This window comes from Kitasatospora sp. NPDC096204, assembly GCF_044763205.1.
In the GTDB taxonomy this organism is placed as follows: Bacteria; Actinomycetota; Actinomycetes; order Streptomycetales; family Streptomycetaceae; genus Kitasatospora.
Genome location: NZ_JBIWFT010000015.1, coordinates 1 through 111,786 on the forward strand (window position 1 = coordinate 1; position 111,786 = coordinate 111,786).

At 74.0% G+C, this 111,786-nt stretch carries 107 protein-coding genes, 1 rRNA gene and 1 pseudogene (1 of these 109 only partly in view); 50 read left to right on the forward strand and 59 right to left on the reverse strand.

All coding sequences use genetic code 11. From position 1 onward, the window contains the following. Positions 1-85: ribosomal RNA gene (gene rrf / locus ACIQ87_RS18060) — 5S ribosomal RNA — on the forward strand; the annotation flags it as partial. 85 nt (positions 86-170) lie between these two features. Here rrf and pcp read toward each other — a convergent pair. The 5 genes from pcp to ACIQ87_RS18085 form a co-directional block, all read right to left on the reverse strand. Continuing rightward, positions 171-854, reverse strand: a complete 684-nt coding sequence (pcp, locus tag ACIQ87_RS18065) for a pyroglutamyl-peptidase I (protein ID WP_402407832.1) — start codon at positions 852-854, stop codon at positions 171-173. A 121-nt stretch (positions 855-975) separates the two neighbouring features. Next, positions 976-2,244 (reverse strand): alpha-hydroxy-acid oxidizing protein, encoded by a 1,269-nt coding sequence (locus ACIQ87_RS18070; RefSeq protein WP_402407366.1) that lies wholly within the window; start codon positions 2,242-2,244, stop codon positions 976-978. Between the two features lie 148 nt (positions 2,245-2,392). After that, positions 2,393-3,607: an MFS transporter gene (locus ACIQ87_RS18075; protein ID WP_402407368.1), complete on the reverse strand. Its 1,215-nt coding sequence runs from the start codon at positions 3,605-3,607 to the stop codon at positions 2,393-2,395. 84 nt (positions 3,608-3,691) lie between these two features. Further along, entirely contained in the window at positions 3,692-4,453 is a 762-nt protein-coding gene (locus ACIQ87_RS18080) for a MerR family transcriptional regulator (RefSeq protein WP_402407371.1), read from the reverse strand. Positions 4,454-4,585: 132 nt separating this feature from the next. Beyond that, positions 4,586-5,500, reverse strand: coding sequence for an alpha/beta fold hydrolase (locus tag ACIQ87_RS18085; protein WP_402407372.1), 915 nt, complete (start codon positions 5,498-5,500; stop codon positions 4,586-4,588). A 510-nt stretch (positions 5,501-6,010) separates the two neighbouring features. Here ACIQ87_RS18085 and ACIQ87_RS18090 point away from each other — a divergent pair. The 5 genes from ACIQ87_RS18090 (at position 6,011) to ACIQ87_RS18110 (ending at position 12,243) form a co-directional block, all read left to right on the forward strand. Beyond that, positions 6,011-7,249 carry a DUF2079 domain-containing protein gene (locus tag ACIQ87_RS18090; protein ID WP_402407835.1) on the forward strand — a complete coding sequence of 413 codons (1,239 nt, stop codon included), beginning with the start codon at positions 6,011-6,013 and terminating at the stop codon, positions 7,247-7,249. Positions 7,250-7,355: 106 nt separating this feature from the next. Then, positions 7,356-7,766 (forward strand): GntR family transcriptional regulator, encoded by a 411-nt coding sequence (locus ACIQ87_RS18095; protein WP_402407374.1) that lies wholly within the window; start codon positions 7,356-7,358, stop codon positions 7,764-7,766. 197 nt (positions 7,767-7,963) lie between these two features. Next, a complete protein-coding gene (locus tag ACIQ87_RS18100; RefSeq protein ID WP_402407376.1) occupies positions 7,964-8,869 on the forward strand; it encodes an ABC transporter ATP-binding protein in 906 nt (301 codons plus the stop codon). Beyond that, entirely contained in the window at positions 8,866-9,858 is a 993-nt protein-coding gene (locus ACIQ87_RS18105) for a hypothetical protein (RefSeq protein ID WP_402407379.1), read from the forward strand. The genes ACIQ87_RS18100 and ACIQ87_RS18105 overlap by 4 nt, the downstream gene beginning before the upstream one ends. A 222-nt stretch (positions 9,859-10,080) precedes the next feature. Then, a complete protein-coding gene (locus ACIQ87_RS18110; protein ID WP_402407381.1) occupies positions 10,081-12,243 on the forward strand; it encodes a DEAD/DEAH box helicase in 2,163 nt (720 codons plus the stop codon). A gap of 55 nt (positions 12,244-12,298) precedes the next feature. Here the strand turns inward: ACIQ87_RS18110 and ACIQ87_RS18115 are convergent, their stop codons facing one another. Both ACIQ87_RS18115 and ACIQ87_RS18120 read right to left on the reverse strand, forming a co-directional pair. Continuing rightward, positions 12,299-12,955 (reverse strand): response regulator, encoded by a 657-nt coding sequence (locus ACIQ87_RS18115; protein WP_402407383.1) that lies wholly within the window; start codon positions 12,953-12,955, stop codon positions 12,299-12,301. After that, a complete protein-coding gene (locus tag ACIQ87_RS18120) occupies positions 12,943-14,199 on the reverse strand; it encodes a sensor histidine kinase (protein WP_402407385.1) in 1,257 nt (418 codons plus the stop codon). Before ACIQ87_RS18120 ends, ACIQ87_RS18115 begins: the two co-directional genes overlap by 13 nt. Positions 14,200-14,418: 219 nt before the next feature. On the opposite strand from ACIQ87_RS18120, the gene ACIQ87_RS18125 reads away from it, so the two are divergent. Beyond that, on the forward strand, positions 14,419-15,444 hold the full coding sequence (locus ACIQ87_RS18125; RefSeq protein ID WP_402407387.1) for a hypothetical protein: 1,026 nt from the start codon (positions 14,419-14,421) through the stop codon (positions 15,442-15,444). A gap of 107 nt (positions 15,445-15,551) precedes the next feature. On the opposite strand, the gene ACIQ87_RS18130 is transcribed toward ACIQ87_RS18125, so the two are convergent. The 3 genes from ACIQ87_RS18130 to ACIQ87_RS18140 all read right to left on the reverse strand — a co-directional run bounded on the left by ACIQ87_RS18130 (position 15,552) and on the right by ACIQ87_RS18140 (position 18,406). Then, positions 15,552-16,304, reverse strand: a complete 753-nt coding sequence (locus ACIQ87_RS18130; protein WP_402407838.1) for an FAD:protein FMN transferase — start codon at positions 16,302-16,304, stop codon at positions 15,552-15,554. Between the two features lie 31 nt (positions 16,305-16,335). Beyond that, positions 16,336-16,899: an FMN-binding protein gene (locus ACIQ87_RS18135; protein ID WP_402407390.1), complete on the reverse strand. Its 564-nt coding sequence runs from the start codon at positions 16,897-16,899 to the stop codon at positions 16,336-16,338. A gap of 127 nt (positions 16,900-17,026) precedes the next feature. Then, positions 17,027-18,406 carry a ferric reductase-like transmembrane domain-containing protein gene (locus tag ACIQ87_RS18140; RefSeq protein WP_402407393.1) on the reverse strand — a complete coding sequence of 460 codons (1,380 nt, stop codon included), beginning with the start codon at positions 18,404-18,406 and terminating at the stop codon, positions 17,027-17,029. Positions 18,407-18,606: 200 nt separating this feature from the next. On the opposite strand from ACIQ87_RS18140, the gene ACIQ87_RS18145 reads away from it, so the two are divergent. The 3 genes from ACIQ87_RS18145 (at position 18,607) to uppS (ending at position 22,763) form a co-directional block, all read left to right on the forward strand. Then, on the forward strand, positions 18,607-19,350 hold the full coding sequence (locus ACIQ87_RS18145; protein ID WP_402407395.1) for a response regulator transcription factor: 744 nt from the start codon (positions 18,607-18,609) through the stop codon (positions 19,348-19,350). Then, positions 19,347-20,870, forward strand: a complete 1,524-nt coding sequence (locus ACIQ87_RS18150) for a sensor histidine kinase (protein ID WP_402407397.1) — start codon at positions 19,347-19,349, stop codon at positions 20,868-20,870. Before ACIQ87_RS18145 ends, ACIQ87_RS18150 begins: the two co-directional genes overlap by 4 nt. 69 nt (positions 20,871-20,939) lie before the next feature. Beyond that, positions 20,940-22,763, forward strand: coding sequence for a polyprenyl diphosphate synthase (uppS, locus tag ACIQ87_RS18155; protein WP_402407399.1), 1,824 nt, complete (start codon positions 20,940-20,942; stop codon positions 22,761-22,763). On the opposite strand, the gene ACIQ87_RS18160 is transcribed toward uppS, so the two are convergent. Next, positions 22,708-23,388: a hypothetical protein gene (locus ACIQ87_RS18160; protein WP_402407402.1), complete on the reverse strand. Its 681-nt coding sequence runs from the start codon at positions 23,386-23,388 to the stop codon at positions 22,708-22,710. The genes uppS and ACIQ87_RS18160 overlap by 56 nt on opposite strands. 312 nt (positions 23,389-23,700) lie before the next feature. On the opposite strand from ACIQ87_RS18160, the gene ACIQ87_RS18165 reads away from it, so the two are divergent. The 5 genes from ACIQ87_RS18165 (at position 23,701) to ACIQ87_RS18185 (ending at position 27,663) form a co-directional block, all read left to right on the forward strand. Then, entirely contained in the window at positions 23,701-24,702 is a 1,002-nt protein-coding gene (locus tag ACIQ87_RS18165) for an ArsR/SmtB family transcription factor (protein ID WP_402407404.1), read from the forward strand. 188 nt (positions 24,703-24,890) lie between these two features. After that, complete coding sequence (locus ACIQ87_RS18170) at positions 24,891-25,670, forward strand: DUF2071 domain-containing protein (protein ID WP_402407407.1); 780 nt, start codon at positions 24,891-24,893, stop codon at positions 25,668-25,670. Then, a complete protein-coding gene (locus ACIQ87_RS18175; protein WP_402407410.1) occupies positions 25,667-26,566 on the forward strand; it encodes a class I SAM-dependent methyltransferase in 900 nt (299 codons plus the stop codon). Before ACIQ87_RS18170 ends, ACIQ87_RS18175 begins: the two co-directional genes overlap by 4 nt. After that, positions 26,554-26,979, forward strand: coding sequence for a hypothetical protein (locus ACIQ87_RS18180; protein WP_402407413.1), 426 nt, complete (start codon positions 26,554-26,556; stop codon positions 26,977-26,979). The genes ACIQ87_RS18175 and ACIQ87_RS18180 overlap by 13 nt, the downstream gene beginning before the upstream one ends. Positions 26,980-27,030: 51 nt before the next feature. Beyond that, positions 27,031-27,663 (forward strand): ABC transporter permease, encoded by a 633-nt coding sequence (locus tag ACIQ87_RS18185; RefSeq protein WP_402407416.1) that lies wholly within the window; start codon positions 27,031-27,033, stop codon positions 27,661-27,663. Positions 27,664-27,714: 51 nt separating this feature from the next. Here the strand turns inward: ACIQ87_RS18185 and ACIQ87_RS18190 are convergent, their stop codons facing one another. Further along, entirely contained in the window at positions 27,715-28,479 is a 765-nt protein-coding gene (locus ACIQ87_RS18190) for an alpha/beta hydrolase (RefSeq protein WP_402407419.1), read from the reverse strand. Between the two features lie 200 nt (positions 28,480-28,679). Between ACIQ87_RS18190 and ACIQ87_RS18195 the strand changes: the two genes are divergently transcribed. Beyond that, positions 28,680-29,486: a hypothetical protein gene (locus ACIQ87_RS18195; protein ID WP_402407422.1), complete on the forward strand. Its 807-nt coding sequence runs from the start codon at positions 28,680-28,682 to the stop codon at positions 29,484-29,486. 37 nt (positions 29,487-29,523) lie between these two features. Here the strand turns inward: ACIQ87_RS18195 and ACIQ87_RS18200 are convergent, their stop codons facing one another. Further along, positions 29,524-29,877, reverse strand: a complete 354-nt coding sequence (locus ACIQ87_RS18200; protein WP_402407425.1) for a DUF6401 family natural product biosynthesis protein — start codon at positions 29,875-29,877, stop codon at positions 29,524-29,526. Between the two features lie 189 nt (positions 29,878-30,066). On the opposite strand from ACIQ87_RS18200, the gene ACIQ87_RS18205 reads away from it, so the two are divergent. From ACIQ87_RS18205 to ACIQ87_RS18225, 5 genes are all read left to right on the forward strand, one after another. After that, positions 30,067-30,993, forward strand: coding sequence for an LLM class F420-dependent oxidoreductase (locus ACIQ87_RS18205; RefSeq protein WP_402407428.1), 927 nt, complete (start codon positions 30,067-30,069; stop codon positions 30,991-30,993). A 146-nt stretch (positions 30,994-31,139) separates the two neighbouring features. After that, positions 31,140-31,850 (forward strand): AAA family ATPase, encoded by a 711-nt coding sequence (locus tag ACIQ87_RS18210; protein WP_402407430.1) that lies wholly within the window; start codon positions 31,140-31,142, stop codon positions 31,848-31,850. 93 nt (positions 31,851-31,943) lie between these two features. Then, complete coding sequence (locus tag ACIQ87_RS18215) at positions 31,944-33,008, forward strand: zinc metalloprotease (protein ID WP_402407432.1); 1,065 nt, start codon at positions 31,944-31,946, stop codon at positions 33,006-33,008. 259 nt (positions 33,009-33,267) lie between these two features. After that, positions 33,268-33,729: a universal stress protein gene (locus ACIQ87_RS18220; protein ID WP_402407435.1), complete on the forward strand. Its 462-nt coding sequence runs from the start codon at positions 33,268-33,270 to the stop codon at positions 33,727-33,729. A gap of 52 nt (positions 33,730-33,781) precedes the next feature. Beyond that, the gene (locus ACIQ87_RS18225) at positions 33,782-34,630 is read left to right on the forward strand and encodes a DNA-formamidopyrimidine glycosylase family protein (protein WP_402407438.1); all 849 of its coding nucleotides are present in this window, start codon (positions 33,782-33,784) and stop codon (positions 34,628-34,630) included. Here ACIQ87_RS18225 and ACIQ87_RS18230 read toward each other — a convergent pair. The 3 genes from ACIQ87_RS18230 to ACIQ87_RS18240 form a co-directional block, all read right to left on the reverse strand. Then, a complete protein-coding gene (locus ACIQ87_RS18230; RefSeq protein WP_402407441.1) occupies positions 34,578-35,213 on the reverse strand; it encodes a uridine kinase in 636 nt (211 codons plus the stop codon). The genes ACIQ87_RS18225 and ACIQ87_RS18230 overlap by 53 nt on opposite strands. Positions 35,214-35,278: 65 nt before the next feature. Next, on the reverse strand, positions 35,279-36,592 hold the full coding sequence (locus tag ACIQ87_RS18235; protein WP_402407444.1) for a PQQ-binding-like beta-propeller repeat protein: 1,314 nt from the start codon (positions 36,590-36,592) through the stop codon (positions 35,279-35,281). 109 nt (positions 36,593-36,701) lie between these two features. Then, positions 36,702-37,034 (reverse strand): DUF4326 domain-containing protein, encoded by a 333-nt coding sequence (locus ACIQ87_RS18240; RefSeq protein WP_402407447.1) that lies wholly within the window; start codon positions 37,032-37,034, stop codon positions 36,702-36,704. A 187-nt stretch (positions 37,035-37,221) separates the two neighbouring features. On the opposite strand from ACIQ87_RS18240, the gene ACIQ87_RS18245 reads away from it, so the two are divergent. From ACIQ87_RS18245 to ACIQ87_RS18270, 6 genes are all read left to right on the forward strand, one after another. Further along, positions 37,222-39,669, forward strand: coding sequence for a SpoIIE family protein phosphatase (locus tag ACIQ87_RS18245; protein ID WP_402407450.1), 2,448 nt, complete (start codon positions 37,222-37,224; stop codon positions 39,667-39,669). A 110-nt stretch (positions 39,670-39,779) separates the two neighbouring features. Next, the gene (locus ACIQ87_RS18250) at positions 39,780-41,441 is read left to right on the forward strand and encodes a sensor histidine kinase (RefSeq protein ID WP_402407453.1); all 1,662 of its coding nucleotides are present in this window, start codon (positions 39,780-39,782) and stop codon (positions 41,439-41,441) included. 150 nt (positions 41,442-41,591) lie between these two features. After that, positions 41,592-42,260 (forward strand): response regulator, encoded by a 669-nt coding sequence (locus ACIQ87_RS18255; RefSeq protein WP_402407841.1) that lies wholly within the window; start codon positions 41,592-41,594, stop codon positions 42,258-42,260. 556 nt (positions 42,261-42,816) lie between these two features. Then, positions 42,817-43,566 carry a transglycosylase family protein gene (locus ACIQ87_RS18260; protein WP_402407455.1) on the forward strand — a complete coding sequence of 250 codons (750 nt, stop codon included), beginning with the start codon at positions 42,817-42,819 and terminating at the stop codon, positions 43,564-43,566. A 627-nt stretch (positions 43,567-44,193) separates the two neighbouring features. Then, the gene (locus tag ACIQ87_RS18265; protein WP_402407844.1) at positions 44,194-44,961 is read left to right on the forward strand and encodes an SDR family NAD(P)-dependent oxidoreductase; all 768 of its coding nucleotides are present in this window, start codon (positions 44,194-44,196) and stop codon (positions 44,959-44,961) included. 139 nt (positions 44,962-45,100) lie between these two features. Then, a complete protein-coding gene (locus tag ACIQ87_RS18270; RefSeq protein WP_402407456.1) occupies positions 45,101-45,706 on the forward strand; it encodes a TIGR03086 family metal-binding protein in 606 nt (201 codons plus the stop codon). 18 nt (positions 45,707-45,724) lie between these two features. Here ACIQ87_RS18270 and ACIQ87_RS18275 read toward each other — a convergent pair whose 3' ends face one another. The 3 genes from ACIQ87_RS18275 to ACIQ87_RS18285 all read right to left on the reverse strand — a co-directional run bounded on the left by ACIQ87_RS18275 (position 45,725) and on the right by ACIQ87_RS18285 (position 50,143). Further along, complete coding sequence (locus ACIQ87_RS18275; protein WP_402407459.1) at positions 45,725-46,891, reverse strand: alpha/beta hydrolase; 1,167 nt, start codon at positions 46,889-46,891, stop codon at positions 45,725-45,727. Between the two features lie 146 nt (positions 46,892-47,037). Then, complete coding sequence (locus tag ACIQ87_RS18280) at positions 47,038-47,505, reverse strand: (2Fe-2S)-binding protein (RefSeq protein ID WP_402407462.1); 468 nt, start codon at positions 47,503-47,505, stop codon at positions 47,038-47,040. 40 nt (positions 47,506-47,545) lie between these two features. Next, positions 47,546-50,143 carry a molybdopterin cofactor-binding domain-containing protein gene (locus ACIQ87_RS18285; RefSeq protein WP_402407465.1) on the reverse strand — a complete coding sequence of 866 codons (2,598 nt, stop codon included), beginning with the start codon at positions 50,141-50,143 and terminating at the stop codon, positions 47,546-47,548. 286 nt (positions 50,144-50,429) lie between these two features. On the opposite strand from ACIQ87_RS18285, the gene ACIQ87_RS18290 reads away from it, so the two are divergent. From ACIQ87_RS18290 to ACIQ87_RS18310, 5 genes are all read left to right on the forward strand, one after another. After that, entirely contained in the window at positions 50,430-51,692 is a 1,263-nt protein-coding gene (locus ACIQ87_RS18290; RefSeq protein ID WP_402407468.1) for an MFS transporter, read from the forward strand. A gap of 122 nt (positions 51,693-51,814) precedes the next feature. Further along, on the forward strand, positions 51,815-52,603 hold the full coding sequence (locus ACIQ87_RS18295; protein ID WP_402407471.1) for a Mut7-C RNAse domain-containing protein: 789 nt from the start codon (positions 51,815-51,817) through the stop codon (positions 52,601-52,603). A 93-nt stretch (positions 52,604-52,696) separates the two neighbouring features. After that, complete coding sequence (locus tag ACIQ87_RS18300) at positions 52,697-53,122, forward strand: cupin domain-containing protein (RefSeq protein ID WP_402407474.1); 426 nt, start codon at positions 52,697-52,699, stop codon at positions 53,120-53,122. Beyond that, positions 53,119-53,502, forward strand: a complete 384-nt coding sequence (locus ACIQ87_RS18305) for a CocE/NonD family hydrolase (RefSeq protein WP_402407477.1) — start codon at positions 53,119-53,121, stop codon at positions 53,500-53,502. The genes ACIQ87_RS18300 and ACIQ87_RS18305 overlap by 4 nt, the downstream gene beginning before the upstream one ends. After that, on the forward strand, positions 53,409-54,983 hold the full coding sequence (locus tag ACIQ87_RS18310; protein WP_402407480.1) for a CocE/NonD family hydrolase: 1,575 nt from the start codon (positions 53,409-53,411) through the stop codon (positions 54,981-54,983). Before ACIQ87_RS18305 ends, ACIQ87_RS18310 begins: the two co-directional genes overlap by 94 nt. Before the next feature lie 132 nt (positions 54,984-55,115). Here the strand turns inward: ACIQ87_RS18310 and ACIQ87_RS18315 are convergent, their stop codons facing one another. The 3 genes from ACIQ87_RS18315 to ACIQ87_RS18325 form a co-directional block, all read right to left on the reverse strand. Continuing rightward, positions 55,116-56,192, reverse strand: a complete 1,077-nt coding sequence (locus ACIQ87_RS18315; RefSeq protein WP_402407483.1) for a restriction endonuclease — start codon at positions 56,190-56,192, stop codon at positions 55,116-55,118. Between the two features lie 110 nt (positions 56,193-56,302). Next, a complete protein-coding gene (locus ACIQ87_RS18320; protein WP_402407485.1) occupies positions 56,303-57,109 on the reverse strand; it encodes a hypothetical protein in 807 nt (268 codons plus the stop codon). A 224-nt stretch (positions 57,110-57,333) separates the two neighbouring features. Then, a complete protein-coding gene (locus ACIQ87_RS18325) occupies positions 57,334-58,602 on the reverse strand; it encodes a pyroglutamyl peptidase (RefSeq protein WP_402407487.1) in 1,269 nt (422 codons plus the stop codon). A 168-nt stretch (positions 58,603-58,770) separates the two neighbouring features. Here ACIQ87_RS18325 and ACIQ87_RS18330 point away from each other — a divergent pair. Both ACIQ87_RS18330 and ACIQ87_RS18335 read left to right on the forward strand, forming a co-directional pair. Next, positions 58,771-59,322, forward strand: a pseudogene (locus ACIQ87_RS18330) (TerD family protein); the annotation flags it as partial. Positions 59,323-59,971: 649 nt separating this feature from the next. Next, the gene (locus ACIQ87_RS18335; protein WP_402407490.1) at positions 59,972-60,574 is read left to right on the forward strand and encodes an SUKH-4 family immunity protein; all 603 of its coding nucleotides are present in this window, start codon (positions 59,972-59,974) and stop codon (positions 60,572-60,574) included. Between the two features lie 26 nt (positions 60,575-60,600). Here ACIQ87_RS18335 and ACIQ87_RS18340 read toward each other — a convergent pair whose 3' ends face one another. The 3 genes from ACIQ87_RS18340 to ACIQ87_RS18350 form a co-directional block, all read right to left on the reverse strand. Then, positions 60,601-61,563 carry a hypothetical protein gene (locus tag ACIQ87_RS18340; RefSeq protein ID WP_402407493.1) on the reverse strand — a complete coding sequence of 321 codons (963 nt, stop codon included), beginning with the start codon at positions 61,561-61,563 and terminating at the stop codon, positions 60,601-60,603. Between the two features lie 103 nt (positions 61,564-61,666). Next, entirely contained in the window at positions 61,667-62,089 is a 423-nt protein-coding gene (locus ACIQ87_RS18345) for a hypothetical protein (protein WP_402407495.1), read from the reverse strand. A gap of 255 nt (positions 62,090-62,344) precedes the next feature. After that, positions 62,345-63,319 (reverse strand): NAD-dependent epimerase/dehydratase family protein, encoded by a 975-nt coding sequence (locus ACIQ87_RS18350; protein WP_402407498.1) that lies wholly within the window; start codon positions 63,317-63,319, stop codon positions 62,345-62,347. A 383-nt stretch (positions 63,320-63,702) separates the two neighbouring features. Between ACIQ87_RS18350 and ACIQ87_RS18355 the strand changes: the two genes are divergently transcribed. From ACIQ87_RS18355 to ACIQ87_RS18385, 7 genes are all read left to right on the forward strand, one after another. Beyond that, entirely contained in the window at positions 63,703-66,447 is a 2,745-nt protein-coding gene (locus ACIQ87_RS18355; RefSeq protein ID WP_402407500.1) for an SdrD B-like domain-containing protein, read from the forward strand. A gap of 130 nt (positions 66,448-66,577) precedes the next feature. Next, entirely contained in the window at positions 66,578-67,411 is an 834-nt protein-coding gene (locus ACIQ87_RS18360) for a hypothetical protein (RefSeq protein WP_402407503.1), read from the forward strand. A 196-nt stretch (positions 67,412-67,607) separates the two neighbouring features. Continuing rightward, positions 67,608-68,498 carry an ABC transporter substrate-binding protein gene (locus ACIQ87_RS18365; RefSeq protein ID WP_402407506.1) on the forward strand — a complete coding sequence of 297 codons (891 nt, stop codon included), beginning with the start codon at positions 67,608-67,610 and terminating at the stop codon, positions 68,496-68,498. Between the two features lie 31 nt (positions 68,499-68,529). Next, entirely contained in the window at positions 68,530-69,537 is a 1,008-nt protein-coding gene (locus tag ACIQ87_RS18370; RefSeq protein WP_402407509.1) for an ABC transporter permease subunit, read from the forward strand. Between the two features lie 2 nt (positions 69,538-69,539). Then, on the forward strand, positions 69,540-70,337 hold the full coding sequence (locus ACIQ87_RS18375) for an amino acid ABC transporter ATP-binding protein (protein WP_402407847.1): 798 nt from the start codon (positions 69,540-69,542) through the stop codon (positions 70,335-70,337). Between the two features lie 8 nt (positions 70,338-70,345). Beyond that, a complete protein-coding gene (locus ACIQ87_RS18380) occupies positions 70,346-71,995 on the forward strand; it encodes an amidohydrolase family protein (RefSeq protein ID WP_402407511.1) in 1,650 nt (549 codons plus the stop codon). After that, positions 71,992-72,873: a serine hydrolase gene (locus ACIQ87_RS18385; protein ID WP_402407514.1), complete on the forward strand. Its 882-nt coding sequence runs from the start codon at positions 71,992-71,994 to the stop codon at positions 72,871-72,873. The genes ACIQ87_RS18380 and ACIQ87_RS18385 overlap by 4 nt, the downstream gene beginning before the upstream one ends. A gap of 49 nt (positions 72,874-72,922) precedes the next feature. Here the strand turns inward: ACIQ87_RS18385 and ACIQ87_RS18390 are convergent, their stop codons facing one another. Together ACIQ87_RS18390 and lysA are read right to left on the reverse strand one after the other, a co-directional pair. Continuing rightward, complete coding sequence (locus ACIQ87_RS18390; protein ID WP_402407516.1) at positions 72,923-73,846, reverse strand: LysR family transcriptional regulator; 924 nt, start codon at positions 73,844-73,846, stop codon at positions 72,923-72,925. A gap of 9 nt (positions 73,847-73,855) precedes the next feature. Further along, a complete protein-coding gene (gene lysA / locus ACIQ87_RS18395) occupies positions 73,856-75,235 on the reverse strand; it encodes a diaminopimelate decarboxylase (protein ID WP_402407519.1) in 1,380 nt (459 codons plus the stop codon). Positions 75,236-75,425: 190 nt separating this feature from the next. On the opposite strand from lysA, the gene ACIQ87_RS18400 reads away from it, so the two are divergent. From ACIQ87_RS18400 to ACIQ87_RS18410, 3 genes are all read left to right on the forward strand, one after another. After that, positions 75,426-76,094: a GntR family transcriptional regulator gene (locus ACIQ87_RS18400; protein ID WP_402407521.1), complete on the forward strand. Its 669-nt coding sequence runs from the start codon at positions 75,426-75,428 to the stop codon at positions 76,092-76,094. Between the two features lie 113 nt (positions 76,095-76,207). Next, entirely contained in the window at positions 76,208-77,467 is a 1,260-nt protein-coding gene (locus tag ACIQ87_RS18405) for an MFS transporter (RefSeq protein WP_402407524.1), read from the forward strand. Between the two features lie 173 nt (positions 77,468-77,640). Continuing rightward, on the forward strand, positions 77,641-78,210 hold the full coding sequence (locus tag ACIQ87_RS18410; protein ID WP_402407526.1) for a Uma2 family endonuclease: 570 nt from the start codon (positions 77,641-77,643) through the stop codon (positions 78,208-78,210). A 7-nt stretch (positions 78,211-78,217) separates the two neighbouring features. Here the strand turns inward: ACIQ87_RS18410 and ACIQ87_RS18415 are convergent, their stop codons facing one another. Continuing rightward, the gene (locus tag ACIQ87_RS18415; protein WP_402407528.1) at positions 78,218-80,284 is read right to left on the reverse strand and encodes an MDR family MFS transporter; all 2,067 of its coding nucleotides are present in this window, start codon (positions 80,282-80,284) and stop codon (positions 78,218-78,220) included. Positions 80,285-80,504: 220 nt separating this feature from the next. Here ACIQ87_RS18415 and ACIQ87_RS18420 point away from each other — a divergent pair, with 220 nt between their 5' ends. After that, positions 80,505-82,118 carry an MFS transporter gene (locus ACIQ87_RS18420; RefSeq protein WP_402407530.1) on the forward strand — a complete coding sequence of 538 codons (1,614 nt, stop codon included), beginning with the start codon at positions 80,505-80,507 and terminating at the stop codon, positions 82,116-82,118. Then, positions 82,115-82,756 carry a maleylpyruvate isomerase N-terminal domain-containing protein gene (locus ACIQ87_RS18425; protein ID WP_402407532.1) on the forward strand — a complete coding sequence of 214 codons (642 nt, stop codon included), beginning with the start codon at positions 82,115-82,117 and terminating at the stop codon, positions 82,754-82,756. The genes ACIQ87_RS18420 and ACIQ87_RS18425 overlap by 4 nt, the downstream gene beginning before the upstream one ends. A 71-nt stretch (positions 82,757-82,827) precedes the next feature. Here ACIQ87_RS18425 and ACIQ87_RS18430 read toward each other — a convergent pair whose 3' ends face one another. Both ACIQ87_RS18430 and ACIQ87_RS18435 read right to left on the reverse strand, forming a co-directional pair. Continuing rightward, on the reverse strand, positions 82,828-83,703 hold the full coding sequence (locus tag ACIQ87_RS18430) for an ABC transporter permease (RefSeq protein ID WP_402407534.1): 876 nt from the start codon (positions 83,701-83,703) through the stop codon (positions 82,828-82,830). Next, positions 83,700-84,623 (reverse strand): ABC transporter ATP-binding protein, encoded by a 924-nt coding sequence (locus ACIQ87_RS18435; RefSeq protein WP_402407537.1) that lies wholly within the window; start codon positions 84,621-84,623, stop codon positions 83,700-83,702. The genes ACIQ87_RS18430 and ACIQ87_RS18435 overlap by 4 nt, the downstream gene beginning before the upstream one ends. A 135-nt stretch (positions 84,624-84,758) precedes the next feature. Here ACIQ87_RS18435 and ACIQ87_RS18440 point away from each other — a divergent pair, with 135 nt between their 5' ends. Next, positions 84,759-86,009, forward strand: coding sequence for a sensor histidine kinase (locus ACIQ87_RS18440; RefSeq protein ID WP_402407540.1), 1,251 nt, complete (start codon positions 84,759-84,761; stop codon positions 86,007-86,009). Positions 86,010-86,059: 50 nt separating this feature from the next. Beyond that, complete coding sequence (locus ACIQ87_RS18445; protein ID WP_402407850.1) at positions 86,060-86,698, forward strand: response regulator; 639 nt, start codon at positions 86,060-86,062, stop codon at positions 86,696-86,698. A gap of 55 nt (positions 86,699-86,753) precedes the next feature. Here ACIQ87_RS18445 and ACIQ87_RS18450 read toward each other — a convergent pair whose 3' ends face one another. Both ACIQ87_RS18450 and ACIQ87_RS18455 read right to left on the reverse strand, forming a co-directional pair. Next, on the reverse strand, positions 86,754-87,593 hold the full coding sequence (locus ACIQ87_RS18450) for an SAM-dependent methyltransferase (protein WP_402407543.1): 840 nt from the start codon (positions 87,591-87,593) through the stop codon (positions 86,754-86,756). A gap of 138 nt (positions 87,594-87,731) precedes the next feature. Then, positions 87,732-88,499: a hypothetical protein gene (locus tag ACIQ87_RS18455; RefSeq protein ID WP_402407545.1), complete on the reverse strand. Its 768-nt coding sequence runs from the start codon at positions 88,497-88,499 to the stop codon at positions 87,732-87,734. A gap of 314 nt (positions 88,500-88,813) precedes the next feature. Here ACIQ87_RS18455 and ACIQ87_RS18460 point away from each other — a divergent pair, with 314 nt between their 5' ends. After that, positions 88,814-89,320, forward strand: a complete 507-nt coding sequence (locus ACIQ87_RS18460; RefSeq protein ID WP_402407546.1) for a hypothetical protein — start codon at positions 88,814-88,816, stop codon at positions 89,318-89,320. Positions 89,321-89,365: 45 nt separating this feature from the next. Here ACIQ87_RS18460 and ACIQ87_RS18465 read toward each other — a convergent pair whose 3' ends face one another. The 3 genes from ACIQ87_RS18465 to ACIQ87_RS18475 form a co-directional block, all read right to left on the reverse strand. Then, the gene (locus ACIQ87_RS18465) at positions 89,366-90,379 is read right to left on the reverse strand and encodes a DUF1648 domain-containing protein (protein WP_402407549.1); all 1,014 of its coding nucleotides are present in this window, start codon (positions 90,377-90,379) and stop codon (positions 89,366-89,368) included. Continuing rightward, positions 90,376-90,723, reverse strand: a complete 348-nt coding sequence (locus ACIQ87_RS18470; protein WP_402407550.1) for a GntR family transcriptional regulator — start codon at positions 90,721-90,723, stop codon at positions 90,376-90,378. The genes ACIQ87_RS18465 and ACIQ87_RS18470 overlap by 4 nt, the downstream gene beginning before the upstream one ends. Positions 90,724-90,888: 165 nt before the next feature. After that, on the reverse strand, positions 90,889-92,382 hold the full coding sequence (locus ACIQ87_RS18475; protein ID WP_402407551.1) for an oleate hydratase: 1,494 nt from the start codon (positions 92,380-92,382) through the stop codon (positions 90,889-90,891). A gap of 22 nt (positions 92,383-92,404) precedes the next feature. Here ACIQ87_RS18475 and ACIQ87_RS18480 point away from each other — a divergent pair, with 22 nt between their 5' ends. Then, entirely contained in the window at positions 92,405-93,988 is a 1,584-nt protein-coding gene (locus ACIQ87_RS18480) for a recombinase family protein (RefSeq protein WP_402407553.1), read from the forward strand. A 70-nt stretch (positions 93,989-94,058) separates the two neighbouring features. Here the strand turns inward: ACIQ87_RS18480 and ACIQ87_RS18485 are convergent, their stop codons facing one another. The 24 genes from ACIQ87_RS18485 to ACIQ87_RS18600 all read right to left on the reverse strand — a co-directional run. Then, positions 94,059-94,241: a hypothetical protein gene (locus tag ACIQ87_RS18485; protein WP_402407555.1), complete on the reverse strand. Its 183-nt coding sequence runs from the start codon at positions 94,239-94,241 to the stop codon at positions 94,059-94,061. 74 nt (positions 94,242-94,315) lie between these two features. Then, on the reverse strand, positions 94,316-94,693 hold the full coding sequence (locus ACIQ87_RS18490; protein ID WP_402407557.1) for a hypothetical protein: 378 nt from the start codon (positions 94,691-94,693) through the stop codon (positions 94,316-94,318). A 159-nt stretch (positions 94,694-94,852) separates the two neighbouring features. Beyond that, positions 94,853-95,455 carry a hypothetical protein gene (locus ACIQ87_RS18495; protein WP_402407560.1) on the reverse strand — a complete coding sequence of 201 codons (603 nt, stop codon included), beginning with the start codon at positions 95,453-95,455 and terminating at the stop codon, positions 94,853-94,855. Positions 95,456-95,472: 17 nt separating this feature from the next. Further along, positions 95,473-95,649: a hypothetical protein gene (locus tag ACIQ87_RS18500; RefSeq protein WP_402407563.1), complete on the reverse strand. Its 177-nt coding sequence runs from the start codon at positions 95,647-95,649 to the stop codon at positions 95,473-95,475. 61 nt (positions 95,650-95,710) lie between these two features. Then, on the reverse strand, positions 95,711-96,766 hold the full coding sequence (locus ACIQ87_RS18505; protein WP_402407565.1) for a hypothetical protein: 1,056 nt from the start codon (positions 96,764-96,766) through the stop codon (positions 95,711-95,713). 201 nt (positions 96,767-96,967) lie between these two features. Further along, complete coding sequence (locus ACIQ87_RS18510; protein WP_402407852.1) at positions 96,968-98,194, reverse strand: IS110 family transposase; 1,227 nt, start codon at positions 98,192-98,194, stop codon at positions 96,968-96,970. A 251-nt stretch (positions 98,195-98,445) separates the two neighbouring features. Continuing rightward, the gene (locus ACIQ87_RS18515) at positions 98,446-98,805 is read right to left on the reverse strand and encodes a hypothetical protein (protein ID WP_402407567.1); all 360 of its coding nucleotides are present in this window, start codon (positions 98,803-98,805) and stop codon (positions 98,446-98,448) included. Positions 98,806-98,980: 175 nt separating this feature from the next. Then, a complete protein-coding gene (locus tag ACIQ87_RS18520; RefSeq protein ID WP_402407569.1) occupies positions 98,981-99,427 on the reverse strand; it encodes an endonuclease domain-containing protein in 447 nt (148 codons plus the stop codon). Continuing rightward, positions 99,417-101,276 carry a DNA polymerase gene (locus tag ACIQ87_RS18525; RefSeq protein ID WP_402407571.1) on the reverse strand — a complete coding sequence of 620 codons (1,860 nt, stop codon included), beginning with the start codon at positions 101,274-101,276 and terminating at the stop codon, positions 99,417-99,419. Before ACIQ87_RS18525 ends, ACIQ87_RS18520 begins: the two co-directional genes overlap by 11 nt. Before the next feature lie 11 nt (positions 101,277-101,287). Then, the gene (locus ACIQ87_RS18530; RefSeq protein ID WP_402407573.1) at positions 101,288-102,841 is read right to left on the reverse strand and encodes a phage/plasmid primase, P4 family; all 1,554 of its coding nucleotides are present in this window, start codon (positions 102,839-102,841) and stop codon (positions 101,288-101,290) included. Beyond that, positions 102,823-103,728 (reverse strand): toprim domain-containing protein, encoded by a 906-nt coding sequence (locus tag ACIQ87_RS18535; RefSeq protein WP_402407853.1) that lies wholly within the window; start codon positions 103,726-103,728, stop codon positions 102,823-102,825. Before ACIQ87_RS18535 ends, ACIQ87_RS18530 begins: the two co-directional genes overlap by 19 nt. Before the next feature lie 23 nt (positions 103,729-103,751). After that, positions 103,752-104,156, reverse strand: coding sequence for a hypothetical protein (locus ACIQ87_RS18540; protein ID WP_402407575.1), 405 nt, complete (start codon positions 104,154-104,156; stop codon positions 103,752-103,754). After that, a complete protein-coding gene (locus tag ACIQ87_RS18545) occupies positions 104,156-104,335 on the reverse strand; it encodes a hypothetical protein (RefSeq protein WP_402407576.1) in 180 nt (59 codons plus the stop codon). Before ACIQ87_RS18545 ends, ACIQ87_RS18540 begins: the two co-directional genes overlap by 1 nt. After that, positions 104,332-104,508 (reverse strand): hypothetical protein, encoded by a 177-nt coding sequence (locus tag ACIQ87_RS18550; RefSeq protein WP_402407579.1) that lies wholly within the window; start codon positions 104,506-104,508, stop codon positions 104,332-104,334. Before ACIQ87_RS18550 ends, ACIQ87_RS18545 begins: the two co-directional genes overlap by 4 nt. Beyond that, complete coding sequence (locus ACIQ87_RS18555) at positions 104,505-104,810, reverse strand: hypothetical protein (RefSeq protein WP_402407581.1); 306 nt, start codon at positions 104,808-104,810, stop codon at positions 104,505-104,507. Before ACIQ87_RS18555 ends, ACIQ87_RS18550 begins: the two co-directional genes overlap by 4 nt. 82 nt (positions 104,811-104,892) lie before the next feature. Beyond that, the gene (locus tag ACIQ87_RS18560) at positions 104,893-105,645 is read right to left on the reverse strand and encodes a hypothetical protein (protein ID WP_402407583.1); all 753 of its coding nucleotides are present in this window, start codon (positions 105,643-105,645) and stop codon (positions 104,893-104,895) included. A gap of 80 nt (positions 105,646-105,725) precedes the next feature. Continuing rightward, entirely contained in the window at positions 105,726-106,523 is a 798-nt protein-coding gene (locus ACIQ87_RS18565; protein WP_402407586.1) for a hypothetical protein, read from the reverse strand. 759 nt (positions 106,524-107,282) lie between these two features. After that, positions 107,283-107,471 carry a hypothetical protein gene (locus tag ACIQ87_RS18570; RefSeq protein ID WP_402407588.1) on the reverse strand — a complete coding sequence of 63 codons (189 nt, stop codon included), beginning with the start codon at positions 107,469-107,471 and terminating at the stop codon, positions 107,283-107,285. Further along, positions 107,468-108,022: a hypothetical protein gene (locus ACIQ87_RS18575; protein WP_402407591.1), complete on the reverse strand. Its 555-nt coding sequence runs from the start codon at positions 108,020-108,022 to the stop codon at positions 107,468-107,470. Before ACIQ87_RS18575 ends, ACIQ87_RS18570 begins: the two co-directional genes overlap by 4 nt. A 109-nt stretch (positions 108,023-108,131) precedes the next feature. Next, complete coding sequence (locus ACIQ87_RS18580; protein WP_402407594.1) at positions 108,132-108,470, reverse strand: hypothetical protein; 339 nt, start codon at positions 108,468-108,470, stop codon at positions 108,132-108,134. Next, positions 108,455-108,700: a hypothetical protein gene (locus ACIQ87_RS18585; RefSeq protein ID WP_402407597.1), complete on the reverse strand. Its 246-nt coding sequence runs from the start codon at positions 108,698-108,700 to the stop codon at positions 108,455-108,457. Before ACIQ87_RS18585 ends, ACIQ87_RS18580 begins: the two co-directional genes overlap by 16 nt. Continuing rightward, positions 108,700-110,523, reverse strand: coding sequence for a LysM peptidoglycan-binding domain-containing protein (locus ACIQ87_RS18590; protein WP_402407599.1), 1,824 nt, complete (start codon positions 110,521-110,523; stop codon positions 108,700-108,702). Before ACIQ87_RS18590 ends, ACIQ87_RS18585 begins: the two co-directional genes overlap by 1 nt. An 84-nt stretch (positions 110,524-110,607) precedes the next feature. Beyond that, positions 110,608-111,129, reverse strand: a complete 522-nt coding sequence (locus ACIQ87_RS18595; protein ID WP_402407602.1) for a hypothetical protein — start codon at positions 111,127-111,129, stop codon at positions 110,608-110,610. Further along, positions 111,126-111,786, reverse strand: partial view of a hypothetical protein gene (locus tag ACIQ87_RS18600; protein WP_402407603.1) — the 3' portion only. Its footprint extends 515 nt past the window's final position; 661 of the gene's 1,176 nt are visible here — the last part of the coding sequence; the start codon falls outside the window, past its right edge; its stop codon occupies positions 111,126-111,128. Before ACIQ87_RS18600 ends, ACIQ87_RS18595 begins: the two co-directional genes overlap by 4 nt.

Consider the following 111,786-nt stretch of genomic DNA (forward strand, 5'->3'; position numbering starts at 1 on the left):
TTACATTCCGAACCCGGAAGCTAAGCCTCACAGCGCCGATGGTACTGCAGGGGGGACCCTGTGGGAGAGTAGGACGCCGCCGAACAATTCTTCTGAATAACCCCCATCCGGATTCCGGATGGGGGTTATTCGCGTTTCCGGGCCCGTCGCGGAACGATGCCCGCCGGCAGTCAGCCGCCCCGGCGGGACAGCCAGTTCCGTCGACGCGGTGCGGCCACCGTGCCGACGGGCGGCGGGTGGAGGGTGGCCACGGCGCTGCGGATCAGGATGCGCACCCCCTCGGCGGCGGTCTCCGCCGACATCGAGGCGCTCTTCTCCTGGCCGGACGCCTGGCTCGGCAGGTAGGGCACGCGCGCGAACCCGCCGCGCAGCGCCGGGCGTTCGGTGGCGATCAGGTGCGCCAGCCCGTAGAAGACGTGGTTGCAGAGGTGGGTACCGGCGGTGTGCGAGAGGGTGGCCGGGATCCCGGCCTGCTGGACCGCCTCCACGCAGGCCTTCACGGGCAGCGAGGAGAAGTACGCGGCCGGGCCGTCCGGGACGACCGGCTGGTCGACCGGCTGGTTGCCCTTCCGGTCCGGTCCCCGGACGGCGTCGTCGAGGTTGACCGCCACCCGCTCGACCGTGAGGTCCGGGCGGTTGCCGCCCTGGCCCGTGGCGATGACCAGGTCGGGTTCGAAGCGGGCCACCGCCCGGTGCAGCGTGGTGATCGAGTCGCCGAACGTCCAGGGGAGTTCGGCGAAGTCCAGGGCCACTCCGGCCGGCGGAGCGGCGGCGACCAGCCGGCCCGCTTCCAGGGACGAGTTCAGGGGATCGCGGCCGAACGGTTCGAAGGCGGTCAGCAGGACTCGGATGATGGCGGACCTCCCGGCCGATGGGAACGTACGGACCCGATTTGTGCCGTTCGAGCGTAGGGCCGTCCCGAATATCCCGGCAAGCCCCGCCGGTTTCCGGTGGGCGCCGCGGCCCGATGTCGCGTCAGGTCCGGCGCAGCGCACCGTCCGCGCGCAGGGAGGCCAGGGTGGGGTAGCCGTCGACGGCCATCAGCAGGTCGGCCTCGGCGAGCAGGGAGCGCAGCACGTGGACGATGCCGTCCGTGCCCTCCAGCGCCAGGCCGTAGGCGTACGGGCGGCCCACGCCGACGGCGGTGGCGCCGAGGGCGAGCGCCTTGACGACGTCGGTGCCCGAGCGGACGCCTGAGTCGAAGAGGACGGGCAGCCCGTCGGCGGCGGCGACCACGTCGGGGAGCAGGTCGAGGGCGGCCAGGCCGCCGTTGGCCTGGCGGCCGCCGTGGTTGGAGCAGTAGATGCCGTCGACGCCGCCGTCCCTGGCGCGGCGGACGTCCTCGGGGTGGCAGATGCCCTTGAGGAGGATCGGCAGGTCGGTGAGAGAGCGCAGCCAGCGCAGGTCGTCCCAGGTCAGCGGGTTGCCGAAGATGCCGACCCACTCCAGGACGGCGGCCTGCGGGTCCTCCTCCGGGGCCTTGGCGAGGCGGGCGCGGAACACCGGGTCGGAGGTGTAGTTGGCGAGGCAGTGGCCGCGCAGCTGGGGGAAGTTGGCGGTGGCCAGGTCGCGCGGGCGCCAGCCGGTGACCCAGGTGTCCAGGGTGACGACGATGCCCCGGTAGCCCGCGGCCTGCGCCCGGTGCACCAGGCTCTCGGCCAGCGCCCGGTCGGTGGGGGTGTAGAGCTGGAAGAAGCCGGGGGTGTCGCCGAACTCGGCGGCCACCTGCTCCAGCGGATCGACCGTCAGGGTGGAGGCGACCATCGGCACGCCGGTCCGGGCGGCGGCCCGGGCGGTGGCGAGGTCCCCGTGGCCGTCCTGCGCGCACAGGCCGATCACCCCGATCGGCGCCATGAACAGCGGGGTCGGCAGCCGCAGGCCGAAGAGTTCCACCGACAGGTCCCGGGTGCTCGCGCCGACCATCATCCGCGGCACCAGGCCCCACCGGTCGAAGGCGGCGACGTTCGCGCGCTGGGTGGACTCGTCCCCGGCCCCGCCCGCGACGTAGGAGAGCACCGAGGGTGCCAGGGCCGCGCTCGCCCGCGCCTCCAGTTCGGCGAAGGCCATCGGCATCGTCGGCAGCACACCGCCGAGCCCGCGCAGGTAGATCTCGTTCTGGTAGTCGCCGAAGCGCCCGTGGAACGCCCGGGCCACCTGCTCGCCGCCCACCTGCTCGCCGCCCACCTGCTCGCCGCCCACCGGCGTGCTGCCCACCCGCTCGCCGTCCGCCCGCTCGCTGCCCATCCGCCGGCCGCCCTTCCGTCCGCACCCGCCCGGGACCGTCCCCGCGGGGTGCCGACCGCCCACCCCGCAGGACGCGTGGGTGGGCTGACGGCACCCCGGCATTCTCACCACGAACCGCGCCGACGACCAGGGCCGGGGCACGGGCGCGTCACGGCGTCCGCGCGGGACTGACCCGGTGGCCGTACCGCCACACCGCGGCCGAGGCGAGCAGCGCGACCGTCCCGCCGAGGAGCATGACCGTGGTGGGGGAGGAGCGGTCCACCACCACGCCGCCGGTCAGCGCGCCGATCGAGAAGCCGGCCTGGAACACCGAGGTGAACACCACGCCGGCGCCCTCCGGGGACTGCGGAGCCGCGGCGAGGAACCAGGTGAGCGAGCAGACCGGGACGGCGCCGTACGCCACGCCCCAGAGCGTCAGCAGGGCGGCGGCGCCCGGACCGCCGGTACCCAGCAGCGGCAGCAGCAGGGCCGCGGCGGCGAGCAGGACGGTCGCCGTGCCGAACACCGGCCGCAGGGCCCGGGCCGCGCGGCCGCCGGCCAGGACGTTGCCGAGCAGCCCGGCGGCACCGTAGACGAGCAGCAGGGCGGTGATCAGTCCGGTGCCGGCGTGGGTGGTGCCGGTGAGGAAGGGGGTGACGTACGTGTAGCTGCCGAAGTGGGCCGGCACGATCAGCAGGGTCACCGCGATGCCGGTACGGGTGCCCCGACCGGCCAGCAGCCCGCGCAGCACGCCCAGCCCGGTGACGGTCAGTGGGGGCAGCGGCGGCAGCGACCGCAGGAGGGCGGCCAGGGCGACCAGGGTCAGCGCGGCCATCGCGAGGAAGGCCGCCCGCCAGCCGGCCAGCGAGCCGAGGAACACCCCCGCCGGTACGCCGAGCACCGAGCCCAGCGGGACGGCGGAGAAGATCAGCGTGTTCGCCCGGGCCCGCCGGTGCTCGGGGACGAGGCGCGGTGCGAGCCCGGAGCCGATCGACCAGAACGCCCCGATGACCAGGCCGAGGGCGATCCGGGCGGTCAGCAGCGCCCAGTACGCCGGGGCGAGCGCGCTGAGCAGGTCCGCCAGGGTCAGCACCAGCAGCAGAGCGCAGAGCATGGTCCGCCGGTCCGCGCGCCTGGTCGCGACGGTCACCACGGGCGCGGCCACCGCGGCGACGATGCCGGGCAGGGTCATCATCAGCCCGGCCGTGCCGTCGGAGATCCGGAACGTGGCGCCGATCGGGGTCAGCAGGCCGATCGGGAGGATCTCGGTGGTGACGATGGAGAAGACCCCGGTGGTCACGGCGAGGACGGCGAGGGTGCCGCCGTCCCGGGCTCGGGGCTTCGGGACGGGCGGGGCGGAGCGGGGGGTGGTGCCGGTCGGCATGCCGGAGGTCCTGTCGACGGATGGTGGGTCTGTGACCCGAAGTCCACCAGTGCGAGCGGGGGTTGGGCTGGCGCGAATCCGACGTCAACGCTTCCGCGGCGGGACCGCGCCCCGGCTCTCGTCGGCGAGGCGGCGCTGCTTGGCGCGGTGGGCGAGCACGCCGAGGATGCGCTGCCAGGTGGGCGAGGCCTCGGCGATCCGGTCGAAGATCACCGCCTGCTTGCCGGGCCGGCTGCTGTCCCGGCCGTGGGCGAGCTCCCAGGCGTCCAGGTCGTCGATCAGCCGGTCCACCCGCGGATCGTCGGGCTCCCAGTCCAGCGACCGGTCGCAGAGCAGGAACAGCCGTGTCGTTTCGGGGTCGTCGAAGCTGGCGTTCTTCTCCCGGATGCCCCGGCGCATGGCCTCCGGGTCCAGGACCTGGAGCAGGATCCAGGTGTCGCGTTCGAGCCGCACCGACCGTTCACTGACGCCGAGCGCGCGCATCCGGTCCAGGATGGCGACCACCTCGGGCGGCAGCGCGAGCCGCTCGCCGCTCGCCAGGTCGGCGATCCGGCGGCGGTGCTGGGTGAGTCGCTCGATCCGGCGCTCCAGTTCGGCGTCGAGGTCGGTGACGGCGGCGGCGAACTCCTCCGGCCGAGCGTGCAGCAGCGTCTGGATCCGGGCGAGCGGCACCCCGGCGTCGGCGAGCGTCCTGATCCGGATGAGGTCCACCGCGGCCTGCGCGCTGTACCGGCGGTAGCCGGAGCCGTCGCGTTCGGGCTCGGGCAGCAGTCCGACCTGGTGGTAGTGGCGGACGGTGCGCACGGTCACACCGGCGGTCGCCGCGAGTTGACCGATCGTGAGCACCGTCCGGTTCCGCTTCCGTCGAGGTCGGGGGGGGAGGTCAGGGAGTGAGGTCGAGGGTGAGGCCAGGGGGCGAGGTCGGGATCGGGGTCGGGATCGGGGTCGGGGTCGAAGCGCGGTGTCGCGGGACGAAGTCTAGGCGCGGCCCGCCCGGTCCACGACGTCGCGGATAGCCTGGACCACGGCATCGGCCCGCTCGAAGACCAGCTGGCTGTGGCCGGTGTCCGTGAGGATGCGCTGCTCGCCGTCGGAGACCGCGCCGACCATGGCCGCGTCCAGCCGGGTCTTGCCGTCGTGCATCGCCCGCAGGGTCTCCTCGGACATCAGCGCCTGCTGGCCGGGGTCGATGCCCAGCGGGGTGAGCGCGATCACCGGGACGTCGGGGAGGTCGGAGCCGGCCCGCAGCTCGTCGGCCAGGTCGGCCATCGAGGCGCGCTCGGCGATGCCGGCGTGGATCCAGCGCTCGCTCATGTGGTACGCGGCCACCGCGTCCCGGACGTCCGCCGGGTAGTCCACCAGCAGCTCCTCGCACATCCGCCGGATGGCCGGGAGCGCCTGCCGCAGCTGCTCCTCGGTGGGCGACATCCGGACGCTGGCGGCCAGGCTCGCCTCGGCGGGCACGAAGTCGTCCCAGTCCCGGTGGAAGGCGTCCAGCCAGACCAGCCCGGCCACGTCCTGCGGGTACCGCTGGGCGAACCCGTGGGCGTAGGCGCCGCCGAGCGAGTGCGCGACCAGCACGTACGGGCCGGGAACGCCCTCGGCGCGCAGCAGTTCCCGCAGTTCGGCGGCGACCTCGGCGGCGGTGCGGGGCAGCGGGACCTCGTCGCTGTGGCCGGTTCCGCCGCGGTCGTACACCACGGCGGTGGTGAACCGCGAAACGCCTTGCTGGACCCCGAAGTAGTCCAGGCCGATCGCGCTCGCGCCGGGCAGGAAGACGACGGCGGGCCCGCCGCTGCCCTGGCGGTGCACGTAGAGGCGGCGGCCGTCGATCTCCTGGAAGCCGCCGACCGGAGGGTGCGGCGGGGCGGTGGAAGTGCTCTCGTTCTTCATGCGGCAAGCCTCCAACCCTGACGTAGCGTCAAGGTCAAGCCGTCCGTGGCGGCACCCGGCGGTGGCGGTTCCCGCCGGGCGTCAGCCGGTGCCGTCGTGGGTGCCGGCGAAGCGGTTGCGGTACTCGGTCGGCGTGGTGCCCAGGTGGGTGGCGAAGACACGGCGCGGGGTCTCGTCGCTGCCCAGGCCGCTGTGCCGGGCGGCGGCGGTGACGCTGTGGCCGTCGAGGAGCAGTCGCCGGGCGGCGGTCGAGGCGGACGCGCTCCACCCAGCGGGCCGGGGTGGTGTGCAGCTCGGCCTGGAAGAGCCGGGCGAGGTGCCGGGTGCTGACGGGGTCCGACTGGGCCGAGTGAGCCGAGCGAGTCGGATCGAGGCCCCAGGAGGGCAGCCGGAAGGCCCGGCCGGCGTCGCCCGGCCGCCGGGTTCGCCGCGCTGTACGCCTGCGTCGCCGTCAACCGGCACCGGCGCGGCCTCAGCAAGGCCTATGACCTGGGAATCTTCGAGCAGGCCATCCGGGCGTACGCCCACGGGCAGGCGCCGATCGTGCCGCTCAAGGGACCCGGATACCACCTGCTCGGAGACCACTTCCACCCGCTGATCGCCCTCCTCGCCCCCGCCTACCGGGCGTTCCCGGGCCCGCTCACCCTCGTCGTCGCCCAGGCGCTGCTGATGGCGCTCGCCGTAGTCCCGCTGGCCCGCTGGGCGCACGAGGTGGCCGGGCCGCGGGTGGCGCTGCTCGTCGGCTGCGCCACCGGGGCCTCCTGGGGGATCGTCCGGGCGGCGGTCGACGACTTCCACGAGATCGCCTTCGCCGTCCCGCTGCTCGCCTTCGCCGTCACCGCGCTCGGCCGGCGCCGACCGCTCGCCGCCGCGCTCTGGTCGCTGCCGCTGCCGCTGGTCAAGGAGGACCTGGGGCTGACGGTGGCCGCCGTCGGAGCCCTGATCGCCTGGCAGGCCCGGCGGGAGCGGCACCGCAGTCCGCTGCCCGGGCTCGCCCTCGCCGCCCTCGGCCTCGCCGCGACCGCGCTCACCGTGCTCGTCGTGCTGCCGGCCTTCAACCCCGAGGGCGGCTTCGACTACTGGCGGCAGCTGGACGGCGGCGGGCAGCCCTCGCTCTGGGCGCTGCCGCTGCGGCTCGGTTGGCCGCCGGTCAAGTGGCTGCTGCTGTTCCTGCTCGCCGCCACGGCCGGTTTCGCCGGCCTGCGATCGCCGCTCCTGCTGCTCTGCGTGCCCACCCTCGGCTGGCGGCTGCTCTCGGACAACTCACACTACTGGGGCGTCAGTTATCACTACAGCGCGGTGCTGATGCCGATCGCGGTCGCCGCCCTGGTCGACGTCCTGCGGCGCGTCGACGTACGCCGGGCCAGGCGCGCGCTCGCCGTCGGCGCCCTGGTGACCGCCGTGACGCTGCCGCTCTACCCGCTGCACGAGGTGGTGATGCCGGAGGCGTGGCGCACCTCGCCCCGGCTCACCGAGACCCGGGCGCTGTTCGGCCGGATACCCGACGACGCCACCGTGGCCGCCTCCAACCGGCTGGCGGCCCAGCTCACCGCCCGGGCGGAGGTCACCCTGGTGTGCCGGGCGCCGGTGGGCCCCGGGCCGCAGTGGGTGGCCGTCGACCTGCGCGACCCGAGCGTGCGCTCCCCGTGCGCCACCGCCGACACCGCCCGGATGCTGGCCGTCTACCGGGAGCGCGGCTACCGGCCGCTGATCGAGCGGGACGGCCTGCTCCTGCTGCAACGCCCCTGAAGCGCCTCGTACGGGGCGTCCCGGCGGCACCCCCGGGCCCGGCTTGACCCGCGCGCCGCAGTGGGCCACTATTCCACTATTGAACTAGTGAAAGGTCGAAACGCCGGTGATCGAGTACCGCATCGAGCGGCGCAGCGGCGTCTCCACCTACCAGCAGATCGTGCAGCAGACCAAACAGGCCCTGCGGCTCGGACTGCTCCAGTCCGGAGACAAGCTGCCGACCGCCCGTGAGGTGGTCGAGTTGACCGCGATCAACCCCAACACCGTGCTGAAGGCCTACCGCGAGCTCGAACGCGAAGGGCTGGTCGAACCCCGCCCGGGGCTCGGCACCTTCGTCCGGCGCTCGCTCGCCCGGCCGGAGGCCGCGGCCGACGGGCCGCTGCGCGCGGACCTGGTCGGATGGGTGGACCAGGCCCGCGCGGCCGGGCTGGAGCGTGAGGACATCGCCGCGCTGATGGCTTCCGTCCTGGAACAGCGCTTCGACACCGGGGTCGCCGACCCCGACAGCGGGGCCTGAGGCTCCGACAGCGGGGCCGCGAGCCCCGCCAGTGGGGCCGTGAGTGCCGACAGCGGGGCCGCGAGTCCCGACACCGGGGGCCTGGGCCCCGACACCGGGGCCCGAGACTCCCCGGCAACACCGAACGAGAACAGTGGGGGGACCGGGTGGACGACCCGAGGACCACGGCGCCGGCGTCGGCGCCGGAGCAGGGGACTGTGCAGGAGGTGGCACTGGAGGCCACCGGCCTCGGCAGGAAGTACCGGGGCGGCTGGGCGCTACGCGACTGCGACGTCACCGTCCCGGCCGGGCGGATCTGCGGCGTGGTGGGCCCCAACGGCGCGGGCAAGAGCACCCTGCTCTCCCTCGCCGCCGGCCAACTCAAGCCCACCGAGGGCCAGTTGATGGTGCTCGGTGTCCCGGCCGGCGCGCCCGAGCTGCGCGCCAGGGTCGCCTACGTGCCGCAGGACAAGCCGCTCTACCCGGGCCTCACCGTCGCCGAGACCATCCGGATGGGCCGCGAGCTCAACCCGGTGTGGGACGAGACGCTGGCCCGACAGATCATCGACCAGGGCGAGTTGAACCCCAAGGCGCGGATCGGCTCGCTCTCCGGCGGCCAGCGCACCCGGGTCTGCCTCGCCCTCGCCCTCGGCAAGCTCCCCGACCTGCTGCTGCTCGACGAGCCGATGGCCGACCTCGACCCGCTCGCCCGGCACCAGCTGATGGGCACCCTGATGTCGGCCGCCGCCGAACGCGGCACCGGCATCGTGCTCTCCTCGCACATCCTCCCCGAACTCGACGGCGTCATCGACCACCTGCTCCTCGTCCAGCGCGGACGCATCCGGCTGGCCGGCGACCTCGAGGAGATCCTCGACGGGCACCGGCTGCTCACCGGGCCGGCCGCCCAGGGTGCCACCCTGGCCGCGGAGTCGGTGGTCGAGCAGCGCGTCAGCGGCCGCCGGGCCATCGCCCTGGTCCGCACCGGCGACCCGCTGGACGGCGAATGGGAGAGCGAGCGGCCGAGTCTGGAGGACCTGCTGCTCGGCTACCTCCGCGGCCCGGCCGACCCGGCCGACACAGCCGGCCCGGTCGACCGGAAGGACCCGAACGAGGTGGCCGCATGAGCACGACCGTCCTGCCCGACCGCGCCACCGCCCGGCCCGCCCCCACCACCCCCGGCCTGCGCGGGCTCCTCTGGCTGGTGTTCCGTCAGAACCGCCTCGTCCTCTGGGTCCTGGGAGCAATCCTCGTCGTGGCGGTGGTGGACCTGCTCTGGATCCACATCGCCTGCAGCCGCATCGTGGACACCCTGCGCCGGACCGACTGCTACTACCCCGAGTCCTGGGACAGCGCCCAGTGCTGGAAGCTCGTCCTGCCGCTCGACCGGCCGAACTTCTGGTACCTCCAGGTCCTCCAGCCCGCCGTCACCGCGCTCCCGTTGCTGCTCGGCATGTTCATCGGCGCCCCGCTGCTGGCCCAGGAGTACGAACGCGGAACCATCCGCCTGATCCGCGCGCAGTCCGTCGGCCCGATCCGCTGGCTGGCCGTCCGCCTCGCCGTCCCCGGCTTCGCCGTCCTGGCCGTCAGCGGGGTGGTCGCCGTGCTGATGACCTGGGTGTGGTGGACGGACATCGTGCACGGCCCGGCCTCCTTCGACCCGCCGTTCCAGGCCCTCACCTACCCGACGCTCGGCCTCGCCCCGGTCGTCTGGTCCCTGTTCGCGCTGGCCCTCGGCGTCCTCGTCGGCCAACTCGTCCGCCGCACCGTGCCGGCGATGCTCCTCACCGGCGCCCTCGTCGCCATCGCCCACGGCCTCGTCCTCTGGGCCCGCCCCTTCCTCTACCCCGCCGTGGACCGGGTGGCCGCCCTGCGCACCACCCAACCCACCAACTCCTGGCTCCTCGACCGCGGCGTCGTCCTCCCCGACGGAACCCGCGTCAGCACCAGCGCCTGCGGCTTCGGCTTCAGCACCGACTGTGACGGCGCCTCCGCCTCCTGGCTCCGCTACCACCCGGCCGACCACCTCGTCCCCGTCCAACTCGTCGAAGCCGGCATCCTCCTGACCCTCACCGCACTCCTCCTGCTCACCGTCTTCCGCCGCATCCGCACCTGAGCCCCCACCGCCGGCCCGGCCGAGCGGAGCGCCACCGACCACGGCCAGGGCCCGATTCACCGAATCGGGCCCTGGCCGCGGTGCGTTGCGGCCCCGGACGCCCCGGACGCCCCGGACGCCCCGGACGCCCCGGACGCCCCGGACGCCCCGGACGCCCCGGACGGCCCGGGTGGCGGGTGGGAGCATGGTGCCCCTGGTGCGTGGAATGGACGGAGCGGGCGGTTGGGGGAGCGGCGGCGGGTCGGGGTGGTGCTGGCCGGGGCGGAGGGCTTGCGGGCGGCGGCCGCGGCGATGGTGGCGGACCACCGGGCGGCCGTGGAGCAGGTGCGGCTCACGTACGTCGCGGTGCGGGACCGGCTGGTGGAGGAGGAGTTGGGGGCCATCCCGGTGGCGCGGCTGCGGGACGTGACCGAGGGGCGGCTGCGGGTCGGGGCCCTGGAGGCGGCCGGGCTGGGGACGGTGCGGCAGGTGGTGGAGGCCTCCGGCTACACGCTCCGGCTGATCCCCGGCGTCGGGGCGCAGACGGCGGCGCAGGCGCAGGCCGCGGCCGGGCAGATCGCCCGGGCGGTCGAGCAGACGGTGGCGGTGCGGCTGGACGTCGAGCGGCAGGACGCGCCGAGCACCGCGCTGGTGGTCGCGCTCCAGCGGCTGGTGGCCGCCGGTCCGGAGGCGCGGCGGGCCCGGGAGGCCGCGGAGCGGGTCCAGGCCGAGGTGGAGCCGCTGACGGTGGCCGCGCGGCCGGCCCGGGGGGTGCTGCGCGGGCTGTTCGCCGGCCGGGAGCGGCGGACGCAGGCGCGGGAGGCGGTCGAGCGGCTGGAGGAGCTGCTGGCCGGGTACGGGGCGCAGGAGGTCCCGGTGCTGCTCGCCCAGACCTCGGTCGACCTGCTGCGACCGCCGCTCGACCCGGTCGAGGCGTGGACGGACTTCGAGCTCCGCTCGGCCGACTACTACGGCGTGCTCGGCGGGATCGTCGAGGAGGCCGGGGGCGAACTCGCCGCCGCCGAGGGGTTCCTGCCGGAGGAGCTGTCGGACCGGGTGCGGGCCGAGCCGCTGGACGACGCCCACTGCCGGGTCTCGCTGCGCGGCTACCAGGCGTTCGGGGCGCGGTTCGCGCTCGCCCAGCGGCGGGTGATCATCGGGGACGAGATGGGCCTCGGCAAGACGGTGCAGGCGATCGCCGTACTGGCGCACCTGCGGGCCCGGGGGAGCACCCACTTCCTGGTGGTCTGCCCGGCCGGTGTCCTGGTCAACTGGATCCGGGAGGTCGAGTCGCGCAGCACCCTGCGGGCGTTGCGGGTGCACGGCCCGGAGCGGGAGGCGGCGCTCGCCGAGTGGCTGCGGGACGGCGGGGTCGCGGTGCTGACCTTCGACGGGCTGCGCCACCTGGAGGCGGCGGAGGTCGCGGAGGCGGTCACGGTCGGGACGCTCGTGGTGGACGAGGCGCACTTCGTCAAGAACCCCGCCGCGCAGCGCTCCCGGGCGGTGGCCGCCTGGACGGAGCGGGTGGAGCGGGTGCTGTTCCTCACCGGGACGCCGATGGAGAACCGGGTGGAGGAGTTCCGCACCCTGGTGCGGTACCTGCGGCCGGAGCTGGTGCCGCTGATCGAGCAGGGTTCGGCGGCCGCCGGGCCGGCGGCCTTCCGCAGGGCGGTCGCCCCGGCGTACCTGCGCCGCAACCAGCAGGACGTGCTCACCGAACTGCCCGAGGTGGTGCACGTGGACGAGTGGGAGGAGTTCTCGCCCGCCGACCTCGCCGCCTACCGGTCCGCCGTCGCGGCGGGCAACTTCCCGGCGATGCGCCGGGCCGGGTACGCGGACCCGGCGGAGTCGGCCAAGCTGAGGCGGCTGCGGGAGATCGTCCGGGAGGCGGCGGACAGCGGGCTGAAGGTGGTGGTCTTCTCGTACTTCCGGGACGTCCTGGCGGCCGTCCGAGTCGCCCTGGGGCAGCGGACGTTCGGGCCGATCGACGGCTCGCTGGACGCGGTGCGGCGGCAGGAGACGGTGGACGGGTTCAGCGCCGCGCCAGGGCACGCGGTGCTGCTCTGCCAGATCCAGGCCGGTGGTGTGGGGCTGAACATCCAGGCGGCCTCGGTGGTGATCCTCTGCGAGCCGCAGGTCAAGCCGACGCTGGAGGACCAGGCGGTGGCGCGCTCGCGCCGGATGGGGCAGGTCCGCAGGGTGCGGGTGCACCGGCTGCTGGCTGTGGACAGCGTCGACCAGCGGATGCTGGACCTGCTGCGGGCGAAGGGCCGGCTGTTCGACGACTACGCGCGGCGCAGCGAGGTGGCGGAGTCGACACCGGAGGCGGTGGACGTGTCGGAGCTGTCGCTGGCGGCGCTGATCGTCGAGGAGGAGCAGCTGCGGCTGGCGGCTTCCCACGGATGACCGGCGGCTTCCCGCGGAGGATGACCAGAGGCTCCCGCGGACGACCGGACGGCGGTCAGCCGTCCGCGAGCGCGCGCAGGTAGGTGAGGACGGCGCGCACCCGGCGGTGGCCGGTGTCGGGAGCGGGCATGCCGAGCTTGCCGAAGATGGCGCCGATGTGCTTGTTCACCGAGCTCTCGGCGAGGAAGAGGAGCCGGGCGATGGTCGGGTTGTTGTGGCCCTCGGCCATCAGGGCGAGCACCTCGCGCTCGCGCGGGGTGAGGGCGGCCAGCGGGTCGGGTCCTGGGCGGTGGGCCATCAGCTGGGAGATGACCTGCGGGTCCATCGCGGTGCCGCCCTCGGCGACGCGCCCCAGCGCCTGGAGGAACTCCTCGGCCCGGCCGACCCGGTCCTTGAGCAGGTAGCCGACGCCGGTGGCGCTCTCGGCGAGCAGCTCGGCGGCGTAGGCCCGTTCGACGTACTGGGAGAGGATCAGGACGGGCAGCTCGGGCAGCAGGCGGCGCGCCTCGACGGCGGCGCGCAGGCCCTCGTCGCGGAAGTCCGGTGGCAGCCGGACGTCGATCACGGCGACGTCGGGGCGGTGGTCGAGCAGGGCGGGCAGCAGGTCGTCGCCGTGCTCCACGGTCACGCACACCTGGTGCCCCTCGCTGCGCAGCAGCAGGACCAGGCCCTCGCGGAGCAGGGCGTTGTCCTCGGCGATCAGGATCCGCATGGGATCTCCACTTCCAGGATGGTCGGGCCCCCGGGCGGGCTGGACAAGCGGGTGGTGCCGTCGAACGCGGCGACCCTGCGGCGCAGGCCGGCCAGCCCGCTGCCGGCGCCCTCGACGGCGCCACCCCGGCCGTCGTCCTCGACCCAGACGGCGATCGCGGCGGCGGTGATCCGCAGCCGGACCAGGGCGCTGCGGGCGCCGCTGTGCCGGGCGACGTTGGCGAGCGCCTCGGAGGCCACGAAGTAGGCCGCGGCCTCGGCGGCGGCCGGTGCGCGCGGCGGCGGGTCGGGGGAGGACGGGGAAGGCGGGGAGGGCGGCGAGGGCGGGGTGCCGGGGTGCTCCTCGGTGTCCAACTCGACCCGGGTGGGCACGGCGCAGCGGTCGGCGAGCGATCGTACGGCCTCGGCCAGGCCCCGGTCGGCGAGCAGCGGCGGGTGGATGCCGCGCACCAGGGCGCGCAGCGACTCCAGGGCCTGCTCGGCGACGAGTTGGGTGGAGTCCACCAACGCGGCCGCCTGCTCGGGACGTTGGTCGAGCGCGCGGCGGATCATGCCGAGCCGGAGCGAGACCGCTACCAGGTTGGCCTGGGCGCCGTCGTGCAAGTCCCGTTCGATCCGGCGCAGTTCGGCGGCGTGGGTGTCCAGCGCCTCGGACCGGCTGGTGGTCAGCTCCTGGACCCGCCGGGCCAGCGAGGTGCGGGGCCGGGCGACCAGCAGTCGGCGGGAGGCCCGGGCGTGCAGGTCGGCGGCCGGCGGCAGCACGGCCACGGCGACCGCCGCGTAGCCGATGCCGCCGACCGCCGCCAGCAGGGCCACCGGCCAGGAGTCGACGGTCAGCAGGATGATGGCGTCGCGCTCGCCGGGCAGGAGCCGCCACCACACCGGCGCCGTCAGCCAGTTGAACGCATGGCTGCACAGGGTGAGGGCGGCGCCCGACAGGACCGTCCCGGCGGTGGCGTGGGCGAGCAGCCACCGCAGGTCCTGGCGCACGGCCGGATCGCGGACGGACGCGCGGTCGCCGTACGGGCTGCGCGGCCGTTCGCCGCCCAGCCGGCGGCCGACCAGCCGCCGGTGGAACTCGGCGCAGTGGCGCAGCAGTCGCAGGGCCGGCGGGAGGAACGGCAGGCCCAGTCCGACCAGGCAGAGGACGAGGAGGGCGAGCAGCAGGCAGAGTCCGACCAGGGCGGCCAGTCCGGTGCCGAGGCAGAGGAGGAGGTAACCGGCGGCGGCGGGGAAGCGACGCACGGCGGACCGGGCGGCGGAGCGGACGGTCGACCGGACCGTGGACCCGTCAACCCTGGGCGCCCGCACGACTGTTCAGTGCCTCCGAGTCTCCGGGTCTCCGAGCCGACTTTCCGATCACCCTAACACCGGCTCCGGAACCGGCCGTCGGCTACGGCCCTTCCCCCGGCGCCGAGCGCACCTCCACAATGGGGCGGTCGATCACGGACGGAGGGGGCCGACGTGGAGTGGCTGCTGGGGATCGGTGGGGCCCTGCTGCTCGGGGTGCTGACCAACCTGGTGTACGACTTCGCCAAGTACGGCGGCTCGCGGCTCGGTTCCCGGGTACCGGCGCCCCGGGTGCGGCGGGCGAGCCTGACGGCCGCGGCCCGGGCGCACGACGTGCGGGCGGACGGGCTGGCGCCGCTGGTCACCTGGTCGGCGGCCCGGCCGCTGACGCCGAGCACGCTGGTGACGGCGCACCGCGGGCGGGTCGAGCGCCCGCACGTGCTGGACCCGGTCGGCTGGGCCGACGAGGTGGCGCGGCAGCGGGCGGCCGGAGCCGCGGGCCGGACCGCGTACGTCTCACGGCTGACGGTCGATCACGGCGAGCACGGCGGCGCGCGGGTCTGCGAGGTGGACATCGCGGAGAGCGACTACGCGGAGTGCATGGCCACCACCCGGCTGGGCCGGGAGGAGCCGGAGGTGGCCCGGTTGCTGCGCGAGGCGCTGGACGAGGGCCTGACGAGCTTCGTGGCCGTCGCGCCGCCCACGATGGTCAGCGCCTGCGTCGCGGTGCGGGACCGGCTGGGCCGGCTGCTGCTGCTCCGCCGCTCGCTGGCGGTCAACACCTTCCCGGCGCAGTGGACGGTGGGGATCAACGAGACGATGAAGTACCGCGACGAGCCGGGCGCCGCAGAGGACTTCTACGGGCTGGTCCGGCGGGCGCTGGAGGAGGAGCTGGGACTGCTGCCGGAGGACGTCGGGCCGACCGTGATCACCTGGCTGGGCTGGAGCGAGCCGGCCTCCTGCTACACCCTGGTGGCCACCGTCCGGTCCCGACTCGAGGCGGCCGAGATCGACCGCCGCCGCGAGGCCTGCCACAGCACCTTCGAGCACGACATGGCCGTCTGGGTGCCGTTCACCCGCCGTACGGTCTCCGAGCTGGTCGAGGGCGGCACCTGCCCGGACGGCTCCCGGCGCTGGTCGTACCTCGCGCCGCTGGTGGCCTGGGAGGCCTGGCGGGCGGCGCAGCAGCAACGGACGTAGGCGCGGAACGGGCGTGGGTACGGAGCGGGCGTGGGCCGAACGCGGGGAACGGGCGTTCTCGGGAACGACCGTTCCGCCGTGACACGCGCCGTACGGACGGGCCCCGGTCAGCCGACGGCGGTCCGCCAGTCCGCCGGACCGCTCGCCGGGAGGTGTCCGGGCAGGCCCGGGGTCCAGCGCTTGGTGCCGTCCGGCAGCACGGCCAGCGCCTCGACGCCGGGTCGGCGGCCGGCCCAGGCGAGGGCGCGGTCCGGGCCCATGGCGAAGGCGGCGGTGGCCCAGGCGTCGGTGCGGGCGATGCCGGTGCCAGGGGCGCCGACCAGGGTGAGCGAGAGCAGGCCTTCGGCGGGGCGTCCGGTGTGCGGGTCGAGGATGTGGGCGCCTCGCTCGGCGGTGCCGGAGGTGGCCACGGCCAGGTCGTGGCCGGCCAGGACGGCGGCCAGCAAGCCCGGCTGCCGGGGGTCGGCGATGCCGATCCGCCACGGCCCGCCGGCGGTCTGCACGTCCCCACCGCCGCTGACGCAGTACTGCCGGGCGCCGGAGGAGCGCAGCAGGGCGGCCGCCTGCTCGATCGCCCAGCCCTTGACCCAGCCGCTGGGGTCGAGCCGGCCTTCCGGCCACCCGGTGAAGTACCCGTCGGTCTCGGCGGCCACCTCGCGGCAGGCGGCCAGGACGGCGCGGACCTCCGGACCGCAGTCGTCCGGGGTGAGTTCGCCCCGGTCGAGGCGGCTGATGGCGCTGTCCGGCCGGTACGTCGAGAACACCGCGTCGATCCGGTGCAGTCGCTCGGCGATCCGCTCCAGCACGGCCGGGGTGCCGGGGCCCGGGTCGCGCACGGCGATCGAGAAGACGGTGCCCATCACGGGCTCGGCGTGGCTCAGCACGGGCGCCTCAGCCCTTGGCCCGGTCGAGGGCGCTCTGCAGCGAGCGGACGTAGCCGTCGCTGGTGTAGGTGGCGCCGCTGACCACGTCGATCCGGGCGCTCTGGGCGGCTATCGCCTCCTGGTTGAGGATCGGCAGCGCGGAGCCGTTGATCTCCAGGTCGCGCCGTTCGGCGGTCGGGTACTTGACCACGTCCACGGCGGTGATCCGGTTGCCGGCCAGGGTGACCTGGACCTGTACCGGGCCGTACCGGGTGTTGACGGTGTTGCCGCTGACCTTCCGGGTGGCGCCCGAGCCCGACCCCGAGCCCGAGCCCGACCCCGAGCCCGAGCCCGAGCCCGATCCCGAGCCCGAACCCGAACCCGACCCCGAGGCGGGTGCGGAGGCGGGTGCGGAGGCGGACGGGCCGGGGGACGCGGCCGCGCCCGACGGATCCGAGACGTCGGACCCGGCCCCCGAGGCGGCCCCCGATCCGATCACCGGGGCGGGCCCGGGGGCCTCGTGCGGTTTGAGGGACAGCAGCAGCACCACCCCGGCCGCGGTGGCGGCGCTGGTGACGACGGCTCGGCGCATGGAATCAACGCTCCTCGGGTGCTCGGGTGCTCGGTGCTCAGGTGCTCGGGTGCTCGGTGCTCGGATCTCGGCAAGAGGCGCTCGGCAAGAGGCTCTTGGCAACGCCCGCTCGGAGGACCGAACGGGCTCAGAAGGAAAAGCTCTCGTGGTGGATGCGCCCCGGCCGCACCCCCGCCGCCCGCAGCGCGCGGACGGCCTCCTCGGTCAGGGCGTCCGGGCCGCACAGGTAGACCTCGTGCTCGGCGAGGTCCGGGACCAGCCGGGCCAGCGCGGCCCCGAGGTCGCCGACCTGCTCGCGCGGGCCGACCAGCTCGTGCACCGTCGCGCCGCGCCGCCGGGCGACGTCGGCCAGCTCCGCCCGGAACAGCACGTCCTGCGGCCGCCGGGCCCGCTGGACCAGCGTCAGCTCGCCCGGCAGGGTCTCGAACAGGGCGCGCAGCGGGGTGATCCCCACCCCGGCGCCGAGCAGCAGCACCCGGCGCTGTTGTAGCCGCCGCCCGGTGAACGCCCCGTACGGGCCCTCGGCACGCACTTTGGTTCCCGGGTGCAGGGCGGCCACCGCGGCGCTGTGCCCGCCGAGGTCCTTGACCGTGAAGCGCAGGAAGTTCGGGTGCGGCGGAGCGGACAGGGAGTACGGGTTGGCGGCCCAGCGCAGTCCGGGCGCCTGGAACTGGAGCCGGAAGAACTGGCCCGGCTCGGCACGGAGCTCGTCCAGCCGCCGGCCGGTCAGGAACAGCGACACCACGCCGGGACCCTCCGGCCGCACCTCGGCGACCGTCAGGCCGTGCCGCCGGTCGAGCAGCCACGGCCGCAGCAGCCGGAACCAGCCGACCAGCGCCGCCGTGCCGAAGTAGAGCGCGTACCAGGCGGCCTGACCGGGGCCGCCGGCGAGGTCGGCGCCGGTGGCCAGCTGGTGGGAGAAGGCGAGCGCCACCGCGAGGTAGGTCGCCAGATGCAGGTAGTACCAGGCCTCGTACGGGAGGCGGCGGCGCGCGATGCGGGCGGAGACCGCGCCGGTGCCGAGCAGCAGCAGGGTGCCCAGGGTCGCCTTGATCATCTCGGGGTAGTGGAAGACGATCTCCACACCCTCGCCGACCAGGCCGCGCCCGTCGGTCAGCGCGTAGCCCCAGACGACCGTCAGCACGTGCACCGAGACCAGGGCCACCATCCAGCGCCCGCCGAAGGCGTGCCAGCGCGCCAGCCGGTCCGCACCGACCCCGCGCTCCACCGGCGGCAGCCGGGCCATCAGCAGGAGCAGCACGGGTGCGGCGTAACCGGCCAGCAGCCCGGTGATCCGGCCGGCGCCGGTCAGCCAGCCGTCCGCGCCGACCACCGCCGGGGTGCCCTTCCACCACAGCGCGAGCACGCCGAGCGCTCCCGCGGCGATCAGACCGAGCGCGGCGCGCGGGTCGAGGGCGAACGGTGGACGCGGAGCCGCCCGGTGGCCCCGGCGGGCGGGTGCCGGCCGGGGCCCGGGCCGCGGCTTGGGGGCGGCGGCAGTGGTCATCGGGATCCTCCTCAGCGCCCGGCGGCGGATGCCGCCGAGGTCGACCACGATCGCACCGCAAGCTCTGAGTAGGCTCTGAACCGGGCCGCCCGCGGCGCCCGCCCGTGAGATCATCGCCCCAGGTCAGAGCAGGCGTGAAGGTCACCGGACCGACGCGGGAGGTCTCACCGGTTTCTCATCGGGACCGGCCAGGATGAACCATGTGCAGCACTGACCCGAGGAGCCCTGTGGACGAGACCGCCGACAGCCCGGACTGGCGGGTCCTGGTCGTCGACGACGAACCGGACCTGGTGGAGGTGGTCTGCGGCGCCGTCCGCTACGAGGGCTGGCAGGCGCGCGGCGTGACCACCGGCCTGGCCGCCGTCGAGGCCGCCGCGGCCTGGCGGCCGCACGCCGTGGTGCTCGACGTGATGCTGCCCGACCTCGACGGCCTGGAGGTGCTGCGCCGCATCCACGCCGAGCAGCCCGAGGTGCGGGTGCTCTTCCTCACCGCCCGGGACGCCGTCGAGGAGCGGATCGCCGGCATCGCGGCCGGCGGCGACGACTACGTGACCAAGCCGTTCAGCCTGGCCGAGGTGGTGGTCCGGCTGCGCGGCCTGCTGCGCCGGGCCGCCCCGCCCGCCGCGACCGGGCAGCCGCCGCCGCACGCGCTGGTGCTCGGCGACCTCGTGCTGGACGAGCGGGCCCGCGAGGTCACCCGGGGCGGGGAGACGATCGAGCTCAGCCCGACCGAGTACGCGCTGCTCGCCCACCTGATGCGCCACCCCCGGCAGGTGCTCAGCAAGGCGCAGATCCTGGACGCCGTATGGTCGTACGACTTCGGCGGGCAGGCGCACATCGTCGAGCTGTACATCAGCTACCTGCGCAAGAAGGTCGACGCGGGCCGCAGTCCGATGATCCACACGGTGCGCGGCGCGGGGTACCTGATCAAGGCGGCGACATGACGACCGTACGGGCCCGCGCCGCCCGGCTGGTGCCCCGCACCCTGCGCGCCCGGCTGATCGCCGGCCTGCTGGTGCTGCTCGTCGTCACCTGCGCCGCCGTCGGCCTCGCCACCACCGCCGCGCTGCGCCACTTCCTGGTCGACCGCCTGGACCAGCAGCTCGTCGAGTCGGGCGGCCGCTACGCCGCGAGCCTGGAGCACACCGGCCACGGCGCCGGCCCCGACACCCGGGCCCAGACCCCCGGCACCCTCGGCGTGCGGCTGCTGGACGGGCGGGTCACCGCCGCGGGCGTGGTCGACGGTGACGCCGACGACGTGGACGACCCCGGCGACGAGGACGACCGGGTCACCTTCACCCCCGACCGGCAGCAGGCGCTGGCCGCCCTGCCCGTCAACGGCCCGGCCCGCACCCTCGACCTCGGCGGAGCCCTGGGCCACTACCGGGTCCGCGCGGCCGCCGGACGGGACGGCGACGTCCTGGTCAGCGGCCTGCCCATGCGCCCGGCCGAGGAGACCGTCGAGCGGCTGGCCACCCTGGAACTCACCGTCTTCGCGATCTCCGTCGCCGCCGCCGGCGCGGCCGGGGCCGCCTTTGTCGGATTCTCGCTGCGCCCGCTGCGGCGGGTGGTCGGCATGGCCGAGCGGGTCAGCGCGCTGCCGCTCGCCCGCGGTGAGGTGCTGATCGCCGAACGCGTGCCCGACGACGACCCGCGCACCGAGGTCGGCCGGGTCGGCGCCGCGCTCAACCGGATGCTCGGGCACGTCGGCGACGCGCTGGCCCGCCGCCACGCGGTCGAGGAGCGGCTGCGCGGCTTCGCCGCCGACGCCAGCCACGAACTGCGCACCCCGGTCGCGGCGGTCCGCGGCCACGCCGAGCTGGCACTGCGCCACCCCGGGCCGGTGCCGGCGGAGGTACGGCACTCGCTGGAGCGGATCGATGCCGAGGCGCTGCGGATGGGGGCGATCGTCGAGGACCTGCTGCTGCTCGCCCGGCTGGACGCCGGCCGCCCGCTGGCCGAGGAGGAGGTGGACCTGACCCGGATCGCCCTCGACGCGGTGGCCGACGCCCGCGCCGCCGGGCCGGACCACCGCTGGCGGCTCGCCCTGCCCGAGGACCCGGTGCTGGTGCGCGGGGACGAGCACCGGCTGAGCCAGGTGGTGGCCAACCTGCTGGCCAACGCCCGGACCCACACCCCGCCCGGCAGCGAGGTCCGGTTGCGCATCGAACGGTCGGGCGGGCAGGTCGAGTTGAGCGTCACGGACGACGGTCCGGGGATCGCGCCGGAGCTGGCCGAGCGGGTCTTCGAACGCTTCGTCCGGGGCGACCGGGCCCGCTCCCGCGCCACCGGCTCGACCGGGCTCGGGCTGGCGATCGTCCGGGCCGTGGTCCGGGCACACGGCGGCACGGTGGAGGTGGCGAGCCGGCCCGGGTGCACGGCGTTCACCGTACGGCTGCCGCCGTGGTCGCCGGGCGCCCTGTACGACGGCGGTGACGCCACCGATCCGCCCCCGCCTCGTTGACCAGACGGCACACGGTGTCGGCGTCGGCGTCGGTGTCGGCGGCGTCGGCGGCGGAGACGGGGAGCGGGGATGACGGGGAGCGGGTCGGCGGCGGTGGACCGGTCGCCGGAGCTGGCGGAGTCGTACCGGGTCTGCGAGCGGGAGGTGGCCGGTCACCTGGCCGCGCTGCGGGCGATCAGCGACGCGCTGCCGCCCGAGGTGCGGCCGTACTTCCATGCCCTCAACGCCTTCGCCTCCCGCTCCGGCCGGATCGCCGACGACGCCCGGTCGCGTCCTGACCACGGCGACGCCCGCGACGCCCGTGACGCCCGCGGCGACCGGGCAGCCGCCGACCCCGCCGAGCGCCGGCGCCGGTTCGCCCGCTGGCGGGCCGACACCCTGGCCGAGCTGGCGGCCGGGCACAGTGCGCACCCGCTGCGCCGGGCCTTCGTGGACACCGTGCGGCGCTGGGAGCTGGACCGGGCGCTGGTCGAGGAGTTCCTGGACGCCACCGGGGCCGACGGCGCCCGCCCGCCCTGCTTCGAGACCCGCCAGGACCAGCGCCGCCACCTGCGCGGCGTCGCGGGGACGATCACCGAGCTGTGGGCCCCGCTGCTGGGGGCGCGGGGCCTGCGGGCGACAGGCGCGATGTCCGCGCTGGGGGAGGCCCGCCGGCTGGCGGACATCCTGGAGGTCCTTCCGCTCGACCTCGCGGCCGGCCGCTGCCACCTGCCGCGGGAGGACCTGCGCCGGCTCGGCCTGACCACCGCCGACCTGGGCCGGAGCGACTGCCGGAGCGACTGCCGCGGTGACCGCCTCAGCGACCGCCGGGACGACCTGAGGGCCGCCCTGGACGAGCTGGTCGAGAGCCAACAGGCCCGGCTGCAGCGCCTGTTGGAGCAGGCCCTGCCCGCCACCTGGCTCGTGGCCCCCGCCTGCCGCCCGTTCCTGCACACCGTGCTGCTCGGCGCCCAGCTCCAGTACGACGAAGTGACCCTGGTGCGCTCACGCGTCCTGACCGAGGGCCTCACCCCGCTGAGCCCCGACGGCAGCGCGCCGCGCCGCCGCACCCGGTCCGTGCCCGCCGAGGGCGCGCCCGCCCACGTCGCCGTGATCATGGACGGCAACCGCCGGTGGGCCGAGGCCCGGCGGCTGCCCGCCCGGTACGGCCACCAGGCCGGGCAGCGGGCCGCACTGCGCCTGGTCAACGCGGCGCTGCGGCTGGGCGTCCGCCACCTGAGCCTGTACGCGTTCTCCACCGAGAACTGGGACCGCCCGCCGGAGGAGCTGACCGCGCTGTTCGACTCGCTGGCCGACGGCCTCGCCCGCAGCGCGGAGGGCCTGCACGCGCTCGGCGTGCGGATCCGCTGGTGCGGCCGGCGGGACCGGGTGGACGAGTCGCTGGCCTCCTCGATCGCGCTGGTGGAGAGCCTGACGTCCAACAACGGCACGCTGACCCTGACGGTCTGCGTGGACTACGGCGGACGCGAGGAACTGGCCGCCGCGGCACGGGGCCTGGCCGCCGAGGCGGTGGCCGGCGGGATCCGTCCGGAGGAGATCGGCCCGGCCGACCTCGCCCGGCACCTGTACCTCCCGGACCTCCCGGACGTCGACCTGCTGATCCGCACCTCCGGGGAGCAGCGGATCAGCAACTTCCTGCCCTGGCACCTCGCCTACGCCGAGCTGCTGTTCGACCCCACGCCGTGGCCCGACTACGACCTCGCCCGGCTGCGCGAGGCCGTCCGCGCCTACGCGGCCCGCGAGCGCCGCTTCGGCGGCGGCGTGCCCGCCCAGTCCCGGAAACCCCGGGAGCCCCGGAGACCACAGGAGTCCGCGGACCCCCGCGGCGACCGGCCCGCTACGGCTGCTGCTCCTTCACGGCCGGGGGAGGGGTGTACACCCCCTGCGCCGTGACGTACGCCAGCACGGTGTCGACGGTGACCGGGTGCGCGCCGAAGTTCGCGGTGTACGCGTCCACCGCCTCCTGGGTGGGGCGCAGCGGGACCCCGCTGAGCCGAACCTGCATCGGATGCCCGGCCGGCACCGGCTGGGCCGTCAGCTTGCCCTCCGCCAGGCCGCAGCGGAAGGCCGAGCGGTGCCCCATCTCCGCGCCGCTGACCTCGCACCGGCCGGAGCCCAGACCGTCCTGGATCGCACCGGCCAGGTTGACCACCCGGTAGTCGCCCTTGGAGGTGCGGACGGAGACCCCGCCGTCCAGCGCCCCGTCGCCCCGCGCCTTGGGCGGGTTCGCGAGGGACGGGTCGCCCTGGGCCGAGCGGATCGGCAGGTGGACGGCGGGCCCCCGTTCGTCCAGCACCATGCGCGCCGGGGCGACGACGTCCACCATCGCGTGGAAGCGGTCCAGTTGGGCCTGTGCCTCCGCCGTCCAGCGGACCTCCACCCAGCCGTCGGTGAGCGTGCCCAGTTTCCCGGCGCGGTCGGTGCCGCCGTCAACGGCACCGGCCGCCGTCCCGGTAAGCCAGCCCAGTAGCGGGCCGGCCAGTGCCGCGCCCAGCATCGAGCGCCGCGTCGTGCTCATCGTCCCGATCCGTCCTTCCCGGGCCGCCCAGTACGGACCCTGGGACGGATCATCCGTCCACCGACCGTCCCGGAGCGCGGCGCGGAGGATGAAACCACCCGTGTGGGGGGAGCGGGGAGCGGCCCCGGGTGGCTCGCCCGGGGGCGGGAGCCCCCCGGGACCGCCGCCCGCCGGGTGTCCGCTCCGGCAACCGGGCGCCCCGTCGGCCGGCCGGCCGCCCGATCCTGTCCGCCGGGCAGGCCGCCCGGCAAGGGATTCGGTCCTCGCCGAACAGTCTTGCGGCGGTGCCCGTTCCGGGTGACGATCACGACCGTGCTGCGAATCCTCTTCGGCGCGGACGACCTGGACCGGCTCCGGGTGGCGGAGCGCCCCGACATGTCGATGGAACTCTCCCTGAGCGTGCACGCCCTGGTCAGCGGGCAGCGCGATCCGCGCTTCCAGGCCTGGCGCGACGAGCTGCGGGCCTCCTGGAACCCGCGCACCGCACTGCTCTTCGACCTCTACACCCCCACGGCGATCCCGGAGTTCCTCGCCGTGCGGCGGGACCCGGGCGCCACCGAGAGCGCCACCGCGGCGGTGCCCGAGGCGCCGCTGCGCGACCACCTGCGCTCGGTCGGCGGGGAGCGGCGGTTGAGCGCCTTCGCCCGTGGCGTCGCGGCCGGCGACCGCCGGGCCCGCAGGCTGCTGGGCAACGTCACCGCCGACTACCAGACCCGCGCGATCGACCCGTACCGGCGGCAGATCGAGACCATCGTCACCACCGAGCACGGGCGCCGGCGCCGGATCGCCGAGCCGGACCGGGTACTCGGCTCGCTGCACCCGGCGGTGTCCTGGCGCCGCCCGGTGCTGAGCTTCCCGCTGGCCGGCGGCTGCCGGCACGACGTGCGCCTGGACGGCCGCGGACTGCTGCTCCAGCCCTGTGTGTTCGGCCCCCGCCGGCCCGTCATCGCCCGCTTCGAGGACCCGGCGCAGCAGCCGGTGCTCCTCTACCCCGCCCGGATCGGTGGTCCCCTGCGCGCCGAGCCCGAGCCGACACCCAGTCGCACCCTGACCGCGCTGCTCGGCCGGACCAGGGCCGCCGCCCTGGAGGCCATCGCCACCCACGGGCCCTGCTCCACCAAGGAGCTGGCGGGCCACCTGGACATCTCCACCGCCTCCGCGAGCGAGCACGCCACCGTCCTGGCCGACTCGGGGCTGACCACCAAGGACCGCACCGGCCGCTCCGTCACCCATCGGCCCACCGCCCTCGGCCGCGCCCTGCTGGCCGGCCGGATCCCCGCCCCCGCCCCCGACCCGGAGGACGGCCCGGCCTGACCCCACCCCGCCACACCCCACCCCGCCACACCCCACCCCGCCACACCTCACCCCCGACTTGAACGCGTTCAAAGTCGTGCGCCATGATGAGGAAGCGCGAGAACACCCCCGCCGCGGCCTGCGGCGAAGGACGGTCCCGTGCTGCCCCGTCACGCTCCGAACCCCCGTACCAGACCACGGAGTCGACCGTGCGACACCTGCTGCAACGCCACCCCTTCGCGATGCGCACCCACTTCGCGCACTCGCTCGTCCTCACCTACGCCCTGCCGCCCCACCTGCTCGCCCCGCTGGTGCCGCCCGGCCTCGCCCTCGACACCTACACCGACCCCGACGGCACCGAGCACGGCTTCGTCGCCGCCGCCGTCGTGGACACCCGGGCGCTGCGCCCCGCCGCGCTGCCCGCCCGCCTCGGCCGGGACTTCATCCTGACCGGCTACCGGGTCTTCACCCGCTTCCCGACCCCCGGCGGCCGCACCATGCGCGGCCTGCGCATCCTGCGCTCCGACACCGACAGCCGGATGATGACGCTCGGCGGCAACGCCTTCTCCCGCTACCACTACCGGCACGCCCGGATCGGCACCCGGGTGGCCGACGGCACCCTGGAGTTCAAGGTGCTCAGCGGCGACGGCCGCGCCGACCTGCACGTGCGCGCCGACCTCGGCAGCGCCCCCGCCGCCCTCCCGCCGGGCAGCCCCTTCGCGGACGCCCGCGCCGCGCGCCGCTTCGCCGGGCCGCTGCCCTACACCTTCGAGTACGAGCCGCAGACCCGCTCGATGATCGTGGTCAAGGCCACCCGCGCCCACTGGGACCCGGCCCCGGTGGCGGTCGAGGTGCCCCGGCTCACCTTCTTCGACCACGGCCCGCTGGCCGGCAGCCGGCCGGTGCTCGCCAACGCCTTCCACGTCGCCGGCCTCGACTACGGCTGGCACGCCGGAGAGCGCCGCACCCTCACCGGAGCCGCCCGATGACCGCCCCCGCCCCGACCGGCTCCCGCCCGGACGACCGACACCCCGATGACCGACGCCCCAGCAGCCGACGCCCGTACGGCCTCGGCCGGTTCGCCGCCTGCCAGGCCGCCCTCTGCCCGGCCACCGCCGGGCTCGCCGGCCCGCGCCCGTCCGGCGTGCGCGAAGTCGTCCGCTACAACTGGCCGATGTACGCGGCCGGAGCGCTCACCGCCGCCGCCGCCGGCGGCGCGCTGGCCCGCCGACTGCCCGGCCCCGCCGCCGCCCTCGCCCGGACGGCCGCGGCCACCGCCGCCGGGTACCTCGCCGTCAGCACCCTCGCCACCTGGTGCGTCTACGACCGCTCCGAACTCCACCGCTACGACTGGCTGCCCGCCCTGCTGCCCGACGGCCCCGGCGACCACCTGGTGGTCAGCACCGGCCTGGACGAGGCCAGCCGGCCGATCGCCGAGCGCCACCCCACCGCCCCCAGGCGGGTCGCCGACCTGTACGACCCGGCGCTGACGTCGAGCGGCTCGATCCGCCGCGCCCGCCGTCACGCCCCGCCCGCCCCCGGCGGCATCCCGGCCCGCCCGGACGCCCTGCCCGCCGGAACCGGCGAACTGGACACCGTGTTCGCCGTCTTCGCCGCCCACGAACTGCGCCGGCCCGCCGACCGCACCGCCCTGTTCACCGAGGCCGCCCGCGCCCTGCGCCCCGGCGGCACCCTGCTGCTGGTCGAGCACCTGCGGGACGCGGCCAACACCGCCGTCTACGGCCCCGGCGCCTGGCACTTCCTGCCCCGCGCCACCTGGCTGCGCCACGCCGCCGAGGCGGGCCTTCACCCGGCCGCCGAACGCCGGATCGCCGGCCTGGTCACCGCCTTCGCCTTCCGGAAGCCCGAGCCGTGCCCGAACTGACTACCCTGGAAGCCCAGTTGCGCCTGGTCGGCGCCGCCCTCGTGACCGTCGGCCTGGTCCACGCGGCACTGCCCCGCGCCATCGACTGGCCCGCCGACCTGTCCGGCACCACCCTGCTGACCCGCCAGGTCTCCTACGCCCACGTCTTCTTCATCGGCCTCGCCTGCGCCCTGCTCGGCCTGCTCCCGCTCTGCCTGGCCCCCGACCTGCTCGCCGGCGGCCGGCTCGGCGCCGCCCTGCTGGCCGGCCAGACCCTCTTCTGGGGCACCCGCTGGCTCTTCGAATTCGCCTACTTCTCCCCCCGGTTGTGGCGCGGCGACCGCCTGCGCACCGCCGCCCACCTCGCCCTGTCCGTCCTCTGGACCTGGGTCACCGCCGTCTTCGCCGCCGCCCTCTGGCACGCCCTCCAGTAGACCCGCCCCCTCACGCTCCGAAGCAGCGCAGCACCGCCGGCACCCGCCGACGTGGCCGGGGCCGTCGGCGACCGGGCGACCGTGGTCACCGGTGACGGCCGCGCCGCGCTCCAGCCCCGACACGTCGAGCACCGGCGCTTCCTCGGCACCCGGCTGATCGCCGCACTGGCCACCCCCGGCCTGTTCACCACCGGCTTCGTGGTCGCCTCGGTGCTCGTGCGCGTCACCGGCCGGCGGCGTGAACCCGGCCTGCTGCGCGCCGTCGGCGCCACCCCGGGCCGGCTGCGGCGGATCGTCCTCGGCGAGGCCGCGCCGGTCGGCCTGCTGGGCTCGGCGGCCGGGTGCCTCGCCGGCCCCGCGGCCGCCCCGCTGCTGTGGGACGACCTGCTGCGGGACGACCTGCTGTGCCTCGACGTCGCCCCGCCGGGGCTCGCTCTCCGGGTGACGGCCTGGCCGCTGCTCGCCGCCGCCGGGACCGGCATCGGCGTCAGCGTGCTCGGCGCCTGGGTCGCGAGCCGCCCGGCCACCCGCGTCGCGCCGCTGGAGGTGCTGCACGAGAACCGCACGGGGAGCGGGGGCCGGGCCGGGGCCGGCTGGTCACCGGGCCGCCGGTGCCCGGCCTCGGCACCGGCTGCGCGGTGCTCACCGCCACCGCGGCCACGAGCACGACCGGTGCGGTGGTGACGTGGCGGGCGCTGCGCCGGGCCTGAGGGTGCGGGGCGGGCGGGCGCCCCGTCAGGGGCTCGCCGGGTGGGCCGGGGCGCGGCGGGGCTGGGGCGGGAGGGGGAGGGTGAGGGCCTCGCGGGAGGCGGGCGGGAGGGCGAGGGCGGAGGAGGTCTCGGCGGGGAGCGGGTGGAGGCCGAGGAGGGCGGTGGTGAGGCGGGTGGTGGCGCGGTGCCAGTCGGGAATGCGCTGGAGCATGGCGTGGCCGCTGCCGGTGACGGTGTAGCCGCAGACCCGGGCGCCCGCGGCGCGGCTGCGGGCGGCGAAGGCGTGGGTGTCGGCGGGCGCGGTGACGGTGTCGCGGTCGCCGTGCAGCATCAGCACGTCCCGGCCGGCGAGCTGGTCGCACGGGTCCTCGGCCAGGCACCAGGGGGCGAGGGCGATCAGGCCGGTGACGGACGGGTGCCCGCCGGCCTGGAGCGCGGCGCGCCCGCCCATCGAGTGGCCGACCAGCACCGTCGGCACCGGCCCGAGCACCGCGGTCAGTTCGTCGAGCGCGGCGGTGGCGTCCCGCGCGGCGTCGGCCCGTTGGCCGTTCCAGCCGCGGTGGCGGTAGCGGACGGTCCCGATGGCGACGCCGGCGTCCGCGGTCGCCCGGGTGAGCCCGCGCAGGAAGCCGCGCATCCGCACCAGCGGGAGGTTGAGGCGCCCGGGCGGGGCGAAGTTGTGCTCCTCGCCGCCGTGCAGCACCAGGACGGCCGCCCGGGCCGTCTCCGGTCGGACCCGCCAGTGCAGCGCCCGGTGGCCCGCCGCGCGCTCCGTCGTCGTACCGCTCACTGCCGCACCGTCCCGTCCGTCCCGCCCCGTGGCCCGTCCCCCCGGACCGCCACTGTACGCGGGCGGACGGCTGGACGGTTCACCCGAGGGAACCAGCCCGGACACCGGGCGCGAGCGGCCGGAGCGGGCGCCTGCTATCCACGAAGGTGGGGGGTCGGCAGCGCCCGCTCGTGGCGCCGCGTCACCGAGTGGAGGACTCCGTGGCTCAGCAGCTCGCTCTGTCCGTCGACTTCGGGTCGGGCTTCACCGAGGCCTGGTCCAAGATCGCCAAGTTCATCCCGCAGTTCATCGCCTTCCTGGCGATCCTCGCCATCGGCTGGATCGTGGCCAAGGCGATCGCCAAGCTCCTCGACCGGGTGATGCGCAGGCTCGGCTCGGAACGGGTCGCCGAGCGGTCGGGGATGGCCGCCCACCTGTCCGGCTCCAAGTACGACATGACCGGCATCGTCTGCAAGGTCGTCTACTACATCGTCCTGCTGATGGCCCTGCAGCTGGCGTTCGGGGTCTTCGGTCCGAACCCGATCAGCGTGATGATCCACAGCATCGTCGCCTGGCTGCCCAGGGCCATCGTCGCCGTCGTGATCCTGGTGGTCGCGATGGCCATCGCCAACGGCGTGCGCGACATCGTGGGCAGCTCGCTGTCCGGTGCCTCGTACGGCAAGGTGGTCGCCACCGCGGTCTGGGCGTTCATCGTCGGCCTCGGCGTGATCGCCGCGCTGGGCCAGGTCGGGATCGCCACGGCGATCACCACCCCGGTGCTGATCGCCGTGCTCGCCACCATCACCGGCATCCTGGTGGTCGGCTTCGGCGGCGGCCTGATCCTGCCGATGCGCCAGCGCTGGGAGCGGTGGCTGGACGGCGCCGAGCGGGAGACCGCCCGGCTGCGCGGCAGCGCCTACCAGGCCGGCCGCTCCGACGCGTTGTCCAACCAGCCGATCCGGCCGACCACCCAGACCGGCCCGGGCACCCCGCCCGCGCCCGGCATCGAGGGCGACCAGGACCGGTAGTCCGCCGGAGCGGCGGCCGGGCGGGGCCTGCCGGGAGTCAGACCTCCAGCAGGCCCTGCTCGCGCACCAGCCAGCAGATCGCGGTGAGCCGGAGCACGGCGTAGTCGTGGCCGACCGGCTCCCGCCAGCCGATCTCGGCGAGCGCGTCCACGAAGCCCAGCGCGTAGTCCGACAACTCCTCACGGTCCAGGGGCCGGGGCGCGAGCTCCGGTCCCTGCGCGTACAGCAGCTCCCGCAGCATCGCCACGTGCTGGTCGACCGCCGCGACGAAGCCGGGCTCGAAGGCGAACTCGGCGAGCCGGGGCGTGAAGGCGGTCACGATGCCGGGCAGCGGACAGCCGGCCGGCTCGTCGGGGGAGCGCCGGAAGGAATCGTCGGAGGTGGCGAACATCCGTCCACGGTAGGCGAGCCCCGGAGCGGGAACGGACGGCCGTGACGGTTCCGTGCTGAGACCTTGGCCACCCCGGGAGCATCCCGCCCCGGCTCCCCGCCCGCGCCCGTCCGGCCGGGCCGGATACGTTCCGTGGTCCGCCGGATCCGCTCTGCCGATCACCGGGGGCTCCGTACCAGAATGGCCGGCATGGATCTCCGCGTCTTCACCGAACCCCAGCAGGGTGCGAGCTACGACACCCTCCTCAAGGTCGCCCGCACCGCCGAGGAGCTCGGTGCCTTCAGCGCCTTCTTCCGCTCCGACCACTACCTGAAGATGGGCGACGTCGACGGCCTGCCCGGGCCCACCGACGCCTGGATCACCCTGGCCGGGCTCGCCCGCGACACCAGCACCATCCGCCTGGGCACCCTGATGACCGCCGCCACCTTCCGGCTGCCGGGCGTCACCGCGATCCAGGTCGCCCAGGTGGACGCGATGAGCGGCGGCCGGGTCGAGTTCGGCCTCGGCGCCGGCTGGTACGAGGCCGAGCACACCGCGTACGGCATCCCCTTCCCGAAGGAGAAGTTCGGGCGCCTGGAGGAGCAGCTGGCGATCATCACCGGGCTGTGGCGCACCAAGCTCGGCGACACCTTCGACTTCGCCGGCGAGTACTACACGCTGACCGACTCGCCGGCGCTGCCCAAGCCCGCCCAGGAGCACGTCCCGGTGCTGGTCGGCGGCCACGGGCCCAGGCGGACGCCGGCCCTGGCCGCCCGCTTCGCCGACGAGTTCAACCTGCCGTTCGCCTCGGTGGAGGACACCGCCGCCCAGTTCGGCCGGGTCCGCGCCGCGGCCGAGGAGGCCGGGCGCCCGGCCGACGACCTCGTCTACTCCGCCGCCCTGGTGGCCTGCGTCGGCCGCGACGACGCCGAGGTCGCCCGCCGGGCCGCGGCGATCGGCCGCGAGGCCGACGAGCTCAGGGAGAACGGCCTGGCCGGCACCCCGGACGAGGTGGTCGAGAAGCTCGGCCGGTACGCGGCGATCGGCTGCGAGCGGGTCTACCTCCAGATCCTCGACCTCGACGACCTCGACCACCTGGAGCTGATCGCCGCCCGGATCGCCCCGCAGCTGGGCTGACACCCACCGCCCGGCCCGGAAACCGCCGACCCGGGACACCCCGGCCCGGACACCCCGGCCCGGCCCGGACACCGCCGGCCCGGACCGTTCCGGGCCGGCCGTACCGGCGCCGACCTCCGCCCTTTACTCGTTCTTGGGTATGCGCCATGCTCCTTGGACGGGGAACGGCGGGGGGAGACCGGGTGAGCGGGACGAGAACGGTGCGGACGGAGGCGGTGCCGAGGGTGCCGCCGCGCAGCGCCGACGAGCGGGTGGTCCTGCCTCCGTCGCACGGCCCGCACGAGCCGCCCGTCCGGCACGAACTGCGCGGGCCGGGGCCAGTCGCCCTGCGCTACCCCGCCGGGGACCTGCTGGTCGTCACCGGCCTGCCCGGCAGCGGCAAGAGCACCCTGATGCGCCGCTGCGTGCGCGCCCCGCTGATCGACTCCCAGCTGGTCCGCGAGGAGTACGCGGCCCGGCTGCCCGCCCGTCTGCCGTACGCGCTCTACCGCCCGCTGGCCCGGCTCGCCCACTACCGGCGGCTGCGCCGGGCCGTGCTGGACGGCGGGCCGCTCGCGGTGCACGACTGCGGCACCCAGCCGTGGGTGCGGGCCTGGCTGGTCCGCGCCGCCGCCCGGCAGGGCCGCCGGGTGCACCTGCTGCTGCTCGACGCCGACCCGGCCGAGGCGCTGGACGGGCAGCGGCGACGCGCACGCGGCGTCTCGCGCTACGCCTTCGCCCGGAACCGGGCCGCCATCGCCCGGCTGCGCCACCTGATCCTGGGGGCCGGACGACTGCCGGACGGCTGTGCGTCGGCCGTGGTACTCGACCGGGCCGCCGCGCGCGCCCTGCGGGAGATCGACTTCACCGCGTCGTAGTCTCGGCGAGTCCGCGCCGGGCACCGGCGGGCCGGCCGGAGCAGGCCCCGGGAGCGGGCGAGACTCCGTCAACTCCCCCCGTCAGGAGCGCTGATGCGCCGTACCTCCCGGGTGCGCCCGCGTGCCCCCCGCCTGTTCCCCTGCGCCGCCGCCCTGGTCGCGGCGGCCGGCCTGAGCCAGTTCGCCGCACCGGCCGCGCACCGCGCCCCGGCCGGGGAGGCCGCCGCTCCGGCCGTCGAGTGCGCGGACGCCGGCGCCGGTGCGACCGGTGCCGGCGTGACCGGCGACGGTGCGATCGGCGACGGTGTGACCGACGCCGGTGAGACCGGCGACGGTGCGACCGGTGGGGCCGACCGTCGGCCGGCCGGCAGCCGGGCGGTCCGGGACCCGAACGAGGTGAGCCCCGGGAAGGCCCGGGCGATGCAGGCCGACCTCGACCGGCGGCTCGCCGGACTGGGCACCGGCCGGCTCCGGGTCGGCGCCCCGACGACCGTTCCGGTCTACTTCCACGTGATCCACGACGGCGACGCCGGACGGTTGGACCAGGCCGCCGTCACCGGCCAGATCGACCACCTCAACGAGAGCTACGGCGGCCAGGGCGAGGGCAACACCGCGAGCCCGTTCCACTTCCAGCTGGTCGCCACCGACTGGACCGACAACGCCTCCTGGTACACCGGCATGACCCCGGGCTCGCCGGCCGAGCAGGCGATGAAGACCGCCCTGCGCAAGGGTGACCAGGGCACCCTCAACCTCTACAGCGCCCGGCTCGGTGACTCCCTGCTCGGCTGGTCGACCTTCCCGAACGCGTACCGGACGAACCCGACCGACGACGGCGTGGTGGTCCTCGACGCCTCCCTGCCCGGCGGCGCCGCCACCCACTACGACGAGGGCGACACGGCGACCCACGAGATCGGCCACTGGTTCGGCCTCTTCCACACCTTCCAGAGCGGCTGCCGGGCCCCCGGCGACTACGTGGACGACACCCCGCCCGAGCGCATCGCCGCCTCCGGCTGCCCCGAGGGCCGCGACACCTGCTCCGGCCCGGGGCTGGACCCGATCCACAACTTCATGGACTACAGCTACGACTCCTGCATGACCATGTTCACCCCGGGGCAGGTCCGCCGGATGGCCAACTCCTGGGCCGCCTACCGCCGTTGAGGTCGCGGCGGAAGGCGGTGAGGCGGGCGGGGTCCGGCGCCGGAGGCGCGGAAACCGTACGCCCGGCACTCCGGGGCGGCGGAGGCCCTCGACCGGACGGCCGGGCGATCTCCCGGCACCCTCCCAGGCGCCGGCGGGCGCCCGCACTGGAATTGAATGCGGCGGGCCGCTTGCGGCGTGGCAGATACCGACCGTTTGTCCGATTTGATCTATGTTCGGAGGGTCGGGACCGATCAGGAGCAACCGAAGGAGCAAGGGCATGAGTGCCAATCCCCGGATCGTCGTCGGCGTGGACGGCTCGCCCGCCTCGGAGCAGGCGCTGAGCTGGGCGATCGACTACGCGCGGGCCGTCGGCGGGACGATCCACGCCATCGCCGCCTGGGAGTACCCGGCCTTCTACGGCTGGGCCGGACAGGGCGTGCCGACCGTCGAGACCTTCAACCCCGAGGAGATCGCCGGCAAGACCCTCAGCGACACCATCACCAAGGTGGCCGGTGACGACGCGGGCGTGCGGATCACCGAGAGCGTGATGCCCGGCAACGCCGCCCGGGCGCTGTTGGAAGCGGCCAAGGGTGCCGCGCTGCTCGTCGTCGGCAGCCGCGGCCTGGGCGGCTTCTCCGGCGTGCTGCTCGGCTCGGTCAGCCGCCACCTCACCGAGCACGCGCCCTGCCCGGTGGTCGTCGTGCGCGAGGCCCACGGAGACGCGGAGCGGTCGGAGTAGGGCGGGCGGGGGCGGTGACCCGCCGGGCCGCCACGCGGACCAGAATGGAGACATGCCAGAAGGTGACTCCGTCTACCGCGTGGCGGCCCGCTTGCACGAGGTCCTCGCCGGGCAGCCGCTGACCAGCGCCGACCTGCGGGTGCCCGCGCACGCCACCGCCGACCTCACCGGCCGCCGGGTGCTGGAGGTCGCCCCGCGCGGCAAGCACCTGCTCGCCCGCTTCGAGGGCGGCCTCACCCTGCACACCCACCTGAGGATGGACGGCCGCTGGGTGCTCTACCGCCCCGGCGAGCGGTGGAGCGGCGGCCCCGACCGGGAGATCCGCGCGGTCCTCGGCACCGACCGGGGCACCGCCGTCGGCTACCGGCTGCCCGTCGTCGAACTGCTGCGCACCACCGAGGAGCGGCGGATCGTCGGCCACCTCGGCCCCGACCTGCTCGGCCCCGACTGGGACCCGGTCGAGGCCGTCCGCCGGCTCCTCGCCCGCCCCGGCCGCCCGGTCGTCGAGGCCCTGCTCGACCAGCGCAACCTCGCCGGGATCGGCAACGTCTACGCGAACGAGCTGTGCTTCGTCGCGGGCGTGACGCCGTGGACCGAGGTCGGTGAACTCCCGCACCCCGACCGGCTGGTGGAGCGCGCCCGGCAGATGCTGGAGGCCAACAAGCTGCGCCCCGGCCACATCACCACCGGTGACACCAGGCCCGGCTACCAGCACTGGGTCTACGGCCGGGCCGGCCGGCCCTGCCCGCGCTGCGTCACCCCGGTGGCCGCCGGGCGCCAGGGCTCGCCGCCGCGCGACCGGGCGGTGTTCTGGTGCCCGTACTGCCAGCGCGGCCCGGCCCCGGAGATCACGACGGCTCGACCAGTGCGGGGTGGCGGGGGTCGTCCACCCGGACGGTGAGGTCGGCCGCCGTGGCGGGCCCGGTCTCCGCCTCGTAGCGGGCGAAGGCGGGCAGCGTCCACTGCTGGTCGGCCGGGGTGCGGCGGGCCAGCGCGGCCGGGCTGAGCGAGAGGTGGACGGTCAGCTCCAGTGGCAGCCAGCGGCCGAGCAGCAGGGCGCCGTCCAGCAACAGCACGCCGCCGGGCGGGAGTTCGGTGTACGGGGCGCGGGTCGAGCGGTCGGTGACCGGGTCGCGCAGCGAGGGCAGCACGCGGCCGCTGCCGCCCGGCTCCAGCGGGTCGAGCACCTCGCGCGCCAGGGCGCCGTCGTCCAGCCAGAGGTCGTGGAAGGCGTCCGCGTCGTGGTGGCCGTACTCCAGCCGGATCGAGGCCGGGCGCAGGAAGCCGGCGGCCGAGACCCGCAGCGTCGGATGGCCGCGCAGCCGCAGTGGCTCCACCAGGGCGTCCGCGAGCGCCTCGGGGCGGGCGGCCGCCGCACCGTCCACGGCCACCCGCAGGCGCCGGCCGCGGGCGTCGGGCAGGGCGGCGATGCGGTCGGCGAGCAGCTCGGCCAGGTTGTCGGGGGAGATCGGGCGTACCTGCATCGGGCCATCCTGCCGTGTCGTGAGGTCCTGCCGTGTCGTGCCGTCTCCTCGGGGGCGCTCGGTGCTCAGCGCAGCGGGAGGGCGTGCAGGATGTCGTCGTGGCCGGCGTAGAGGAGGTCCTTGTCGGCGGCGACGGTCCAGACGTCCTTGCCCGGGCCCGAGTCGTGGAAGGTCCACTCCAGCTCGCCGGCCGTGGTGTCGACCGCGCTGACCCCGCCGGTCGCGGTGCCCGGGACGAACAGCGTGTTCTCGGCGACCAGCGGACGGTTGCGGCGGTCCAGCGGGAACGGCAGCCGGCAGGACCAGGTCTGTCCGCCGGACCACGTGTCGTGGGCGGTGACGGTGCCCTGGTCGCGCGGGATGATCAGCTGCGGGCCGTGCTCCACCGGCGGCAGGGCCCGCCAGGACTCACCCCGGGCGGGGGAGTGGGTCCAGCCCGTCTCGCCGGTGGGGAGCAGCATGCGCACGCCGCCGCTGCCGTCGGGGACGTAGATCCGCTCGGCGCCGGTGACGCACCAGCGCAGGTCCTCCTCGCCGGGGACGGTCCACAGCTCGCGGCCGGTGGCGGCGTCCCGGGCCGCCAGCTCGGTGCGGCCGCCGAGGAAGCGGACGCAGACCAGGAGGGGGTGCTTGAAGTCGGTCGTGGGGGTGACGGGCTGTTCCGACTGCTCGGTGCGGACGGACCAGAGCACGGAGCGGTCGGCGACCCGCAGCGCGAAGAGGTGGCTCTGCGGCGGGGTGCCGTCGGCCCGCGGGCGGCCCCACGAGTAGCCGAAGAGGATGCCGCGGTCGTAGCCGGCGAGCCGGGTCTGGCCCTGGAGCTCGTCGGGCAGCGGCAGGCTCCAGTCGGCGGCGGGGTCGGTGAAGTGCCGGGCCTCGGCGTGGCCCTGGTAGGTGGTGAAGAGGTGCTCGGGCCCGAACACCACCTTGCCGAGCATGTCGCTGTCGCTGGGCCAGTTGCGGGCGGTCGGCGGATCGAAGACCAGCAGCCGGCCGGCGGTGCCCCGGTCGGGGTCGAGGACCTGCAGGCCGTTCCTGGAGAGGTAGACGGGCCGGCGCGGCGGGTCGGTGAGCCGCTCGGGGGTCATCGCGTCCGGGCCGCGGTAGGTCCAGAGCGGCGTCGGCCCGGACAGCGCGGTCGGCTGCGGCCTGCTCGGCCCCGGCGACGGGAGCACCCGGCCGCCACCCGAACGGCCGAGCGCCCAGGCGGCCCCGCCCGCCGCGAGCACCCCGGCCCCGAACAGCAGCCCGCGCCGGCTGGGCCGCAGACGCTCCCCACCGCCCGCGACCACGTCCGCGGAGGCCTCGCCGCCCGCCGTTTCCCCGTCCCACTGCCACGACGTTCCGTGTGCGGACTTCTCGGACGACGGCGACTGCATGCGGCTCCCACTTCCCCACCCGGCGGCCTCGCGCCGCCACCCGCCCGGAGAATATCGAACAGGAAACGGTCGACGGGCCGCCGACCGAACCGGGGCCTGTCCTCCGGTGTCAGTGCCTCTTCCGCGGGTGGTCCGCCAGGTCGGCGAGGACGTCGGCGTGGCAGGGGAGCGGGGCGCACCAGCAGCCGAGGCGGTGGCCGCGCAGGGGCGGGACGAGGGCGAGCAGCTCGGGGCTGGCGAGTAGGAAGTCGCGGTACTTGACGACCATCTCCTCGCGGGTGAGGTCGGGCCCGGGGCGGTACGGGCAGTGCAGCGGGGACTCGGCCAGGTGCCAGCCGCCGCGGTGCATGGCACGGCCGACGTAGACGACGTCCTCGTACCCGGGGTCGTCGCGGTGGCCCTTGAGGTTGACCACGGTGGTGCGGCGGGATTCGCTCGGCATGCCGTCCATGCTGGGGCAGGCCGGGCCCCGGGGCAGCTCGGGGCCGGTGGGCGCTCGCCTTGACACCGTTCCGGGCCGGGCGTAGCAAAAGAGCATGTGCCATCCGCACGCGACCGGTGGGGCCCCTGGTGCGTGGACCGGTCAGGACCGGCCGCCGGAGGCCGGGGCCGGCGCGGAGCCGGCCCGGTTGGCCGCGGGGTCCGCCCGGGCCCTGGCCCGGCACGCGGAGCAGCGGCGGGACGAGCTGTTCGCCGAGGCGGTGCGCCGGGTGCTCGGCACCACCGGGGCGTACGGGGCGCTGGTGTACCTGCGCTCGCGGGACCGCCGGTCGCTGGTGCTGCGCACGATCGCGGGCGTGCCGCTGACGGTGATGAGCCCGTTCCGGCGGGTGGCCGCCGCGGGGCCGCTGCCGGTCGCGGTCTGCTTCCGGACCGGGCACGTGATCACCCTGACCGACACCGAGGACACCATGCGGCGCTTCCCGCAGCTCGCGGTCGGCCTGCCGTACGACTTCGCCTCCGCGTGCGTGCCGGTGGGGTGCGGCGAGGAGCGGTTCGGGGTGCTGAGCGGGCTGTGGCCCGCCTCGGACGACGGGCTGCCGGAGCCGGCCGCGCGGCAGCTCGCCGAGGTGGCGGACCGACTCGGCCGGGAGCTGGCCGAGTCGGCGGAACCCGGGCAGTCCGTGGAGCCGGGCGGCGAGGTGGCCGTGGTGGAGCCGCCGTCCTCGACGGTGCCGACCACCCGGGTCGGGCTGTTCGACTGGGACGTGGCCACCGGGGTGGTCGCCGCCGACGACCGCTTCCGGGAGATCTTCGGCTTCGGGCCGGGCGAGTTCGACGGCACGGTGGCCGCGCTGAACCACCGGATCGCGCCCGGCGACCTGCCGGAGTTCCGGGCCGCCGCCCGCGCCGCGCTGGAGCACGGCGAGGTGCTGGCCGCCCGCGTCCGGGTGCTCGGGCGGGACGGCCTGCCGTACCCGGTGGAACTGTGGGCCCGGGTGCCCGTGGCGATCTCCGACGACCGGACCCATCTGGTCGGCGCGGTGCTGGACGTGCGGTCCCTGACCGCCGCCGCGGCCGCCGTCGAGCGGCTGCACGAGGGCGTGTTCTCGCTCGACCCGGACGGCCGGATCGGCTACGCCAACCGCGCCGTCGAGCCGCTGCTCCGGGCCCGCCGTGAGGACCTGCTCGGCCACCACCCCTGGGACGTGCTGCCCTGGCTCGCCGACCCCTTCTACGAGAACCGCTACCGCGCCGCCCTGTTCTCCCAGCAGCCCACCGCCTTCCTGGCCGCCCGCCCGCCGGACGGCTGGCTCGCCTTCTCGCTCTACCCGGACGCGCACGGCGTCACCGGCCGGGTGGTCGCGGCCGAGGCGCCGCCGGGCGCCGCCGAGCCGCTCGCCACCCCGCCGCCCGCCACCCGCACCGGGGTGGGCGGCAGTGTCAGCGGCACCCACCACCTGCTGCAGCTGGCCAGCGCGCTCACCGAGGCGGTCACCGTCCGGGACGTGTGCCGGGCGGTGGCCGAGGAGATCCTGCCGGCCTGCGGCGGCCAGGAGCTCGCCATCTACGCGGTGCGCGAGCAGCGCCTGCACCTGCTCCTGCAGACCGGCTACCCGGCCGGCTTCCTGGACGCCTTCGAGGGCCTGTCGATCGACGCCCGGGTGCCCGGCTCGGAGACGCTCAGCACCGGCACCCCGATCTTCTTCGAGTCGGTGCGCGAACTCGCCGCCACCTACCCCGGCCTCGCCCTGGACGAGATGGGCGCCTGGGCCTTCCTGCCGCTCATCGCCTCCGGCCGTCCGGTCGGCAGCTGCATCATCGGCTTCGAGCACCCGCGCCCCTTCACCGTCGAGGAGCGCGGACTGCTCACCGCGCTCGGCGGCTTCATCGCCCAGGCCCTGGAACGCGCCCGGCTGTACGACGCCGAGTTCGCCCTGGCCCGCGGCCTGCAGCAGGCGCTGCTGCCGCACCGGCTGCCCGAGGTGCCCGGCATCCGGATCACCGCCCGCTACCTGCCCGGCACCCAGGGCATGGAGATCGGCGGCGACTGGTACGACGCGATCGTCACCGGCCCGGACGTCACCCTGGTGATCGGCGACGTCGAGGGCCACAGCGTCGGCGCGGCCGCCACCATGGGGCAGCTGCGCAGCGCCGTGCGCGCCTTCGCCACCGGCGGCGACCCGCCCGACGAGGTGCTCGCCCGCACCAACCGGCTGCTGCTCGACCTCGACCCCGGGCTGCTCGCCAGCTGCTGCCTCGTCCGGCTCACCCCGGCCGCCGGCCTTGCCCGGATCGCCAGGGCCGGGCACCTCCCGCCGGTGCTGCGCCACCCCGGCGGGCGGGCCGAGGCGCTGTACGTCCCGGGCGGGCCGCTGCTCGGGGTGGTCGAGCGGGCCGACTACCCGGTCAGCGACCTGCGGCTGGGCAGCGGCGCCGTGCTCGCCCTCTACACCGACGGGCTGGTGGAGGACCCGGCGGTGGCGATCGACCAGGGCGTGGACCGACTGCGGGCCGCGCTGGCCCGGGCCGCGGCCGGGGAGGGACTGGAGCAGGCGGCCGAGCGGCTGCTGCGCGAGGTCGGCTCGACCCACCGGGTGGACGACGTGGCGCTGCTGCTCACGGCCTTCGGCTGATGCCGCCCACAGCCGGGCGACCGCAGGCCGTGACCAGGCGACTTTCGTCGTCGCGGGGCGGAGACGAAGGAGGACGGCGGGCGCCGCGGCCGGACCGATAGCCTCGACGGGTGGAAGCGATCGCGCGGGCCTGGAACACGGCGGTACGGACGGCTCTGCCGGGGCCCTGGCGACCCCGGCGGGTGGTGGGCGAGGCGGTGCTCGCCCTGCTGATGGGCGGTTTCGCCGCGCTGTTGGAGCTGCTCTCCAACAGCGGCCTGGCGCTGCCCCTCGGTCTCGCCGTCGCGGTGCTGTTCGTCCTGCGCAAGGGCCTGCCGGCCACCGTGCTGCTCACCACCGCGGCGCTGGCCGGCTGGGCGGTCGGGCCGATGCCGATGCTGGTGTGCGCGGGCTGGACGGCCGGCGCGCGGATCCGCCGGGTCTGGTCGCTGGTCGGCGCCTTCGTCGTGGGCTGGGTGCTGTTCACGGTGACGGGCGTGGTGAAGGACGTCGCCTCGCTCTCGCCGAAGGTCGTCCTGTCGCTGTCGCTCGGCTTCTTCCTGGTGTCCGCCGTGCTGCCGGCGCTCTACGGCCGCTACCGGGCGCAGCGCCGTGCCCTGCTGGACGCGCTGCGCGAGCGCAACGAGCAGCTGCTGCGCGAGCGGGTCATGGTGGTGCACCAGGCGCGGCTGCGCGAGCGGCACCGGATCGCCCAGGACATGCACGACAGCCTGGGCCACCAGCTGGCGCTGATCTCGGTGCACTCGGGCGCGCTGGAGGTGGACCGCACGCTCACCGACCGGCAGCGCGAGGCGGTCGGGGTGCTGCGCCAGGCGGCGGTCGCGGCGATGCGCGAGCTGCGCGAGGTGGTCGGGGTGCTGCACGACGAGTCGACGGCGCTGCCGCCCACCGTCGGGACGGCCGCCGCCGGGGCGCCGGCCCGTGGCGGGGTGGACGGGGTCGAGGGGCTGGTGGAGTCCTCCCGGTCGGCCGGGGCGCGGATCGACTTCACCCTGGAGGGCGAGCGGCGTCCGCTGTCGGCCGCCGTCGACCACGCGGCGTACCGGATCGTGCAGGAGGCGCTCACCAACGCCCACAAGCACGCGCCCGGCGCGCCGATCGGCGTCGCGCTGCGGTACGAGCCGGACGCGCTGGTGGTGGAGGTGACCAACGCCCGCGCGCCGGAGCTCGTGGGGGCACGCGTCGGCGCGGGCGCGGCGGTGAGCGGCGGCCAGGGGCTGGCCGGCCTGCGGGAGCGCGCCCGGCTGGTCGGCGGGATGGTGCACGCCGGGCCCACGCCGGAGCAGGGCTTCCGGCTGGCGGGTGTGCTGCCGTACGAGGGGGCGGAGCAGGACGCGGCGGCGGACGGGGCCGAGGACTGGCTGGTGGACGGGCTGCCGCCGGTCGAGGAGCCGGAGCGCGGGCGGCGCAGCCCGGCGATCGGCTGCGCCCTCGGGGTGGTCGTGGTCGTGGTGATCCTGCTCGGCCTGCTGGTCTGGGGCGTGGTCGCCTTCGTCCAGGGCACCAACGACGCGACCCTGCAGAAACCGATGTACGACCAGATCAGGGTCGGCACCACCGAGGCCGAGGTGCTGCAGACGCTGCCGCGCGGCAACGACTTCTTCACCGACACCTATAAGGGGACGGGGCCCGAGGTGCCGGCGGGCGCGCACTGCCGCTGGTATGTCCTGAACGGTGCGCCCGGCGCCGGCTGGAACGAGGAGCACGTGGCGCGATTCTGCTTCCGGGACGGGGCGTTGGTGGAGAAACAGGAGTACGTCGCCCGGGGCTGAGTGCCCCCGTGCGCGGGCGGGTGCTCCGGTGGGGCGGGCCGGGCCGGTTTCGGAGCGGGCCGGTCCGGATCGGGGTGGTTCGGAGCGGTCTCTCCGGGATGTGAGGATGGTGCCGCAGCCGAAAAGCACCGTTCGAGGGGAATGACCAGCGTGATCCGAGTCCTCGTCGCCGACGACGAGCCGCTGATCCGGGCCGGAATCAGGATGATCCTCGGCTCCGCGGACGACATCGAGGTGGTCGCGGAGGCCGCGGACGGGCGCGAGGCGCTGGAGCTCGCGCGGGCGCACCGGGTGGACGTGGTGCTGCTGGACATTCAGATGCCGGTGATGGACGGGCTGACGGCGCTCGGGGAACTGGCGAAGGTCGCCCCCGGCGCGCGGGCGCTGATCCTCACCACCTTCGGGGAGCGCGAGAACGTCCTGCGCGCCGTGTCCGAGGGCGGTGCCGGCTTCCTGCTCAAGGACACCGCGCCGAACGAGCTGATCCAGGCCGTCCGGGCGGCGGCGGGCGGGAACGCCTTCCTCTCCCCGGCCGCGACCCGGCACATCGTCGACTCGCTGGCCTCGGGGCGCAGCGCCTCGCTGGCCGCCCGCGCGGTGGCGGCGCGGCGCCGGCTGGAGGTGCTCACCCCGCGTGAGCTGCAGGTGTTGGCGCTGCTCGGAGAGGGTCTGTCCAACGCCGACGCGGGGGCGCGGATCCACATGAGCGAGGCGACGGTGAAGACCTACGTCAGCCGGATCCTGGCCAAGCTGGGCTGCGAGAACCGGGTCCAGGCGGCGCTGCTGGCACGGGATGCGGAGCTCGACGGCCGTAACTGACGGTCATTTTCCGCTCGCTCTCCGTGTCGAGCGTGACGGATGCCACTCGTCGGCCGAATGGAACCGGGAACTCCGGCTCCGATGGTGACGGTGCGTCAGTCGGCGATTCCTCCGCGTGGATGGTGTGTCAGCTTTCTCGGAGGGATAGGTGTGAGCGAGGGCACGAAAATTGACCATTTGATCTTGAAAATACGGTCAAAAGCTTTCAAATCGGGCGCAACTTCTTGATCGATACCGCCGGTAACAGTCAACTGACCTGCGAGGTCCAAGAATTGCTTGCTGCGTCCGGGTGATGCCCCCTAGCTTCATTGGCGGCGCAACGAGCGCCACCCGGGTTCACCCCGACGCACTGCCCGCCGACTGACCCGCGGCGCGAGGGCGGTGCCCGCCGACGAGGCCGGCTCGAACAGGCCGTCGGCGTGCGGAGGTGACCGGGGCGGCACGGCACGTCCGACACGTGTCCGGCCGCCCGTCGAGTGAGGTGAGCAAAAGACCGCCGGCCCATGTCCCGGGCCTGGTTCCGCATGCCCGCCCGGGACTTGTCGAGAGGACCTGTATGAATCCCCGTCACGAGACCGCCGCTGCCACCGACACCACCGCCACCGCCAAGCGTCACCGCGTTCGGATGGCGGTCATCGCGGGCGCCGCCGTCGCGGCCCTGCCGGTGGCCGGCCTCGTCACGGCCACCTCGGCCTCCGCCGCTACCGCCTCGACCTGGGACGCCGTCGCCCAGTGCGAGAGCGGCGGGAACTGGAGCATCAGCACCGGCAACGGCTTCCACGGGGGGCTGCAGTTCGCCCCGTCCACCTGGGCCGCGTACGGCGGGACCGCGTACGCCTCCCAGGCCAACAAGGCGAGCAAGGACCAGCAGATCGCCGTCGCGGAGAAGGTCCTGGCCTCGCAGGGCCCGGGCGCCTGGCCCGTCTGCTCGCAGAAGGCGGGTCTGGGCAAGGGCGGCGCTCCGGCCGCCGTCGACACCTCGGGCGGTCAGGCGGCCAAGGCGGCCAAGCCGACCACGAAGGCGGCGAAGCCCGCGGCCAAGCCCGCCGCGCCCGCCGCGCCCGCCGCCAAGTCCGCCGCCACCCAGCAGGCGCCCAAGGGGCAGCCCTCGGCCAAGCCGGCGCAGTCCGCGCCGGCCTCGCCGAAGAACACCGCCGCGGGCGGCTACACCGTCCGGAGCGGTGACACCCTCAGCGAGATCGCGGCGAAGTTCGGCACCGACACGGACAGCCTGTACCGGAAGAACGCGCGCACCATCGGTGGCGACCCGGACCTGATCTTCCCGGGCCAGACGCTGACGGTCTGACCGGACCGACCGTCCGGCGGGAGGCCGCCCGACGCGGCCTCGTGGAACCGGCTGAGCGGCCGCCCCTGGACGGGGGCGGCCGCTCAGCCGGTTCCGGTGCGTCAACGGCCTGTCAATGGCCGTCAACGGCCCGTAACGGCCCGTTGGCGGGCCGTTCGGGGGCGGGGGTGCCCGCGCGGGGCGGACGCCGGCCGTGCGGCCCGTCGCCAGGGTCGGCTGACGGTCCGGCTGATCAGCGACAGTGAGCCCGGCTTTGACCCGGCTTCGACCCGGCCTCGGTGCGCCGCCCGGCCGGCTCCGGCGCGGCGCGCGCGGTGGTGACGGCCCTGCGCGCGGCGGGATTCGAGTACCGCGCGCGACGGCACCTGTTGCTCCCGGACGGCGCGCGGGAGGCCGGGCCGCCGTTCGGCTGCGCCGGAGCCGACCCGGCGGCCGGGCCCGACCGCACCGGACGGCCGGCGGTCGGCTCGTACGACCACGGACGGGCGTGTGCGCCGGGGTGCGGGGCGCCCCGAGAAATGGTTGAACGTTGAACGCAACGTCTGATTTCCGCCGGAGGTTTGAAACGCCCCGGACCAGGATCGAGTCATGTCCGAGATCGGAACGAGGAGTTCTGGAGAGATGACGATGAACGGTGCGGCGGGAATCGACGGGGTCGACGGGGTCGACGGCAAGGTGGCGCTGGTGACCGGCGGCAGCCGGGGGATCGGGGCGGCGGTCGCCCTGCGGCTGGCCGAGGAGGGCGCCCACGTGGTGCTGACCTACCAGGGCGGTGCGGAGCGGGCCGAGGAGGTCGTCGCGAAGATCACCGCGATGGGGCGGACCGGATGGGCCGTACGGGCCGACAGCTCCGACCCGCAGGCGGTGGAGAGCGTGGTCGAGGCCGTCGTCGAGCGGTTCGGGAAGCTGGACGTCCTGGTGAACAACGCCGGCGTCGGCGCCGTCGGCCCGATCGGCGACTACACGCTGGAGGACGTCGACCGGGTGCTGGAGGTGAACGTCCGGGCCCCCTTCCTGTACGCCAGGGCGGCCTCCGCGCACCTGGCCGAGGGCGGGCGGATCGTCACCATCGGCAGCTGCATCGCCCAGCGTGTCGCCTTCCCCGGCGCCACGCTGTACGCGACCAGCAAGGCCGCGCTGATCGGCCTGACCAAGGCGCTGGCCCGGGAGCTCGGGCCGCGCGGGATCACCGCCAACCTGGTCCACCCCGGGCCGATCGACACCGACATGAACCCGGTCGACGGCCCGGCGGCGGAGCTCCAGAGCGGACTCACCGCGCTCGGCCGCTTCGGCACCGGGACGGAGGTCGCCGGCGCCGTCGCCTACCTGGTCGGCGCGGACGGCCGGTACGTCACCGGCGCCGAACTGGCGGTGGACGGCGGCTTCGCCGCCTGACACCCCGGCGGCGGGTGCGGTGACGGTGGGCCCGGTGGCGGAGGGTGCGGTGTCGTGGCGGGCGGTTGTCGGTGCCCGCGCTTACGATCACCCGGCACGACCCGCTCCCGCACCGGGACCCCGTACCGAGAGGTGTGCCATGACCGCAGCGGAAGACCCGCTCGAGCTGCTCGCCCGGGCCCTCGCGCAGACCGCCGGGCTGATCGACGGCACCGGCGTCGAGCTGGCCGGTCACCCGACGCCCTGCCGCTCGTGGGACGTCGGTGACCTGGTCAGCCACCTCCTGTACGACCTGCGGCAGTTCACCGTACGGGCGAAGGGCGGGCAACCGGACTGGTCGCAGCCCTTCGACCGGGTCGAGGAGGACTGGCTGCACGCCTTCGAGGCCGGGGCGGAGGAGCTGGTCGACGCCTGGCGCGCGGCCGGCGACCTCGGAGGCACCCTCGAAGTCCCCGGCTTCGGCACCCTCCCGGCCCGCTTCCCCGTGGACCAGCAGATCGCCGAATTCGCCGTCCACGGCTGGGACCTGGCCCGCGCCACCGGCCAGTCCACCGAGGGCCTGGACCACGAGGTCGCCCACGCGGCGCTCGCCTGGGCCGGCGGTGCGCTCAAGCCCGAGTACCGCGGCGCCGAGGAGGAGCGCCACGCGTTCGGCCCGGCCGTCGCCGCCCCCGAGGACGCCCCGGCGTACGACCGGCTCGCCGCCTTCTTCGGCCGCGACCCGGCGGAGTACCCGGCGGGTTAGCGCGTGGCAGGACAGGCCCTACCCGAGGCTCCAGCGGAACTCGATCTCCGGGTGGCGCGGCGACGGGCCGTCGAGGAGCGGGGTGGGGCGGTCGCGCAGGAAGCGGTCGGCGAAGGCCCGGACGTAGCTGCGGGTGAGCGCGGTGGCGCGGGTCGGGGCGATGGTGCCGAGCAGGCGGGCGTAGGTGTCGGCGGGGAGGTGGTCGGCGAGGTGGCCGGGGGCGGCGGCGTGCGGCAGGTCGGTGAAGCTGAGGTGGCCCGCGCCCAGGGTGCGCAGCTGGCGGCCCCAGGCGTGGTGGTGTTCGCGCCAGCGCTGCCAGGTGTCGTGGTCGTCGATCGAGGTGAGCAGCAGGAACGGCCGGTCCAGCCCGAGTTCGGGGACGGGGGAGCCGAACAGGCCGCCGTCGAGGTCGAGGCCGATCCGCAGGCGCGGGTCCTGGCGCAGGGCCTCGGCGGCCGCGGCTCCGCCCATGGAGTGGCCGAGTACGCCGATCCGCTCCTCGTCGACCCGGAACGGCAGCCGGCCCCCGGTCAGTTCGTCGGTGACGAAGCGCAGGTCGCCGACCCGCGCGGCGATCTCCTTGCGTTCGGCGGCGTCCCGGTCCGGCGGGTTCTCCGGCAGGGCCCCGAGCACCAGCCGGCCGTCCGGGAACTCGACGGCGGCGGCGTCGTAGGTGTGGTCGACGGCCGCGACGAGGTAGCCGTGCGCGGCCAACTCCTCGGCCAGTGCGGTGCAGTTGCCGCGTGTGCCGCCGCGGCCGTGGCCGAGCAGCAGCAGGGGGAGCGGGCCGGGGTGGGCGGGGGCGTCGGCGAGGGCGGTGGGGCGGACCAGGGCGAGGGTGCCCGGGTCCAGCGGCAGGATCCGCTCGATCGCGGCCGCGACCCGCGGGGTGATGTAGGGCGCGCGGGGCCGGCCGGCGGTGCCGCGCGCCGGGTACCAGAGCTGCACCATCAGTTCGCGCGGGCCGGGGACGGGCGCGAACGGGTCGAGGCGGCCGTGGTCGACCACGTGCAGGCTGGTGGTGCCGACCGGCCGGCCGACGGTGGGTGCGGGCAGGTCGATGGCGCGCGCCGGCGCGGCCGGCGCGGCCGGGGCGGCCAGGGCGGCCGGGGCAGGCCCGGCGGGCAGCAGGGCGGCGGCCCCGCCCAGGCCGGCGAAGGTGAGCAGTGAACGGCGCCTGATCATGCGTCATCCTCACGCGGCTCGGCGACTGGGTCCGGCCAGCCTAGGCGGTCCGGACCGGTGTGGCCAGGGTGCCGAGCGGCTTGCGCCCGCTCACAACGTGCCGCCCGCTCGGGACTTGCCGCCCGCGTCAGGACGTGCCGCCCATGTCAGGGCTTGGTGCCCTGCCGGGTGGCGGCCTGCTTGATCGCCTCGCGGATGCGCGGGTAGGTGCCGCAGCGGCAGATGTTCTGGATCTGGTCGATGTCCGCGTCCGTCGGGTTCGGGGTGCGGCGCAGCAGGGCGACGGCGGTCATGATCTGTCCCGGCTGGCAGAAGCCGCACTGGGCGACGTCGCAGGCGAGCCAGGCCTCCTGGACGGGGTGCAGCACCTCGCCGTCGGCCAGGCCCTCGATGGTGGTGACGGTGTGGCCCTCGCAGTCCTTGACGGACCGGGTGCAGGGCTGGAACTCCTGGCCGTCCAGGTGGCTGGTGCAGGCGCGGCAGACGCCCACCCCGCAGCCGTACTTGGGGCCGGTGACGCCGAGCTTGTCGCGCAGGACCCAGAGCAGCGGCATGTCGTCCGGGGCCTCGACGGTGACGGGCTTCCCGTTGAGGACGAAGGTGTGGGTGGGCATGGGGAGTCGGGATTCCTCAGCTGTGGTCAGGAGGCGGTGGTCAGAAGTTGATCGGGAAGGAGCGCGGACTGGTGCCGGTCGCCCGGGCGTAGGCGTTGGCGACGGCGGCGGAGGCGGCCGGGACGCCGAGTTCGCCCGCGCCGCCGGGCTGTCCGCTCGGCGGCATCAGGTGGATCTCGACCACCGGCGGGGTGTGCCGCTGCCGGGCGTAGTGGAAGTCGCCGTAACTGCCCTCCCGGAACGCGCCGTTGTCCAGGTGGTTGCCGGCCTGGAGGATCACCGAGATGCCGTCGACCAGTGCGCCGGTCAGCTGGGCCTCGAGGCCCCTGGGGTTGATCACCCGGCCGACGTCGGCGACGACGACGGCCTTGGTGACCCGGGGGTTGGCGCGGTCGGTGGCGTCCAGCTCGACCAGGTAGGCGGCGCAGGCGCTGTGCTCGTCGTGGTAGCCGATGCCCTGGGCCTGGCCGGGGGGCATCGGGCGGCCCCAGTCGCCGCGCCTGGCGAGCTCGTCCAGTACGGCCCGCCCGGCGGCGCTGCGCATCCGGTCGCGGCGGAAGGAGAGTTCGTCCTGGCCCATCGCGCGGGCGAGTTCGTCCATCATGATCTCGTCGGAGACCCGGACGGTGCCCGAGTAGACCGAGCGCCAGCTGCCGGTGTGCACTTCCAGCGGCACCTCGGCGAGCAGCTGGGTGGGGACGCCGACGTCGTACGGGATCTTCTCGGTGAGCAGGAAGAAGAGTTCGGAGGCGGTGAGCCCGGCCAGCGGGAGGTTGTAGCCGGCGGCGGTGAGCATGTCGCCGAGGCCGTGCCCGAGGTCGGTCCGGACACTGGCCACATGGTGCTCCCAGCTGAACACCTGGCCGAGGCCGTAGGTGGCCCGGACGACGTGGTGGCTGGCGGGGCGCATCCGGCCGTGGCGCATGTCGTCGTTGCGGGTCCACATCAGCTTGACCGGGCGGCCGGTGGCCTTGGAGACCTGGGCGGCCTCCAGGGCGGCGTCGAAGAACAGCCGGCGGCCGAACGAGCCGCCGCCGCGCACCACGTGGACGGTGACGGCGTTCTCCGGCAGGCCGAGTTCCCTGGCGATGGTGCCCTGGGCGAGGATCGGGCTCTGCGCGGCGAACCACAGTTCGGCGCGGTTCGGCCGGACGTCGGCGACGGCGGTGAGCACCTCCATCGGGGCGTGGTTGACGAAGGCGAAGTCGAACTCCCCCTCCACCCGGTGGGAGAGCAGTGGCGGCGGGAGGGACGGCAGGTGGGCGGCGCGCAGTTTGGACCGTACGTCGGCGTCGGACAGGCCGGCGACCGGGCCCGGGTTCCAGGTGGTGACCAGCGCGTCGCGGGCCTTGAGCGCCTGGTCGAAGGTCTCGGCGAGGACGGCGACGCCGGTCGGGATCCGCACCACGCCGAGGACGCCGGGCATGGCGCGGGCGGCCGAGGCGTCCAGGGACTTGAGGGTGCCGCCCACGGTGGTGGGGCGGGCGACCACGGTGGGCACGGCGCCCGGGACCTGGAGGTCCCCGGCGTACCTGGCCCGGCCGGTGACAATGTCACGGGCGTCGATCCGGCCGGTCGGCCTGCCCACCAGGCGCAGCTTGTCGGCGGTCTTGGGGACGGCCGGGACGGCGGGCACGGCGACGCGGGCCGCATCGGCGGCGAGGTCGCCGTAGCCGAGGCGGCGGCCGTCGGGGGCGAGGACGGCGGAGTCGGCGGTGCGCAGGGTGGCCGCGGGAACGTTCCAGCGCTTGGCGGCGGCGGTCACCAGCCGGGCCCGGGCGGCGGCGGCCGCGGCGCGCACCGGGTCGTACAGCGAGCGGATCGAGTTGGAGCCGCCGGTCAGCTGGTTGAAGAGCAGTTCGGGGCGGGCGTCGGAGAGCGGGACGTCGACGTCGGAGAGCCGGGCGTCGAGCTCCTCGGCGACGATCATGGCGATCGCGGTGGTGAGGCCCTGGCCGACCTCCAGCCGGGGCAGGCGGAGTGCGGCGCGGCCGTCGGCCGTGACCTCCAGGACCAGCAGGTGGGCGGTCGGCAGTCCGGCGATGATCATCGCGTCGCCGAGGTCGACGATGTCCGGGATGCCGGGCAGGCCGATCAGCTGCTGGGGGAGGGCGGTCTCGTGGACCGGTACGGCGGCCGCGGCGGAGGCCGGGACGGGCGTCGGGGCGGCGGCCTCCGCGGTGGCGGGCGCGGCGGTGTCGAGGCCGAGGCCGGCGGCGACGGTGAGGGTGGGCCCGGCCAGCAGGTAGGTGAGGAAGCGCCGTCGGCGGGTGCCGCCGTCCGACGTCGGGGCGTCCGGAGCTTCGGCGGAGCGGGTGTGCGGGTGCCCGGCGCCGTCGGGTCGGTCGGTGGAGTCCGAGGGCGCGATGGAGGTGCTGATGGGGAGGCCACCCTTCGAACCGGAGACGGCGACGGAACGGGGCGGGCGGGGCGGCCCCGGCCCGGTGCCGGATCGCGAACGCCGTTGAGCATAAAAGGACGCTACTGACGGGTCAACACGGTCAAAGTTGGCCCCTGGTCTGTCCGATGGCGGTTTTGCAGCGTTCGGCGGAGCCGGATTCGGAGCGGGTACGGACGGCGCTTCACCGGCGCGGGCGCGGCCGGGGCAGGACCGCTTCGAAGGGCTCGGAGGCGCCAACTGGCGCCCCTCGCACGCGGGTTCAGGGGTCGGTCGACGGTGCGGCGGCGCGGCGGATTGGCCCAGGAAATTCCTTGATCACTGGACCGGTCCACTGGGCCGGTTCTCTCCTAGGGTGGGGAGCGCCGCAGCCGGGGGTCGCGGAGACCCCGTCCGCGCGCCGCCCATCCGGCGGTCGCGGGCAGGGGTGACGGTCCGTGAAGTCGTTTACGCGGCCGGACGCGTGTGGGTGACCGGCCGACCCGTCCGGGCGGGTGGTGACCGCAGACACGAGAAGGAAGAGGACATGCCGACCGAACGCGCCGCCCGCCGGGGCACCCTGCCGCCCGCCGGGCCCCAGCGGACCCTCGCGGCCGCCCAGTTGGCCGCCGCCGTGGGCGACGGCGCCTACTACACCTGCTCCGCGCTCTACTTCACCAGGGTCGTCGGGATGTCGCCGACCGCCCTCGGAATCGGCCTCACCCTCGCCTGGGCGCTCGGCTCCCTGGCCGGCGTCCCGCTCGGGCACCTCGCCGACCGGCGCGGCCCGCGCCGCACCTCGGTGGCGCTCGCGCTGGGCACGGCGGCCGTGGTCACCGCCTTCCTGGTGATCCGCTCCTACCCGCTGTTCCTGCTCGCGGTCTGCCTCTACGCCACCGCGCAGTCCGGCCTGACCGCCGCCCGGCAGGCGCTGGTCGCCGCGCTGGTGCCGCCCGCGCAGCGGACCGCGCTGCTCGCCCACATCCAGTCCACCCTCAACGGCGGACTCGCCGTCGGCGCGGCGATCGGCGGCATCGCGCTCGTCCTGGGCACCCGCGCCGCGTACCTGGCCGCCTTCGTCGTCACCGCGCTCGGCTTCCTGATCGCCGCGCTGGTCCTGCGGGGCCTGCCCGAAGCCCCGCCCGCGGCAGGGGCCCCGGACGCCGGGCCGCGCCTCGCCGTACTGCGCGACCGCCGGTACGCCGCCGTCACGGCCGTCAACGCCGTCCTGCTGCTGCGGATGCCGCTGCTCAGCCTGATCATCCCGCTCTGGATCGCCGCGCGCGCCCCCGGGATCGGCTGGCTCGGCTCGGCGCTGTTCGTGCTCAACACCCTCGCGGTGCTGGCCTTCCAGGTCCGGGCGGCACGCGGCGTCACCGGACTGGACCCGGCCGCCCGGGCCGTCCGCTCCGCCGGACTGCTGCTGCTCGCCTCCTGCGCCGTCTTCGGGCTGTCCGCGCTGGACGTGCCGGTCTGGGCGGTCGGCGCGCTGCTGGTCGCGGCCTCCGTCCTCCAGGTGGCCGGGGAGATGCGGCAGTCGGCCGGAAGCTGGCAGATCGCCTTCGACCTCGCCCCGCCCGGGCGGATCGGCCAGTACCAGGGCTTCTTCGGCACCGGCGTCGCCGTCGCCCGCACCCTCGGTCCGCTGCTGCTCACCACACTGCTGCTGGACGGGGGTCTGGTCGGCTGGCTGGTCCTGGGCGGGGCGTTCCTCGCGGCGGGGTACGCGATGGGGCCGGTCGCCCGCTGGGCGGCGCGCGACCGCGTCCACCCGGTGTCACCGTCGACGGTGGTCGCGGCGGCCGTCTGAGCCCGCGCGCCGTTGCGGCCGTCCGACCCGGACACCGGGCCGGCACGCCCCGGGAGGGCCGGTCCGACGGCGGGCCGGAAACCCGGTGGCCCCGGCCCGCCGCCCGCTGGCATGCTGGCCGCGTGGACCGACCCCAGATCAGCCTCGACTTCGCCCCCGAGCTGCACCTCTTCGTCTCCGCGCCCCGGCGGGCCGGCAGCACCGCGCTGCGCACCGACGGCACCTCCACCCTCGGCCACGTCGTCGAGTCCCTGGGCGTCCCGCTCACCGAGGTCGGCGCCCTGCTGGTGGACGGCCGGGCCGTGCCCGACACCCACGTGCCGGCCGACGGCGAGGAGATCTCCGTCCGGGCCGTCACCAGGCCGCAGCCCTCGCCCGCCCCGGCGCGCTTCCTGCTGGACGTCCACCTCGGCACCCTCGCCCGCCGGCTGCGCCTGCTCGGCGTGGACGCCGCGTACGAGAACCCCGACATCGGCGACGCCGCCCTGGCCGCCCGCTCGGCCGCCGAACAGCGGATCATGCTCTCCCGCGACCGCGGCCTGCTGCGCCGCCGCGAACTGTGGGCCGGCGCCTACGTCTACAGCCACCGCCCCGCCGAGCAACTGCGCGACGTGCTCTCCCGCTTCGCACCGCCGCTCGCCCCCTGGAGCCGCTGCACCACCTGCAACGGCACGCTGCACCCGGCCACCAAGACCTCGGTGCGCGAGCAGCTGCGGGACGGCACCGAGCGCTCCTACGACGCCTTCGCCCAGTGCGCCGACTGCGGACAGGCCTACTGGCGCGGCGCCCACCACGCCCGCCTGGAGGCGATCGTCGCCGAGGCGGTGCGCGACTTCGGAGCCGGTCCGACCACGGGAGGAGGCCAGGAGTCCGGGGAGGGCCGGGGCCGGATCGGGGTCGTTTCGGGGTAGCCCCGCCCTGGCGGACGGCCGGGGGCCCGTGATCCCATCGACGGTGGGGGACGAGCCCACGCTACTCACTCGGATGAGAGGCCAGGTCGTCACATGGGACATCACACAGGGCACCAGCCCTTCGACACCGCGGACGTGGGGGACGCCGAGGTGGTGACCGCCCCGGACGGGGCCGAGGTGCGTCCGCTGCTGGTGCTGGAGGGATCCGGGAGCCTCGCCGTCTTCACGCTCGGCCCCGGCCGGGTGACCCACGCGGTGTCGCACGCCACCGTGCAGGAGCTGTGGCAGGTCACCGCGGGCAGCGGCGAGCTGTGGCGCCGCCAGGGCGGGCGCGAGGAGACCGTACGGCTCGCGCCCGGAACGGCGGTGTCGATACCGCTGGGCACCGCGTTCCAGTTCCGGGCGGACGAGGACTCCGACGGGCCGCTGCGGATCACCGCCGTCACCATGCCGCCCTGGCCCGGCACGGACCGCGAGGCACGCCCGGAGGAAGGCCCCTGGAAGGCGACCGTCCGATGAGGCGGGGGCTGTCGCGCCGCCCGCTGGCGGCGCTGCTCGCGGCCGCCGCCGTGCTCGGACTCCCGGTCGCCCCGGCGGCCGCCGCCGCGTCCGCCGGCCCCGCCGAGCCACCGCGGCGGTCGCTCTACGTGGCGATGCCCGACGGGGTCCGTCTCGCCGTCGACGTCCACCTCCCCGAGGGCACCCGGGCCGGCGCCCGACTGCCCACCGTGCTGGTCACCAACCGCTACTGGCGGGCGAGGGTCCGGGCCGGCCAGACCGACGGCGTCAGCGGCGAGGCGCGGCAGTGGACCGCCCGCGGCTACGCCTTCGTGTCCGCCGACCTGCGCGGCACCGGGGCCTCCTTCGGCACCCTCACCTCCGAACTCGGCGCGACCTGACCGCCGACAGCGGCCCGCTCAGCGACTGGATCGCCGCCCAGCCCTGGTCCAACGGCCGGGTCGGCACCACCGGCATCTCCTACGGCGGCGACACCGCGATGCTCGCCACCTCCCTCGGCAACCACCACATCACCGCCGCCGCCCCGATCTCCTACGACTTCGACCCGTACGAGGACCTGGTCCGCCCCGGCGGCGTGCTCATCGAACCCCGCATCGCCCAGTACGCGCTGCTGCTGCGCGTCCTCGACCAGGCCGGCGGCACCACCTGCGAGACCGGCGAGCGGACCCGGAAGCTCTGCGCCGACGTCGGCCTCACCGGGCTCCAGCCCCGGCCGGTCGACGGCCCCGACGGGCCGGCCCTGCTCGCCGCCGCCCGCGCCGAGCACGCGGACAACGCCAACCTCGTCGAGATGGCGCACACCGGCGTCCACCGCGACTACCGGGACGGACCGAAGAGCTGGACGGTCGGCAGCGTCGGCGAACGGACCGACGCGATCGAGGCCGGCCGGGTGCCCGTCCTGACCCGGGCCGGCTGGCTCGACGCCGGCACCGCCAACGGGACGCTCTCCCAGTTCAGCGGCCTGTCCAACACCCAGGACGTCTGGATCGGCCCGTGGAACCACGGCGCCGGCTGGCTCGCCGACCCGTTCCAGCCCGCCCGCCCGCTCACCGAGCGGGAACACGAGGAGAACGACCGGCGCGTGTCCGACTTCTTCGACCGTTACGTCCGCGGCGACGCTCGCCCCGACGGCCGCCGACAGGTGCACTACTACACCTTCAACGAAGGCGTCTGGCGCACCACCACCCGCTGGCCGGTGCCCGGCACCCGCACCCAGCGGTTCCACCTCGGCGCGGGCGGCACGCTCGGCGGCCGGGCCGACGACCACCGCAGCGGCTCCGACCCGCTGCGCCTCGACCCGACCGCCGGCACCGGCCCGCTGGACCGCTGGAACACCAACCTCAGCGGCGACGAGGTGAGTTACCCCGACCGCGCCGCCGTCGACGCCAAGCTGCTCAGCTACACCACCGCGCCGCTGACCGCCGACACCAGGGTCACCGGCAACGGCAAGGTCACCCTCGACGTCACCGGACTGGCGGGCTCGGCACGCGGCGCCCTGCACGTCTACCTGGAGAACGTCGCGCCGGACGGCCGGGTCAGCTATCTGACGGAAGGTCAACTCGCCCTGGAGGAGCGGGCGGTGGCGGACCGCTCGGACAACCCGGACTGGCGCCGGCTGCGCACGCCGCGCAGCTACGCCGCCGAGGACGCCGAGGACTTTCCGCAGGGGAGCGCCCAGCGCGTCACCATCGACCTCCAGCCCGTCTCGGCGCTGTTCCGCTCCGGCGAGCGGATCAGGCTCACCGTCGCCGCCGCCAACCCGGACTCCTTCCAGCTGCTGCCGGCCGACGGGCGGGCGGACTACCGGATCGGCTGGGGCGGGGACCGGGGGTCGGTGCTGGAACTGCCGGTCGTGCACTGAGGTCCGCGTAGCACCTGAGGTCCGCGAAGCACCGGGGCACGTGAAGCACCGGGACACGCGAAGCGTCGGGCTTCGCGAAGCGTCGGGCTTCGCGCTGCGGGGCGCCCGGCCGACGACGGGCGCCCCGCCCCGTCACGCGTCCACGACCTCCAGCCCGTACGCGGTCACGGCCTGGCGCAGCCCGCCCGGGTACCCGGCGAGCGCCGGGGTGAACTCCCAGTCCCCGGAGGGCTCCCGGTCGAACCGGCCGAGCCGCATCGCGGTGTTGGTCTCCGCGCCGTCCGCGAGGTGCACCACGGCCGCATCCTGCCCGGAGCCGGCCTCCAGGATCAGCGCCGGACCGGCGAACCCGCCCATGGTGGCCCCGGGGTGGTTCTCGGTGTCGGCGGCGGCGATCACGACCAGCCGGTCGACCTCGGCGGGCAGCGCGTCGAAGTCGACCATCAGGCAGGCGTTCGCGTCGCCGTAGCCGGTCACCAGCCGCACCGAACCGTCAGGCGTCGAGGCGTTGTTGTAGAACACCAGGTGGTCGTCGGAGAGCGCCGCGTTGCCCGTGCAGACCAGGGCGGCGATGTCGTACTCCTCCTCCCCGGTCCAGTGCAGCAGCAGCCGCGAGGGCTCGGCGGCCACCTCGATGGCGGGCAGCCCGTCCAGGGCGTCGGCCCCGGCGGCGTCCCCGTCCTCGACGGCCGCGAACACCTCGTGGAAGCCGTGGTGCTTGAGCAGCCCGACCAGCTCGGCGCCGTTGATCAGGCTGACCGGCTTGCCCGCGACGAACTGGTGCGAGCTGGGGCCGAACTTGCTGGTGGTGACCAGGACGGCCTTGGTCGCGTCCCGGTCGTGCCGCAGCGTGCCGTACAGGTCCCGCACCGCGGAGGGCGCCACCGTGTCCCGGTACCGCTTCACCTGCACGATGACGTTGCCGCCGCGGAACGGGTCCGGGTCGATGCCGCGGACGTCCACCCCGCCGTCCCGCGACCGGGCGGTGAGCTCGACCTTCATGCCCATCGCCTCCATCAGCCGGGCGATGAGGCCCTCGAACTCGACCGGGTCCATCGCCAGCAGCAGCTGGAGCTCGCGGACGCGCTTGGCCATCCGGCCGCGGTTGGCGTTGGTGTCGTCGCGGAGGTGACGGAACAGCGCGCGCTGGGCGCGGCGTTCGTCGACGTCGGGGTTGCTGAGGCGGTGGAGCTTCCGGCTCCGGGACATGGGCGTGCCCCCTCTTGCATGGTGACGGTTGTTGCAGGCGTCACCGTAGGGGAATCGTGGGCGAAGGAATGTCGGACCGTCGGTTCCGCCGCACAATCGAGATCTGACGCCTAGAGTGCGTGCAGGCCGAGGGTCCAGGCGTGGGTGGTGTAGGCGCCCATCCGGGTCGGGTGGCGTTCGACCAGGGTGACGGCGAGGCCGTCGGCGGTGCGGTGCAGCGAACCGGTGTGGCGGGGCCGGTCCTCCGGGGCGAGGGGGAGCAGCTCGGCCAGGACGGTGTCGTCCAGGTCCCGGCCGACGGCGCGCAGCACCCCCGCGTCCAGCACCAGCAGGGTGCCGTCCGGCAGTACCAGCGGCGCCGGGGTCTGCGGGTCGGCCAGCAGCGGGCCGTGCTCGATCCGGCCGCCGGGCAGCAGCCGGACCACCCGGCTTCCGGTGGGGTGGCGGTGGTCCGTCTCGACCACCCGCAGGGCGCCGCCGACCACGTAGTGGCCGTAGCTGAGCCAGGAGTCGGCCAGGGTGCCGTCCCGGTCGTACGCCCGGGTGCCGAAGGCGCCCCGGCCCGCCGACCCGAGCAGGAAGCGGCCGCCGCCGAGGGCCGCGGCGCGCTCGCCGCGCAGCTCCGCGAGGGTGGCGCCGTCGGCGAGGTCCAGCAGCAGGGCCGGGCCCGGCGCGGTGTAGCCGAAGGAGTCGGTGGTGACCAGCGCCCGGCCGGCCGAGAGGTGCGCCGCGTTCGGACGGCCCGGGCAGGGCCGCCGCCAGCGTTCCCGGCCGGTGGCGTCGACGTGGACGAGCCCGCCGTCCCGGACGTGCAGCTCCGTTCCGTCCCGGCGGGCCAGCGGCCCCTCCGGAAGGCCCTGCGGGCGTCCGCCCGCGCGGCGACGGTGATCCAGGACCGTGACCCGCCAGCTCCCCATGCGCCCGACGGTAGTGGGGCGGGTTGAACGGCGGGGGTGCTTTCGGTGGCCGTCCGGGCGGCCGACAGTTCCCCCGGATGCCGAGGAGGAGGCCGCGGTGGCGTTCGACGTGGAGTTCGAGGTGGAGTTCGAGGTCGTGATCGAGATCCCCCAGGGGTCGCGGAACACGTACGTGACGGACTTCGTGGCGGGCCGGTGGGCACCGGCCCGCCCCGGAGGCGCCGTCAGAGCCCGGCGGTGCTCAGGATCGCCCGCACCTCGTCGCCGATCGCGGCCTCGTTCTGCTCGAACTCCGGTGCGGTGAGCAGGCTCGGGTCGGCCGGCAGACCGGTCAGGACCGGGGTGTGCAGGTGCCCGCCGGGCAGCCCGGGGGCGAGGAACGTGCGCAGCCGGTTGGAGCGGTAGGCGACCTCGTTGGACAGGTACCCGCCGCCGCCACCGGAGACCGCGCGGGAGCCGGGGGTGGGGCCGTCCGGCCGGAAGACGGGGTCGGTGGCGCCCGCCGGGATCTCGGTGACGAAGGTGTCGAGCAGCACCGGGAAGGGCTGCTGGACGGCCCTCATGGCGTCGGTCGGCAGGGTGGTGCGGACGAACTGCGGCCCGGCGGCCAGGCCGGGGGCGTCCACCGGGTGCCGGGTGGTGCCGCCGGAGAGCGCGGCCGCGTTGTCGGTGGCCGGGTCGGCGGAGCGGGCGCGCCCGGCCCACTCCTCCAGGGTGAACTTGCCCGGGTAGCCCTGGCTGATGCTGGTGATCAGGTCGGCGGACTGCCGGCCCGGCCGCAGGTGCGGGGTGAAGGCGCGCTCGACGATGCCCTCGTCGAAGTCCCGGTAGCGCACGGGGAGCACGACCGCCCGGACCTCGGCGGTGCTGCCGTCGGCGAGGGTGATCCGCTGCCCGTGCAGCCGCAGGACGGCCGAGCCGGAGGGGTTGGCGCGGCGCGGCTCGGCGTCGAGGCCGAACGGGTCGAAGCCGCTGACGAAGATCCGCCGGACGCCGGGGGCGGAGTCGAAACCGTCGTCGAGGCCGCGCGAGGCGTCCTCGAAGCGGGTTCGCAGGGCGGCGTGGTCGACGTCGAACCGGGGCTGCCACTGCGCGAGCCGGACGGTCATCGCGAGCCTGGTCCAGTACAGCGGGCGGTCGTCCCGGGCGGGCAGTTCGCCGCTCGGCCGCCGGCCCTGGGCGCGGTCCAGGCCGGCCTGCCAGAGGGTGCGGCCCCAGGTGGTGACCACCCGCTCGGCCTGCCGGGCGTCGCGGGCGGCGCACAGGGCGGAGGGGAAGACCCCGAGCAGCTCTCCCAGCCCGGAGCGCTCGGTGAAAGCGGCCGTACGGGCGTCCTGGAGGCGGGCCTGCTCGGCGTCCGGCGGCACCGTGGCCGAGCTGCGGCAGCCGGCCGGTCCGGCCTGGGCGGCCTGGGCGGCGGCCGGGGCCAGCAGGGCGGCGAGCGTTCCGGTGAGCGCGGCGGCCAGTCCCGCGGCGCGGCATAGATATGTCATGTCCGCCGACAATAGGTCCAGACCTTACGGCCCGCCAGAGTGTCGGCACCGTGCCCCGCACCGGTTCGGCCCTGACGGAAAGCTGACGGTTCGACCGGGAACCGCCGCGAGTTCTACAGCGTTGTCGTGGGAGAACAGCGGTACTCGTACGGTGGTGGAGGAAGTTCCATGAGCGTGGCCCTGACGAAGGGCGGCAACGTCTCCCTGGGCAGGCAGGCCCCCGGGCTGAGGGTGGTCCGGGTGGGTCTCGGCTGGACGGCCGGGGCGGGGTACGACCTGGACGCCAGCGCGCTGCTCTGCGGGGCGGACGGGAAGGTCGCCTCGGACCAGCACTTCGTCTTCTTCAACAACCTGCAGAGCCCGGACGGTTCCGTCCGGCACCAGGGCGGCTCCGGCGGCGGCCCCGACCGCGAGCAGATCGAGGTCCGGCTCGCGGAGGTCTCCGCCGGGGTGGAGAAGATCGTCTTCGCGGTGGCGATCTACGACGCGGCACAGCGGCGGCAGTCCTTCGGGCAGGTCCGCGGCGCCCACATCCGGGTCCTCGACCCGGACGGCGGCGCCGAGGTGGCCCGGTACGACATCGTGTCGGAGGGCGGCAGCGAGACGGCGATGGTGTTCGGCGAGCTGTACCGGCACGGCGCGGACTGGAAGTTCAGGGCGGTCGGGCAGGGGTACGCCGCGGGGCTCGCGGGCATCGCCACCGACTTCGGGGTGGACGTCCTGCAGCCGGCGCCCGCCGCCGCGCCGGTCGCGCCGCCCGTGCCGGTGAAGCCGCCCGTCGCGCCGCCCGCGCCGGTCGCCCCGCCCGCGCCGGTCGCGGCCCCGGTGCCGACCGCCGCCGTACCCGCCGTTCCCACGACCCAGCCAGGGAGCTTCCCCGTGACGTGTTTCTTCGACCCCTCGCACGGCGTCGGCGCCACGGCGGTGTACTGGTCGCCACAGTGGGGCGTGCCGCGCCAGATCGAGGCCTGCGTGGCCTGCGCCCAGCGGGTGCAGACCAACGTCCCGCCGTTCTACACCCCGGCGCAGGCCGGCTACCCCCAGCCGGTCCAGCAGCCGGTCCAGCAGGGCCAGCCGCAGCTGCCCGGCCAGCAGGCCCAGGGCGGGCGGCGCTTCGGCACCGGCGCGCTGATCGGCGCCGGCGCGGCCGGCCTGGTCGGCGGCGCGCTGCTGAACGAGGCCTTCGACGACGACCCGCAGGTGGTCGTCAACAACTACTACGAGGACGACGGCTTCTTCTAAACCGTCGGGCCGTGGTTCCGCACGGGCCGCCGGGATCCTCCCCGGCGGCCCGACGGCGTGTCCCGGCTGTCGGCGCGGTGCGCTTCAATGGCGGCAGAGCACCGTTCCGACCGGGGGAGACGCACCGATGACCATGCCGGACGCCGAGCTGACGGCCGCCGCCAGGAACCCCACCGCCGCCTGGCTGGAGTCCTGCTTCGGCCCCGGCACGCTGTGGCGGCCCGAGCCAGGGGCGCTGCCCGAGCGGCTGACGTCGAAGGCCGCCCGGGCGTTCCTGACCGAGGTCGGCGTCCCGGCCGTCGAGTCGGACTTCCTCGGCTTCGACGCCGCCGGCCTGCCCGAGCGCGGCATGTGGGAGGCGGACCTGGACGAGCTGTTCGGCGAGCGCACCCCGGACGACGAAACCCCGCCGAGCAACTGGGGGTACTGCGTCGGCACCTTCGGCGAGCGGCACCTGATGGTGTCCGGCGACACCGGCACGGTACGGATCTACCACCCGGACGGCTGGGACCACGGGGACGGCTACGGCGGCTGGGCGGCCGACTCGCTGCCCGAGGTGGTCGGCGCGCTGGCGCTGCTGGCCCGCCTGGAGGGCCGGATCCGCGACGGGGACGCCAAGTCCGCGCTGGACGAGTTCGCGGCGCTGGTACAGGAGTTGGGGCAGGGGCCGGACGAGTCGGACCTCTGGTCGGACCTGCTGGAGAACCTGCGCGACGAGTACGAGGACTGATCCCCGTCGGGGTCGGGGGCCCGGGGTCAGGACCCGGCGGTCACGGCCCGGGCGGTCGCCAGCATGGCGTCGTTGCCGGCCTTCGCCGCCGTGAGCTCCGGCAGGCGGAGGCGGATCAGCTCGTTCTCGTAGGCCGTCTCGACGGTGAACCAGACCCCGACCACATTGGTCCGCTCCTTGCACTGGACGTCCGCGGTGGCGGTGGCGATCTCCTCGGCGGACGGCTTGGTGCCCGCCCCCCACCGGGGGTCCTTCAGGGCGTCCCCGGGCGTGCCGTAGGAGTACCCGCGCTCCGCCATGCAGCGCGACCAGTCCTGGAAGACGGCCTTGACCCGGGGGTCCGACCTCGAACGCTCGAAGCCCTCGAAGTTGATCCCCACCGCGACGTCGGCGTCCCCGCCGGTGCCGCCGTGCGCGATCAGCTCCTGCTGTGCGGCGCTGATGCACCCGCCGGGCGGCAGTGGCTTCCCCCGGAACGAGGGGGCCGTCCCGGGGGCGGGCTTCCCGTCCGTGCTGAGGCCGCTGCCGAGCACGGTGTTGACGTCGGGACTCGGCGTGGGCCCATCGGCGGGCTTCTTCCCGTCGGACGGGTCGGGCGAGTGGTAGCCGTTCACGGAGACGTCGGCGAGTTCGACCGGATCGTACCGGTGGGTGGTCTGGGTCCTGGACGGCGCTGCGCCGCCGGTCGGCCGGGTGTAGTCCAGGCCGAAGCCCCGGACACAGCGGGTGACCAGGACGGCCTCCGCCGCCTGGTACTGCCGGAAGTCCTCCCTGCTCAGCAGGTAGGCCTCGATCGGCAGCGTCCGGTCGGCCACCTGCCTCAGCCGGGGCGTGTCGCCGACCGGCGGCGGGTCCATCGGGGCGAGGGAAGCGGGCGGCGGGACGGGGGCGGCGGCGGGTCCGGAAGGGCCGGAGGCGCAGCCGGCGGTGAGGGCCAGGGGGATCAGCAGCAGGGCCGGCAGCGGACGGAAGCGGTGGCGGGACGTCATGGCGGGGCTCCTCGGGGGCCGGCTCGCGGGGTGGTGCGATCGGTCGATGACGGCCGGACGGGTGCCGGCCCCCCGAGGGGGCGGGGCCGGCACCCGGTCAGGGCTAGATGTGCTCCCAGCTCTGCGAGTGGTTGTTGTTGCGCATGTCGATGTAGACGCCGGACCACCACACGGTGCCCAGGTTCGCCGAGTGGCCGGCCTGGATGTACTGGTTCGGCCCGGTGTCCCGGAGGCTGTACTCGCGGTAGTGCACGTAGAGGTTGTAGTTGTTGTCCATGTTCTTCACGGACGCGGCGTTGTTCATCACCGGCTGGCCGTTGCCGGCCCCGCCGCCGCCGAAGTTGCCGTCGTAGTTGCCGGCCTCGCTCTTGCCGAAGAAGGCGCCCTGCTGGTTGGGGCTGTAGTACAGGCAGGCGTCGCCCGTGACGCAACCACCGCTGCTCGCCAGGGCCGGGGTGGCGGCGCCGAGGAGTACCGTGCCGAGGGTGGCCGCGGCCAGGGCGGCGGCTGCCAGCTTCTTCTTCATCCCACTGCCTTCCGTTCGGTGAACCGGAGTCGCTCCGGCTGTCCTTGAGTCTGGTGGGATTCGTGAAGAGGGCCTATCCACTTCCCGGCTCCGCCGGACGCCGGAAACGGATAGTGGTCCCTCCGGGGCCGCTATCGCGAAGCGTGGTGAGGGCGTGGGCGTGACGTGGGGCCCCGGCCCGGGAGATGTCCGGGCCGGGGCCGGACCGGCTGCCGCGGGGCGGCGGTCGGCCCCGCGCCGGTGGCTGAGCGGGCGTCAGGCCTGCCGGGCGTGCCAGGCGGCGAGCAGTTCGGCCTCCCGGTCGGGGGCGAGGGTCTCCGGCTGGGGCTCGAACGGCTCGATGTCGCGGGCGGTTTCGGCCACCGGCCGCAGGACGAGCCCGGTGGCGAGGGCGGCGGCCGGGTCGGCGGTGCTGGTGGCGCGGACCGCCGGCTTGGCGGGCCAGAGCGGGAGCGCACGCTCCGGGACGTCGGCGGCGCGCAGGAAGTCCTCGTCCACCCAGGTGAGGGTGGTGCCGGGCGGGGCGACCGCAGAGGCGACGGCGTCGAGCAGGTCGCCCATGCCGAACGGCGGGGGAGTGGCGGCGTGGTAGGGGCCGGAGGCGCCCTGTTCGAGGAGGGCGAGCATCCAGGCGGCGAGGTCGCGGGCGTCGACCACCTGGAGCGGCGCGTCCGGCCGGCCCGGGGCGAGCACCTCGCCGCCGCGGGTGAGGCGCTGCACCCAGTAGTCGAAGCGGTGGGTGTAGTCCCGGGGGCCGATCACGTACGTCGGGCGCACCAGCAGCGTCTCCGGGCCGAAGGCCTGCCGGGCGGCGCGCTCGCACTGGGCCTTGAGGACGCCGTACGTCGCGGCGGTGACCTCCTCGGCCTCGGGGCCGTTGGAGGGCAGCAGCGGGGAGTCCTCGGCGTAGCCGGGGGCGGCCGGCTCGTCGTAGACCGAGAGGGTCGAGACCAGCAGGTAGCGTCCGGCCGCGCCGGGGTCGACGTTGGCCGCCAACTTCCACACCTGGCGCGGGAAGTAGGCGCAGGTGTCGACGGTGGCGTCCCAGCTGCGGCCGCGCAGCGCGGACAGGTCGTCGTCCCGGTCGGCGATCAGGTGCTCGGCGTCCGGGAGGAGTCCGGCGCCGGAGCGGCCCCGGTGGAGCAGCGTGACCTCGTGCCCGGCGGCGAGGGCCGCCTCGGCGAAGTGGAAACCGATGAAACGGGTGCCGCCGATGACCAGAATGCGCATCCTGACATCGTGCCAGTCCGCGGTGCGGCGGTGCCAATCGGAGCCCGGCTGTTACCCGAGTTGTGGGTGGGGTGCGTGAGTCAGGATCGGTGTGTGCGGTTCCGGTGGGAACTGTGTTCGACGCTCGACGGCCGGTGGCCGCGATCGTTGACGGGGGTGGGGACGCGTCGGACCGGTCGTCGCTGGTAGGTTGCCCGATGGCGGGAGTGGGGGGCGGGGGCCGTGACGGCCCCGAAACGCCTGACGGGTCGTCAAAGTTCCTTGTTTTCCGGCGAACTTGTGTGAAGGCCCTTTAAGCTCCCGTTAACGATGGCGGTTTTTCGCCGCTCACGAACTCCCTCACGAGGTCGGGCGGAAGGCCCAACTTGACGATGAGAGCAGGGATGACGACGACTACTGAACGAACGGCCGGTGTCGCGCGCGGCCCGGACCGGCGGCAGGGCGGGCTCGGCCGTACCGTGGCCGGCGCGGCGGCCCTGGCCGTGGTGATCGGCGCCGGCTCGTTGGCGGCGGCCCCCTCGGCCTTCCCGGCGGCTGGCGACGGCACCGTGAAGGTCCGGGTGATCCGGGCCGTCGACACCGACGGGGTGTGGACCCCCGGGCTGGAATCGACCATGGCGGGCGTGAAGGTGACGCTCACCGACGACGCCGGGGTGGCCGTCGAGGGCACCACGGCGGCCGACGGCACGGTGACGCTGGCGCCCGCCACCAGCAAGCTCACCGGTGGCAAGTACCGGGTCCAGGTGGCGAATCCGAAGCCGGGCGTGCTCTACCCGGCCTTCGCCTCGCGCGAGGGTCTGGACGGCGCCCCCAACAAGCTGAGCTCCAACGAGGAGTTCGTCGACCTCTCCGGCGGCAAGACGGTGGAACTCACCACGGGGCTGTGGAGCCCGGGTGACTACTGCCAGAAGAACGCGCCGCTGGTGTCGACCTGTCAGAACCCGCCCGCGGACGGGGACAACCAGCACACGCTGGTGTCCTTCCCGTACGAGTCCCGCGGAACGGCCGGCAAGGGCTTCACCCTGACCGACGTGGCCACGGCCGGGCAGACCGGGAACCTCTACGGCATCGCCTGGAACAGGGCCGACCGCAGGGTGTTCTCCGCGGCCCAGGCCAAGCGGACCACCAGCTACGGCCCCGGCGGCCCCGGCGGGATCTACGTCACCGACTGGGACAAGAAGAACACCACGCTGTTCGCCACCGTCCCGGACGCGGGCACCACCCCGCACACCCCGGGCAACGACGACGGCTTCCTGGCCCCGGTGGGCAAGGAGAGCCTGGGCGGCATCAAGATCACCGACGACGGCAAGGACCTCTTCGTCGTCAACCTGCACGACCGCAAGCTCTACCGCTACGACGCCACCGCCGCGACGGCGGCCGCGCCCAAGGCCTCCTACGCCATCCCGGACCCGGGCTGCCCGGCGGCGGGGGACTGGCGTCCGTACGGCCTCGGCATCCAGGACGGCGTCGGCTTCCTCGGCGGCGTCTGCTCGGGCGAGTCCACCCAGAAGGCCTCGGACCTGCGGGCCGTGGTGCTGCCGTTCGACCTGGCCACCGGCGCGTTCAAGTCGGCGGTGCTGAACCAGCCGCTCGACTACCCGCGCGGCACCACCGTCGGCGGGCCGTGCCCGGGCACCGGCTGGTTCCCGTGGCAGGACACGTTCCCGACCAGCCAGAACGGGCAGGCCTGCGGGGACAACTACATGGCCAATCCCGAGCCGGCGGTCGCCGAGATCACGTTCGAGACGGACGGCTCGATGCTGCTCGCCTTCCGGGACCGCTTCGGCGACCAGTCGGCGGCCAGCCCGACGGGCGCCGCGATGGCCAAGGTCCTGCCCGGCGGTGACCTCCTCAAGGCCTGCCCGGCGAACGGCACGTACGTGCTGGACACCAACCTGGGCTGCGGTTCCACGGCCCGGGGCCAGCGGTTCTTCGACAACGCCCGGATCGGCCACAACAACCCCGCCAACGCCGGGATGGCGCTGTCCAAGGTCGAGGACTCCATCGTGACCTCGGGCTACGACAGCGACAGCCAGGCCTACGGCTACGGCAGCGCCTTCCAGAAGCGCACCGGCAAGGCGGACGGCGGCGTCCGGCTCAACACGGCCCCTGGCTCCCCGCCGTTCGGCAAGGGCGCCGCGATGGGCGACCTGGAGGTGCTCTGCGACCAGGCGCCGCTCCAGATCGGCAACCGGGTCTGGTACGACCCCGAGCGCAGCGGCCTCCAGCTGCCGGGCCAGAAGCCGGTACCGGGTGCCACCGTGCACCTGTACGACGAGGCGGGGAAGCTCGTCGGCACCACCAAGACGACCAAGCGCGGCGAGTACTACTTCGACGACGGCAACGTCGACGGAGGCCTCAAGCCGAGGACCAAGTACACGATCAAGCTGGACAACCCGGCGGACTACGCCAAGGACGGCCCCCTCTTCCAGTGGGTGCCGACCGATCACGACGTCGGTGACAACCACTTCGTCGACTCCAAGGGCATCGTCCCGAAGGACGGCAAGTTCCCGGAGCGGGCGCTGACCACCGGCGGCCCCGGCGAGAACGACCACACCTACGACTTCGGCTTCCGCCTGCAGGAGGGTGCGCTGCGCCTGGTCAAGCACGACCAGGACGGCAAGCCGCTGGCGGGTGCCAAGTTCCAGCTGTGGCACGAGACCAACGGGACCGACGGGCTCCAGCCGACCGGCGACAAGCCCGACACCAAGGTCGGCGAGGCCTGCACGACCGGGGCCGACGGCATCTGCCAGGGCACCGGCGTGCCGGGGACGTACTACTGGCAGGAGCTCAGCCCGCCGGACGGCTACGCCGCGCCGGAGGTCACCGTCTTCGGTCCGCTGAAGCTGACCTCGGCGAACCTGGACGCCGGCGTGGAGGTGACGGCCGTCAACAAGCTGATCCCCACGCCGACGCCCACCCCGACCCCGACCGAGACGCCGACCCCGGCGCCGACGTCGGCGGCTCCGGTGCCGCCCGCACCGCAGCCCCCCGCACCCGGGCACCTGCCCAACACCGGTGCGGGTGAGGGGATGCCGATCGCGCTGACCAGCGCGGCGGCGCTGATCGCCCTCGGCACCGCCATGGTGCTGGTGGTCCGCAGGCGCAAGGCCGCCCAGCGCGGCTAGCGGTTTCGCAGTGAGCGGGCCCGGTGGGGGGAGACCTCCACCGGGCCCGAATCGGGCGGGTTCGTGGGACCGTTGGGTCCCCCGGACCCGCCCGACTGTCGTGTCCGACCGAGGAGAGGGAGCGGGCCGCATGCCCCGCAAGACGAAGGCCGAGGGCCGAGCGCCCCGTCGGGGCCGGGCCGGCTGGCTCAAGGCCGTGATCGCGATCGTGGTGTGCGGCGCGGCGGCGGGCGGCGTGGCCGTCTACCGGACGGTCTCCGACGAGGCCGTCGAACGCCCGGTGACCACCGACGAGGCGGGCCGGCTCGCCCTGTCGCGCCTGAACCTCTACCAGGCGAGCCCGGTGGCGGTGACGCTCACGGCCGACGAGGGCGGGGGCGTGAGCATCCGGGTCGACGGGGTCGTCGACTACCGCACCCACCGGGGGGTGGGCCGTTACCGGACCACCGGCGCGAGCGGACCGATGGACCACGGCCTGATCGTCTGGGACACCGGCGGCCTCGGACTGGCGCCCGATCAGGCCGGCAGCGGCACTACGGGCAGTCCTGGCAGCACCGGCGGTCCCGGCACCGACGCCCCCGCCTGGCAGCAGGCCGAGCACATCCCGCGCCAGGGCTGGTCACCGCGCACCTACACGGCGGACCCGCTGGACGCCGGACTGAACCTGCTCGTCCAACTCGGCGCGGACCGCCCCGACAACCCGCTGCTGCTCGCCCAGTCCGGTGCCCGCTGGCTGGGCCGGGACCGGATCGACGGCCGGGACCACGACCGCTTCGCCGGCCCGCGCGCCCAGGGCTCCGCGCCCGACGGCGCCCGCTCGCCGCTGACGTACTGGGTGGACGGCGACGGCGGGCTGCGCCGGGTGACGATGCGGATGCCGGGGCTGGGCACCCCGACCACCGTCGAGTTCACCGGACGGCAGGCCGACGCCAAGCTGCCCGAGGCCCCCTGGCTCACCGGCTGAGCCGTCGCCACCGTTCGGCCGCCGGACGGGACGGCCATCGGACGGGACGGCCACCGGAAGACCGCCGGAAGACCGCCGGACAGGGCGATCAGCCGTACAAAAATCGTTGGTGAGCCAGCAATAGCTTCATCATCTTCCGTTCACCCGGACCCGGCTGCCAGCATCGGCGCACCGTCACCGCCCGAGGGAGTAGCCGATGAACCGCCCCCGTTCCCTGCGCTGTCTGGCCGCACTGTCCCTGGTCGTCCTGGCCGCCACCGCCTGCGGGCGCTCCGACCCGGGCGGCTCCCCGGCCGCCGGCGCGGCGCAGGCCGCGCAGAACTCCGGGAAGAGCGCCGCCGAGCTGCTCCCGGCGAAGAACAAGCAGAGCGGCGTGCTCAGAGTGGCCACCTCCGTCGGCTACCCGCCGATGGAGATGTACAAGCCCGGGACGACCGAGCTGACCGGCGTCGACCCGGACCTCGCCGCCGCCGTCGCCGGGCGGCTCGGCCTGAAGCTGGAGCTCGCCAACTCCTCCTTCGACGGCCTGATCCCCGGCCTCCAGGCCGGCCGCTACGACCTGGTGATGTCCTCCATGACGGACAGCGCGCAGCGCCGCCAGGCCGTCGACTTCGTCGACTACTTCCGCACCGGCGGCGTGATCATGACGAAGAAGGGCAACCCCGAGGGCATCAAGTCCATCGAGGACCTCTGCGGCAGGAAGGTGGTCCTCGCCAAGGGCAGCTCCAACCTGGAGATCGGCGAGCAGCAGAACGCCAAGTGCGCCGCCAAGATGGCGATCTCGCAGAGCGAGGACGCCCCGACCGGGCTGCTCCAGCTGGACAGCGAGCGGGCCGTGGCCACGATCGTGGACTACCCGGTGGCGCAGATGTTCGTGCAGAACAGCGGCTCCTACGAGGTGCTTCCGGACCAGTACGGGACGGCGCCCTGGGGCATCGCGGTGGCGAAGAAGGACTCCGGGCTGCGCGACGCGGTGCAGAAGGCGCTCCAGGAGCTGATCGAGAGCGGCGAGTACCGCAAGGTGCTGGACACCTACCAGGTCGGCGGCAGCGCGGTGGAGCGCGCCACCGTCAACGCGGCGCAGTGAGAACGGCGGGACCGACGAGATGAGCACCGACATGAGAGACCCCGCGACGCCCACCGGCCCCGCGACGCCCACCGGCCCCGCGACGCCCACCGGCCCCGCGACGACCTCGGGCGCCGCCGACGACGACCTCGCCTTCGAGGTGACCGGCCGGCCCCGCCCGGCCCGCTGGTTCGCCGTCCTGGCGGCCGCCTTCGTCGCCGTCTGGCTGGCCTGGACCGTCATCGTCAACCCCAACCTGCACTGGGACATCGTCGCCAGGTACCAGTTCGACGGCGTGATCCTGGAAGGGCTCTGGGTGACGGTCCAACTCACCCTGATCTCCCAGGTGGTGGGCATCGTCATCGGCGTGGTGGTCGCCGTGATGCAGCTGTCCGACAGCCCGGTGCTGCGGACCACCGCCGGCGCGTACACCTGGTTCTTCCGCGGCACCCCGCTGCTGGTCCAGCTGATCTTCTGGTTCAACCTGGCACTGCTCTTCCCGGAGATCAGCATCGGCATCCCGTTCGACGGGCCCAAGCTGGTCAGCTGGCAGTCCAACACCCTGATCACCGGCTTCGTGGCGGCGCTGCTCGGCCTGTCGATCAACGAGGGCGCCTACATGTCCGAGATCGTCCGGGCCGGCATCCAGAGCGTCGACCCCGGGCAGCGCGAGGCCGGCGCCTCGCTGGGCATGTCCAACCGGCAGATCCTCACCCGGGTGGTGCTGCCGCAGGCGATGCGGGTGATCATCCCGCCGTTCGGCAACCAGTTCATCTCGATGCTGAAGACCACCTCGCTGGTCTCCGTCATCGCCGGCGCCGACCTGATGACCGTCTCCCAGCACCTCTACCTCGCCAACTTCGAGGTGATCGCGCTGCTGATCGTCGCGTCCATCTGGTACCTGGTGCTCACCACCATCGCGAGTGTCGCCCAGCACGCCGTGGAACGGAAGTTCAACCCGGCCGGGGCCCCGCCGGCGCTGCACCGCCGGGTGCTGGCCAACCTGCGCCCCGGGCGCGGCCGAGCACGCAAGAGCGTCAAGAAGGGGGAGGGCAAGTGATGATGAGTGCGGACCTGGAGAAGCCGGCCGCCGAGGTGGTCCTGTCGGCCCGGAAGGTGCGCAAGCACTTCGGGGACCTGGAGGTGCTGCGCGGCATCGACCTGGAGGTCAGGTCGGGGGAGGTGCTCTGCGTGATCGGCCCCTCCGGCTCCGGCAAGTCCACCCTGCTGCGCTGCTTCAACCACCTGGAGAAGATCGACGCCGGGCGGATCGAGGTGGACGGCGAGCCGGTCGGCTACGAGCCGCACGGCGCCTCCGGCAGCAGACTGCGCGAGCGCCGCCCGCGCGACATCCGCCACCAGCGCGAGCGGATCGGCATGGTGTTCCAGCGCTTCCACCTCTTCCCGCACCGCACCGCGCTGCAGAACGTGATGGAGGGCCCGGTCGCGGTCAAGGGCCGCCCGCGCGCGGAGGCCGAGCGGCAGGCCCGCGAACTGCTCGCCCGGGTCGGCCTGGCCGACCGCGCCGACCACTACCCGGCCCAGCTCTCCGGCGGCCAGCAGCAGCGGGTGGCGATCGCCCGGGCGCTGGCCATGGAGCCGACCCTGATGCTCTTCGACGAACCCACCTCCGCGCTCGACCCGGAGCTGGTCGGCGAGGTGCTCGGGGTGATGCGCGACCTCGCCCGCAGCGGCATGACGATGATCGTCGTCACCCACGAGATGGGCTTCGCCCGCGAGGTCGCCGACCGGGTCGTCTTCATGGACCAGGGCGCCGTCGTGGAGGCCGGCAGCCCGGCCGAGGTGTTCACCGCCCCGCGGCACGACCGCACCCGGGCCTTCCTCTCGACGGTGCTCTGATGGGAGCGATGGCACAGATGGGAGCGGACGTGACCACGACCCCGGTCGACCTGCTGCTGCGCGGCGGCACCCTGGTGGACGGCACCGGGGCGCCCGCCCGCCCGGCCGACCTCGCCGTCACGGACGGCCGGGTCACCGTACTGCCGCCCGGCACCGCGGTGACCGCGGCCGAGACCCTGGACGTCACCGGACGGGTCGTCACCCCCGGTTTCATCGACGTCCACACCCACTCGGACGCGCTCGCCGCCCCCTTCGGCGGCGGCACCCACACCGACGGCGACGCCCTGGACGAGCTGCGGCTCGCCCCGCTGCTCCAGGGCGTCACCACCGAGATCAGCGGCAACTGCGGGATCAGCCTGTTCCCCGCGCTGCCCGAGCGGCTGCCCGAACTGGCCGGACACCTGCGGGTCTCCTTCGGCCTCGGTCCGGTGCTGCCCGCCGAGGACTTCGACGCCTTCGCCGCCGGCCAGCGGCCCGAACTGCGCCGCAACCACATCGCCTCGCTGGTCGGTCACGGCACGCTGCGCGCCGGGGTGATGGGCTTCGAGGACCGCCCGCCCACGGCCGAGGAGCTGGCCGCCATGTGCGATCTGCTCGACCGGGCGCTGGGCCAGGGAGCGGCCGGGCTCTCCACCGGCCTGATCTACCCGCCCGGCGTCTACGCGGACACCGAGGAGATCGTCGCCCTGGCGAAGGTCGCCGCCCGGCACGGCAAGCCGTACGTCACGCACCTGCGCGACGAGATGTCCCAGGTGGAGAAGGCCCTGGAGGAGGCGCTGGAGATCGCGGTGCGCTCCGGCGCCCCGCTCCAGGTCTCCCACCACAAGACCGCGGGGCGGCACGCCTGGGGCGCCACCCTGCGCACCCTGCCGCGCCTGGAGCAGGCCCGCGCCGAGGGCGTGGACGTGCTCTGCGACGTCTACCCGTACACCGCCGGCAGCACCGTGCTGCACGCGATGCTGCCGCCGTGGACCAGCGAGGGCGGGCCGGCCGCGCTGCTGGAGCGGCTGCGCAGCAAGGAGGTGCGGGACCGGATCCGGACGGACATCGCGAACGGCGTCGAGGGCTGGGAGAACACCGTCGGCAACGGCGGCTGGGACCTGATCTCGGTGGCCGCCGCACCCGCCCGCCGTACGGCCGAGGGCCGCCGGATCACCGACCTGGCCGCCGAGCGCGGCGCCGACCCGGTGGAGTACGTCTGCGACCTGCTGCTGGAGGCGCAGGGCGAGGTGACCATCATCAGCCACTCGATGCGCGAGGACGACGTCCGCCGGGTGCTGGCCAGCCCGCTGTCGATGATCGGCTCCGACGGCGTGCCCAAACCCGGCCGCCCGCACCCCCGTTGGGCGGGCAGCTTCGCCCGGGTGCTCGGCCACTACGGGCGCGAGCAGGGGCTGCTGCCGCTGGAGCTCGCGGTGCACAAGATGACCGGCCTGCCCGCCGAGCGCTTCCGGCTGGCCGGGCGCGGGGTGGTCCGGGACGGTGCGATCGCGGACCTGGTGGTGCTGGACCCGGCGGCCGTCCTCGACGGCGCGACCTTCGAGCGGCCGCTGCTGCCGCCGGTGGGAGTGGAGACCGTGGTGGTGGCCGGGCGGGTCGCGGTGCGCGGCGGCCGGGCGACCGCGAGCCGGGCCGGAGAGGTGGTGCGGGTCCGATGAGCCTCGCCCAGGTGGCGGCCGCCGCGCGCAGCTCGGCGGCGCTCCCGCTGACCCTCGCGGTGGCGGCCGTGGACGTGGACGCCGACGGCGCGGCCGACGGTGCCGACGGCGGCGCGGTCGGCGCGGTCGGCGCGGTCGGGGTGGACGACACCGTCGTGCTGCCCGTCGCCAGCTCCTCCAAGCTGCTGCTGCTCGCCGAGGTCGCCCGGCGGCTGGACACCGGGGAGCTGACGGCCGGGCAGCCGGTGGCGATCCTCCCCGAGGACGTCACCGGCGGCACCGGCCTGCTCGGCCGGCTGAGCCGGCCCGGCTGGACGGTGGAGGACCTGGCCTGGCTGACCGCCGCGGTCAGCGACAACACCGCCACCAACGCGCTGCTGCGGCTGGTCGGGCTGCCGGCCACCGCCCGGCTGGCGCGCGAGCTCGGGCTGGAGCGGCTCACCCTGCACGACCGGGTGCGCGACGAGCGCGGGCCGGACGTCCCGCCCGTCTTCGCCACCGGCACCGCCCGCGACCTGGCCCGCCTGGTGGCCCTCGCCGTCCAGGGCACCATGGCCACGCCGGCGGCCTCGGCCCGGCTGCTCGGCTGGATGCGGGCCAACACCGACCACGGCCTGGTGCCCGCGCTGATCGACCACGACCCGTACGCCCCCGGCTTCCCCGAGCCGCTGCCCGGCCGCCTGCTGGTCGCCAACAAGACCGGTACGGACACCGGGGTGCGGGCCGACGCGGGCGTCGTCGTGGGCGCCCGCCGGGTGGCCTACGCGGTCGTCGCGCACTGGGACGTGACGCTCGGGCCCAGCACCGAACGGGCCGCCGTGCACGCCATCCGGGACGTCGGCCGCGCCCTCGCGGCCTGGGCCCAGCGGCCGGCCTGAGCCGGCTGAACCGGCTGAGCCAGCTGAGCCGGCTGAACCGGCCGGGGGATCAGGCCCACCGCATGTCGAGCAGGGACCTGATCTCCCCGGCGGCGGCGCCGAGTTCGGCGAGGAAGTCGCGCAGCACCGGGTTGCGGTTGGTGGCCCGGGTGGCCACCCCGATCCGGCGGTGCAGCTGGGGGTGGTCCAGCCGGCACACGTGCACCCCGGCGCTGTCGGCCAGGCCGAGCGCCGGGATCAGCGCCACGCCCATGCCGGCCCGCGCGAGGTTGATGGTCACCTGGTAGTGGTCGCTGCGGCAGCGCACCCGGGGGCGGAACCCCTCGGCCGCGCAGGCGCGTTCGAGCACCGGCTCGCCGGTGCTGCCGCCGTGGGTGCCGATCCAGCTCTCGCCCTCCAGCTCGGCCAGCCGCACCACCGAGCGCCGTCCGAGCCGGTGCCGCAGCGGCACCACGACCAGCTGCGGCTCCTCGAAGTACATCCGCACGTCCACCGTCGCCTGGCGGCACCACGGGTCCAGCGGGTGCTCGAAGACGACGGCCGCGTCCAGCCGGCCGGCCTCCAGGTCCGGGACCAGCTCGTGCGGCTGGCCCATGATGAGCTCCAGCTCCACCTGGGGGTGCCCGGCGGCGAACGCGGCCATCGCCCGGGGCAGCAGGTCCAGCCCGGCGGAGGCGAAGAAGCCGATCCGCAGCACACCGGCCGCGGCCTGGGCGTGCGCCCGCAGGTCGTCCTGGGCGACGGCCATCAGATCGGCGATCGCCTGCGCGTGCTCGGCCAGCCGGACCCCGGCCGGCGTCAGGCGCAGGGACTGCGGAGCCCGTTCCACCAGCGCGACACCCAGCTCCTGCTCCAGGCGGGCGAGCTGGTGCGAGATGGCGGACGGGCTCAGGTGCAGCGCCTGCGCCGCGGCCACGATGGTGCCCCGGCGGGCGATCTCCAGGAGGACGTGCAGTCGGGCGCTGTTCAGCATCGGCCCAGGTTAAGGCCTGCGTCGTGCGGTGTACGCGGGCTGCGCGGCCACCGGCTCCCGGGTGCCGTCGGCGGCGGCCACGTCCAGCCGGAGCAGGTCGTGCTCGGTCTCCCGGCGCACCACCAGGCGGGCCTCGCCGTCGCGGACGAAGACCACGGCGGGCCGCGGCAGCTTGTTGTAGTTGGACGCCATGGCGTAGCCGTAGGCGCCGGTCACCGGGGTGGCCAGCAGGTCGCCGACCCGCAGGTCGGCGGGGAGCGCGGCGTCGTCGATGATCACGTCGCCGCTCTCGCAGTGCTTGCCGACCAGCCGGGCGCGGGCCGGGCGGGGCGCCTGGGGGCAGCGGGGCAGGAAGGCCTCGTAGCGGGCGCCGTACAGCGCGGGGCGCAGGTTGTCGCTCATCCCGCCGTCCACGCTGACGTAGGTGCGCACGCCCTCGATCCGCTTGACGGTGCCGACCCGGTACAGGGTCAGCCCGGCCCGGGCGGCGATCGAGCGGCCGGGCTCGACGCCGACCTCGCCGCTCCAGCCGGCGCCGCGCACCGCCGCGCGGACCCGTTCGGCCCAGACGGCGAAGGAGGGGGCGCTCTGCCCGCTCAGGTAGGCCACGCCCAGGCCGCCGCCGACGGTCAGCCGGCGCAGGCCGTGCTCCACCGCGAACCGGGCCACCGCGGCGGCGCCGTCGGCCAGTTCGGCCGGGTCGAGCACCTGCGAGCCGACGTGGGCGTGCACGCCCTCCAGCCGTACCGCGGCGGAGGCCTCGGCCCGGCGCACCGCGGCCGCGGCGGCGCCGTCGGCCAGGCCGAAGCCGAACTTGGAGTCGTGGCCGCCGGTCTGGATGGCCTGGTGGGCGCCGGCCGCGACCCCGGGCGCCACCCGCAGCTGGATCCGGGCCGGGGGCAGGCCATCCTCGCGGTGCAGCCGCTCGATCCGGTCCAGCTCGTCGAAGCTGTCCACCACGATGTGGCGCAGGCCGACGGTCAGCGCGGCGCGCAGCTCGGCCTCGTCCTTGTTGTTGCCGTGCAGCACGATCCGCTCCGGGGCGACCCCGGCGTACAGCGCGGTGCGCAGCTCGCCGCCGGAGGCGACGTCCAGCAGCAGCCCCTCCTCGGCGGCGAGGCGGGCCATCGCGGTGCAGAGGAAGGCCTTGGAGGCGTAGGCGACGTTGTCCCGGCCGAAGGCGGCCACCGCCTCGCGGCAGCGGCGGCGCAGATGCTCCTCGTCGTAGACGAACAGCGGCGTGCCGTACCGGCGGGCCGCCTCGGCGAGGAGCACGCCGCCGACGGCCAGGCCCTCGGGACGGAACTCGGCGGTGAGCGGCAGCAGGCCCGGATCGACGGGCGGCAGGGTCCGGTCGACGGTCGGCAGGGCCGGCGGCACAGGGGACACGGGCGACATGGGGGACAAGGCTTCCTCCCGGCAGGCTGGTGGCCCCGCCCATCCTCGGCCCAGCGGAAGGGGATGGGAAAGCGCATTCTTCGGGCCCTGAGCAGTACCGAAACCGTTGCTCGGGCTCCGGCGGAGGACCCTCCCCGGCTGTTGCATCTAAGCTTGCATCTATGGTGCTACGGTGTGCTCCATGGCCGACACCCCGCCCCCCGCCCGGGTCCCGGCCGCGGACCGCGCCTACGAACTGACCAAGGACCTCATCCTCGGCGGCGGCCTGCCAGGCGGCACGCTGATCAGCGAGGGCGAGATCGCCGAGCGCGCCTCGCTCAGCCGCACCCCCGTCCGGGAGGCCTTCCTGCGGCTGCAGGCCGAGGGGCTGCTCCAGCTCTTCCCCAAGCGCGGAGCCGTCGTGGTGCCGGTCGGCCCCGGCGAGGCCGAGGACGTGCTGGAACTGCGCGAGGCGCTGGAGAGCACGGCCGTGCGCCGGATCACCCGCCGCCCCGACGGCCTCGAGGCACTGGTCCGGCAGCTGTCCGAACTGATCGACCAGCAGCGCGGACCGGCCCGCCGGGCCGACCTCGGCGCCTTCGCCGACGCCGACGAGGCCTTCCATCGGGGCATCGTGACGGCCTCCGGCAACGAGCTCGCCGAGCGGTTCTACGGGACGCTGCGCGACCGCCAGCGCCGGATGGCCGTCCAGCTGCTCCAGGTGCGGCCGGAACGGCAGGCGGAGCGGCTGGCCTCGCTGGTCGAGGAGCACACCGTGCTCGTCGAGCGGATCGCGGCCCGTGACGCCGAGGGCTTCACCGCCGCCCTGCGCGCCCACCTGGACGCCCACCGGGCGGTCACCGACCGCTGACCCCCCTTCACCGCGCGCCGGCGACCGTGCGCGCACACCCACCGCGCGCCGACGACCGCGCACGCCCCCGACGGACCGCCGGGACCGACCATCCGACAAGGAGCAGCACCACCATGAGCACCACCCGGCCGCCGTCCGCCGGTCCCGTCGCACCGTCCGGCCGGGGGCGGCCGTGGCTGCTCGCCGCCCTGGCCATGCTCTGCTGCGGGTGGGGCGGCAACCAGTTCACCCCGCTGCTGCTGATGTACCGCCACCTCGGCGGCTACTCGGAGGTCACCGTGGACGCCTTCCTGGGGGCGTACGTCCTCGGACTGGTCCCCGGGCTGCTGGTCGGCGGCGCGGCCTCGGACCGCTACGGGCGCCGCCCGCTGATGATCGGCGCGGTGGCCGTCTCGCTCGCCGCCAGCGCGGTGCTGTGCGGCGGCACCGCCGGTGAACTCCCCATCTACGCGGGGCGGTTCCTCACCGGCATAGCCGTCGGCATCGCGATGGCCGTCGGCACCAGCTGGGTCAAGGAGCTCTCCCAGGCCCCGCACGACCCGGCCGCCGACCCGGGCGCCGGAGCCCGCCGCGCCTCCCTCGCCCTGACCCTCGGCTTCGGCCTCGGCGCCGGGGCGGCCGGAGCGCTCGCCCAGTGGGGCCCCTGGCCGATGGTCACCCCGTACCTCGCCCATCTGCTGGTCACCCTGCCCGCGCTGTTCCTGCTCCCGAGGGCCGTCGAGACCCGGGCCCGCTCGGCGGCCGTCCGCAGCCTCTGGGCGGACCTCAGGGTCCCGGCGGCCGGGCACCGGCGCTTCGTCCGGGTCGTGCTGCCGATGGCCCCGTGGGTGTTCGGCTCGGCCGGCGTCGCGTACGCGGTGACCCCGCAGCTGGTCGGCGACCGGCTCGGCGACTGGTCGCTGGCCTACGCGACCCTGCTGACCGTCCTCACCCTCGGCACCGGCGCCCTCGTCCAGCCCTTCGCCAAGCGCCTGGACTCGCTCTCCTCGGCGCGCGGCGTCATCGTCTCCATGGTGCTGATGGCCTGCGGCATGGCCGTCTGCGCCGGCGACGCGGCGGTCCGCTCCCCGCTGCTCGGCCTGGGCGGCGCGGTCCTGCTCGGCGCCGCGTACGGCATCGGGGTGGTCTCCGGACTGCTGGAGATCCAGCGCATCGTCACCCCGGACGACCTGGCCGGCATCACCGGCGTCTACTACGCGCTCTGCTACTCGGGCTTCCTGCTGCCCGCCGTACTCGCGGCGCTCTCCTCGGTGGCCTCCTACACCGTGATGCTCACCGCGGTCACGGCCCTCGCCCTCGCCAGCCTCGCCGTGATCGTCCTCTCCTCCCGCCGCCCCGCCCCCGCCCCGACCCCGGCGGAAGCCTCCCCCTGACGCCCCCGGCCGCCGCTCTCCTGCCTCCCCGCCCGCTCCCGGGCGGGGAGGCAGAATGCGCTGCACAAGGGTGCTGCCGCGGATATGAACGGTCAGTGCGCGTCCGATACCGGTCGGTGGGCGAGGCGGCCCCACGAGCCGGGGGAGAATGACATGTCGGAAGGAGACGCGCTGTGAGTACGGCATCCCAGGTCCCCGGTGACTACAGCACCGTCAGCGACCCCGAGCGGGCCCTGAAGTACGCGATCCGGCACATCGCGGGCGACCGCACCGAGATCATCGAGGGAGTCATCACCCCCACGTCGCCGTCATGGGCGCACGAGTCCGCCGCCGAGATCGTCCGCCGCCAGCTCGGACCCCGAATGGACCAGCTCGACCTGGTGTCCGGCTCCGGCAAGCTCGACCTGCCCGGCAGCGAGAACTGGTACATCCCCGATCTCGCCGTCGTACCGGCCGAACTCGCCCTGAAGACCGAGGGCGCGCTGCTGCCCGATCAGACCCTCCTGGTCGTCGAGGTCGGTTCGCCGTCGAACGCGGAGACCGACCGCGTCGTCAAGCGTCGCCGCTACGGCCAGTACGGCGCCCCGCTCTACCTCCTCGTCGACCGGCAGAACCGCAGCTGCACCCTGTACAGCGAGCCGACCCGCCTCGGTTACGCCGCCGAGAGCGGCCCGCATCCCTTCGGCACGCCCGTTCACCTCCCGGCGCCGTTCGACCTGGACGTCGACACCACTCGTCTGTAGGTGCCGCCTAGACCGTCGCGCCGTCCGTCGGGCGGGCGTGGGCCGGGAGGCCGTTGGCGAGGTCCTCGACCAGAAGGCGCCAGGCGATGGCGTCGGCGGCGGCGCGCAGGCGGGGGCTGCGGGGGCGGCCGGCGTCGGCGTCGAGGCGGGCGTTGAGCCAGCCGGACCAGGCGTGGGCGAGGGTGCGGACCTCCTGGGTGCCGGCCTCGGTGAGGGAGAGGTGGTCGCCGTCGCGGAGCAGGTAGCCCTCGGCGGCCATCCGGTCGAAGACCGGCTCCAGGACTTCGGGCGGCACCCGTTTGCGGGCGCCGACGAGGTCCAGCGAGGCGTAACCGACGGCCTTGGTGTGGCCGGCCACCTCCATCAGCGCCCAGGCCCCGGCCAGGTCCACCCGGGTGCCGGCGCCGGAGACGATCGTCCGGACGGTGTCGAGGTCCACCCCGCGCACGAGCGAGGACACCGCGTACTCCAGGTGCGGGTCGGCGTCGGCGGTGGTCGGCTGGGCGAACGCCTCGCCCATGTCGGTGGAGCCGGCCCGGGCGGTGTCGCGCAGCTGCACCTGTTTGAGGAAGAGCGACACCACGAAGCCGATCACGGCCACCGGGATGGTCCACAGGTACACGGTGTGCAGGGCGTCGGAGTAGGCCTGCACGATCGGCGCGGCCTGGTCGGCGGGCAGCTGGTGCAGGCCCTGGGGGCTCTGCGCGGCGTGGGTGAGCGCGGCCGGGTCGGCGCCGGTGAGCCGGGCGGCGGTGGCGATCCCGTCGGCGAGTTCGGTCTTCAGGCTGTTGGCGTAGATGGTGCCGAACACCGCCGTGCCGAAGGAGCTGCCGATGGTGCGGAAGAAGGTCACCCCGGAGGTGGCGGTGCCGAGGTCGGCGTAGTCGACGGTGTTCTGCACGGCGATGGTGAGCACCTGCATGCTCAGCCCGATGCCGGCGCCGAGCACGAACATGTAGAGCGAGGCGAGTACGGATCCGGTGTCGGGTTCCAGCCGGGAGAGCAGGTAGAGGCCGAGGGCCATCACCGCCGTGCCGACGATCGGGAACAGCCGGTACTGCCCGGTCTTGCTGACCGCGTTGCCGCTGGCGACCGAGGCGATCAGCAGACCGAGCACCATCGGCAGCGTCCGGACGCCGGAGACGGTCGCCGAGTCGCCGTCCACGTACTGGAGGAAGGTCGGCAGGAAGGTCAGCGCGCCGAGCATGGCGAAGCCGACGATGAAGCTGAGCACCGAGCAGACCGTGAACACCGGGTTGCGGAACAGCCGCATCGGCAGCATCGGTTCGACGGCCCGGGTCTCCACCCAGCAGAACAGGCCGAGCGCCAGCGCGCCGCCGACGAACAGGCCGATGATCACCCCGGAGCCCCAGGCGTACTGGTTGCCGCCCCAACTGGTCGCCAGGATCAGCGCGCCGGCTCCGGCCGCGACCAGCACGATGCCCAGGTAGTCGACGACCGGGCGGGTCGCCGAGCGGACGGACGGGATGGTCCGGGCCGCCGCCGCGACCACCACGACCGCGAGCGGAACGTTGACGTAGAACGCCCAGCGCCAGGACAGGTGGTCGGTGAACAGCCCGCCCAGCAGCGGCCCGATCACCGTGGCGACGCCGAACACCGCGCCCATCGCGCCCTGGTACTTGCCGCGCTCGCGCAGCGGGATGACGTCAGCGATCAGCGCCATGGAGGTGACCATCAGACCGCCCGCGCCGAAGCCCTGCACGGCGCGCCAGGTGATCAGCAGGGTCATGTCGGTGGCCAGGCCGCACAGGAACGAGCCGGCGACGAAGACGACGGCCGAGATCTGGAACAGCAGCTTGCGCCCGTACAGGTCGCCGAACTTGCCGGCCAGCACGGTGGCCACGGTCTCGGCCAGCAGGTAGGAGGTCACCACCCAGGACATGTGCGCGGCCCCGCCGAGGTCCGCGACGATGGTGGGCAGCGCGGTGCCGACGATGGTCTGGTCGAGGGCGGCCAGCAGCACGCCGAGCACGATGGTGGCGAAGACGACGTTCCGCTGCCGGACGTCCAGCACCGGAGGGGCGGAGGGCGCGGTCTCGGTGGCGACGGTCATGCCGTCAGCCTCCGGGGTGCGGGCGGCGGTCGCGATCCGATTCGGCCGTCCGGGTGACAGTGGGTGGAATCCGCCCGGGTGGCGGGCACAGGTGGGCCGGGCGACGATGATCCGAGCCAAGCCGACCGACGATCACCCGTCGACCCAGGACGCCCCATCGACCAGGATGCCCCGTCGACCAGGATGTCGACCGGGAAGCCCCGGCCCCCGGGAGGCTCCCATGAACGCCGACCCCCCGCGCAGCACCACGAACCCCAAACAGCCCGGAGCCACCGCCGTGGGCGCCCGGGCCGCCGCCCGGCGCTGGCGGGCGCTCACCGTCTGCCTGGTCGCCGGCTTCATGACCCTGCTGGACGTCAGCATCGTCAACGTCGCGTTGCCGACCGTACGGGTCGGGCTGCACATGTCCGACAGCGGCCTGCAGTGGGTGCTCAGCGGCTACGCGCTGGCCTTCGGCCTGGTGCTGGTGCCCGCCGGGCGGCTCGGCGACGCGCGCAGCCGGCGGGCCGTTTTCCTCGCCGGGCTCGCCCTGTTCACCGTGGCCAGCGCGCTCGCCGGCGCGGCGCAGAGCCAGGAGTGGCTGGTGCTCGCCCGGCTGTTCCAGGGCGCGGCCGGCGGCGTGCTGGTGCCGCAGGTGTCCGGATTCATCCAGGTGCTGTTCCAGGGCGCGGAGCGCGGCCGGGCCTTCGGCGCCCTCGGCGCGACCATCGGGCTGTCCACCGCCGTCGGGCCACTGCTCGGCGGGCTGCTGATCCACGCCGTCGGCCCGGAGAACGGCTGGCGCTGGGTGTTCCTGGTCAACCTGCCGATCGGCGTCGCCCTGCTGCCGATCGCCTACCGGCTGCTCCCGGAGCCGCCGCCCGCCGACCAGCGGGCCGGGCACCGGGACTTCGACCCGGTCGGCGTGCTGCTGCTCGGCGCCGGGACGGTCTCGCTGCTGCTGCCGTTCGTCCAGGCCCAGCAGTGGCACGGCTGGGCCCGCTGGCTGCTGCTGCCGCTGGCGGCGGTGCTGCTCGCCGTGTTCGTCGGCTGGGAGCTGCACTACGGGCGGCGGCGCGAACCGCTGGTGAGCATGGCGCTGTTCGCGGTGCGGCCGTACGCGGCGGGAACGCTGCTGTCGCTGGTGTACTTCGCCGGGTTCACCGCGATCTTCTTCATCTTCACGCTCTACCTCCAGGCGGGCCTGCACTACTCGGCGCTGACGGCGGGCCTGGCCGTCACGCCGTTCGCGGTCGGCTCGGGGGTGTCCGCGGCGGTGGGCGGGCGGCTGGTGAGCCGGCTCGGGCGGCGGCTGGTGGTGGCCGGACTGCTGCTGGTGCTGGCCGGACTGCTGGCCTCGGCGCTGGCGGTGCAGCTGTGGTCGGGGCCCCGCGTGGGGTGGACGACGGCGCTGCCACTGCTGGTCGCCGGGGCGGGCAGCGGGCTGGTGATCGCCCCGAACCAGACGCTGACCCTCCAGCAGGTGCCGGTGGCCCGGGCGGGCAGCGCGGGCGGGGTGCTGCAGACCGCGCAGCGGGTCGGGTCGGCGGTGGGCATCGCCGTCGTCGGCTCGGTGTTCTTCGCCCGCGCGACCGGGCCCCGCCCGGACTGGGCGCTGGCCTTCCAACTTGGCGTGACGGTCGCGGCCGGCCTGGTGCTGGCGGCGCTGCTGGTGGCGGTCGCCGACATGGCCTCGGGCCGGGGCAGCTTCCGGGCCACCGGGCCGCGGGTGGGGGACGGGCCGAGCGGCGGAGACGGACCGCGCGGCGGAGACGGGCCGAGGGTCGGGGACGGGCCGAGCGGCGGAGACGGACCGCGGGTGGGGGACGGGCCGAGCAGCGGAGGCGAGTCGTGACGGGCGCCCGGACGGACTTCCTGGCCGCCGCGGCGGCAGCCGAGGAGCTGCTGCGCCGCCCGGAGGTGGCCCGGGCCTGGCGGCGGCCGAGCGCGCTGGCGCAGTGGAGCGTCGGCGGGCTGGCCGGGCACCTGGCCTACCAGGTCCTGTGCGTGCCGGAGGTGCTGGCCGCGCCCGTACCGGCGGAGCCGGTGGTCGGGCTGCTGGACCACTACGCCCGGTCGGCCTGGGTCGGTGCGGCGCTCGACGCGGAGGTCAACGTGCGGATCCGGCAGGGCAGTGAGGCCTTCGCGGCCGACGGGCCGGCCGTGCTGCACCGCCGGCTCGCCGCCGTGCTGCCGGAGCTCGCGGACACCCTGGCGGCGGCGGACGCCACCCGGCCTGCCAGGCTGCCGTTCTGGGGCCCGTGGGCACTGACCCTCGACGACCTGCTGGCCACCCGGACGATGGAACTGGCCGTCCACGGCGACGACCTGGCGGTGAGCGTCGCCGTGGACGGGCCCGAACTGCCCGCGGAGACCGCCGAGTCGGTGATCGGCCTGCTGGCCCGGCTGGCCGTCCGGCGGCACGGCCGGGCGGCCGTGCTGCGGGCGCTCAGCCGGGCCGAGCGGGCACCGGGCAGCATCGCGGCGTTCTGAGCGGCGGTGCTTCGCGCCGGGCCGCGGTCCGTGCTGTGCCGTGCTTCGCGTCGTGCCGGGCAGGTGGGCCGTCAGTGGTCCCGGCGGTGGATGGCGAGTGCCGCGACGGCCACCGAGGCCAGCGACCACACCGCGAAGGTGGTCCAGGCGCCCGTGACGGTGGCCGGGTACTCGGACGGGCGCAGGCCCGCCAGGGTGGTCCGGGCCAGGCGCTGCCAGGCGGGCAGCGGCAGGGCGTGCAGCAGGTCGGCGCTCCAGCGGTAGCGCTCGGTGATCAGCGACGGGACGAAGAACAGCACCCCGACGGTGGCCACCACGGCCCCCGCGCCGTGCCGGATCAGGGTGCCGAGGCCGAGGCTGACCAGGGCGCAGACCGGGCCGAACAGCACCGCAGCCGCGACGTACCGCAGCGCGGCCGGATCGGTGACGGACTGTCCGATGCCCGTCCCGGACAGGATCGCCTGGCTCCCGCCGAAGGAGACACCGACGGTGAGCACCCCGTAGCCGAACAGCACGGCGGCCAGTACGCAGGCCTTGGCGACGAGCACCGCCCGGCGGTCGGGCACGGCCGCCAAGGTGGTGCGGATCAGACCGGTCGCGTACTCGCCCGCGATGGCGAGCGCGCCGAGGCCGCCCGCGACCAGCATCAGGATGTCGGCGGAGGCGAGGTTGAAGGCGTCGTTGAGCGCCACCTGCGCCATGACCGCGGGGTCACCCTCGCCCGGGGTGTAGTGGTCGCGGGTGTAGAGCGCGGACTTGAGGCCGTCGGCGACGATCGCCACGGCGCTGAGGCCGAGCACCCAGGGGACCGAGCGCAGCGACCAGAACTTGATCCACTCGGCGGCCAGCAGGTCGCCGAAGCGGGCGCGCGGTTCGGTGCGGGGCGAGGCGGGGCCGGTGCGGGGCGAGGCGGGGCCGGTGCGGGGCGAGGCGGGCAGGGTGCTCAACGGGGTCCTCCGGCGGGGTACTCGACGCTGTCGGCGGTCAGGTCCATGAACGCCTCCTCGAGGGAGGCGCCCCGGGTGGTCAGGGCGTGCAGCAACAGGCGCTGCTCCAGGGCGAGTTCGCCGATCCGGGTGGCGTCCAGGCCGCTCACCGCGAGTTCGCCGTCCGGGCCGGGCCGGACGGTGGCGCCGGCCGTCGTCAACACGGCGGTGAGCCGCTCGGGTTCGGCGGCCCGGACGGTGATGGCGCGCAGGCCCGCTCGGGCGGCGAACTCGGTGAGGCTCTCGTCGGCGAGCAGCCGGCCGCGCCCGATCACCACCAGGTGGTCGGCGGTGTGCTCCATCTCGGCCATCATGTGGCTGGAGACGAAGACGGTCCGGCCCTCGGCGGCGAGCCGCCGGAACAGCCCGCGCACCCAGAGCACGCCCTCCGGGTCCAGCCCGTTCAGCGGCTCGTCGAACAGCAGCACCGGCGGGTCGCCGAGCAGCGCGCCGGCGATGCCGAGCCGCTGCCGCATGCCGAGCGAGTAGCCGCGGATCCGGCGCCCGGCGGCCTCGGTGAGCCCGACCTCGTGCAGCACCTGCTCGACCCGGGCGGCCGGGATCGCGTTGGCGCGGGCCAGCGCCCGCAGTTGGGCCCGGCCGGTGCGCCCGCCGTGGGCGTCGCCCGCGTCCAGCAGGGCGCCGGCGTGCCGCAGGCCGCGCGGCCGGTCGCGGAAGGGGCGGCCGTCCACGGTGACGGTGCCGGAGGTCGGGTCGCCCAGGCCGAGGACCAGCCGCAGCGTGGTGGACTTGCCCGCGCCGTTGGGGCCGAGGAAGCCGGTGACCCGGCCGGGCCGGACGGTGAAGGAGAGGCGGTCGACGGCGGTGCGGACGCGGTGGCCGCGACCGTAGCGCTTCGTCAGCTCGGTGACTTCGATCATGGGCTCCACGGTGCCGGGGATCGTGGGGCGGGCACATCGGACCGGTGTCGACACCGCGAGCCACCGGAGGCCAGCCGGGGCCGTACAACCACGGTTGGATGACGGCGTCCAGGACCGTCGTTACGATCGTGGACCATGCCCTCACCCCCCTCCCCGCCGCTGCTCCGGCGCGTTCCGCCCGAGGTCTGGGTCGGCCTCGCCTGGTGCGTGGCGGCCGGTTACCCCGCCGTCCGGCTCGGCGGCCAGGCCGCGCAGCACCCCGGCGCCGCCGCCCACGGCGGCTGGGCGTTCACCCTGGCCGACACGGCGGTGGCCTTCGCGGGCGCGGCGCTGGTACGACGGCTGCCGGTGCTCTCCGTCGTCCTGCTGCTGATCGCCGCGTTCACCGAGACCGACGGCTGGGCCGGCGGTGCGCAGGTGCCGCCCGGCGCCCTGCTCGCGGTGGACACCGCGCTCTGCCTGATCACCGCGACCCGGCCGCGGCGCAGCTCCCGGGCCGCGTTCGCGCTGGTCATGGCCTTCCTGGTGCTGCACATCGGCATGGTGCACGGCAACACGGTGGGCATCTTCACCGGTACCCACATCGGCTCGGCCGACGGCGCCGCGCTGCTCGCGCTGGTCGCCTGGCTGGTCGGCCGCTCGGTGCGGCAGAACCGGGAGCACGCCGAGGCGCTCAGCGCCCGGGCGGCCGAGGAGGCGGTCACCGTCGAACGGCTGCGGATCGCCCGGGAGATGCACGACACCGTCGCACACAGCCTCGGCATCGTCGCCCTCCAGGCCGGCGCCGCCCGCCGGGTGATCGACCGTCGGCCGGAGCGGGCCAAGCAGGCGCTGGGCGAGATCGAGGCCGCCGGACGGGAGTCCCTGGCCGCGCTGCGCCGGATGCTGGTCGTGCTGCGCCGGGCCGACGGCGAGGCCTCGGCCACGGTGCCGCAGGGCCTGGCGGACCTCGACCGGCTGGCCGGGGCGACCACTGCCGCTGGGGTACGGGTGGAGGTGCGGCGGCACGGCGAACCGGGGCCGCTGCCGCCGGAGGTCGACCTCGCGGCCTTCCGGATCGTCCAGGAGTCGGTGACCAACGTGGTGCGGCACGCGGACGTCGGCGCCTGCGTGGTCACGGTGGACCACCGGGCGGCGGGGGAGCTGTCGGTCGAGGTCACCGACCGGGGCGGTGGCCCTGGGAAGGGGCCGGGCGGCGGGTTCGGGCTGGCCGGGCTGCGGGAGCGGGTCGCCCTGCTGCGCGGCGAGTTCGAGGCCGGGCCGCTGCCCGGGGGCGGCTTCCGGGTGGCCGCCCGGCTGTCGGTGCCCGTGTCGGTGCCCGTGTCGGTTTCGGTGTCGGCGCTGGTGTCGGGTCCTGGGTCGTCGGTCGAGGAGGCGGGCGCGTGATCCGGGTGGTGCTGGCCGACGACCAGCCGCTGGTGCGTGCCGCGTTGGAGATGGTGATCGCGGAGACGCCGGACGTCGAGGTGGTCGGCGAGGCGGGCACCGGGGCGGAGGCCGTCCGGCTGGCCGCCGAACTGCGGCCGGACGTCGTGGTGATGGACATCCGGATGCCAGGCATGGACGGCATCGAGGCCACCCGGCTGGTGACCGCGGACGGCGGGCCGACCAGGGTGGTGGTGCTCACCACCTTCGACGAGGACGAGCACGTGTACGCGGCGCTGCACGCGGGGGCGTCCGGCTTCCTGGTCAAGGACATGGCGCTGGAGGACATCCTCGGCGCGGTGCGGGTGGTCGCCGCCGGGGACGCGCTGATCGCGCCGAGCGTCACCCGGCGGCTGATCGGGGCGTTCGCCGCGGCCGCCGCTCCAGCCGCGGCCGCGGTTGCCGCCACCGACTCCGCCACCGACTCCGCCGCCGAGCGGCGGCTGGCGGCGATCACCGGGCGCGAGCGGGAGATCCTCACCCTGGTCGGCCGGGGCCTGTCCAACTCCGAGATCGCCGCCGAACTGGTGCTCAGCATCGCGACCGTCAAGACGTACATGACCCGGCTGCTGGCCAAGCTCGACGCCCGGGACCGGGTGCAGCTGGTCATCCTGGCGTACGAGGCGGGCCTGGTCTCCGTGTCCGGCTGACCGGGCCCCGCCACCGCGGGAACGATTCCGCGCTCGGCCGTGGGGCGCCGGTCGCTCAGCGCTTGACCGCCACGCCCGCGTACATCGCGATGTCCTGGTCGCGGACGGGCGCGGCCCCGGCGTCCGGCCGCCAGTGGTGCACCAGCGTGACCCCCGGGTCGAGCAGTTCGTAGCCCGCGAAGAAGGCCTCCGTCTCGGCCTTGTCGCGGATCTGGAGCGGGATGCCGCGGGCGTTGTACTCGCGACCCACGCCGCCGACCCCCACCGGGTCGGTGTCCCCGGTGAAGACGGTCAGGGCGAGGAAGCTGCCCGGCGCCAGGGCGTCCATGAAGCGGCGCACGATGCCCTGCGGGTCGTCCTCGTCCAGCACGAAGTGGACGATCGCGATCAGCGACAGCGCCACCGGCTGCGAGAAGTCGAGCACCTCGCGCAGCCGGGGGTCGCCGATGATCGACTCCGGGTCGCGGAAGTCCGCGTCCACGTAACAGGTGCGGCCCTCGGGCGTGCTGTCCATCAGGGCGCGGGCGTGGGTCAGCACGATCGGGTCGTTGTCCACGTACGCGACCCGGGCCTCGGGTGCGATCGCCTGGGCGATCTCGTGCACGTTCGGCGAGGTCGGGATGCCGGTGCCGATGTCGAGGAACTGCCGTACGCCGTACTGCTCGGCGAGTTGGCGCACCGTGCGCTGCATGAAGTCGCGGGTGGTGCGCATCGAGATGGGAAGCGACGGCCAGGCCTGCACCGAGGCGTGCGCCGCGGTCCGGTCCGCCTCGAAGTTGGTCTTGCCGCCGATGAGGTAGTCGTAGACCCGGGCGGAGTGCGGAACGTCCATCCGCAGGTCCACCGACGGGGGATCCTCGTGCGGACCGTGCTCGACCCGGATCTCGTTCGCCATGCTCGCTCTCCCGTTGCTGGGCATCCGTCATGGGCCGCCGTGGCAGCGGCCCATGGTGCGCATGGTAACGGTCGTCCAGTGTGATGAGATGACTGGCCCTCAGGCTCGCCCCGCAGGCTCGACTCTCGGACGCGGCTCTCAGGCCTGTGCCTCAGGGTGCCTCCGGTCGGCCGTGGCGGCGTCCGACTGCCGGGGGAGCACGGTGGCCGCGGTGTCACCCCCGTCGGAGGACGGCCGACGGCCGTGCGCCGCGAGTTCGAGTGCGGCGCCGATCCAGGCTGTGCCGAAGGCCCAGGTCGCCAGCCACTCGCCCAGGTAGAGCGGCCGTACCGACCAGTCCGAGCCGACGCCCGTCACCCCGGCCAGGACGGAGAGCCCCAGGGCGGCCAGGATCACCACCCCGGCCACCAGGTACGCCGTGCCCACCCGGGTGGGCTGGGCGGAGCGCGGGTTGCGGAAGGAGTAGAGGCAGAACATCGCCAGCATGACGAACAGCAGGCCGGCGAAGACCAGGTGGAACACCCCGACGGTGCGCTGGACACCGGACCCGCCCCCGGCGGACGTCGGGCACAGCGCCACCCCGAGCGCGAAGAAGCCGGCCGCCGTGCTCCAGCGGTCGTCCCTGCGGTCGAAGCGGTAGCAGATCAGGAACACCCCGAGGGCGCACAGTCCGCCGACGAAGAGGTTCCGGGTGTCGGTGTAGTACGAGGCGCTCATCGAGACCGGCCAGAAGCCGTCCGTGCTGCGCCCCGTCACCACGGCGGACAGCCAGTTGCCGAACGGCAGGGCCGGCGGCAGCAGGATGCCGATCAGGCCGACGCCGAGGCGCAGGATCGCGATGGTCCGAACGTCCTGGATGCTCCGCCGGACGCCGGGGGAGTTCTGCGTGCGCGAGTCGTGAGTCACGGACGCCTCCTTGCCTTTCGCACGGGCCCGCGGGCCCGCTGGTCCTCCGGCCGCGTGGGACGGGGTGGGCGGTGCGGACGGGCGCCGCCACACACCTGAGCGACCGTCAATTGGTGTACCCGCATCAGCGTTCGAAGCACCACCGATTTGAGCGGTTTACGCCCTCGATGACCGTCAGGAGCACCCCTGGGCACCATCTTTCACGGCTGCGCGCACCCGCTCGGTTCACATCCCCGCCGAGGGCGCGGAAGAGCGGCCACCACCAGTCCGACCACGCCTGGCCGAAGCGGAATCGATCTGTACGATCTCGCCCCGTGGAGGAGACGCTGACCACCGAGGCCGCCACCCCAGGCACCCCGAGAACCCCCGGCACCCCCGGGACCGCCCACCACCCGGCGCGCTGGGTCCGTACCCGGCTGCGCGCGAACCCGGCGGCCGCCCTGCTCATGGCGGCCCTCGCGTTCGTCACCGTCCTGCTCGCCGCGGCCGACCGTACGGCCGTGCTCGCCCGGCTGCGCACCATGGGCCTGCGGCCCCGGCAGGGGCTGGCGCTGATCCTCGTGGAGGCGCTGCCGAGGCCCCTGGTGGCGGCCGCCGGCGGCGGGCTGGTCGCGGTGGCGGCGGCCGTCCTGCTCGGGTCGGCCTTCGACCTCTCCACCCTGGTCGGCGCCGCGGCCGGCCACGCCCTGGATCCGGCGGCGCTGCCGGTGCTGCTGCCCACGGCGGGCCTGGCGCTGGTGGCCTGCCTCGGGGTGGTGCTGGAGACGCTGGTGGCCGGGCGGCGGCAGATCGCCACCGAACTGCGCGCGGGGGAGTCCTGACGGTGGTACGGGCCGCCCCGCCGTCCGAACCGCTGCACCGCCGGTTCAGCCGGTGGGCTGCCGGGTGCGCGCGATCAGCGCGGTGAGCAGGGCCGCCCCGCGCTCGGCGTCGTCGACGCTGACCGCGAAGTCCGTCCCCCGGCGGGTGCGGACCACCAGGCAGGCGCCCCCGCGCAGCATCACGGTGGTGCCGAGCCCGTTGATCCGGTAGCCCCAGCCGCCTGCCTGGGCGGCGGTGCGCCGCTCGACGCGGGCGGAGTCCAGCTCGGCGGGGGACCAGCGGCGGGCCGGCCACCCGAAGGGGCCGAAGCCGACGGTCAGGCCGGCGGCGGTCACCCGTACCCGCACCGAGGAGCAGACGAGCATGGTGAGGGCCGGGAGCGCGAGCAGCAGGACCAGCGGCCAACCCACGTCGGTCACCCCGCTGGTGGTGGCCACCGCCACGGCCACCGCCGCCAGCCCGAACACCGCGGCGGCCAGCTGCAGCCACGGGTTGGCGGCGTGGGAGAGCCAGACGAGGTGCGAGCCCGGCGGCACCTCCAGCGCCGGTGCCCCGGCCGCCGGGCGCGGCGCGGGCCGGGTGCCGTAGTGGCGGCTCGCCAGTCGGGCGAGCAGCCCGGCGAGGCCGGTGGCCAGCAGGATCAGGACCACCTCGATGCCCATCGGCGCGGCGTCCTGCCAGCGGGCACGGTCCAGGTTGGCGTGCACGATGGAGGCCTGCGCGCCCGTCAGCAGCACCCCGCCGGCCGCCAGCGTGGTCGCCGCGGCGCCGGGTGCCAGGTTGCCCCGGTACCGCCGCAGGGCCACCGCGGTCAGCACCAGGACCGCCCAGAACGCCGCCGGGAAGAGCACGGCGGCCGTCAGCGACATCGAGTCGTCCGGTTCCCGTCCGCCCCAGTGGGTGGCCAGCGGGTCGGGCAGGCGGTCACGCGCCACCAGTGGCAGCGCGATCAGCAGGGCCAGCACGCCCGCCGACCAGGTCGCCGCCGCCCAGACCGCACCGCGGTGTGCCGGCCGCTCCTCCGCCGCCCTCGTCGAAGTCGTCCCCTCGTCCGTCACGACAGCCCCCTGATCATGTCCACGAGATCGTTCCTGCTGTAGCCGGCCCTGGCCGCGTCCTCGACCAACTTCCGTACCCGGTCCACCAGTTCGGAGCGGGTGTCGGCGCCGGTCGCGATCGTGATGCCGCGGCCCCGGCGGAACTCCAGCACCCCCTCGTCGCGCAGCGTGCGCAACCCGCGCAGGACGGTGTTGGTGTTCACCCCCAGCGCCCGGGAGAGCTCCCGGGCCGGGGGCAGCTTGTCCCCGGGGGCGCACTCGCCCTCGGCGACGGCCCGTCTGATCGCGCCGGCGACCTGTTCGTGCAGCGGTCGGGTGTCCCCGATGTCCAGCTTCAGCAACATGGTGCTACTGACGATAGCATCATTCATGTCACCTGCGACTGCTCGGGGAACGGTGAGCGGGCGCGACGGGTGAGCGGGCACGACGAAGGGGGGCAGGCCCCGGGGCCCGCCCCCCTTCCGTTTTCCGTCTTCCGTCTTCCGTTTCCCGTCTTCCGTCTCGGGCGGCTACCTCCGCTCGTCCTCGATCAGGCCGAACTCCTGCATCAGCTCGCCGATCTCGGTGGCCTCCAGCCGGCGCAGCAGCCGCTTGCGCAGGAACTCCGGCCCGGGCAGGTCGAGTTCGGCGCCGTCCCGGAGCCGGGTGGTGGCGGCGAGCAGCTTGCGCACGTCGTAGGTGGAGTTGAACACCTCGGGCACGCCGCGCTCGACGTCGAGCAGCCGGTAGACGGCCTCCATGCCGGTGCGCACCGAGTACTCGGTGGTGAAGACGCAGTCCCGGGTGGTCTCCGCGAACTGGCCGATGAAGGCGAAGTTGACGGAGCCCTCGGGCGCCACGTCCGGCCGGTCGCCCGCGTGCCGGGGCAGGAAGAAGGACGTCACGTACGGCATCATCACCGGCACGCAGCGGGCGGCGTTCGCGGCCAGCTCGGGGATCTCCCCGACCGGCACGCCCAGGTGGTACAGCCACTCCTGGGTGATCTCCTCGCCGGTGCAGTCCTGCATCGGCTTGCGCACGAAGTCGCCGGGGCGGTCGACGAACAGTGAGTAGACCCAGACGACGACCCGGTCGGCGGGCTGCTTCTTGAAGTGCGGCTGGCGGTTGACCGTCCAGCTCAGCAGCCAGGAGGAGTCCCTGGCGGTGACGATGCCGCCGGTGACCACGCCGCCGCCGAACGGGTCGCGCTTGGCGACCTTCCGGATGTAGCGGGGGATGCGCGGGTCCAGGGTGGTGACGGTCGCCGACTCCCACTTGCTCCGGGGGATGTCGCCGCAGAACACCTCGGGGCGGCCGAAGGCCGGGTCCTTGGCGGCGATCCGGCGCCACAGGTCCCAGGCCGGGGCGGGGCCCTCGTCCAGCCGGGCGGGGGTGTGGTGGTCGCCGTCGTCGGAGTTCTCGGTGAGCGAGCCGATGGTGGTGAACACCAGGTCGTCCGGGCCGAGGTCCACCCCGCCCTCCCGGCCGGCCTCCCGCCAGTGGATCCGGGTGGCCTGCTTGCGCGCGGGGGCGTCCGCGGTGGCGGGGGAGAGGTCGAAGTCGATGTCGGTGACCTCGACCTCGTAGCGGAACCGCACGCCCTGGTCCATCAGCCAGCGGGTCAGCGGCAGGACCATCGACTCGTACTGGTTGTACTTGGTGAACTTCAGCGCGGACAGGTCCGGTAGGCCGCCGATGTGATGGATGAAGCGGTGCAGGTAGAGCTTCATCTCCAGCGCGCCGTGCCACTCCTCGAAGGCGAACATGGTGCGCCAGTACAGCCAGAAGTTGCTGTCGAGGAAGTTCCGCGAGAAGACCTCGTCGATCCGCTTGCCCTGCAGCTCCTCGCGGGTGGCGAGGAAGACCCGGACCAGGTCCTTCTGCGCCTTGTCGTCGAGGGCGAACAGGCCGTCGGTACGGGCGTCCTGGCCGCGGCGCTCGGTGACGCGCTGCAGCGAGAAGTTGGGGTCGTCCTTGTTAGGCGAGTGGACACCCCTACACCTCCGGGTTGCGGGGGTCTCCACCTGACAGGACGGTGGAACAGTGGTGGGCACGAACTACGACGATCTTCCCTTGGTTGACCTTCTGCTCCGCAAGTCGCAGGAGGTCCGCGGGGTGGCCACCCGCGACATCCTGTCCATCAAGGCCCAGGAGCGGCGCGGGCGCGAGTGGGCCGGGGAGAACGGCTACCGCGTCCGCCATGTCTGGCGCGAGAACGTCTCCGCGTTCAAACGGAACGTGAAGCGGCCCGACTTCGACGCCGCTGTTCACGCGCTTCTCGTCGGAGACACCCAGGCGCTCTGGGTCTACGACTCTTCGCGCTATTCCCGCAAGGGCGCGGGAGACGTGCTGAAGATTCTGGACGAGCCCGGGAAGCGGCTCATCTTCGACTACAACCGACTGGACTCGGCTGAGCCGCGGGACCGAAAGTACATCATCCAGAATGCCGAGGAGGACCGCGAGTTCAGCGAGCGTCTGTCCGCGAAGCTGAAGAGCACGAAGGCAGAGCAGCGTGAGATGGGCCTGTGGCTGGGGGCCGCCCCGTACGGCACCCGTGTCACCAAGAAGCGGAAGCTCAAGAACGACAAGAACTGGCCCAACATCGAGCGAATCCACTACGAGGCTGCCGACGGAAAGTCCATCCGGCAGATTGCGTTGGGGTTCGCGCGCGACGGCATCCCGTCGCCGACCGGCGGCCTGTGGAGTCACGGGACCATCAGTAAGATCCTCAGGCATCCGGTCTATCTGGGGTGGCAGGCGATCACCGTCAACAGCATCGCGCAGGTCTACCTGAACTCCAAGGGCAAGAAGGTGAAGGTCTTCGCCAAGGGGGCCAAGACGATCCCCCAGGAGGTCTGGGACCGCCACCGCCGTATCGCGGCCGGCGTCGAGCTGCCCCAGGGGTTCGGGGTGTCCTGGTCGGACGAGACGAAAGCCGATCCCCATCCCCTGGCGAGGTTCCCCACTTACTGTGAGGGCTGCGGGAGCCGGGCGACACTCCGTGGCACAGCGCTCGGGTGCTACCTCTCGGTTACGGGAGGAGAGTGCCCTGACCCTGTCTCGATCAATCGAAATTCGACGTTCACGGAGATCAAGAGGCAGTGGGAAGCGCGTCTCGATGAACATGATCCGCTGGACCCGACGATGCTCGCCGTGGCCAAGGGGTGGGTTGCCTTGTCCCAGCCTGAGGAGAGCAACGCCGAACAGGAGGCTCGCGGGCAGATGAAGCTCGCGGAGGAGGCGGTGGCCCGTCTCGACCGGTTGAACGCGGCCGGAGCCTACGGTGGACGGGACGGTGAGGCGACCTTCGTCAAGCTGAGGCGCGCAGCCGTGGAGGACGTCGAGGCGGCTCGTGCGGAGTGGGAGAAGATCGCCCAGCCGACCGGAGACATCAGCGTCCTTACAGATCCAGCGCGTCGGGCAAAGCTGTGGGAGGCCTCTACCGGGGGGTACCAGCGGAGCCTGCTGCAACTTGCCATCGACAGGGTCTACCTGAAGAAGGCGGCCTACCGAGGGCAGCGGGTGACGGCCGACCGGATTCGGATCGTGTGGAAGCCGCCGGAGCCAGCGATGGATGCCGACCGCGTCAAGCCTGGGAAGAGCAAACGCACGAAGCCGAAGGCGGCGTAACAGAAAAAGGCCCCCGGTCAGCACCGATGACAGTGCCAGCCGGGGGCCTTCGTGCTGGGTCAGACAGGGGTCACCATCCGACGGTCTCAATGTCGGTGGCGAGGTCGAGCGCCACGTGCTCCGGGAGGGGGACGACCGTTCGGGTGAGCTGGCCGGGCGCGGAGTGCTCGGTTTCGACGACGATGACGCGTTCGCCCGCCGGGGTGCGGGCTTCGTAGTCGCGGGCGGCCCGGGGCAGGGTCTGATGATTCACAGCGAGGCGCGCGAGCCCCTGGCGTCGCACGCTCGGGAGGAAGGTCAGACACGCCAAAAGCGGGTCTAGCGGGGTCAGGTGAGGATTGTGCCTCGTTCCGGATCGCTGCAATAGGTGTCGATGCCACCTGCGCCGTCACGGAGACAGACCTGGATGGTGTAGGTGGTACCGACGGGGAGCGTGAGCTGGAGTGGCGTGCCGCAGCCGTTGTTCGAGCCGTCCGCGTCCTGGACCCAGCGGTAGTTGTATCCGTCAGGCCACAAGTGGGCGACTACCCGGAACCCGTCGGGGTTGCCAAGGTCGCAGGCATAGAAGCTCCGGGTGTGGCTAATCTCAGCGACGCCATATCCCCCCTTCGGGGATGTGCCACTGTAGGTGGCGGCGCTGGCGCTGGGAGCCAAAGCGACGGATAGACCGATTGCTATGGCTGTGGAACCAGCGAGGATGGCCATGCGACGGCGGATGTTCACGAAGTCCTCCCATAGGTCGGGTGAGCGGGGGGAGCAACAGTGCATCCATACAGTAAAGCTAATGGAAACTTACGGTCAGGCGAATCCCAGCCATCCGCAGACTTGTCTATAGCGATCGAAGAAGCCTCCTCGTTCGGAGAATCACGCCGCTCCCTTCAGCAGGTAGTTCGCCATGGCGATCTTGGAGGCCACTCCGGCGTCCGGACCGAGAAGTTCGGAGGCGCGCAGGAACGCGCGCTCGCGCTCCGCGGTGCCGGGCTGCGGCAGCATCACGTCCGCGAAGGTCGGCAGCTGCGGCGGTATCTCGGGGACGATCGGCTGCGGGGCGGTGAGCATGTCGGCCAGGGCGGGCTGCGGGAAGGCGGTGGGCGAGGTCGAGCCGCCGGCCGCGAGGTAGGGCAGCCCGGCCTGGCGAGCTTCCTCGGCCTGGCGGGCGGCCTCCATCTCGCCGAGGCGTCGGGCGGCCTCGGCCTCCTCCTGGCGCATGCGCTCGATCTCCAGCGCTGTGGTGCGGGACTGGGCGGCGGCTTGGACCAGGGCGTCGCCCAGTTGCTCGGCGACCTCGGGGTGGAGGTAGATGGAGGCGGCGGTCTCTCCGCAGTGGACGAGGAGGCCGATGTCGCCTTCGCCGTCCACGTGGAGCCTGGCGTAGTCGCGGGGCCCGTCGTACTTGCAGGGGAAACGCTGCTCGCCGTAGTGGACGGTCTGCTGCTCGGGGGCGGGCGGCATCAGGGGCTCGATCATGGTCTTCTCTCTCCTCCTCAGGTGAACAGGGCTACGAACGCGTGGACTTCGCGGGCGGAGTGCCCGGCGTCGTAGCGGACGGTCTGGCCGTCGCGGGTGATCTCCAGGCCGTAGCCGTCGCTGTCGTCGTGGCCGGCGAAGACGCGCAGGGTCGCGCCTCCGGTCAGTTCGTAGGTTCCGACTGGGGACTTCATCGCTCTGGGGCCTCTCCGTGGGGGTGCGCCAGGGTTGAGGCAGGGCGGTTAACAGCGGCCTTCACGCGGCGGCCCGCAGCTTGCGCATGGCGCGCGACCAGGTGGCCTTGACCGTGCCGGGGGTCTTGCCCAGGGCCTCGGCTATCGCGGCGGCGTCGAGCTTCCCGGCGTCGGTGAGCATCGGTGGGTTGCCGTCGAAGCCGTAGGCGAGGTGGGCGATGGCGACCTCGGTCGGGGACATGCGGGCCAGCAGCTCGACGGCCTTCACCTGGGCGGCGGCGGCGAAGCGGGCGCTGGTCTCGGCCTCCGCGGTGTGATCGACGATGGCCCCGGTGGCGTGCTTCCCGCGCTTCGCGCCGGTCACCTTCACGCCCTTGCAGCGCACGGCGTCACGGGAGACAGCGAGTGGGTTATGCGCGAGGGAAGGCTGGAGGTCGGTGCACCAGCCCGCCGTGGTCGCAGCGCCGACGACCGGCCGGCCGCCGGTGACGGCCAGGTGCAGGCGGGCGGTACGTGGGGTGGTGCCGAGCGCGCTGTACTCGACCAGGTGGTCCGGGTCCTGGGTGGGCGAGGCTTCAAGCGAGCCCTCGGAGACGGCGGCGATCGGCGCGGGGCGGACGAAGGCGGCGGCGACGAAGTCGGCGTGCTCGGGGGTGAACCGCCGCTTGGCGTCCGGGTGGTTGACCAGTTCGTCCTTCGCGGCCTCGACGTCCCCGCCGCTGCGGGAGAGGGCACCCATGAAGGCGCCCGCGGCTGACCTCGGTGCGGCGGGGGCGATCTCGCGGGTGGCGGCGGCCCGGCCGTCGAGCTTGGCCCGCTGGAAGGCGTACGAGGTGAACTCGGCGGTGTTGGGGCCGTCGACGTCCCAGTCCTGGAGGGCGCGCCAGAAGCTCAGCCGCATCTCCTGGGCGATGTCCTGGGCGGCCTGATGGCTGTCGCCCTCCATCTGCTGGGCCCGCTTGCGGGAGATGGACCGGGCGATGCCCTCAAGCCCGTTCAGGATCTCCTCCGTTGCGACGCGTCCCCGGTCGAGCTTGCCCACGCCGGTGAGGGCGGGCAGGGGCTTGGGGGTCTGGGCCTGGCGGATGAGGGCGGGGGTGATGCAGGGGGAGGACATGGAAATTCCTTGGCATGTACAGGACAGTAATCAGGGCGTGCGGTATCGCCGCGCGGCGGACCGCAAAAGGGCATGGCGAAGCCAGCGGCCGGCGCTCGGGCCGCGTCAGGGCATGACAAAGCCCCTGCCGGTTCGGTTCAGCCGAAGGGCAGGGGCCTGGAGAGGCCTGAGGTCAGGTCAGACACCCCATGTCGTTGGGTGTCAAGCGGCGAGGGCTTGGGCGTGGTGTGACCAGGCGGTTGCCTCGTCGTAGAGGGTGCGGGTCTTGAGGCAGCCGTGGAGTATGCCGACCAGGCGGTTGCCGACCTGCCTCAGGGCGGGGTTGTAGCCGGCCTCACGGGCGCGCTGCTTGTCGTAGTAGGCGCGGGCTCCGGGCGAGGCCCGCAGGGCGGAGAACGCCTGGGTCTGCAACGCGTCGGCGAGCCGGTTGTTGCGGACGTAGCGGGCCTGGACGGTGTGGCTCTTGCCGGAGGCCCTGGTGACGGGGCTGGTGCCGGCGTAGTTCTTGCGGGCCTTGGCGGACGCGTAACGGGTGGCGTCGTCTCCGAACTCGGCGAGCACCCGGGCACCGGTGATCTCCGCGATGCCGGGCATCGACAGGTAGATCTCAGCGTCCGGGTGCGCGAGAAAATGGGCCTTCACCTGCCCTTCCATCTCGGTGATCTGCTCGTTCAGCGCGATCAGCACACGCGCGTGGGCGGCGGCGGCCGCCGCGTAGGCGGCGGTGACCGGCTCGGGCAGGCCGAGCTGCGGTTCGCGCAGCGCCGCCTGGATCGCGGCCGCTTTCTCGTCCCGGTTGCGGCGCCGGGCCCGGGCCAGGACCGCGGTGATCTGGGGGCGGGTCAGCTTCGCGGCCGTCGCGGGCGTGGGCGCCTTGATGAGCAGTTCGAGCGCGTCCGTGCTGGTCAGTGCCAGGTCGGCGTAGGCCGTGAGGGCTGCGGGGAAGTACTCGCGCAGCGTGCTTCGCAGTCGCTGGAAGGTGCGGGTGCGTTCCCAGATCAGGGTCTGGTGGGCGCGGGCGACGACCTTGACGGCCTGGGCCTGCTCGCTGTCGCCGGCGATAGGCCGCAGCTGGTCGCGGTCGATGCGGACCATGTCGGCCAGTGCGTGCGCGTCGCCCTTGTCGCTCTTGGCTCCGGAGGTGGCGTACCGCTCCTTGAACCGGGCGACCTGGCGCGGGTTGATCGCGTACACCTGGTAGCCGGAGGCGATCAGGGCCTGCACCCACGAGCCGCGGTCGGTCTCGATCCCGACGACCACCCGGGCCGCGTCCAGGTTCTCGCCACCGTGGCGGGCGAGGAGTTCGTGGAGTTTCGCGATGCCCTCCACTCCCTCCGGCAGCCGCGCGGCGGCGAGCCTGCGGCCGGTCTCGTCCTGGATCTCGACATCGTGATGATCTTCCGCCCAGTCATCGCCGATCAGCAGCAACATGCCCTCCCTGTCAGGTCGTTCACTTCGTCGAGCAGCCTGCGGAAGGCGCGGCGCGCGGCCTAATGGATCCAGTGCTCACGCCCTCGGGGGCGGGCACGCCACCCCATCAGCGGTCTGGCCTCCCGGCCGACCAGCCGGGGCACGGTCTGACCTCAGAGCTCGAACGGCTCCGGCGGCGAGAGTGCTCACCTGCTGGCGGCTACGGCACCGAGTCTTCTACAACCCGGTAGCTCCCATTAGGCCGGCATTCAGACTTCCGGGGCGCTGCGGCGGGTGGCCGCGGGGTTCGAGAGGGCGAGAGAGCGCGTGAACAGCGCCATGCAGCGGGTGATGAGTAGGTGCAGGGCCCGCCTGAAGCGGGCCCTGCCTGATTCGGGACTCACGGCCCTATGGGTGTGCAGGGTGGCTAACGCGCGCAACTCCAGTTGCTTGATCTGGCGGGGCAGCGGGTCCAAGCGGAGCGCGCCCCCGTCGGTGATGCCGATCGCGCGCCAGAAGTCCCGGACGGTCCGGGTGGTGGCTGTCGCGATGAAACGGCGACGGGCGCGGGCGATTCGGCTCAGGAGGCGGCGAATGCCCGCGAGGGCGGCGCCCTGTTGGCCCGTCATCACCACTCCCGCTCCCGAAGGATGTTCCAATATGCATAAGATTGCGTGCAGACAGTAAGGGTTGCGCTGCTTCGTCGGCAACGACCCCTTTGGGACTTTTGGCCTAGTTCACAGGTCCCGATCATGTAAATAAGCAGGCAACATTACGTAAAGTGATTGTAATGTGAGCTGGGTCTCATTTGCCGTGGTCGCGGAGGTATTGCGCGCCCTTGTCGAGTCGGGCGGAGGAGTCGCCGAAATGGCCCAGGGCCGCGTTCTCGCCTCGGCAGAGCAGCCTCCGGATGGCTTGGCCCACTGGCTTGGCGTGGTCGTGGTCGACCACCAGGCGATCCCCAGCGACGGCTCTCTGACCGCAGATTGCGCACCGCCACCGTTGGCGGCGGCCCATCAACTCGTACTCGGCCAGGGTGATGCCGTAGATCCGGCGCAGCCGGGCGTCCCGGCGCTTGCGGACGACGGCCGGGTCCGTGCTGGCCTTGTGGTTCGCGGCCTTCACGCACGACCGGCAGACGTTCGCCCGCCCGGTGGGTGCGCGCTTGCGCCGGCCGAACTGGCCGAGCGGCTTCTCGTCGTCGCAGAGCTCGCAGAACTGCGTGTGCTCGCTCTCGGGCTCACGCCGCATAGGCCCACTCCTCCGGGAGTCCGTAGCCGTCGGCCCACGAAGGCCCGTAGACCTCGGCGTCGGTGTCCAGCGGCACCCCGAGCAGGCTCATCCTCATGGCGTCCGCGCACGCCTGGGCGACGTCCGCGGCCTCCCGCTTCGGGGCGGTCCCTACGACCTCGTCGTGCACCCACATGGTGAGGTAGGGGGTCAGGCCCTGGTCGTCCATCGTGATCAGCGCCTGCCCCATCGTGTCGCGGGCTGTGGACTGGCAGGCGTACGCGACGGACTTGTACAGCTTGTCGCGGTCCAGGTGGAGCCTGCGGCCGGTGACCGTGGTCATCGTGCACTTCTCCGCCAGCGCGGTGCGCTGCATTCTCCGCGCCCACCGCTTGATGCCGGGGAAGGCCCGGCTGTAGCGCTGGAGGGTGTCGCGCATGACCTCCACCGGCTGGCCGGTCTGCTTGGCCAGCGTCGCGGCCCCGCCCTGGTAGGCGGTGCCGAGCCCGGCGATCTTCGCCAGGGTGCGCTGGGCCTTCGTGTAGTCCTCGCCGAACATCATCTTGGCCGCGAAGCCGTGCAGGTCCGCGCCCGAGGCGATGGCCCGGATCATCCGGGATTCGCCCGACAGCGCCGCCAGCACGCGGAGTTCGACGGCCTGCTGGTCCACGGAGAAGTAGACGTGGCCCGGTTCGGCGACCACGCACCGGCGCACCTCCCAGCCGTGGGAAGGCAGCTGCGCCATCGCGGGGTCGGAGTGCGAGGCGCGCCCGGTCTGGGCGCCCAACGGGTTGATCTTCGGGTGGATGCGGTCGCGACTGTCGCGGTTGGCCAACATCGCCTCGGCGTAGCTGGTCGACCACTTCCCCGCTCTCTTGGCCCGCAGGACGGCGTCCGCGAGCCGGTTGGGCTCGCGCATGCCGAGCCGCTGCCAGTCCTGGTCAAGGTCCGCCATCGGCAGCAGCACCTCCTTGGCCACCGACAGCGCGCCGCCGTCCGTCTTCTCCGTCAGCCGCTCACCCATCCCGAGCAGCGCGCCGGCCACCTGGTCCGGGGAGTTCACCGAGGCCACGCCGAAGCGGGCAGCCACCGCGGAGTGCCACTTCTTCTCGTCCGCGAGCCGGCCGACCAGGCCCTTCGTGTACTCGGGGTCGATCAGCATCCCGGTGCGCTGGAGCTTGGCGCACACCAGGGCGAGCCGATGTTCGTAGGGCAGCAGCGCCGCGCGCAGGCCCTCGGCCTTGTACCGCTCCAGCAGCTTGGGCAGCAGTCGGGCGACAAGGAGAGCGTCGAGACCGGCGTACAGCTCGTAGACGTTGTGCGAGAGGGCGATCCGCGCCCAGCCGTTCTCCTTCGTCAAGCCCAGGCTGTTGAAGACCTTCGTCAGGTCGTTCTGGGTGTCGGGCGAGGCCGGGTCGACGTACCAGGCCGACAGCGGCTTGAGGCTGAGGCCGACGCCGCCCTCGTAGTCATGGCGGCTGTCCAGGAGATGGGCGGTCACCCGGGAGTCCTGGGCACGTGGGTAGAGGTCTTCGAGCTTGATGCCGAACTCGGTGTCCACCTTCAGCGCGTCGAAGGCCAGGTTGTGCGCCACCAGGTTCGGCAGCTTCGCCAGCGCCTCGATCGCCTCCGCGCGGAACGGGCCGCCGAGTTCGACAGGGATCACCCACGCGGTGTGGGTGTCGCCGAGCTGGACGAGGCGTATTCGGTCGGTCCAGGCCAGGCCGGTGGTCTCGGTGTCGAAGCCCAGCAGGGTGCCGGCCGCCGCGTGGGCGGTCCACCAGGTGCGGAACTCCCGAAGGTCGTCCACTCGTTCGGGGACCTTGATCTCGACCGGCTCTCCGGCCAGTCGGTACGGGTGTACCCGCATGTGCTCTTTTCCTAGTCGTTGGTGGGGGCGAAGATCCCGGGGCCCGCTGCGATCGGCTCGGCGGCGAAGCGCACGCCGAGCAGCATCCGTCCCTTGTTCATGCGGTGCTGGCGGATGCCGCGCTCGTCCAGCGCGGAGACGAAGCCGCGGCGGGTCCATGCCTTCTCGCCCTGGGCCTCGCACCAGTCCCGGTACGCGTTGTAGGCGTCCTGAGCGGGGACGTGGTCCCGCTCGCCGCCGGTCTTCACCAGGACGTCCGTCAGGAACTCCGCCAGCGCGTCCGAGTTCTCCTTGAAGTTGGAGGTGGCGGTCTTGATGCAGTCGGGCTCCTTCAGGCCCTCGGCGTACCACTCGACCGCGCCGGCGACCGCCCACGCGGCGATGCCCTCGGCCTCCTCGCGCAGCGTGGCGAAGATCGAGTGGTCCCGCTCCTCCGGCGTGAAGTACTTGTCGAACTTGATCAACTTCACGCGCCTCCATAGCCCTTCGTCCTGGCTTCGGAAGCTGGGCGTGTGGTTGGACGCCAGCCACAGCAGGAAAGTGGGTTGGTACGTGAAGAAGTTCTCCCTCATGAACCTCGCGGTCAGCTTGTCCGACCCCGTCGCCCGCTTCAGCACGGACTCCGACATCGGCTTGCCTGCCTCTCCCTCCGAGGCCATCACCATCCGGGCACCGCGCAGCGCGGCCAGGTCCGCGGGGATCGAGCTGCCCCGGTCCTCGAAGGTCTCGAACCGGGTGGTCTCCGACAGGTCCCCGAACACGTACGACAGGGTGTCCAGGAAGACCGACTTGCCGTTGGCGCCCGTCCCGATCAACACGGCGAACGCCTGCTCCGCGGTGCTGCCCGTGATGCCGTATCCGCACAGCCGGCGGATGTAGTCGACCATCGACGGCTCGGAGGGGAACACCTCCTTCAGGAAGCGCCGCCACCGCTTGGCCTTCGCCAGCCGGTTGTAGTTCCACGGCAGGGACTTGGTCAGCATGTCGTCGGGACTGTGCGGCCTGAGAAGCCCGGTGCGCAGGTCGACCGTCCCATTGGCGAACGACAGGAGGTGCGGCTGGTTGTCGAAGTCGTCCACCGAGCAGTTCACCCCGCGCACCGAGGCCAGTTCGCGGATCAGGTCGTCGATCCTTCTCGCCATGGTGAAGCCCTTCGCCGCTTTCGCCAGCGGGAGCGCCTGGACCTGCTTCTCGTACTCGGCCTCCAGCGCGTCCCCGGCCAGCTTCAGCGCCAGCGCCTCGCGGATCACCGCCTTCTCCCGGGCCAGGGTCTCGACCATCGCCGCGCCGAGGTCGTGGGCGGCCTGGCGCACCAGCACCTCGTTGCGCACCCAGTGCGTCCCCGACCACACGTGGAACCCCATGCCGTCGGCGTAGCGGATGCCGTTGCGGGTGTACTGCACCAGTGCGTGAGCGTTGACGATGTCACTCGCCCCGTAGCGGGACGCCGCCTCACGGTAGGCGGATACCGCCTGCTCCGGCGGCAGCGTCAACGCGGGCCGTTCCGGTTCGTACGTGGTGGTCAGGCTGTCGATGTTGCACGCCGTCACCGGGTGGATCTCCAAATTGCGTAGTCCTTGAAACCGGCGGGCAGGGTCAACCGCCGGGCGGGCACGCCCCGTTCGTGGAGGGCGGCCAGGATGGTCTGGGCGAAGGCGCGGCCGGAGCGGTCGTTATCACCGCACACCCGCACGTCCTTGTCGGCGAGGCCGGCGGCCAGCGTGTCCAAGGTCACCGGGTCCTTGTTGAGCAGCGCGGCCCCGCGGACCCCGACGGCGTTGAAGCCGTCGGCGACGACGGCCAGCGGGTCCGACAGGCCCTCGGCGACGATCCACGGCGCGGCCGGGTCCGGCCCGGGGAACACCCCGTACCGCTGCCACTCGAACCCGTCCGGGTTGGCGAGCGAGATCCACCGCACCGGGCAGCGCCCCGACAGGTCCCGGCCCTGCGCGCCCCTGGCCACTCCTGCGAAGTCGTGCATCGGCACGACGAGGCGGGGATAACGGACGAACGAGGTCGGAGCCCAGTCGGGGCACGGCTGCGGACCGGGCCACCAGCGCAGGCCCAGCCTGTCCTGCTCGGCCGCCGCCAGGCCGAAGCGCTTCTGCGCGTAGGCCACGGCCGGGACGGCGTCCGGCTCACCGGCCGGCAAGCTGTCCAGCCACACCCGCAGTGCCGCGGTGAGGAACGGCGAGACCGGTTCCGGCCGGGCCTCGGCGACGGCGACGAGGCCCTCCGGGTCCACGTTGAACAAGTGCCGGGGCAGCAGGCCCATCCCGGCCACGATGTCCTCGAAGGCGCACCCGGCGCGGCAGGCCAGGCCCACCATGCCGGACGTCTTCAGGTTGAGCCACAGCGACGGCTTGCCGTCGTCGTGGGCCGGGCAGCGGGCGACCCACTCACCGGGCTGGTAGTCCCGCCGCTCCTCCAGGCGGTCCAGGATCGCCGACATGCGCACGGCCCTCTCCTCTTCTCTCAGTAACCGGCCTCGCGGAGGGCCTTGACGATCGCCGCGTGGGTGCGGATGGAGGTGACGGCGTACCCGTCCTCCGTCTTCGCCCGGGGTTTCTTCACGTACGCGACCCCGAAGGGCTGGCCGGCGTTCTTCGCCTCGGCCTCGGCCTGGCGGACGTAGGCGGCGAGGTCGAACGACTTCTCCGCCTTGCACTCCCCGGCGAACGGGCGCACCCCGAGGTCGGCGATGTCGTTGACGCCCTCCTGGACGTTGCGCCGGACGTTGTCCCGGTCGGTCGGGTCCTTCCAACGGACAGCGCGGTCGCCGTCCTTCCAGAACTCCCGGTACTGGCCGAGCTGTTCGTTCAAATAGTCGGCCACCGCGGATTCCCAGGCGGTGCCCTTCGCCTTCGCGTGGTTGGCCACTAGGCGGTCACCACGCTCAGGGCAGCGCCCCGGAACACGCCGACCGCTGCGGCCTGCCAGAAGCGCAGCCAGTCCGCGCGCTCGCGCGAGCCCGCCAGGAACACGATGGTGTCCCCGGGCCCGGCCCGGTACAGGTCGCCGATCGCCGGGGCGCAGCCGGGGCCGATGCGGTAGATCATGTTTCCTCCGGTGCGCGGGGTTCGCGGAAGTCGGCGGTGTGCGCGGCGTCGCTGGCCCGCAGTAGTCGGCGTGGTGAAGCGCCTTCGGCGGCGAGCGCGCGGGCGCGGCAGTGAAGGAAGGTCCGGCGCTGCTCAGGCGGAATCCGCCACAGCGGGGTGAAGTGGTCGGTCAACGGGCTGTGCCCTCCTCGGGCAGGTGGGCCCAGGAGGTCCGGCGGGCGATGTGGCGGCAGGCGCGTTCGGAGATGCCGAAGGCTTCCGCGAGGGCGGAGAGGCTGGCGCCCAGGTCGGCGGCGCGGCGGATGGTGTAGACCTTGCGCTCGGTCAGCTTGGCCTGGCTGTTGCGGGTGCCGGCCGACGGCGGCCGGGGGGACTCGCGGAACGCCGAGCGCATGATCTGCTGCGCGCGGTCGACGTCCGGAAGGGGGTTGATCATCCGGGCCGGGATCGGCTCAGGGCCGGTCAGGGTGTGCACGTGGTTCTCTCTCCGGGTATGCGAAGCGGGACCGGCCCCGAAGGACCGGCCCCGCTGGTGGTGCTGGTGTGTGGAGCGCCGGTTAGAACGGCGGCTCCTCCTCGATCGCGGCCGAGGGGCTGTCGGTGATGGCCTGCTCGTACGGCTTGATGACCTTTACCGTGGCCTTCTGGTAGTCCACGTCTCGGCCGGACTTGCTCGTGTACTGCACGCGCTCGTTGATGAGGTGGGCGAGCGAAGGGCCGCCGGACTTGGCCAGCGCGCCCTTCAGCGCCGGGAGTTCGGGGATCAGCGACCAGCCCGAGGTCTTGTAGCGGAAGCGGCCCAGCTCCAGGGCGTGGGGCAGGGCGAAATCGATTTCGATGGAGGGCTTGGGGCCCCTCTCCGCCTTGGCACGGTCCTTGAGCTCGGCGATGGTGCCGGGGCAGCGGCACGGCACGCCGACGTCCTCCGGCGGGCTGAGGAAGGTGCGGGTGTCGCAGTGGTGGGCGAGCTTGCCGTTCACCCACTGCTTGAAGTCGAGCGAGACGGCTTCGGGGCCGTCGATGACGACCTCCACCCGGTCGGCGTCGGTCTTGACGGCCATGGCGTCCTCGGCCTCGGTCTCCCGCTCGTACGGCTCGCCGCCCAGCAGCTCGGCCACGGCTTCGGCGGTCGCCGGCAGTGCGGTGGTCACCATCCACTGGTGCTGGGCGATCGGGAAGCCGCCGTCGGGGGCCGCCTCGTAGTTGCGGAAGACGCCGGCCAGGTCCGGGCGGGCGTTCGCCTCGGCGCGTTCCGCGCGCTCGGCCAGCTCGGGGTCGCTGGCGAAGATGTTGTCGAGTGCGTTGCTCAAGTGCAGTCCGTTCTGTCGGGGCGGGGCCGCCGGTCGGTCGGTCCCGTGATGTGTGAGGCGGGAGGGTTAACAGGCCCCGGTCAGGCAGCTCGGCGGGCGGTGCCGGTGAGGTGGCCGACCTCGTTCTTCCAGGCGACGCGGCCGATGATCCCGGCGTCCGAGGCTCGGTCGTCGGTGAACCGGCGGCGCAGGGTGAGGAAGCGCTCGAACACGGCGCGGTCGATCTTCACCGGGCGGAACTCGGCCCGCTGCGGGGTGATGTGCAGCACCGCCCCGGCATCGACCTTCGGGAACGCCTGGATCGCGCGGTCCACGGTGATTAGGTCGTCCGCGTGGGCATAGGCCGCGAGCTGCGCGGCCACGGAGGTGTAGACCGACTTGGAGGTCTTCAGGTCGCCCAGGACCGTCTTGCCGTTGATCTTCACCATGAAGTCGAACGACCCGGCGTACTCGTGCTCACGCGACCAGGCCACGTCCTCCGCGAACAGCAGCTCGGGCTGGTAGCGGTCGAGCCACGCTTCGATGTGCGGGACGTACGGCTCCACGTCGTGGTGCGGGTACGGCACCTCTTCGCCGCGCAGGCGCAGCTCGAAGTAGTCGTGGACCAGGCTGCCGACGTCGGCGCGGACCTTGGTGTAGCGCTTGGCCGCGAAGCGCAGGAAGTCCACGGCGGCCTGCCGGTCCCTGCTTGCGATGCGCTGGACGACCTCCAGGTCGGTCACCGCGCACTCGGCCGCCATCGACGCTGACCAATCCTGGAGGAACGGCTTGGCCTCCATGTTCAGGATGGACGTCACCGAGGGAGCGAGGTCGCCCGACTCCGGGTGGACGTAGTAGCGGGACCCCCGCTGGTGAATCGTACGGACGCCTTCGGACATGCGGTCCTTCCATGTGCGGGCACGCAAAAGCCCCGGCCGTCCGAGGGGACAACCGGGGCTGATGGAGCCTTACTTACCTTACTTACCTTACTTACCTTACTTACCTTACTTACCTAGCCGATCCCTGCTCAGCGACGGCGGCGCAGTAGCTCCCACGTCACCGGTCCGGTAAGACCGACGGCGGCGGCCGTTGAGGTCGGCCAGCCGACCTGGAGGTGAAGCGACGCGGTCGTGAGCACACCGTGTCCGTAGATCATCAGGTCTCGCCAGGTGACGGGCCTGTCGCTACCCCCGGAAGAGGAATCCTGCTCGTTCTGTGCAATCATGAGGGTGGTCCTTTCGGGTCCGTGAAAGAGGGAACGCGAGGATCAAGCGGGTCACCCTGGCCGGGGTGACCCGCAGTCGCATTGGCATCTTAGGGCCCGTCAGATACCGTGTCCAAATCTCCGGCGAGCAAAGTGCTACGTGCACATATCGCCGCAGGTCATGGGGTGTTGCAAAGGCAATCTCCGCTCGACTGGGAGGCGGCCATCGGCGAAGCATCGGACTCGCCCATCTGCGCGACCCCACATAAACAACCTCCATTCTGAAAGTTGTTTATGTGAAGTGGGTTCAAGTAATGATTTATATCATTTCTGGCCTCTCGATAGTCGAAAACCGTTAACGCTGAAGATTAACGAAAATGATTACTCGCCCGGCGGGTAGATGAAGCGGATTGATTAGCCTAGATCTGATATCTGTCTCGGGCTGGCCTAATCGTTAGCGCAACGATGGCAACGTGTCCGAGTAGCCGGGCACCTCCGCCTCGACCCGGGCGTTCGCGGCCTGCTCGTCGGCCGCGCGCTCGTCCAGGGTGAGCGGGTCCGGCACCGGGGTGTAGACGAAGACGACGTTCTCGATCGCGGTGGCGGTGCGGTCGATGGCGTCGAAGCGGTCGCGCAGGGTCATGCGGCGGCCTCCAGGGCTTCGCGGATTCGGGCGTGGAAGTCGGCGAGGGAGCCGGTGTTCGAGATGGCGAGATCGGCGTTCTTGGGGCCGAGTTGTTCGCTGGGGTGGTCGCCGTTCGGGGCGCCCCGGTCGATGAACCAGACCGCGAACCCAGCGGCACGCAGCGCGTCCACCTCGTTCACAAAGCGGACGTCGGTCACGACGACCGGGCCCCGTATGGCAGCGGAGGCCCGAAGGCACCGGCCGATCCAGAAGTCTGGGTCGACGCGCCGACGAACGCCCTCCGTGCCGAGCCGCTGCAAGAACCTGCGGGCCTCCGGGAACTCGTCCTTCACTCGTTCCCAGCCGTAGCGGTCCACCGCGTCGGCCAGATGGACGGGGGCCGGGGCGTTCACGCCCAGCAGCTCGAAGCCCACCACGGGGTCGATGTCGTAGGCCATGGCCTTCAGCGGGTCGGCCAGCGCGAGCCGGACGTACCCGTGCTCCTGCAGGACCGAGGCGGCCGTGTCCTTGCCCGACCGGGCCCGGCCGATCAGTGCGATGTTCTTCATGTCGGCACACTCCTTCGCCACGGTTGAGGCACCCCGGTTAACACCAGGTCGGCAGACTCCAGGAACGCGAAAAGGCCCCGACCTACCCGAAGGCAGGCCGGGGCCAGGTTCATCGTTTGATCTTCATCCCGTCCGCACCGACCACGGCGGGAGCCGGGTCCGGGTGAGGGCAAGCGCAGCACTCGGCGAGCGCTTCGGCGCGGGCCGCGTCGCTGTTGGCGGCGTCGGTCTCGTGCGTGACGACGCGGTTACCCGCGGAGTGGCCGGCTGCCATCGTGGCGATGACCAGCAGCAGGCCGATGACGGCCTCGTTGGTCTCGATGCCCGCGAGCTTTGGCACGACCGTACCCAGCATGGTCAGCGCTGCGACGACGGCCGACCGCGCCTTCGCGGGGTTCTCGGTGATCCAGGTCTTCAGGTCTTTGATGGTGCTCAGCCCTTCAGGCATGTGACGACGTCGGTGATCAGTGCGGTGCCTCCGGCGAGTCCGGAGGCGACGACGCCGTAGCGCCAGCGCTCCAGCGCGCGGACGCGGTCTTCGTGGTCCTTGAGGGTCTGGTCCACGGTGGCGCTGCTCTGGGCCAGCGAGCGGACGTCCTCTCTGACTCCGACGAGTTGGTCATAGATCTCGCGGGGCCCGATGACCACGCCGCCCAGGCGCTCGTCGTCGTCGGCCATCAGTAACCCCCGCTGTTCCAGGCGATCGACTCGAACGAGCCGTACGTCGCGTTGGCGTAGCGGACTCCGGCGATGATCGAGTCCACCGGGGCCAGGATGTTGCGGTGGCCAGGCAGCGAGTAGGCGTCGAAGGTGGGGCGGATGGTCTGGAGGAGGCCGTACGTGCCACCGTAGAGCGCTTCGTTCGCGTCCCAGTGGTTCTCGGCGAGCGGGTTGCCGCCGGACTCGACCATCGCGCGGTGCTCGATCGCGGCGGCGGACGGGACGAGGTCGCCATTCGCCCGCAGGATGTCCCGGGCCTCCTCGATCCACCCGGCGAGGTCTTTGGAGTAGCTGGTGCTCGGGGCGGCCGGCCGTTCCTCGACCGGCGGGGCCGGGGTGGATCCGGCCGGTGCGGGCGCGGCGGGCTCCGGGGACACAGCGGGGGCCGGGGCCTTCGGGGCGGTCGGGCGCGGGACGGGGGCGGAGCCGTCCGGGACCACGATGTCCTGGCCGGGGAAGATCAGGTCCGGGTTCGCCACCGTGGCGGTGTTCGCGGCGACCAGCGCCTCCAGGGTGACGCGGTAGCGGGCGGCGATGTCCCACAGGGTGTCGCCCGGCACGACGGTGTGGACCGGCGGGGCGGCAGCTCCGGCGGTGGCGGTCGGCAGGCTGATGACCTGGCCGACCTCTATCCAGTCCGGGTCGGCGAGCTGCGGGTTAGCGTTGACCACGGCGTCCAGGCCGACCCCGTAGCGGGCGGCGACGGCGGACAGGGTGTCGCGCGCCGCGACCGTGTGGGTGGCCGCGCCCGGGGCCGGGGTGGGCAGCGGGTCCGAGACTGGGAGGGCCTGCTCGGGCTGGTCCGGGGCCGGGGGAACCGCCGGGTCCGCGGTGGCCGGATCGGCGGTTGGCGCGGCCGTCGGCGACGCCGACGCGGCGGGCACGGTGATCTCCTGGCCCTCGGTGATCCGGTCCGGGTTGTCGATCTGGGGGTTCAGCGAGAGTAGCCCGGCAACCGTGGTGCCGACCGCGACGGCGATGCCGCCCAAAGTCATGCCCCGGCGGACGGTGATCGTGCGGGTGGCCGGCGGCTGCGGCGCGGAGGCGTCGCCGTGCTCGGCGAGGAGGCGGGCGAGCTGCTTGGGGCCGGGAATGCCGTCCGCGTCGGCGGTGTCGCCGAGCTTGAGCTGCCAGGCGCGGAAGCTCTCGGTGTCCGCGCGGCCCCACACCGGGCCGGGGCCCTCGGTGTAGCGGGAGCAGCCAGCGCGGACGAGGGCGCGACCCATGGCGGTGATGTGGTTGCCACGCGAACCGGGGCCGTACGACAGGCCGTTGATGGTGACGGCCTGGCCGGTCGACGGGGTGGTGCCGTCGGAGGTGTATGCGGGGCGGCCGATACCGAGGATCACCGAGCGGGGGCGGGTCTTGCGGGCGACGCAGCCGCCGGAGCCCTGGCCCGCGCCGGAGGTGCGGGCGGTGTTGCCCTCGACGGTCTTGACCTGGTGGCCCGGGGCGGAGTCCTCCAGCACGATGCCGACATGGTCGGCGGTCGGGCCGCCGTCCCAGGAGAAGAAGACGATGTCGCCACGCTTGAAGGCGGCGTCGCGGCCGAACCACTGGCCCTGGTTGCGGAACGCCTGGACGTGCGAGGGGCAGTAGGCGTATCGGCCAACGGCTGCGGCTTCGCCTCCCTTGTCGGCGCACCAGGAGACGAACATGTCGCAGTACGGCTCGTGGTTCAGGCCGTACCAGCGGCCGAAGGGGGTGTCGTAGTACTTGCCGTTCGGGGAGAGGCCGCCCCGGTAGTTCTGGTCGGCCCATTTCAGGGCCTCGGTGATCATTGCTTCGCGGGAGATGGAGCGGGAACCTTTCGGGCGTGCCCGGGACCACCGTGGAACGTTCCTCGGTGGTCCTGGAGATGTGGGTCAGGCGTAGCCGGGCGGGATCGGGACGGGGGTCCAGGTGCCGGCTTCGGTCGCGCCGGGGGCCTGGTTGAACGGGAGGGCCATGGCCACGCCGGGGTCGACGGTGCCTCCGCCTTCCACGTCGGTGCGGGTCTGGAGGAGGACGCGCTGCCACTCGCCGGGCTGGCTTCCGCCCATGGGCAGGACCCAATCGAGCCTCACCCAGCCGTTGTTGAGCGCACCGCCGGTGTACTGCCACTCCGCGGTGACCGCGCGGGCCCGGTCAACGTCGAACAGGCGCAGCCAGACGTTCGCGCCGGTGCGGCTGGAGACGCGGCAGTCCAGGCGCAGGACGGGGTGGGCGATGCCGGCGGTGGGGATGGTGGCGGCGGCGCGCCAGGTGGTGGCGACGTCCAGGCCGGAACGGTAAGGGGTCATGGGCAGGACCGCGCCCAGCGCGCTTGCGGTGCGCTCCATCGTGGCCAGGCGGGTGTCGATGGTCTGGAACTCGTCGGCGAGGGAGGGACGGCCGTAGACGGTCACGCGGCTGCCTCCAGTTCGCCCTTCACCCAGTCGTCCACGCGCTCGAAGATCGTGACCGGCACGAGGGCGAGCGTGGCCTCCTCGCCGGTCCGGGTGACCTTGGTGTTGATCTCCTGGATCACGTACTCGGCGTCGATGCCGGGCCACTTCGCGGTGCGGGCGCGCACACGGATCTTGTGGCCGACGCGCAGCTCGGCGGCGGAGTACTCGCCGCCCGGGTGCAGGGTGACCTCGGGGACGACGATCGGGAACGCGCCGACGGCGATCATACGTTCGGCCTGCGCGGTGAGGGTGTCGACCCGTACGACCGAGTTGTTCGTGGCGATGGACGCGAGGCGGGGAATGCGGCGGCCTTCTTCGGTTTCAAGCTGGCCGTTGTACCACCAGCTCTTCAACTGCGACCAGCCTTCGCCCGCGCCGTTGACGCCGGTCTCGGTGCACATCCGGTCGCCGTCGGAGGTGACCGTGGTGACGGTGCAGTTCGCCCCGTGCTCCAGGATGATGCCGGTGTCCTGGCCGCCGGCCGGGTAGAGGAAGCGGAAGTGGTTGCGGATCTGGCGGGCGTCCAGGTCCCAGGCGTAGTCGACCCGGAAATCGAAGCCCTTGATCACCGCGCCCAGCTGCTCGACGGCCTCACCAACCGACTTCCACGCGAAC

Coding starts and splice junctions, on each gene's coding strand:
- ACIQ87_RS18070 (WP_402407366.1), bottom strand. CDS start 2,244: ATGGGCAGCGAGCGGGCGGACGGCGAGCGGGTGGGCAGCACGCCGGTG.
- ACIQ87_RS18075 (WP_402407368.1), bottom strand. CDS start 3,607: ATGCCGACCGGCACCACCCCCCGCTCCGCCCCGCCCGTCCCGAAGCCC.
- ACIQ87_RS18085 (WP_402407372.1), bottom strand. CDS start 5,500: ATGAAGAACGAGAGCACTTCCACCGCCCCGCCGCACCCTCCGGTCGGC.
- ACIQ87_RS18105 (WP_402407379.1), top strand. CDS start 8,866: ATGAGCACGACCGTCCTGCCCGACCGCGCCACCGCCCGGCCCGCCCCC.
- ACIQ87_RS18115 (WP_402407383.1), bottom strand. CDS start 12,955: ATGCGGATCCTGATCGCCGAGGACAACGCCCTGCTCCGCGAGGGCCTG.
- ACIQ87_RS18130 (WP_402407838.1), bottom strand. CDS start 16,304: ATGGGCACCGTCTTCTCGATCGCCGTGCGCGACCCGGGCCCCGGCACC.
- ACIQ87_RS18135 (WP_402407390.1), bottom strand. CDS start 16,899: ATGCGCCGAGCCGTCGTCACCAGCGCCGCCACCGCGGCCGGGGTGGTG.
- ACIQ87_RS18140 (WP_402407393.1), bottom strand. CDS start 18,406: ATGACCACTGCCGCCGCCCCCAAGCCGCGGCCCGGGCCCCGGCCGGCA.
- ACIQ87_RS18145 (WP_402407395.1), top strand. CDS start 18,607: ATGTGCAGCACTGACCCGAGGAGCCCTGTGGACGAGACCGCCGACAGC.
- ACIQ87_RS18150 (WP_402407397.1), top strand. CDS start 19,347: ATGACGACCGTACGGGCCCGCGCCGCCCGGCTGGTGCCCCGCACCCTG.
- uppS (WP_402407399.1), top strand. CDS start 20,940: ATGACGGGGAGCGGGTCGGCGGCGGTGGACCGGTCGCCGGAGCTGGCG.
- ACIQ87_RS18160 (WP_402407402.1), bottom strand. CDS start 23,388: ATGAGCACGACGCGGCGCTCGATGCTGGGCGCGGCACTGGCCGGCCCG.
- ACIQ87_RS18175 (WP_402407410.1), top strand. CDS start 25,667: ATGACCGCCCCCGCCCCGACCGGCTCCCGCCCGGACGACCGACACCCC.
- ACIQ87_RS18200 (WP_402407425.1), bottom strand. CDS start 29,877: ATGTTCGCCACCTCCGACGATTCCTTCCGGCGCTCCCCCGACGAGCCG.
- ACIQ87_RS18205 (WP_402407428.1), top strand. CDS start 30,067: ATGGATCTCCGCGTCTTCACCGAACCCCAGCAGGGTGCGAGCTACGAC.
- ACIQ87_RS18210 (WP_402407430.1), top strand. CDS start 31,140: ATGCTCCTTGGACGGGGAACGGCGGGGGGAGACCGGGTGAGCGGGACG.
- ACIQ87_RS18215 (WP_402407432.1), top strand. CDS start 31,944: ATGCGCCGTACCTCCCGGGTGCGCCCGCGTGCCCCCCGCCTGTTCCCC.
- ACIQ87_RS18220 (WP_402407435.1), top strand. CDS start 33,268: ATGAGTGCCAATCCCCGGATCGTCGTCGGCGTGGACGGCTCGCCCGCC.
- ACIQ87_RS18225 (WP_402407438.1), top strand. CDS start 33,782: ATGCCAGAAGGTGACTCCGTCTACCGCGTGGCGGCCCGCTTGCACGAG.
- ACIQ87_RS18230 (WP_402407441.1), bottom strand. CDS start 35,213: ATGCAGGTACGCCCGATCTCCCCCGACAACCTGGCCGAGCTGCTCGCC.
- ACIQ87_RS18235 (WP_402407444.1), bottom strand. CDS start 36,592: ATGCAGTCGCCGTCGTCCGAGAAGTCCGCACACGGAACGTCGTGGCAG.
- ACIQ87_RS18240 (WP_402407447.1), bottom strand. CDS start 37,034: ATGCCGAGCGAATCCCGCCGCACCACCGTGGTCAACCTCAAGGGCCAC.
- ACIQ87_RS18260 (WP_402407455.1), top strand. CDS start 42,817: ATGAATCCCCGTCACGAGACCGCCGCTGCCACCGACACCACCGCCACC.
- ACIQ87_RS18265 (WP_402407844.1), top strand. CDS start 44,194: ATGAACGGTGCGGCGGGAATCGACGGGGTCGACGGGGTCGACGGCAAG.
- ACIQ87_RS18270 (WP_402407456.1), top strand. CDS start 45,101: ATGACCGCAGCGGAAGACCCGCTCGAGCTGCTCGCCCGGGCCCTCGCG.
- ACIQ87_RS18275 (WP_402407459.1), bottom strand. CDS start 46,891: ATGATCAGGCGCCGTTCACTGCTCACCTTCGCCGGCCTGGGCGGGGCC.
- ACIQ87_RS18280 (WP_402407462.1), bottom strand. CDS start 47,505: ATGCCCACCCACACCTTCGTCCTCAACGGGAAGCCCGTCACCGTCGAG.
- ACIQ87_RS18290 (WP_402407468.1), top strand. CDS start 50,430: ATGCCGACCGAACGCGCCGCCCGCCGGGGCACCCTGCCGCCCGCCGGG.
- ACIQ87_RS18300 (WP_402407474.1), top strand. CDS start 52,697: ATGGGACATCACACAGGGCACCAGCCCTTCGACACCGCGGACGTGGGG.
- ACIQ87_RS18305 (WP_402407477.1), top strand. CDS start 53,119: ATGAGGCGGGGGCTGTCGCGCCGCCCGCTGGCGGCGCTGCTCGCGGCC.
- ACIQ87_RS18315 (WP_402407483.1), bottom strand. CDS start 56,192: ATGTCCCGGAGCCGGAAGCTCCACCGCCTCAGCAACCCCGACGTCGAC.
- ACIQ87_RS18320 (WP_402407485.1), bottom strand. CDS start 57,109: ATGGGGAGCTGGCGGGTCACGGTCCTGGATCACCGTCGCCGCGCGGGC.
- ACIQ87_RS18325 (WP_402407487.1), bottom strand. CDS start 58,602: ATGACATATCTATGCCGCGCCGCGGGACTGGCCGCCGCGCTCACCGGA.
- ACIQ87_RS18335 (WP_402407490.1), top strand. CDS start 59,972: ATGACCATGCCGGACGCCGAGCTGACGGCCGCCGCCAGGAACCCCACC.
- ACIQ87_RS18340 (WP_402407493.1), bottom strand. CDS start 61,563: ATGACGTCCCGCCACCGCTTCCGTCCGCTGCCGGCCCTGCTGCTGATC.
- ACIQ87_RS18345 (WP_402407495.1), bottom strand. CDS start 62,089: ATGAAGAAGAAGCTGGCAGCCGCCGCCCTGGCCGCGGCCACCCTCGGC.
- ACIQ87_RS18350 (WP_402407498.1), bottom strand. CDS start 63,319: ATGCGCATTCTGGTCATCGGCGGCACCCGTTTCATCGGTTTCCACTTC.
- ACIQ87_RS18355 (WP_402407500.1), top strand. CDS start 63,703: ATGACGACGACTACTGAACGAACGGCCGGTGTCGCGCGCGGCCCGGAC.
- ACIQ87_RS18360 (WP_402407503.1), top strand. CDS start 66,578: ATGCCCCGCAAGACGAAGGCCGAGGGCCGAGCGCCCCGTCGGGGCCGG.
- ACIQ87_RS18365 (WP_402407506.1), top strand. CDS start 67,608: ATGAACCGCCCCCGTTCCCTGCGCTGTCTGGCCGCACTGTCCCTGGTC.
- ACIQ87_RS18370 (WP_402407509.1), top strand. CDS start 68,530: ATGAGAGACCCCGCGACGCCCACCGGCCCCGCGACGCCCACCGGCCCC.
- ACIQ87_RS18375 (WP_402407847.1), top strand. CDS start 69,540: ATGAGTGCGGACCTGGAGAAGCCGGCCGCCGAGGTGGTCCTGTCGGCC.
- ACIQ87_RS18380 (WP_402407511.1), top strand. CDS start 70,346: ATGGCACAGATGGGAGCGGACGTGACCACGACCCCGGTCGACCTGCTG.
- ACIQ87_RS18385 (WP_402407514.1), top strand. CDS start 71,992: ATGAGCCTCGCCCAGGTGGCGGCCGCCGCGCGCAGCTCGGCGGCGCTC.
- ACIQ87_RS18390 (WP_402407516.1), bottom strand. CDS start 73,846: ATGCTGAACAGCGCCCGACTGCACGTCCTCCTGGAGATCGCCCGCCGG.
- ACIQ87_RS18400 (WP_402407521.1), top strand. CDS start 75,426: ATGGCCGACACCCCGCCCCCCGCCCGGGTCCCGGCCGCGGACCGCGCC.
- ACIQ87_RS18405 (WP_402407524.1), top strand. CDS start 76,208: ATGAGCACCACCCGGCCGCCGTCCGCCGGTCCCGTCGCACCGTCCGGC.
- ACIQ87_RS18415 (WP_402407528.1), bottom strand. CDS start 80,284: ATGACCGTCGCCACCGAGACCGCGCCCTCCGCCCCTCCGGTGCTGGAC.
- ACIQ87_RS18420 (WP_402407530.1), top strand. CDS start 80,505: ATGAACGCCGACCCCCCGCGCAGCACCACGAACCCCAAACAGCCCGGA.
- ACIQ87_RS18435 (WP_402407537.1), bottom strand. CDS start 84,623: ATGATCGAAGTCACCGAGCTGACGAAGCGCTACGGTCGCGGCCACCGC.
- ACIQ87_RS18440 (WP_402407540.1), top strand. CDS start 84,759: ATGCCCTCACCCCCCTCCCCGCCGCTGCTCCGGCGCGTTCCGCCCGAG.
- ACIQ87_RS18445 (WP_402407850.1), top strand. CDS start 86,060: ATGGTGATCGCGGAGACGCCGGACGTCGAGGTGGTCGGCGAGGCGGGC.
- ACIQ87_RS18450 (WP_402407543.1), bottom strand. CDS start 87,593: ATGGCGAACGAGATCCGGGTCGAGCACGGTCCGCACGAGGATCCCCCG.
- ACIQ87_RS18470 (WP_402407550.1), bottom strand. CDS start 90,723: ATGTTGCTGAAGCTGGACATCGGGGACACCCGACCGCTGCACGAACAG.
- ACIQ87_RS18490 (WP_402407557.1), bottom strand. CDS start 94,693: ATGGCCATCCTCGCTGGTTCCACAGCCATAGCAATCGGTCTATCCGTC.
- ACIQ87_RS18495 (WP_402407560.1), bottom strand. CDS start 95,455: ATGATCGAGCCCCTGATGCCGCCCGCCCCCGAGCAGCAGACCGTCCAC.
- ACIQ87_RS18500 (WP_402407563.1), bottom strand. CDS start 95,649: ATGAAGTCCCCAGTCGGAACCTACGAACTGACCGGAGGCGCGACCCTG.
- ACIQ87_RS18505 (WP_402407565.1), bottom strand. CDS start 96,766: ATGTCCTCCCCCTGCATCACCCCCGCCCTCATCCGCCAGGCCCAGACC.
- ACIQ87_RS18515 (WP_402407567.1), bottom strand. CDS start 98,805: ATGACGGGCCAACAGGGCGCCGCCCTCGCGGGCATTCGCCGCCTCCTG.
- ACIQ87_RS18520 (WP_402407569.1), bottom strand. CDS start 99,427: ATGCGGCGTGAGCCCGAGAGCGAGCACACGCAGTTCTGCGAGCTCTGC.
- ACIQ87_RS18525 (WP_402407571.1), bottom strand. CDS start 101,276: ATGCGGGTACACCCGTACCGACTGGCCGGAGAGCCGGTCGAGATCAAG.
- ACIQ87_RS18535 (WP_402407853.1), bottom strand. CDS start 103,728: ATGTCGGCGATCCTGGACCGCCTGGAGGAGCGGCGGGACTACCAGCCC.
- ACIQ87_RS18545 (WP_402407576.1), bottom strand. CDS start 104,335: ATGATCTACCGCATCGGCCCCGGCTGCGCCCCGGCGATCGGCGACCTG.
- ACIQ87_RS18565 (WP_402407586.1), bottom strand. CDS start 106,523: ATGTCCGAAGGCGTCCGTACGATTCACCAGCGGGGGTCCCGCTACTAC.
- ACIQ87_RS18570 (WP_402407588.1), bottom strand. CDS start 107,471: ATGACCCTGCGCGACCGCTTCGACGCCATCGACCGCACCGCCACCGCG.
- ACIQ87_RS18575 (WP_402407591.1), bottom strand. CDS start 108,022: ATGAAGAACATCGCACTGATCGGCCGGGCCCGGTCGGGCAAGGACACG.
- ACIQ87_RS18580 (WP_402407594.1), bottom strand. CDS start 108,470: ATGCCTGAAGGGCTGAGCACCATCAAAGACCTGAAGACCTGGATCACC.
- ACIQ87_RS18585 (WP_402407597.1), bottom strand. CDS start 108,700: ATGGCCGACGACGACGAGCGCCTGGGCGGCGTGGTCATCGGGCCCCGC.
- ACIQ87_RS18590 (WP_402407599.1), bottom strand. CDS start 110,523: ATGATCACCGAGGCCCTGAAATGGGCCGACCAGAACTACCGGGGCGGC.